Origin of the sequence: Vibrio sp. 10N.261.51.C6 (assembly GCF_041471785.1) — a bacterium.
Lineage (GTDB): Bacteria > Pseudomonadota > Gammaproteobacteria > Enterobacterales > Vibrionaceae > Vibrio > Vibrio crassostreae_C.
In genome coordinates, this window is sequence record NZ_JBFRPB010000041.1 from 1 (window position 1) to 92792 (window position 92792).

Annotated in this window: 80 protein-coding genes and 7 pseudogenes; 49 read left to right on the forward strand and 38 right to left on the reverse strand. The window is 45.0% G+C overall.

Features of this window, described 5'->3' with window-relative positions:
• Positions 1-314 precede the first annotated feature (314 nt).
• Together AB4375_RS11350 and AB4375_RS11355 are read left to right on the forward strand one after the other, a co-directional pair.
• Complete coding sequence (locus tag AB4375_RS11350) at positions 315-572, forward strand: type II toxin-antitoxin system Phd/YefM family antitoxin (RefSeq protein ID WP_005398415.1); 258 nt, start codon at positions 315-317, stop codon at positions 570-572.
• Positions 560-862 carry a type II toxin-antitoxin system RelE/ParE family toxin gene (locus tag AB4375_RS11355; protein ID WP_025548916.1) on the forward strand — a complete coding sequence of 101 codons (303 nt, stop codon included), beginning with the start codon at positions 560-562 and terminating at the stop codon, positions 860-862. The genes AB4375_RS11350 and AB4375_RS11355 overlap by 13 nt, the downstream gene beginning before the upstream one ends.
• Before the next feature lie 43 nt (positions 863-905).
• Here AB4375_RS11355 and AB4375_RS11360 read toward each other — a convergent pair whose 3' ends face one another.
• The gene (locus tag AB4375_RS11360) at positions 906-1862 is read right to left on the reverse strand and encodes an IS110 family transposase (protein WP_017064050.1); all 957 of its coding nucleotides are present in this window, start codon (positions 1860-1862) and stop codon (positions 906-908) included.
• A 512-nt stretch (positions 1863-2374) separates the two neighbouring features.
• A complete protein-coding gene (locus tag AB4375_RS11365; RefSeq protein WP_136982452.1) occupies positions 2375-3397 on the reverse strand; it encodes an IS110 family transposase in 1023 nt (340 codons plus the stop codon).
• Positions 3398-3574: 177 nt separating this feature from the next.
• On the opposite strand from AB4375_RS11365, the gene AB4375_RS11370 reads away from it, so the two are divergent.
• On the forward strand, positions 3575-3856 hold the full coding sequence (locus AB4375_RS11370) for a type II toxin-antitoxin system Phd/YefM family antitoxin (protein ID WP_372051618.1): 282 nt from the start codon (positions 3575-3577) through the stop codon (positions 3854-3856).
• Positions 3853-4140: a type II toxin-antitoxin system RelE/ParE family toxin gene (locus AB4375_RS11375; protein WP_017064044.1), complete on the forward strand. Its 288-nt coding sequence runs from the start codon at positions 3853-3855 to the stop codon at positions 4138-4140. Before AB4375_RS11370 ends, AB4375_RS11375 begins: the two co-directional genes overlap by 4 nt.
• Positions 4141-4290: 150 nt before the next feature.
• On the opposite strand, the gene AB4375_RS11380 is transcribed toward AB4375_RS11375, so the two are convergent.
• Together AB4375_RS11380 and AB4375_RS11385 are read right to left on the reverse strand one after the other, a co-directional pair.
• Positions 4291-4569 (reverse strand): type II toxin-antitoxin system mRNA interferase toxin, RelE/StbE family, encoded by a 279-nt coding sequence (locus tag AB4375_RS11380; protein WP_017059447.1) that lies wholly within the window; start codon positions 4567-4569, stop codon positions 4291-4293.
• Complete coding sequence (locus tag AB4375_RS11385) at positions 4566-4850, reverse strand: hypothetical protein (protein ID WP_017059448.1); 285 nt, start codon at positions 4848-4850, stop codon at positions 4566-4568. Before AB4375_RS11385 ends, AB4375_RS11380 begins: the two co-directional genes overlap by 4 nt.
• A 185-nt stretch (positions 4851-5035) precedes the next feature.
• Here AB4375_RS11385 and AB4375_RS11390 point away from each other — a divergent pair, with 185 nt between their 5' ends.
• The 4 genes and pseudogenes from AB4375_RS11390 to AB4375_RS11405 all read left to right on the forward strand — a co-directional run bounded on the left by AB4375_RS11390 (position 5036) and on the right by AB4375_RS11405 (position 8424).
• Positions 5036-5737, forward strand: a complete 702-nt coding sequence (locus AB4375_RS11390; RefSeq protein ID WP_102393084.1) for a lipoyl protein ligase domain-containing protein — start codon at positions 5036-5038, stop codon at positions 5735-5737.
• 144 nt (positions 5738-5881) lie between these two features.
• A complete protein-coding gene (locus AB4375_RS11395) occupies positions 5882-6889 on the forward strand; it encodes a substrate-binding domain-containing protein (RefSeq protein ID WP_372051619.1) in 1008 nt (335 codons plus the stop codon).
• Between the two features lie 109 nt (positions 6890-6998).
• A pseudogene (locus AB4375_RS11400) lies at positions 6999-7775 on the forward strand (family 1 glycosylhydrolase); the annotation flags it as partial.
• 31 nt (positions 7776-7806) lie between these two features.
• Entirely contained in the window at positions 7807-8424 is a 618-nt protein-coding gene (locus AB4375_RS11405) for a bifunctional 4-hydroxy-2-oxoglutarate aldolase/2-dehydro-3-deoxy-phosphogluconate aldolase (RefSeq protein ID WP_050643456.1), read from the forward strand.
• A 90-nt stretch (positions 8425-8514) separates the two neighbouring features.
• On the opposite strand, the gene AB4375_RS11410 is transcribed toward AB4375_RS11405, so the two are convergent.
• The 3 genes and pseudogenes from AB4375_RS11410 to AB4375_RS11420 form a co-directional block, all read right to left on the reverse strand.
• A complete protein-coding gene (locus AB4375_RS11410; protein WP_017067570.1) occupies positions 8515-9390 on the reverse strand; it encodes a radical SAM protein in 876 nt (291 codons plus the stop codon).
• Between the two features lie 218 nt (positions 9391-9608).
• Positions 9609-10430, reverse strand: a complete 822-nt coding sequence (locus tag AB4375_RS11415) for an SDR family NAD(P)-dependent oxidoreductase (RefSeq protein ID WP_065583748.1) — start codon at positions 10428-10430, stop codon at positions 9609-9611.
• Positions 10431-10640: 210 nt separating this feature from the next.
• A pseudogene (locus tag AB4375_RS11420) lies at positions 10641-10799 on the reverse strand (enoyl-CoA hydratase/isomerase family protein); the annotation flags it as partial.
• A 446-nt stretch (positions 10800-11245) separates the two neighbouring features.
• Here AB4375_RS11420 and AB4375_RS11425 point away from each other — a divergent pair.
• Together AB4375_RS11425 and AB4375_RS11430 are read left to right on the forward strand one after the other, a co-directional pair.
• Positions 11246-12619, forward strand: coding sequence for an MATE family efflux transporter (locus AB4375_RS11425; RefSeq protein ID WP_017064035.1), 1374 nt, complete (start codon positions 11246-11248; stop codon positions 12617-12619).
• A 9-nt stretch (positions 12620-12628) separates the two neighbouring features.
• Positions 12629-13038: pseudogene (locus AB4375_RS11430) on the forward strand (LysR family transcriptional regulator).
• A gap of 195 nt (positions 13039-13233) precedes the next feature.
• Here AB4375_RS11430 and AB4375_RS11435 read toward each other — a convergent pair.
• A pseudogene (locus AB4375_RS11435) lies at positions 13234-14631 on the reverse strand (alkyl/aryl-sulfatase); the annotation flags it as partial.
• On the opposite strand from AB4375_RS11435, the pseudogene AB4375_RS11440 reads away from it, so the two are divergent.
• A pseudogene (locus AB4375_RS11440) lies at positions 14616-15062 on the forward strand (LysR substrate-binding domain-containing protein); the annotation flags it as partial. The pseudogenes AB4375_RS11435 and AB4375_RS11440 overlap by 16 nt on opposite strands.
• Here the strand turns inward: AB4375_RS11440 and AB4375_RS11445 are convergent.
• The gene (locus AB4375_RS11445; protein WP_017059463.1) at positions 15059-15958 is read right to left on the reverse strand and encodes a DMT family transporter; all 900 of its coding nucleotides are present in this window, start codon (positions 15956-15958) and stop codon (positions 15059-15061) included. The pseudogene AB4375_RS11440 and the gene AB4375_RS11445 overlap by 4 nt on opposite strands.
• Before the next feature lie 187 nt (positions 15959-16145).
• Here AB4375_RS11445 and AB4375_RS11450 point away from each other — a divergent pair, with 187 nt between their 5' ends.
• From AB4375_RS11450 to AB4375_RS11470, 5 genes are all read left to right on the forward strand, one after another.
• The gene (locus AB4375_RS11450) at positions 16146-16535 is read left to right on the forward strand and encodes a VOC family protein (RefSeq protein WP_372051622.1); all 390 of its coding nucleotides are present in this window, start codon (positions 16146-16148) and stop codon (positions 16533-16535) included.
• 51 nt (positions 16536-16586) lie between these two features.
• Positions 16587-17111 (forward strand): hypothetical protein, encoded by a 525-nt coding sequence (locus tag AB4375_RS11455; protein ID WP_136973666.1) that lies wholly within the window; start codon positions 16587-16589, stop codon positions 17109-17111.
• Positions 17112-17280: 169 nt separating this feature from the next.
• Entirely contained in the window at positions 17281-18720 is a 1440-nt protein-coding gene (locus AB4375_RS11460; protein ID WP_372051624.1) for a 6-phospho-beta-glucosidase, read from the forward strand.
• 99 nt (positions 18721-18819) lie between these two features.
• Positions 18820-19818, forward strand: a complete 999-nt coding sequence (locus tag AB4375_RS11465; protein ID WP_372051625.1) for a LacI family DNA-binding transcriptional regulator — start codon at positions 18820-18822, stop codon at positions 19816-19818.
• Between the two features lie 202 nt (positions 19819-20020).
• Positions 20021-20584, forward strand: a complete 564-nt coding sequence (locus tag AB4375_RS11470) for a sugar O-acetyltransferase (protein ID WP_371721258.1) — start codon at positions 20021-20023, stop codon at positions 20582-20584.
• Positions 20585-20655: 71 nt separating this feature from the next.
• Here AB4375_RS11470 and AB4375_RS11475 read toward each other — a convergent pair whose 3' ends face one another.
• Complete coding sequence (locus tag AB4375_RS11475; RefSeq protein WP_017062388.1) at positions 20656-21843, reverse strand: MFS transporter; 1188 nt, start codon at positions 21841-21843, stop codon at positions 20656-20658.
• Positions 21844-22123: 280 nt separating this feature from the next.
• Between AB4375_RS11475 and AB4375_RS11480 the strand changes: the two genes are divergently transcribed.
• Entirely contained in the window at positions 22124-23005 is an 882-nt protein-coding gene (locus AB4375_RS11480; RefSeq protein WP_017069703.1) for a LysR family transcriptional regulator, read from the forward strand.
• 442 nt (positions 23006-23447) lie between these two features.
• Positions 23448-24980 (forward strand): phospholipase D family protein, encoded by a 1533-nt coding sequence (locus AB4375_RS11485; RefSeq protein WP_372051627.1) that lies wholly within the window; start codon positions 23448-23450, stop codon positions 24978-24980.
• Between the two features lie 120 nt (positions 24981-25100).
• Here the strand turns inward: AB4375_RS11485 and nfsA are convergent, their stop codons facing one another.
• Positions 25101-25823, reverse strand: coding sequence for an oxygen-insensitive NADPH nitroreductase (nfsA, locus tag AB4375_RS11490; protein WP_017066969.1), 723 nt, complete (start codon positions 25821-25823; stop codon positions 25101-25103).
• Between the two features lie 279 nt (positions 25824-26102).
• Here nfsA and AB4375_RS11495 point away from each other — a divergent pair, with 279 nt between their 5' ends.
• The 6 genes from AB4375_RS11495 to AB4375_RS11520 all read left to right on the forward strand — a co-directional run bounded on the left by AB4375_RS11495 (position 26103) and on the right by AB4375_RS11520 (position 31396).
• On the forward strand, positions 26103-27347 hold the full coding sequence (locus AB4375_RS11495; protein ID WP_372051628.1) for an NADH:flavin oxidoreductase/NADH oxidase family protein: 1245 nt from the start codon (positions 26103-26105) through the stop codon (positions 27345-27347).
• Between the two features lie 236 nt (positions 27348-27583).
• On the forward strand, positions 27584-28567 hold the full coding sequence (locus tag AB4375_RS11500; protein WP_372051629.1) for an HAD family hydrolase: 984 nt from the start codon (positions 27584-27586) through the stop codon (positions 28565-28567).
• Positions 28568-28761: 194 nt separating this feature from the next.
• The gene (locus tag AB4375_RS11505) at positions 28762-29457 is read left to right on the forward strand and encodes an aspartate/glutamate racemase family protein (protein WP_017069707.1); all 696 of its coding nucleotides are present in this window, start codon (positions 28762-28764) and stop codon (positions 29455-29457) included.
• A gap of 223 nt (positions 29458-29680) precedes the next feature.
• Positions 29681-29803 (forward strand): hypothetical protein, encoded by a 123-nt coding sequence (locus tag AB4375_RS11510; protein ID WP_258182976.1) that lies wholly within the window; start codon positions 29681-29683, stop codon positions 29801-29803.
• Positions 29804-30069: 266 nt separating this feature from the next.
• Entirely contained in the window at positions 30070-30306 is a 237-nt protein-coding gene (locus tag AB4375_RS11515; RefSeq protein WP_017067743.1) for a YdcH family protein, read from the forward strand.
• A 193-nt stretch (positions 30307-30499) separates the two neighbouring features.
• A complete protein-coding gene (locus tag AB4375_RS11520) occupies positions 30500-31396 on the forward strand; it encodes a LysR family transcriptional regulator (protein ID WP_017069708.1) in 897 nt (298 codons plus the stop codon).
• A 253-nt stretch (positions 31397-31649) separates the two neighbouring features.
• On the opposite strand, the gene glpD is transcribed toward AB4375_RS11520, so the two are convergent.
• The 5 genes from glpD to AB4375_RS11545 all read right to left on the reverse strand — a co-directional run bounded on the left by glpD (position 31650) and on the right by AB4375_RS11545 (position 37891).
• Positions 31650-33209, reverse strand: coding sequence for a glycerol-3-phosphate dehydrogenase (glpD, locus tag AB4375_RS11525; protein WP_017069709.1), 1560 nt, complete (start codon positions 33207-33209; stop codon positions 31650-31652).
• Positions 33210-33497: 288 nt separating this feature from the next.
• Positions 33498-34283, reverse strand: coding sequence for a DeoR/GlpR family transcriptional regulator (locus AB4375_RS11530; protein WP_017066103.1), 786 nt, complete (start codon positions 34281-34283; stop codon positions 33498-33500).
• 292 nt (positions 34284-34575) lie between these two features.
• Complete coding sequence (glpK, locus tag AB4375_RS11535) at positions 34576-36096, reverse strand: glycerol kinase GlpK (RefSeq protein WP_017069710.1); 1521 nt, start codon at positions 36094-36096, stop codon at positions 34576-34578.
• Positions 36097-36154: 58 nt separating this feature from the next.
• On the reverse strand, positions 36155-37009 hold the full coding sequence (locus AB4375_RS11540) for an MIP/aquaporin family protein (protein WP_017069711.1): 855 nt from the start codon (positions 37007-37009) through the stop codon (positions 36155-36157).
• A 450-nt stretch (positions 37010-37459) separates the two neighbouring features.
• Complete coding sequence (locus AB4375_RS11545; RefSeq protein WP_372051631.1) at positions 37460-37891, reverse strand: PACE efflux transporter; 432 nt, start codon at positions 37889-37891, stop codon at positions 37460-37462.
• Positions 37892-38020: 129 nt separating this feature from the next.
• Here AB4375_RS11545 and AB4375_RS11550 point away from each other — a divergent pair, with 129 nt between their 5' ends.
• Positions 38021-38911, forward strand: a complete 891-nt coding sequence (locus AB4375_RS11550; protein WP_017069713.1) for a LysR family transcriptional regulator — start codon at positions 38021-38023, stop codon at positions 38909-38911.
• A gap of 89 nt (positions 38912-39000) precedes the next feature.
• Here AB4375_RS11550 and arsB read toward each other — a convergent pair whose 3' ends face one another.
• The 5 genes from arsB to AB4375_RS11575 form a co-directional block, all read right to left on the reverse strand.
• Positions 39001-40056, reverse strand: a complete 1056-nt coding sequence (gene arsB / locus AB4375_RS11555; protein ID WP_017069714.1) for an ACR3 family arsenite efflux transporter — start codon at positions 40054-40056, stop codon at positions 39001-39003.
• Positions 40057-40165: 109 nt separating this feature from the next.
• Complete coding sequence (locus AB4375_RS11560) at positions 40166-40507, reverse strand: helix-turn-helix transcriptional regulator (RefSeq protein WP_017064015.1); 342 nt, start codon at positions 40505-40507, stop codon at positions 40166-40168.
• A 192-nt stretch (positions 40508-40699) separates the two neighbouring features.
• A complete protein-coding gene (locus AB4375_RS11565; protein WP_029235181.1) occupies positions 40700-41107 on the reverse strand; it encodes a glycine zipper family protein in 408 nt (135 codons plus the stop codon).
• A 31-nt stretch (positions 41108-41138) separates the two neighbouring features.
• Complete coding sequence (locus tag AB4375_RS11570) at positions 41139-41801, reverse strand: START domain-containing protein (RefSeq protein WP_017069715.1); 663 nt, start codon at positions 41799-41801, stop codon at positions 41139-41141.
• Positions 41798-42961, reverse strand: coding sequence for a glycosyltransferase family 2 protein (locus AB4375_RS11575; RefSeq protein WP_017064013.1), 1164 nt, complete (start codon positions 42959-42961; stop codon positions 41798-41800). The genes AB4375_RS11570 and AB4375_RS11575 overlap by 4 nt, the downstream gene beginning before the upstream one ends.
• 262 nt (positions 42962-43223) lie before the next feature.
• Here AB4375_RS11575 and AB4375_RS11580 point away from each other — a divergent pair, with 262 nt between their 5' ends.
• The 3 genes from AB4375_RS11580 to AB4375_RS11590 all read left to right on the forward strand — a co-directional run bounded on the left by AB4375_RS11580 (position 43224) and on the right by AB4375_RS11590 (position 46092).
• Positions 43224-44021 (forward strand): Cof-type HAD-IIB family hydrolase, encoded by a 798-nt coding sequence (locus AB4375_RS11580; protein WP_017069716.1) that lies wholly within the window; start codon positions 43224-43226, stop codon positions 44019-44021.
• Between the two features lie 180 nt (positions 44022-44201).
• On the forward strand, positions 44202-44849 hold the full coding sequence (locus AB4375_RS11585) for a DsbA family oxidoreductase (protein ID WP_017060931.1): 648 nt from the start codon (positions 44202-44204) through the stop codon (positions 44847-44849).
• A gap of 34 nt (positions 44850-44883) precedes the next feature.
• Positions 44884-46092 carry a winged helix-turn-helix domain-containing protein gene (locus AB4375_RS11590; protein WP_017069717.1) on the forward strand — a complete coding sequence of 403 codons (1209 nt, stop codon included), beginning with the start codon at positions 44884-44886 and terminating at the stop codon, positions 46090-46092.
• Positions 46093-46120: 28 nt separating this feature from the next.
• On the opposite strand, the gene AB4375_RS11595 is transcribed toward AB4375_RS11590, so the two are convergent.
• The gene (locus AB4375_RS11595; RefSeq protein ID WP_017069718.1) at positions 46121-46978 is read right to left on the reverse strand and encodes a LysR substrate-binding domain-containing protein; all 858 of its coding nucleotides are present in this window, start codon (positions 46976-46978) and stop codon (positions 46121-46123) included.
• 106 nt (positions 46979-47084) lie between these two features.
• Between AB4375_RS11595 and AB4375_RS11600 the strand changes: the two genes are divergently transcribed.
• From AB4375_RS11600 to AB4375_RS11615, 4 genes are all read left to right on the forward strand, one after another.
• The gene (locus AB4375_RS11600) at positions 47085-47408 is read left to right on the forward strand and encodes a putative quinol monooxygenase (protein WP_017069719.1); all 324 of its coding nucleotides are present in this window, start codon (positions 47085-47087) and stop codon (positions 47406-47408) included.
• A 3-nt stretch (positions 47409-47411) separates the two neighbouring features.
• Positions 47412-48386: a Gfo/Idh/MocA family protein gene (locus AB4375_RS11605; protein WP_372051633.1), complete on the forward strand. Its 975-nt coding sequence runs from the start codon at positions 47412-47414 to the stop codon at positions 48384-48386.
• A gap of 199 nt (positions 48387-48585) precedes the next feature.
• On the forward strand, positions 48586-48924 hold the full coding sequence (locus AB4375_RS11610; protein ID WP_017060926.1) for a hypothetical protein: 339 nt from the start codon (positions 48586-48588) through the stop codon (positions 48922-48924).
• A 431-nt stretch (positions 48925-49355) separates the two neighbouring features.
• Complete coding sequence (locus tag AB4375_RS11615) at positions 49356-51587, forward strand: hypothetical protein (protein WP_017064008.1); 2232 nt, start codon at positions 49356-49358, stop codon at positions 51585-51587.
• Between the two features lie 43 nt (positions 51588-51630).
• Here AB4375_RS11615 and AB4375_RS11620 read toward each other — a convergent pair whose 3' ends face one another.
• Together AB4375_RS11620 and AB4375_RS11625 are read right to left on the reverse strand one after the other, a co-directional pair.
• The gene (locus AB4375_RS11620; protein WP_017069722.1) at positions 51631-52092 is read right to left on the reverse strand and encodes a hypothetical protein; all 462 of its coding nucleotides are present in this window, start codon (positions 52090-52092) and stop codon (positions 51631-51633) included.
• A 180-nt stretch (positions 52093-52272) separates the two neighbouring features.
• Complete coding sequence (locus tag AB4375_RS11625) at positions 52273-53031, reverse strand: DeoR/GlpR family DNA-binding transcription regulator (RefSeq protein ID WP_017072299.1); 759 nt, start codon at positions 53029-53031, stop codon at positions 52273-52275.
• A 280-nt stretch (positions 53032-53311) separates the two neighbouring features.
• On the opposite strand from AB4375_RS11625, the gene ltnD reads away from it, so the two are divergent.
• The 8 genes and pseudogenes from ltnD to AB4375_RS11665 all read left to right on the forward strand — a co-directional run bounded on the left by ltnD (position 53312) and on the right by AB4375_RS11665 (position 61520).
• Complete coding sequence (gene ltnD / locus AB4375_RS11630) at positions 53312-54226, forward strand: L-threonate dehydrogenase (protein WP_372051634.1); 915 nt, start codon at positions 53312-53314, stop codon at positions 54224-54226.
• A gap of 2 nt (positions 54227-54228) precedes the next feature.
• Positions 54229-55485, forward strand: coding sequence for a 3-oxo-tetronate kinase (gene otnK / locus AB4375_RS11635; RefSeq protein ID WP_016767372.1), 1257 nt, complete (start codon positions 54229-54231; stop codon positions 55483-55485).
• A gap of 11 nt (positions 55486-55496) precedes the next feature.
• Complete coding sequence (locus tag AB4375_RS11640; protein WP_170967991.1) at positions 55497-56144, forward strand: aldolase; 648 nt, start codon at positions 55497-55499, stop codon at positions 56142-56144.
• On the forward strand, positions 56144-56920 hold the full coding sequence (otnI, locus tag AB4375_RS11645) for a 2-oxo-tetronate isomerase (protein ID WP_372051636.1): 777 nt from the start codon (positions 56144-56146) through the stop codon (positions 56918-56920). The genes AB4375_RS11640 and otnI overlap by 1 nt, the downstream gene beginning before the upstream one ends.
• 178 nt (positions 56921-57098) lie before the next feature.
• Positions 57099-57773 (forward strand): hypothetical protein, encoded by a 675-nt coding sequence (locus tag AB4375_RS11650; RefSeq protein WP_372051637.1) that lies wholly within the window; start codon positions 57099-57101, stop codon positions 57771-57773.
• 113 nt (positions 57774-57886) lie between these two features.
• Positions 57887-58779: pseudogene (locus AB4375_RS11655) on the forward strand (glycerate kinase).
• Positions 58780-58978: 199 nt separating this feature from the next.
• Positions 58979-60430, forward strand: a complete 1452-nt coding sequence (locus AB4375_RS11660; RefSeq protein ID WP_372051638.1) for a catalase — start codon at positions 58979-58981, stop codon at positions 60428-60430.
• A gap of 217 nt (positions 60431-60647) precedes the next feature.
• Positions 60648-61520 (forward strand): patatin family protein, encoded by an 873-nt coding sequence (locus AB4375_RS11665; protein WP_372051639.1) that lies wholly within the window; start codon positions 60648-60650, stop codon positions 61518-61520.
• Positions 61521-61640: 120 nt separating this feature from the next.
• Here the strand turns inward: AB4375_RS11665 and AB4375_RS11670 are convergent, their stop codons facing one another.
• Both AB4375_RS11670 and AB4375_RS11675 read right to left on the reverse strand, forming a co-directional pair.
• The gene (locus tag AB4375_RS11670) at positions 61641-62633 is read right to left on the reverse strand and encodes a 2-hydroxyacid dehydrogenase (protein ID WP_372051641.1); all 993 of its coding nucleotides are present in this window, start codon (positions 62631-62633) and stop codon (positions 61641-61643) included.
• A 222-nt stretch (positions 62634-62855) separates the two neighbouring features.
• Positions 62856-62927 (reverse strand): annotated as a pseudogene (locus tag AB4375_RS11675) (cytoplasmic protein); the annotation flags it as partial.
• A gap of 200 nt (positions 62928-63127) precedes the next feature.
• Between AB4375_RS11675 and AB4375_RS11680 the strand changes: the two are divergent.
• Positions 63128-64072: an acyltransferase gene (locus AB4375_RS11680; protein ID WP_017069729.1), complete on the forward strand. Its 945-nt coding sequence runs from the start codon at positions 63128-63130 to the stop codon at positions 64070-64072.
• A gap of 105 nt (positions 64073-64177) precedes the next feature.
• On the opposite strand, the gene AB4375_RS11685 is transcribed toward AB4375_RS11680, so the two are convergent.
• From AB4375_RS11685 to glgX, 3 genes are all read right to left on the reverse strand, one after another.
• The gene (locus AB4375_RS11685) at positions 64178-64906 is read right to left on the reverse strand and encodes a tRNA (adenine(22)-N(1))-methyltransferase TrmK (RefSeq protein ID WP_017069730.1); all 729 of its coding nucleotides are present in this window, start codon (positions 64904-64906) and stop codon (positions 64178-64180) included.
• A gap of 151 nt (positions 64907-65057) precedes the next feature.
• A complete protein-coding gene (locus AB4375_RS11690) occupies positions 65058-66800 on the reverse strand; it encodes a diguanylate cyclase domain-containing protein (protein WP_372051642.1) in 1743 nt (580 codons plus the stop codon).
• A 240-nt stretch (positions 66801-67040) separates the two neighbouring features.
• Positions 67041-69026: a glycogen debranching protein GlgX gene (glgX, locus tag AB4375_RS11695; protein WP_017069732.1), complete on the reverse strand. Its 1986-nt coding sequence runs from the start codon at positions 69024-69026 to the stop codon at positions 67041-67043.
• Positions 69027-69459: 433 nt separating this feature from the next.
• On the opposite strand from glgX, the gene lamB reads away from it, so the two are divergent.
• Both lamB and AB4375_RS11705 read left to right on the forward strand, forming a co-directional pair.
• Positions 69460-70680 (forward strand): maltoporin LamB, encoded by a 1221-nt coding sequence (gene lamB / locus AB4375_RS11700; RefSeq protein ID WP_017058853.1) that lies wholly within the window; start codon positions 69460-69462, stop codon positions 70678-70680.
• Positions 70681-70845: 165 nt separating this feature from the next.
• Positions 70846-71673, forward strand: a complete 828-nt coding sequence (locus tag AB4375_RS11705; protein WP_372051643.1) for a MalM family protein — start codon at positions 70846-70848, stop codon at positions 71671-71673.
• 102 nt (positions 71674-71775) lie between these two features.
• Here the strand turns inward: AB4375_RS11705 and AB4375_RS11710 are convergent, their stop codons facing one another.
• The 3 genes from AB4375_RS11710 to AB4375_RS11720 all read right to left on the reverse strand — a co-directional run bounded on the left by AB4375_RS11710 (position 71776) and on the right by AB4375_RS11720 (position 78360).
• Complete coding sequence (locus AB4375_RS11710; RefSeq protein WP_017058851.1) at positions 71776-72105, reverse strand: hypothetical protein; 330 nt, start codon at positions 72103-72105, stop codon at positions 71776-71778.
• Positions 72106-72537: 432 nt separating this feature from the next.
• Positions 72538-76236 (reverse strand): pullulanase-type alpha-1,6-glucosidase, encoded by a 3699-nt coding sequence (gene pulA, locus AB4375_RS11715; protein WP_372051644.1) that lies wholly within the window; start codon positions 76234-76236, stop codon positions 72538-72540.
• A 351-nt stretch (positions 76237-76587) separates the two neighbouring features.
• Complete coding sequence (locus AB4375_RS11720; protein ID WP_372051645.1) at positions 76588-78360, reverse strand: alpha-amylase family protein; 1773 nt, start codon at positions 78358-78360, stop codon at positions 76588-76590.
• 156 nt (positions 78361-78516) lie between these two features.
• Between AB4375_RS11720 and AB4375_RS11725 the strand changes: the two genes are divergently transcribed.
• Positions 78517-78906 carry a DUF1294 domain-containing protein gene (locus AB4375_RS11725; protein WP_017064222.1) on the forward strand — a complete coding sequence of 130 codons (390 nt, stop codon included), beginning with the start codon at positions 78517-78519 and terminating at the stop codon, positions 78904-78906.
• Positions 78907-78961: 55 nt separating this feature from the next.
• On the opposite strand, the gene AB4375_RS11730 is transcribed toward AB4375_RS11725, so the two are convergent.
• On the reverse strand, positions 78962-79546 hold the full coding sequence (locus tag AB4375_RS11730; protein WP_017058847.1) for a LysE family translocator: 585 nt from the start codon (positions 79544-79546) through the stop codon (positions 78962-78964).
• Between the two features lie 140 nt (positions 79547-79686).
• On the opposite strand from AB4375_RS11730, the gene AB4375_RS11735 reads away from it, so the two are divergent.
• Both AB4375_RS11735 and AB4375_RS11740 read left to right on the forward strand, forming a co-directional pair.
• Positions 79687-80127, forward strand: a complete 441-nt coding sequence (locus tag AB4375_RS11735; RefSeq protein ID WP_137406201.1) for an Lrp/AsnC family transcriptional regulator — start codon at positions 79687-79689, stop codon at positions 80125-80127.
• 26 nt (positions 80128-80153) lie between these two features.
• Complete coding sequence (locus tag AB4375_RS11740; protein ID WP_372051646.1) at positions 80154-81083, forward strand: LysR family transcriptional regulator; 930 nt, start codon at positions 80154-80156, stop codon at positions 81081-81083.
• A 154-nt stretch (positions 81084-81237) separates the two neighbouring features.
• On the opposite strand, the gene AB4375_RS11745 is transcribed toward AB4375_RS11740, so the two are convergent.
• From AB4375_RS11745 to dsrO, 5 genes are all read right to left on the reverse strand, one after another.
• Positions 81238-82299, reverse strand: a complete 1062-nt coding sequence (locus AB4375_RS11745; protein ID WP_372051647.1) for a c-type cytochrome — start codon at positions 82297-82299, stop codon at positions 81238-81240.
• A gap of 9 nt (positions 82300-82308) precedes the next feature.
• Positions 82309-82950, reverse strand: coding sequence for a c-type cytochrome (locus AB4375_RS11750; protein WP_017069739.1), 642 nt, complete (start codon positions 82948-82950; stop codon positions 82309-82311).
• Between the two features lie 411 nt (positions 82951-83361).
• Positions 83362-86454, reverse strand: a complete 3093-nt coding sequence (locus AB4375_RS11755) for a tetrathionate reductase subunit A (RefSeq protein WP_372051648.1) — start codon at positions 86452-86454, stop codon at positions 83362-83364.
• A 14-nt stretch (positions 86455-86468) separates the two neighbouring features.
• The gene (gene nrfD / locus AB4375_RS11760; protein ID WP_372051649.1) at positions 86469-87590 is read right to left on the reverse strand and encodes an NrfD/PsrC family molybdoenzyme membrane anchor subunit; all 1122 of its coding nucleotides are present in this window, start codon (positions 87588-87590) and stop codon (positions 86469-86471) included.
• Positions 87587-88393, reverse strand: coding sequence for a sulfate reduction electron transfer complex DsrMKJOP subunit DsrO (gene dsrO, locus AB4375_RS11765; RefSeq protein ID WP_372051650.1), 807 nt, complete (start codon positions 88391-88393; stop codon positions 87587-87589). The genes nrfD and dsrO overlap by 4 nt, the downstream gene beginning before the upstream one ends.
• A 209-nt stretch (positions 88394-88602) precedes the next feature.
• Between dsrO and AB4375_RS11770 the strand changes: the two genes are divergently transcribed.
• The 3 genes from AB4375_RS11770 to AB4375_RS11780 all read left to right on the forward strand — a co-directional run bounded on the left by AB4375_RS11770 (position 88603) and on the right by AB4375_RS11780 (position 92626).
• Entirely contained in the window at positions 88603-90474 is a 1872-nt protein-coding gene (locus tag AB4375_RS11770; RefSeq protein ID WP_372051651.1) for a PhnD/SsuA/transferrin family substrate-binding protein, read from the forward strand.
• A gap of 11 nt (positions 90475-90485) precedes the next feature.
• On the forward strand, positions 90486-91088 hold the full coding sequence (locus AB4375_RS11775) for a response regulator transcription factor (protein ID WP_136975833.1): 603 nt from the start codon (positions 90486-90488) through the stop codon (positions 91086-91088).
• A gap of 326 nt (positions 91089-91414) precedes the next feature.
• Positions 91415-92626: a tetratricopeptide repeat protein gene (locus AB4375_RS11780; protein ID WP_372051652.1), complete on the forward strand. Its 1212-nt coding sequence runs from the start codon at positions 91415-91417 to the stop codon at positions 92624-92626.
• Positions 92627-92792 lie beyond the last annotated feature (166 nt).

Below are 92792 nucleotides of genomic sequence, written 5' to 3' on the forward strand. Positions count from 1 at the left end.
TGTTCATAAAGGGTGTTGTAGCGTTTTAAGTCATCGGGTTTCATGGGGTTACTCCTGTGAACGACCATCAGGGTGATGGTGTTACAAGAGTATGGTTCGCACTCGTTTTACTCTGCCGCGTAGCGGCTTCGTTCAACAAGCAATTTAAGAGGGATTCACAACGCTTGGCCACTTTCATACAAATCAGCTTCGGTGTTTAGGGCACAAATTTTAAGTCGGGTGGTATTGCGTTATCGCCCGTTAGCCGTCATGTAGCTTGCTATACTCAAAGTGATAGAATAGTATCACTTTAGTATTCCTTTGGAGCAGCTCTCATGAAAGTAGAACTAGTTACATCACTCAAACGCCAAGCAACTAAGATCCTCGCCGATCTCCACGACACCAAAGAACCAGTGTTAATTACTGAGCATGGAAAGCCATCTGCGTATCTAGTTGATGTTGATGACTACGAATTTATGCAAAATCGTTTAGCTATTCTTGAGGGTATTGCACGAGGTGAGCGTGCACTAGCTGATGGTAAAGTGGCAAGTCATGATGAAGCTAAGGACAAAATGTCAAAATGGCTGAAATAATCTGGACTGAGCCAGCGTTATCTGACCTCAACGATATCGCTGAATACATCGCACTTGAAAATATCGTAGCTGCAAAGCAGTTAGTGCAAACGATCTTCTCCAAAGTCGAACGCCTACAAACTTTCCCAGAGTCAGGTCGTATTCCACCCGAGCTAGAACATTTAAGTTATCGTGAAGTTGTCGTTAATCCATGTCGTGTTTTCTATAAACAAGACGGTGACAAAGTGTTTATTCTGTTTGTTATGCGTGCAGAGAGAGATTTGCGTAAGTTCCTGTTGAGTAAGCAGTAACCTTTGGGAATGAGCGGCTAACAAACGACTATGGCGTCAATGATTAATTTTTGGCAGTGTTTTCATCCCACATGGCGCCATCTCTCAGCATAGAGTTAAGAGTCACAACCATCTTTCGAACACACGCGATTATTGCGACTTTCTTAGGCTTTCCGGCAGCTACAAGTCGAGCATAAGTTGCTTTGAATACGGGGTTACATTGCATGGCTGACATCATTGCCATATATAACACTGTGCGTACTTGCGCTCGACCGCCTTGGATCACGCGCTTACCTTTGTAGCGCCCACTTTCGCGTGTTATTGGAGCGACACCAATTAGTGATGCCGCTTGTTTATTTGTGATGTAGCCAAGTTCTGGTACGTTGCTAATTATTGATGCAGCGGCAATGTTTCCTATTCCAGGGACGCTCTGCAATATTGTGTTTTTAGCCTGATATTCAGGGCTATCTTCAATGAGTTTAACGAGCTTTTCTTCTAACTTGGTGATTTGATTTTTTATCGTGGTTAGCATCGGTTTGATAGTCGGATGGAGAGAAGCGGGAAGTATCTGGATTCGGTTCTTTTCCATGGTTTGCATGGATAACAACTGGTTTCGGCGAATGACTAAGTCACTCATTAGGCGTATGTTTTTTGGCTTTATGACAGTAAGAGCTGGTTTGATTGCTTCTCCATAGTGAGCAATCAATTCTGCATCTAAACGATCATTTTTGGCTCTGCGGCCAATAGCACCAGCGAACCGTTTTATGTGGACAGGGTTTGCTCTGACAATAGGTAATTGAGCCTCTGCACATGCAAGAACAAAAGGCATTTCTAATCGGCCTGTTGCTTCAATAACGATTCGTTCAGGACTGTGACTCTTAATCGTTTTGAGTGCTTTTTTGATGCCTTTATCATTGTTCTCTACTGAGAAAAATAGGTCTAGTGGCCTGATGTGGATGTCTAATTGTGTTTTGCCGGTATCAACTCCAACGTTGATGCTTTGATTGATTTTGGTATTCATAATAAGCTAACTCATGCTTGCGTAATGCGGGTTCGAGACCCAGTCGACTATTCGAGGTTTATGCTTGAAGTCCTATGTAGCGTTCATGTTTGTTATCGGTCTCTCGATAGAGGAGCCAGCGTTTAAACGAACTACTACATAGAAAGCTTTAGTTGCAGCTAAAGCCTGGGTCTCACATTACCCGATTGGAGTGCTTATTATCCATACAAAGCATTTAAGAGTGATTCGCAACGCTTGGCGCTTTCGCTTCGCTCAAGTATAGACAAGCGTTGCTCACACATATGGTCTCCCCCCAGTTTTGCAAGTCAGCAGTATGATTAAAAGCGCAGGTTAACTTCCATATATACGGCCTGTTTAACGGCTATTACCTTGGCCAAGATGAGGAAGTTGAACACGAAGTCCTAATCACCTTATCGACTTTATAAGACAGTGTGAGTATAAGGTTTTCAACGTGTAGGATTTATCCTGTTATTCATCTTACTACGTACTTTGCAAAGGGTTGGTGATCATCATTAGCTTCGTGTTGGTTGATACTCTTCGTTTTTAGTTATAACGGCCCACGCTATGCGCATGAGTTTGTTTGCTAAAGCGACAGCGGCTCTGTTTGGTCCTCGTCGCTCTTGGAGTTCAAGCATCCACTTACTGAGATTATCGGATTTAAATTTGGCGCGCCTAAGCGCAGCTCTTGCTCCATGAACGAGTAGGGAGCGGATATACGTGTTGCCTCTTTTGGTTATTCCTAGAAGAATAACTTTGTCGCCGCTGGTATCTTGCTTTGGTACAAGCCCCATTGCGGCGGAGGCATCTCTACCGGTTTTGAACTGTTGTCCAGAGCCAAGCCATACTGCAACGGCTTGGCTAGTGAGTGGTCCAAAGCCTGGAATAGACATGAGTCGCTTTGCGCTTTCGAACTGCTTGATGGTTTGGTTAAGTTTATCGTCGAACCATTTTACTTGTTTGTCGATGTATAAATATCGTTCGTACTGATGTGATAGCAATTCTCTTAATATACAAGACAGTTTGTTTTCATCTTTCTCGAGTATTTCGGGTATGGCCTTTCTGAAGGCAGCGGCTCCTTTGGGCATAATGATGCCGTATTCAGAGATAAGGCCACGCACTTGATTAACGATACGAGTTCTTTCAGTGACGAGCAGACGTCTCATTCGAATAAGAGATTGGATGTCTTGTTGCTCGACGGATTTATGAGGCACAGGGTGAGGTCTTTTGTAGAGCGCGACTTCGGCAATGGCTTCGGCATCGTTATAATCGTTTTTCTGTTTACGCCTTTGAGTTTTCACATGCTGAGGTGCGTAGAGTATGACTTCGTGACCGAACTGAGAGAATTCACGAGCCCAGTAGTGTGCGCCGGAACAAGCTTCCATGGCGATAGTACAGGGTGCTTTATTGGCGATATAGCTAAGTAGTTTACTTCGTTGAAGTTTTTTACGGCAAAGGTTCTTCCCTTTATGATTGATTTCAAAAAGAAAGAAGATATTTTTTGCTAAATCGATGCCGATGATTTTATGCTGAGTCATGGTCTTCTCCTTTTACTTCGGACCTGAACACTCCAAGCATGGCTTACCGTCATGTGAAGTGGTAGGGGGAGACCATCTCATCACCTTAACAGGGCTATAACACAAAATCAGGCTATTGCTCAAAATTGCTATTTGAACTATTATTTGTACAGTAAATTGTACCATAGGGAGTTCAACATGAGCCGCATCCATTTTGATCAAGATATTCGGCCTTTGTCTGAATTTCGTGCTGGCGTGACGTCATTTATTAAACAGATTAACGAAACTCGCAGACCACTAGTTATCACACAACGTGGTAAGGGTGTTGCGGTTGTCCTTGATGTTGCAGAATATGAAGCAATGCAAGAGAAGATCGAGTTACTGGAAGAAATGCGTACTGCTGAAGCACAATTAGCTTCAGGTTTAGGTGTTTCCAATGAAGACGCTCGTGCTCAAGTATTGGGGCGCATTAAGAAATGAAAGTAGTCTGGTCACCACTAGCATTACAAAAGTTAGGTGATGCAGCCGAGTTTATTTCACTGGATAATCCAGTGGCGGCAGAAAACTGGGTTAATGAGGTTTTTGATAAAACTGATTTACTCTCAAGTATGCCTGACATGGGGCGAATGGTTCCTGAGCTGCCTCATACCAATTACCGTGAAATTTTGTTTGGTCACTATCGCATCATATATAGCCTTAGCCATGAAATTCGCGTCCTCACAGTACGAAATTGTCGTCAGATACTAACGGAAAGTGACGTGTAGCAATTGTGTTATAACAAGCAATTTATGAGGGATTCACAACGCTTGGCACTTTTGCTCCTACTTCAAGTTAAGTGTTTATGGCACAATGCGTTAGGTTTGGGTGGAGGCGTTGTTCACCCCTTAATTGGGCTAGTTGCCCAGAGGAAGTAATCAATCCATTGGGAACTTTTGTTTCTGGTGGAGTACGCGCATAATTCGGATAATGTCGCCTTCGATCCAATAGGAGACGATCATTGAAATCTCAGGAATTATAAGTAATCGCCCACGAATGCCGTCTCTCTGTACACCCATTAGAGGCTGCTCAAGCAAGTTTTCTACTTTTGTTTCAATGAGGTTGTCAGCGTTTTCTGCCGCATCAGGGTTGAAGTCATAGATAAACTCAAAGATCCTTTCACGATCATTGAGTGATTCTTCTTCCCATAAAATCATTGCTTACCTCGATTACGTATTCTGGCTTTGCGTTCTTCCATTCGAGATTTAGCAGTTTGGTGTTCAACGAAAACGGATTCTCCTGAGTCAAACTTCTCAAATGCTAGGTTTACTTGTTCAGTTAGCCATGCATCGTGAGATAATGTCTGTCTTTGTTGCTCAGCGAGTTGCTCAGTAAGCTCACGGCAAGCACCACTCAGTGTGCGACCTTGGCTCTCAGCCATCTGTTGAGCTAGGCGTTTTGTTTCTTCATCAACACGAAATTGAATTCTAGTGTCCATGATGTATTCCTTTATTGGTGTGTGTACAAATGTTAGCACTCACCTTTGAGATGGGCAACTGACAAGCTACTATGGCGCCAATAACTAACTTTTGGTGCTATGTTTCATCGCACATAGTCCCATATCTCATCAACCATTGCAGAACGTTAAATGGTAGGTCACCACTATCTGTAGAGGAAAGTGCATTGAAGTTAACCAATAAACTCGTACGTTACCCGCACATTGATGTTAATCGTGCGTTTGAAAAAGAAGCTGAATTATTGCAGCAAATTCAGGCGGGTGAGATTGGGCAAGCCTTAATGTTGTGGCAAGCAAAAGCGCCGACACTTGTTTTGCCCGCAGGTAAAAAGTGGCCTGTGACCGTAGAGTCTAGAAAACAACTCGCGGCACAAGGTTGGCAACTCACCTCACGTAAAACAGGCGGCGCTCCCGTTCCCCAACTGCCGGGGATCATTAACTTATCGCACATTTACCATTGGCCTCGTGATGAAGCCTACAACATCCAAAAAGCGTATCTACATCTGTGCAATATCTTAACCCTGTTTTTTAAAGAACTGGGTATCGATGTGGATGTACACGCGACTCCCGGTTCTTATTGCGATGGTGATTACAATCTCAATATCAACAAACAAAAAATAGTGGGCACGGCGCAGCGTGTTTTGCTTAAACAAGGGGGCGGCCAAATCGTACTTTCGCAAGCTTGTATCTTGTTGGATGTCGACCTAGAGAACATCGTTGCACCCGTAAATTTTTATAATCAAGTTTGTGGAAATCCAACCGTGGTGGACGCGCAAGTTCATACTCCGTTGTCCGCACATCTGACAACTCTACCCAACGTAGACTCACTCTTTCAGCAGTTAAGCCAAGCTTTCATTAAGCATGCGTGATACCAACCTTTCGTTAACGCCAAACTAATTTGCCGATGGTAGAACGATTTCAATACTATGTGTCGATGACAACGAATGGGTTGAACTTGAGGCGGTGAGAACTTTATAATGTTACTTGTAACATAATAAAGAGTTCAAATAGTTATGACAGAACAGCAGAAGAAAACTCGAACCACACTTCAAGATGTTGCAGACAAAGTGGGGGTCACAAAGATGACCGTCTCTCGTTACATGCGCAATCCCGATTCAGTCGCAGCCAAAACTCGCGTTAAAATTGCAGCGGTTATTGAAGAGATGGGATACATCGAAAACAAAGCGCCAGCTATGCTCTCTAAATCGTCGAGTAAAGCGATCGGTATCTTGCTCCCTTCGTTATCAAACCAAATCTTTGCCGCGTTTGTTCAAGGTATTGAAACGGTTACTAAAGAGAATGGCTACGAGACGTTGCTTGCTCACTTTAGCTATGATGCTGTGGAAGAAGAGGAAAAGATTGCTTCGCTGCTTTCGTATCAAGTTGATGGGTTGATATTGACGGAAAGCCACCACACCCCCCGCACGTTACAGATGATCAAGAATTCAGGTGTTTCTGTTGTTGAAACGATGGAACTCCCAACCAATCCGATCGATATGGTTGTTGGCTTGGACCATATTGATGCTTCTTACCATGTCGTGAAGCGAATGATTGAAGCTGGTAAACGCTCTATTGCTTACTTTGGCGCTCGATTGGATGCGCGAACCAAGTTGCGTTTGCAAGGCTATGACAAAGCGATGTATGAGGCTGGATTAGAGCCTAAACACGTGTTGACTGAACAGCACTCTAACTTCTCTTTGGCTGAAGATCTGCTTGATCGCGCTCTTGCGGATTACCCAGATCTAGATGGCGTGTTCTGCACCAATGATGACATCGCGATAGGTACCTTGCTCATTGCCCCGCAACGTGGAATCCAAGTGCCGCAACAGCTATCTGTAGTGGGCTATAACGCGTTAGATATCGGTCAAACCATACGCCCAAAACTGACTAGCGTGGATACGCCACGTTATGAAATAGGTAAGAAAAGTGCCGAGCTACTGCTTGCCCGATTGAAAGGTGAGCCAGTCACGGAAACGGTAGTGGATATGGGCTATCGCATCACGGATGGCGAAAGCGTTTAACCAAGTATGGTGGAAACGGAAAGGGGCATCGAAATGATGCCCCTTTTGCTTTTACATTTAAGTAATGACACAGCTAGACGATAAAACTCGCCCCTTGTTCTGCACTCGAAACGCTTTGGTAACCAAGATTGCCCATGAAGTTGATGAGCAAAACCAAGTGGGTTGTATGCTGGCGGGCGGTAACTTCTATCCATATTCATGTAAGCCAGAAGATGTGCTGATGGCTATGGAAAAAGACCGCGAGAACCTGTTCTTTATCGATGTTCAATCGCGTGGTTACTACCCATCTTATGCTCAAAAAGTGTTTGATAACAAAGGTGTGGTGCTTGAAACACAAGAAGAAGATTTCGAGATTCTGAAAAATACTGTCGATTTCATTTCTTTCAGTTATTACGCTTCACGCTGTGCTTCCGCTGATATGAATGCAGGAAATACGAGTGCAGCGAACGTCGTTAAGTCCATCAAAAACCCTCATCTTCCAGCAAGTGATTGGGGCTGGGTCATTGACCCTACAGGTCTTCGAATTACGATGAACACACTCTATGACCGTTACCAGAAACCACTTTTCTTGGTAGAAAATGGCTTAGGTGCTCGTGATACCTTGGATGACAATGGAGAAGTGAACGATGATTACCGCATTGATTACCTTCGTCAGCACATTGTTGCGATGCATGAAGCAATGGAAGACGGTGTACCATTGATGGGTTACACACCTTGGGGTTGTATCGATCTTGTTGCGGCGTCGACCGGAGAGATGAGCAAGCGCTATGGGTTTATCTACGTGGACAGAGACAACCTAGGCAATGGTACGTTAAATCGTATTCCTAAAAAGTCATTCCACTGGTACAAAAAAGTGATCGCAAGCAACGGCAGCGACTTGGCTTAATTTGTCTGTTTGATAATGAGAGAAATGAACAATGAAAACAATTGAACAGCGACTCAGAGATATTCGCATCGTTCCGGTGATCGCCATTAATGACGTTGCTCAGGCTGTGCCGCTTGCGAAAGTATTGGTTGAGAATGGTTTGCCTTGTGCTGAAGTGACATTTCGTACAGAAGCGGCAGCAGAGTCGATTCGTTTGATGCGTGAAGCTTACCCTGAGTTACTGATTGGCGCAGGTACTGTGCTGACTACAGAGCAGGTGGATACTGCCATTGATGCGGGTGTTGATTTCATTGTCAGCCCAGGTTTGAATCCAACCACAGTCAAATACTGTCAGCAAAGAGGGGTTACGATCGTTCCTGGAGTGAATAACCCAAGCTTGGTTGAACAAGCAATGGAAATGGGGCTTAAGACACTAAAGTTTTTCCCAGCAGAGCCATCTGGCGGTGTCGCAATGTTGAAAGCGTTGACGGCTGTTTATCCGGTTAACTTTATGCCGACCGGCGGTGTAAGCCCAGCGAACGTTGAGTCTTACTTAGCACTGAAATCAGTCGTTGCCTGCGGTGGAACTTGGATGGTACCGACCGACAAAATGGACAAGGGTGATTGGGATGGAATCGCAGAATTAGTTCGAGCGATCGGTTCCAGATAGTTCGATAGAGAGATACATAGCTAGAAAATGAAAGGGCCAGCTGACACTGGCCCTTTTTGTGGCTGCTTCAAACGATGTAGAGGTTACTCGTTACCAAGCAAAGGTTTTAATGACGTTTTGCTTAGTGATTGGGTTATGCGCGATGTCTTGATTTATCTTATCAAGAAACGGCTTACGAGCCTGAGGCAACATGCCACGCATTGGTGAGATGTTATTGCCGTGGTCACCCCAGTAGTAGCAATCGAAATCTTCTAGGTTTTCGAGCAAGTATTTTTCTTCTTCCAGAATCTGCAATGGCGTTGGTAAAACAAACTCGCCACGGTTTACTTCTTTTTCCAATACCGATCCCGGTTGAACGGCTAAAGCCATCGGTGCAATCGCATCTGGCTGCATGATGTTCAACAAGCTGGTGGTATTAATCGCATGCTCTATAGAACGCTCTTTGCCGCCAAGGCCAAAGATGAAAGAAGCCAGTACCTTGATGTCTGCTTCACGGGCTAGGTTCATTCCTTCAATCGCATGCTCACGCGTCATGCGCTTTTGAATGCGTTCAAGCAAAATTGGGTCACCGGACTCCAAGCCTGAATAGGCCATGCTTAAACCTGCCGACTTAATCTCTTTTAATTCAGACAAGCTCTTACGACGGAAGTCATTGAACCCTGAATACAGAGAGATGTTCTTGATCTCTGGGAAGGTGATCTTGATGTAATCCAGAATCGAAATCAGCATCTCGGTTCTAATCGCCATCACGTTACCATCGACCAAAAAGATAGATTCAACATGCGGGTAGATTTTTCTCGCCGCATCAATATCTTCAAAGATGTCTTTGATGTCTCTTACTTTGAAACGCTTATCATCAAACATCGTGCAGAAGGTACACTGGTTATTACTGCACCCCAATGTTGTCTGGATGAGTACGCTCTCTGCTTCCATCCAAGGACGATAAACTTTACCTTCAAAACGCATAAATGCTCCTCGGCCGTAGCCTGTGTTGTTTCGACGGGGGCAAGTTTAGCAATCTGCATCTTGGGTGATAATTGGGCAAAGCGGGGAATCAGTATTAAAGAAATCTTAATAATCGAAAGAGCGCGCAGTTCTTTGTCTGTATAGATAGAACTGCGGCTTGGATTGTGTGTGTGGTGGTGGGGGGGGAGTGTTAGTGGTCGTTTTTTACTAATGAATGATCAGTGCGTAACGCACAGTTTTTCTTCGAGTAATTGATTAAGCACTGTCACCAGCTTGTGGTTCTTAGTGTTGTCTAATGCGTCGGCGTGCGGGTCTTTGAACAACCCAGAATCATTATCAAAATATTGACCAGAAGCGTTGGCAAACTCATCACTGAGCGCAGCACGACAAAGAATATCGGCTCCAATCGCAAGGTCGTTGCCATCAACGCCATAAGCATCTTTCACTAATTTACTACCAAGGAAAGAAGCTGGGTTTACAGGGATAATTGCGGTGCCTTTGTCTAAAAGAGTATTGGCTAATTCGATGGACCACATCGTTAGCGCCAGCTTACTTTGCGCGTAAACCGGACCATCAAGTTCGCCCGCATTCGGACTGATTAATGCATCTAGATCTACGGGTGCTTGGGCTGCTGAAGATAGGTTGACGATACGACCTGTCGCATCAAAAAGAGGAAGCAGCTTTTGTGTCAGTAGATACGGCGCAATGGTGTTTACGACAAAACGCACATCAAGATTGTCTGGAGTGGTGATGTCCGACACTTTATACACACCTGCGTTGTTAATGAGTATATCGAGTCGTTTGTGATCGCTTTTGATTTGAGTTGCGAGCGCCTCAACTTCAGAGAGCGTCGATAGGTCTGCGATGTAGCTTTCGATGATTGCATTCTTAGACAGGCGAGACAGAGCGGTCACGACTTTATTGACCTTAACTGGGTTGCGGCCATGAATCAGAACATGGTGCCCTTGCTGCGTTAGTGCTTTTGCGGTCTCTAAACCAATGCCATCCGTGGCACCTGTGATCAGAATTATTTTTTGCATATTCCGTCCTTCAAAAAATAGTTTGAACAACGTTATAACAAAGATTAATGACACATAGTTGCATTTGGCTCACAAGCTGAAGACTCAAATGTGAGTCTATGGGGTAAATAATGACCATTTTAACACTTGGTGGTTAACCGTTGGCGTTTAACGATTAAGTAAGACAATGGGTCAGTTTGTGACTGACCCAAATTAAGAGAAGTGACCGAGTTATTTGATGTCTTGAACGTTCATAACCAGAGTTTCCCAGTTACGTTGGTTTTCCATATCGTGCTCTAGGCCTTGCTCATCGGCAATTTGGAAGCGCTTAACCGCAGGGGTTTTGCTCGTAGCTTGATACAACCAATAAGCTTCCGCTTTGAGTGCTTCGGCTTCGTCAGCATCAAAGTCTCTTGCCCTTGAACATTCACAGTACCGAAGTCAAAAGTGACGGTAAGAATTCCATCCTCGGCTTGATCTTTAAACGTTGTATAACCTTGATATACCATTTCCATATTCCTTCTGAGAGATTTCATTTCAGCCTATTCAGTGTGAATGCGACCTAAATTCAGGCTAGCGAGGAATGTTCGAACCAACAATTAACCATTAAACGAAACACTATTAACGAATTATTAAGAGTGTTGGCGCGTTTGATAATTTCAATTTATTCAGTGTCTTAGATGGATATTTTAACGTTGAAGGTATCTTGCTAATTCGATTGTCAACGAAATCTAAAAACTCATTCCTTGTCTGGCGCTCTTATCCTTTTCATTTAGCTTCGTATACTGCTCAACTAGGTAATTAGCCCCAAAGTACAGACAAGAGTGAACCGACTTATGCAGATGAGATCCGCGACTTTGAAAACCATTATTGAGAAAACGCTGCCACTGACGCTGGGTGTGTTTGCGATCATGATGGTTCAATTGGTCGATTCGATCTTTATTGGTCAGCTAGGGGTGAATGAATTGGCGGTTCACGGTATCACCTTGCCATTTCAAGCAGCGTTTACCGGGGTTCAAGTGGGCATCGGTGTGGCGGCAACGTCCATTATTTCTCAAGCGGTAGGGGCAAAAGAACAACGTAAATCTACTTCAATTGCGACGCTGTCGGTTGGATTTGGAGTGTTGGTGATTGCTTTGATCTGCATAGGGCTGATTGTTTTTAGCGATTCTGTTTTTGCGTCGTTTGTGAATGATGTCTCTGACGCTCAATACCAATCCATGCTGTCGATTTTTAATGTGTACTGGCCGTTGTGGCTATTCAGTGCATTGATGGTGGCGGTGCTTTATCTGGCCACCTGCGTTTATCGTGCCAATGGCGATACCAAAACAACCGGCAGCATGTTCTTGGCTGCCAGCGTGATTAACCTGATTCTCGACCCTATTCTGATCTTTGGATTGGATATGGGCATCGCAGGGGCGGCGATCGCATCGAGCATTGGCTACGCTTTCGGCGCAATCTACATGCTAATCAAGTCTCGCGGCAAAGGTTGGTTTGGCTTCAATGGCGCGTGCAGTAACCGAATCAAAGGCTACAGTTTTGAGTTATTCAAGACGGTAATGCCAACCACTGCGAATCAGATATTACCTGCGGTCAGCGCGTTCTTCTCAATGCTATTGATTGCGAGAATCGGAACCGATGAGATGGCTTTTTGGAGCTTACTCGCCCGTGTTGAAAGTTTTATGCTGGTGTTTTCTCTTGCTCTGACGATGTCTATCCCGCCTATGATTGGTCGTTACCTAGGGGCGCAGCAGCGATGCAAAATCCCTGAGCTATTGAATACAACAGCGAAGTTCTTATTGGTTTTCCACACCGTGATGGCAACATTGTTGGCGCTGTTTAGTGGCTGGATTATTCCTGTTATCTCGGAAGAACAAAGCATACGCAGCTGGTTTGAAGTGACCTTGTTATTTATACCGTTCAGCTATGGGCCGCTTGGGCTTTGCATGTTGGTTGCGTCGGTCTTTAATGCCTTGGGTGTGCCGCGTAAAGCTTTGAATGTCTCTTTCCTACGCTTGTTTGTTTTCTACATTCCCGCTTTATGGATCGGCTCGATAACCGGAGACATGGTCAATGCGGTTATTGCTGCGACAGTCGCCAATGTTTTAGCGGGCGCTTTTGCATGGTTTAAGCTTAATGCCTATATTAAAACTCACATTATTCCCCGTGCCGCTGCGGCCAATAAGCAGCGTGTACTCAGCGCAGGCTAGCCATTATTGATGAACATTGAACATCTAAAATTGTTTGTGCGACTCGCGTCTACGCACAATATAGGTCAAGCAGGACAAGAGCTTGGGTTGTCACCTCCGGTAGCCAGTATTCATATCGGAAAACTCGAAGAGAGCCTAGGTGCTATCGCGTCGATCACGGTGAAGCGGTAAGGGATGTATGTGTCGATGGCTTGGGCATTGCCATGTGCGCGAGTTGGATAGCATACAAGCAGCTCGCGGAAGGTGCGCTGGTTGAGGTGTTGCCGGATTACCCTTTAAAGGATGAGGCGGCTATCTGGGCGGTATACCCGAGTGCTCAGTTACTTGCACCAAAGGTGCGCGTATTTATCGATTACTTTGTTCAATATTATGGTTCGCCTTCTTATTGGGATTGCGACGTAAACGGGCAAACTCAGTAATCTATAAGCTTCAACAAATTATCAGTTTTATTAAGCTCTCAGTCTCAGTAATAGAGCAAACGCAGTAGCGTTCAAGAAACACTTATTGAGAACAAATAAGAAAGCCCCGACCAAAAGGTAGGGGCTTGTTTTATGTTCTTTATAGAACGTTTTTTCTAGCTAACTGCTGTTGTTTTTACTTAGTGTTTCCGGCGTTTAATGAGCGTGTACCGCTGAATCTTGGTATAGCTCTGCATCAACTTCTTCGCCTTTTTTTGGACGCGGTACAATCTCAAAAGAGGTGTCAGCTTCTGTCAATGAAGACAGCAGTTTGTTAAGTGATGTCTTATCACCTTTCACGCCTGCTTGTCCGTCTTCTAACAGTTTTCCAAGGCTTGTTTTCTTAAGCACGATGTCAGACACGTCAGACTTATTGATGATCAGTGTTGTATCGGCGTCTTGCAGCTCGTTCACTTGAATGTTGTTCAGGTTACCGTTAGACATTTCAACGTAGTAAAACTCTTTCACATCAGGCAGCTGAATATTCAACGTAAATGGTGTTTCTTGTGCCTTTAGCGAGTCCACTTTAACTGCTAAGTAATCTAACAAGTTCTCAATGGTCATGTTAGCCAACACATCCGGAGATGCAGTCTTTGGTGCGCCCGGTTGTGTGCCAATGCGAAGCTCTTGAGCGCCGGTTAGGTAGATGTTTCTCCAACCTGCACCTTCTGATTGATAACCCAACTGCTCGTATGTATCTGCCAATAAGCCACGTGCAACTTTGTTCTCTGGCTCAGCTTGAATCACCTTATTCAGTGCTGTTGCAACGAAGCGGTATTCACCTTCTTGGAAATCTTGCTGCGCTTTTTCAATCACAGCATCGCTGCCGCCCATGTACTCAACAAACTTCACCGATTCTGGCTCGATTGGTAATGGATTAAGGTTAGCTGGGTTCATGTCGAAGTAACCAAGATACATGTTGTACACAGCGCGAGCGTTGTGAGAGTAAGTACCGTGGTAACCGTTGGTGTGCCAAGACTGTTGGATGCTGTCTGGCATTACCTTGTAAATCTCGTCACCGATGTCTTGCAGAACCACGCCGTTATTGGCTAAGCGAAGCGTTTGGTTATGAGTAAAACCGTAAGCGTCACGCTGCATTTTTAGGTAATCAGAGATCTCTTGTTCGCCCCAGATTGGCGATGAGTGAGACGCAAACAACACCTCTGTTTCTTCACCCCAAGTGATTAACATCTCGTTGATCTTCTTAGACCATTTCAAGCCGTCACGAACTTTAGCGCCACGCAGCGTGTACAGGTTATGCATGCCTTGGTAAGTCAGCTCGCCAGTCCAAAGTGCTTTCATGCTTGGAATATACGTCACCATTTCAGAGGCCGCTTCGGTACCTGAAGCATCCATGAATTGCATTTCTAGGCCGTCAATAACCAGAGTTTCAATCTCTTCGTTATGGTTCAGTTCGTAGTCTGGCAGTACGTAAGTAATGCTACCGGTTGATAGGCCTTTCGACAGTGCCGCATCCACAATACCGTGTTCGTGTCGGTTCAGCGTTGCGCCATATTGATAAGCGGTACGACGAGACATTGCATTACCCGCAAGTTAACGGCTACATGAAGCAGCCGATGATTGAAGATGAGTTGGTGCTGATAGCTCGAAAGGGGCATCCGAGAATCAATGGCTCTGTGACGCAAGAGCAATATTACAACGAAAAGCATGTTACTTTTAGAATGCGTCGAACCCGTTTATACACGGCAGATTATTTTACCAAGTCGCCACTGAAACAGAGAAAAGTGAGTGCCGAGTGTGACTCGCTGATGACCATGTGTGTGCTGGTATCGGGCTCAGATTGTGTCGGCAGTACATCGCGTGATTTTGCCAATCAATTTTCCGAATCCTTCCAGCTTCAAGTCCTTGATCAGCCGTTTGAAATCTTACCTATGCAGCAATACATGATTTGGCATAAAAGAACCGATTTGAACCCTGCTCATCAGTGGCTGAGAAACAAGATTCAGCAATATATGGCTGATTAACGAGCCGCTCTTGCTGCTCGTTTCTGTTTGGCGCTCTCTATCATCTTAGAAGGCGTCATTCCTGTCACCAACATGGTGCCGGTGATAACCAGAATTGAACCAACAATCGTATTGATGCCAATTGCTTCATCTAAGAATAAGTTACCCCATAGAATACCAAATACCGGAATGATGAAGGTCACGGACAGGGCTGAAGGTGCGCCGAGTTCAGAGACGAGATTGAAGTAAAGTAGATACGCTAACCCAGTACATACCGCGCCTAATAAGACAACCGATGTAGTGATCGTAACGTCGGGTGTTTCTCTCATCGGAATAAAGAATACAAACGGCAAAACCAGCAATACCGCAGCCCACATGCTGCCATGAGCATTGTTGAATGCCTCAACTTTAGGGGCTTGTTTGGTATAGTTTGACGCTATTCCGTAGCTAAAGGCCGCCATCACTGCTGCAAAGATAGGAAGCATAGCCTCACGGCCAATGTTCATCGCATCCCAACCGACTAACACGCCAACTCCTGTTACCCCAATCCCAAGTCCCAATAGAACTTTCGCCTCGAGTGCTGTTTTGGTCCATATTGCACCAATGATTGCCGCCCATATTGGCGCGGTAGAGTTCAAGATGGCGAGTGTCGAGGCGTTAAGTGTCTGCGCGGCATAAGCGAAAAGCAAAAAAGGAAGTGTGGTGTTAAACAGGCCGAGAATGAAGAAGTGTTTTGCGTGATCATGAAAAGAGAGCTTCTTTTTTAAATAGAAAGAAACTAAAAGCAGAGTAAGTGCTGCAAACAGAACTCGCGCTTCAATTAAGACTGCGGGCCCTAATGGATTGGCGGCCATTCTCATGAAAAGAAACGAGCCTCCCCATATAGCCGCAAGTAGTATCAGTTTTAAAAAGCTCACAGTTTGAATCTCAGATTGTGTAAAACCTGACTATGGAGGAAAGATAACTATTACACAAACATAGATGCCAATACTGTGCAGTTATGGACATAAAATCGAGCCCGTTAATCAGGAACAATTTCGTTCTGTTTATTGTTCCTTATTTGATGAGTAATCTAGCGTTAGACATCAAACTTAGGCAAACAAAATGAAGATTGAACACATCGCAATTTGGACCAAACAATTCGAAGTACTGAAGCGATTTTATGAAGATTATTTCGGCGCGACATTGAACTCAAAATATCACAACCCAACCAAAGGGTTTTCTTCATACTTCCTCTCATTTGAGACTGGAAGCCGACTAGAGATCATGGAAATGGACTCGGTGCCTGAATCGAAAGATGACATCTATGATCAGTTTACAGGCTTCATTCACATGGTGATATCATTAGGTTCGGAACAGGCGGTCGATCAACTGACTCAACACTTGGTCGAAGACGGCTATGAGCGCTTAGATGGCCCAAGAAGAACAGGCGATGGCTATTATGAGAGCTATGTACTCGATCCGGATGGTAATCGTTTGGAACTTACCGTTTAATGTAGAGACTTAATTGAGTTACTCATCTACTAACGGAACTGAGGTATGACAATGATGAAGCTTGCTGTGACTTTCCTTTTTAGTCTTGGGCTTATGGGATGTGCTACCTCAGAACCGGTGTATGAGCAGGAGGCGGACTCAAAGCCTGAACCATCACAACCCATAGGTTACCTCGGTTTTAAAGCTCACCAAGAGTGGGCGATTCAATTCAATGATTGCACGGTCTACGATTTAATCGGTGCACAACCTTACCAGTGGTTTGATCGCACTTCAGCCTCTGTGAGCTGTTATACGTTTAAGCCAAACGATGCCATCGAGCCTTTATCTGTCTATGCCGACGCAAACTTCGACAGCAATAAGCTAGCCCCGATTAACCTATTTCAAGAGCTGCAGGTATCAGAGTCTGGCTGGGGCAAGTTTCCTGCCGTCTATGAGACCAACGGTACCAATTGGCTGAAAGTCAAAGAGGGTTGGATTCACCTCACTTTAGCCGATCAGACACTCGTCCAGTTCTACCCGGGAACTCAAGACCTATCCGGCAAATCTCAGCATGATCAGTATTTTGAGCAGCATTGATCGTAATGCTGACTGTTGATTAGTCTGTAGTTCGATCAAAAAAGATCTTTTAACTATTGCTGAAACCGGTTTCAACCTGTATCTTTTCTTTTATTGAAATCGGTTTCAGAGTTGCAATGAGCTCTCTAATCCTGATCTTTTTCACGAATAACTTGTAGCGAGTAATGGTATGAACAACGAATTTCCGAACGATTTTTTATGGGGCGGTGCAGTAGCAGCGCATCAACTAGAAGGTGGCTGGGATGCGAATGGTAAAGGTGTCAGTGTTGTTGATGTATTAACAGCGGGCGCTCATGGTGTACAACGTCGAATCACCGATGGCGTGATTGATGGCGAAAACTATCCCAACCAAGTCGCAGTGGATTTCTACCATCGCTACAAAGAAGACATTAAGTTATTCGCTGAGATGGGTTTTAAGTGTTTCCGTACCAGTATCGCGTGGACGCGTATCTTCCCAAATGGCGATGACGCTGAGCCGTGTGAAGCGGGTTTAGCGTTTTACGATGATCTGTTTGATGAGCTGTTGAAATACGATATTCAACCTGTGGTCACACTGAGCCACTTTGAAATGCCTTACCATCTAGCTAACGAATATGGTGGCTGGATGAACCGTAAAGTGATCGACTTCTTCGTTAAGTACTCAACTACGGTGATGGAGCGTTACCAGCACAAAGTGAAATACTGGATGACGTTTAACGAGATCAACAACCAGATGAACACCTCGGCAGACATCTTCGGTTGGTTGTGCTCTGGCGTGAAGTTCCCGCAATGTGAAAAGCCGCAAGAAGCTATGTATCAAGCGGTTCACCACCAGTTTGTTGCGAGTGCGTTGGTGGTTAAGAAAGGTCACGAGATCAATTCAAATCTTCAAATTGGCGCAATGTGTGCGATGGTGCCTTTCTATCCTCGTTCTTCTAAACCGGAAGACATTATGGTGGCACAACAAGCGATGCGTGACCGTTACTTCTTCTCAGATGTGATGGTTCGCGGTCATTACCCAAATTACGCTACGCGTGACTGGGCAATCAAAGGCTTCAACATTGAGATGCAGCCTGAAGATGAGCAGATCCTAAAAGAAGGTAAGGCTGATTACTTAGGCTTTAGCTACTACATGTCGAATACCTTGGATTCTTCTTCTCACCAATCTACAGAAGAAGCGATGGACGGCGGTCATGAAAATTCGGTCGATAATCCGTTCATCCAGTCTAGCGATTGGGGCTGGCCAATTGATCCGACGGGTTTGCGTTTCTGTTTAGCGTCTCTGTATGAACGTTATGAAGTGCCATTGTTCATCGTTGAGAACGGTTTTGGCGCGGTTGATACCATTGAAGAAGATGGCAGCATTAATGACGATTACCGCATTGCTTACCTTGGCGACCACATCAAAGAGATGAAAAAAGCCGTTTCGATTGATGGTGTTGATTTGATGGGCTATACCCCTTGGGGCTGTATCGATTTAGTTTCGTTCACCACGGGCGAGATGAAAAAACGCTACGGATTCATTTACGTAGATAAGCACAACGATCAATCTGGCTCACTAGAACGCAAGCGCAAGAAGTCTTTCGAGTGGTATAAAGGTGTGATTGCATCTAACGGTGCCACTATTTAGAATGCATTCCCCAGCGCAGTTATGTGAACTGTGAGCTGTCATTTTGCAATGAATTAGTCGGCCTATGTCGGCTAATTTTTTATAAAGGAAAAGAAGCGAATGGTAACCATGCTTGATGTCGCAAACCGCGCAGGCGTATCTAAATCGACCGTTTCTCGTGTCTTAAATGGCAAGAACATCGTGCGCCCAGATGTGGTGAAAAAGGTATTTGATGCGATTCAAGAAACAGGTTATCGACCGAACTTGTTGGCTCAGCAATTGGCGACCAAGAAGACCAACTTCATCGGCTTTGTTATCACCAATGAGTTGTTCAATGGCCCTTACTTCTCTTCCTTGATGTATCACGCGGCTTCTTATAGCGAAAAGTCGAATCACCAACTGGTGATCACCGATGGCAAACACAGCGCTGAAGACGAAAGAAAGGCGATCAATTTCCTGCTGGATATGAAGTGCGCGGGCATCATCATCTATCCGCAATGTTTAACCGAAAGCGAGATAGCTCAGATCATCGAAAGCACTGACACTCCGATTCTGGTACTCAACCGAGAAATGCCGTCGAAGCCCAATCATGCTATTACCACCGACCATTATCAGAGCGCTTGTTTGATGGTTGAACACATCATCGAGCAGGGTCATACCGATATTGCAGTGATTCGTGGTAAAGCCGGTTCTTCGACCGATGAGCTGCGTTACCAAGCCTATCAAGATGTGTTAACTAAACATGGTGTTGCATTGGATGAGTCCAACGTTGTTCAAGGTGATTGGACGATGGAGAGCGGTTATCACGCGGCTCAGGCTTTGGTAAAAAGCAGAACCACATTCACTGCTATCTTGTCTGAAAACGATGATATGGCGATTGGTGCGATTAAGGCGTTAACCGAACTTGGGTACTCATTGCCTCAAGATGTTTCGATCGTCGGCTTTGATAACAGCAAAGTGGGGGCGTTTTTAACGCCAAGCTTAACGTCTGTGAGTGTGCCATTAGAGCAAATGACGCAAAAGGCGATCCTGCAAATTGTCGGTGAAACAGAGCAAGCGACCACCATCAATACCACTGGTAGTTTGGTGTTACGTGATTCGATAGCGAAGCTAAATTAGCACTGTTCGAATTTCATATTTTACCTACAAAAAGTGACGAGCTGCGCATCTCTTAAACCAAGCTCAAACACTCCTTATTCACTGTTATTTAGATGTGCGATATTGCGTTTTTGGTCGATGAATTGACCACCATTAGTTAAGTAATGTGAAGCTAGATAAGTAATATGAAAATAGCTAATTGATGTGAGAACAGGTAAGTAACGTGAAAACAGAAAAACAAAAAATGCTAGCAGGTGAACCTTATCAGGCTTGGGATAAAGAGCTTTATGCAGCTCGTATCGAATGTCGCAAGGTGCTTCAAAAACTCAATAACAGTATTCCTGACACACCCGAATGGGAAGCAGCAACGCAAGAGCTGATTCCGGGCTGTGAAAATGCGCATTTAGAACCTCCATTTCGTTGTGACTACGGCTCGAACATCAAGCTAGGCAAGAACTTCTACGCTAACTTTAACTGCGTGATTTTGGATGTGGCTGAAGTGACTATTGGCGACAATGTGCTGCTTGGTCCGAACGTTCAAATCCTGACTGCAGGTCACCCACTCGATGTGAAAGGCCGTGTAGAAGAAGGCGTTGAGTTTGGCACACCGATTAATGTTGGCAACAATGTTTGGCTTGGCGGTGGTGTAATTATCTGCCCCGGTGTCACCATTGGCGAAAACAGCGTGATTGGCGCGGGCAGTGTCGTAACCAAAGACATCCCAGCCAATGTGGTTGCAGTCGGTAACCCATGTAAAGTGCTGAAATCGATCGATAACGGACAATAATCAGATTTAAATGACGAAGCCCGAACCTAGGTTCGGGCTTTGTTTTTTCTATTCTTGCTAAATGCTAAATGCTAAATGCTAGATGGAACAGCTTGTTGTGCTTGCTTCTTATCTAACGCACCACTGAATCGAGTCAGAACAAGAGCGATCAAAACGATCACAGCACCTACCCAAGGGGTGTTCATTAATCCAGATTTCGCGACAATCAAACCACCGCCCCATGAGCCTAATGCGATACCGACGTTGAAGGCTGCAATGTTCAACCCAGAAGCGACATCGACGGCGTCTGGTGTGTATTTCTCAGCCAGTTTCACAACATACACTTGTAGCCCCGGAACGTTACCGAATGCGAATGCACCCCAAACCAAAATGGTAGCAACAGCTGCGTAAGGGTTTACTGCGGTAAAGTTGAATACCACCAGTACTGCGGCTAAACCAGAGAAGATAACGGTCAACGCTTTAATCGGGCCCATCTTGTCGGCCATTTTTCCGCCCCAGATGTTACCTACCGCCACTGACACACCGTAAACCAACATGATGAGACTGATAGAGCTCGAATCAAACCCTGATACATTTTCCAGTATTGGAGCAAGGAACGTAAACGCTGTGAACGTACCGCCATAACCTAGTGCTGTGATAGCGTAAACCAACAGTAAGCGTGGTTGAGTTAGAACCTTTAGTTGTGCCGAAATCTTCGCCGCAGGTGGTTGCTTAAGGTTGCTTGGAACCAAGATAGCGCTGCCGATAAGAGCAATAAGGCCAAGCAGAGCAACGATCAAGAAGGTCGCTTGCCATCCAAAGGTTTGGCCGATATAAGTGCCCAGTGGTACTCCAGTTACCAATGCAACCGTTAAACCCGTAAACATGATCGCAATGGCACTGGCTGCTTTATCTTTTGAAACCAAACCTGTCGCGATGGTCGATCCGATCGAGAAGAACACACCATGGGCAAGGCCAGTCAAAATTCGTGCGGCGATCAGCGTGTTATAGCCTGGAGCTTGCCACGCCAATAAGTTACCAATGACAAACAATGCCATCACGGTTAGCAATACCGCTTTACGATTCCACTTTCCGGTTAATGCCGTTAAGACTGGTGCGCCAATAGCAACGCCAAGCGCGTATAAACTGACTAATAGGCCTGCCGATGGCAGAGATACATTCAAGTCGCTCGCCATGGTAGGAATCAAGCCTACGATGACAAATTCTGTGGTTCCGATGGCAAAGGCGCTGAGCGTCAATGCAAGTAATGCTAGTGGCATAATCATCTCTCTTACTGTTCTTTGTTAAGTACCGAGCGCGATAAAATGGGGCAGCTTGTGACTGCAATAGGAGCGCTTCGTTTGATGGCGAGGATTATCTAGCAAAATATATTTGTGAAAAATGCCATCATTAACAAATAACCTTTGTGATATTTGCAATAATTGGAGGGTTAGCCGATCATTGGATTAAGCTGATGAGATCGAAAAGACACCGTGATTTGAGCTGTGATGAGCACAAGCGAGATGACATTAAACAAAATGAAGATAGCGAAGGAGCCTCATGTTAACCCGTTCAGATGATTTAGAAATGGTACTCACCGTTGTCGATGCTGGTGGTTTTTCTGCGGCGGCAGAGGCGCTGGATGTGCAGGTCGCCAAGGTGTCTCGCTCGGTGAGTAAGGTTGAGTTACAACTCGGCGTCTCAATATTCAACCGAACAACGAGACGCGTGGAATTGACGGAGGAAGGACGGCAGTTTGTCGATTCAGTCAGGGTGGGATTACAGATGATTCAGAGCGCGGAAGAAGAAATCGTGTCGCGCGGTGAGTTGCCAAAAGGTCGTTTAAGAGTCGATGCCGCCAGTCCATTCGTATTTCACCAACTAGTGCCGTTGGTGCAGTCATTCAAAGAGGCTTACCCAGACATTGAATTGGAACTCACTTCCAACGAAGGCTTCGTAGATCTTCTCGAAAAGAGAACTGATGTTGCGATTCGAATCGGTAAGTTGTCCGATTCAACACTGCACGCTCGCCCGTTAGGAAAAAGTTTACTCCATATTGTTGCGTCACCTGATTATCTCGCTAAGCGTGGGGTGCCCACCAAACCTGAAGATTTGAGTTCGCATCAAATTGTGGGGTTTGCGGGTAACAAAGTGCTTAACCATTGGCCTTTACCAAACCAAAGTGATGTCGCGCCTACTGTGACAGCCAGTAATGGTGAAACCGTGCGTCAACTAGTCTTAGCTGGAAATGGGATTGCTTGTTTATCGGGGTTTATGGTGCAGGAAGATATGGCTGCGGGTCGCCTAATCCCTATTCTGGAACAAGACAAACTTGCCAACACAGACCGAGAGCGAGTGAATGCGGTTTACTACAAGTCGTCATCGGTCTCTAAACGTATCTCGGCGTTTATCGACTTTATTCAGCCCCGTTTGAGCTTGTAGGGAAGGCTTGTGTAGGGACGATAAACGTTATGTAGCGTGAACAATGTTTTCGGTGTTGATCCTTACATGCCCCTTAGATGAACAACAGCTTTAGCGCTTACGTAAGTAATGCGTTTGCACAATCTCATATAAGTAAGTCGACACGCCTGTTAGTGTGAAATCAAGCGGTGAAACTAGATCTCCAAACAATGGTGAAGCATCACCCAGACCGAACAGACTCAACATCGAAATGGTAGAAAAGCCGCTGAGTTTATACTGTTTGGCACTCACCCAACTTAAGTGATCTGTAGGCCAATTTACCGACCTTTAAATTTATACTGGATAATTACCTATAAATTTCAGGCTTTAGCAGTAATAATCAATGAATAGATCGGAATAGCTTGTTCATTGAAAAGCTGTACGGAAAGTTTCTAAGACGCATTGTGAAAAGGAAGTCAGATACATGCCTGTGCTCCAACGCATCAGTTTAACGTTAATCTTAATCGCCGTTTTAGGTGGGTGTTCTTCACTTCCTGAAGGCATCGATCATCCAACAGAACCGCCAACCTCTCCTGCACCTAGTTCTTTATCGGTTCTAACCAATGAATTTCAGCCTGAAGCTTTAGAGCAAGGCACCACCGCGGTTCGTCTGCAAGAGTCTGGTTGGGATGCTTTGGCACAGCGATTAGCACTGGTCGAAAGTGCCGAGCACACCATCGACATTCAATACTACATCTGGAACTCTGACGAATCGGGCAGCTATCTCGCTAGCCGTTTGTTAGCCGCGGCTGAGCGTGGTGTGAAGGTGCGCGTAATGTTGGATGATATCAACCTCAACGAACGTGAAGGTTTGCTGTCGGCACTGGATGCGCACCCTAACGTCGAGATTCGTATCTTCAATCCAACGCCAACACGCCGTGGCTTCAGTAAATGGCTGAGCTTTGTCGGTGACTTTTCTCGCTTAAATCGCCGTATGCACAATAAGTCGTTTACCGTAGATGGTACTTTGTCTGTGGTGGGTGGCCGTAATATCGGTGATGAATACTTTGACCTTTCTGATGAAATCAATTTCCGAGACCGCGATGTATTAGTCATGGGCTCGGTAGTTAACACCATCCAAACCAGTTTTGTTGAATACTGGAACAGCCGTTGGTCTTACCCTGTCGATATGCTGGATGATGACGAACAACCTGATCTCTCGAAGATAGATAATATTGTCGTTCCGCATTATCAAAATTACCCGGAATTGCCACTAGATCGTAAGGCTGCTGATAGTTTGCTGAAAGAGGTGATTGGTGAGATGGCATGGGTGAATGCGCGTTTTGTTTACGATCAGCCTGTTCCTGATGATTCAGACAATACCGATGAACCGAAAGAGACCGCGATTCTTCTAGGTAAGTTAGCGAGTGAATCGAAACAAGAGATCTTATTGGAATCGGCTTACCTTGTATTCGATGATGGTCAGCTTGAAGAGTGGCAAGTGTTGAACAATAAGGGCGTTGAGATAAAAGCGCTAACTAACTCTATGGCCTCTAATGATCTGGTGACTAATCATTCTGCTTATGCGGGCAGACGTTACGATATGTTGGAGCATGGCATCGATCTGTTTGAGCTAAAACCAGAATCTAAGTTGTGTGAAGCATCGACTCAAGACGTGTCTAAATGTGCGCCTGAGACAGCCTATGGCTTGCACGCTAAATCAGTCGTATTCGACCGCAGCATCGCGAGCATCGGCTCATTTAACTTCAACTTGCGCTCTACCTACCTCAATACGGAATCGGTTTTGATCATCGAAAATAAAGAGATTGCTGAAACGTTAGCAGACACTATTGAGCAAGCAATGAGTGAAGATAATAGCTGGCGCTTGGAATTGGAAGACGGTGATGTGTATTGGTATTCAGGCGATCAACGTTGGGACAGCGAACCTGACACTGGTCAATGGGAACGAATGCAGTCAGGCTTCCTACAGTTGTTACCGATTGAGAAATATCTGTAAGCTAGCCGCCTCCGGATAAATAAAAATGTCAGCGTATATTACGCTGACATTTTTGTTTGTACTGCTGTTTGCTGCTAGCTCTAATCGCTTAACGGCTTAACGGCTTAACGGCTTAACGGCTTAACGCTTGGTCAGCTGCTTGCTGTTTAAGTAAGGCAGGATATGTGGGCGAGATTCACCAGAGAGTTTCTGTGTGATCTGCTGTGACCAACTGCTCTGTTTTTGGTTGCTTGAACGGCTTGCGTAGTAGCTTTGCATCGAATCATCGTAGCTGGCAATGTCATCTAGGCTCAGCGGTTGGTATTGGTTTTCGTGCATCACCACGTGAGCTGGAAGGCGAGGCTTGACCTCTGGTTGCTGTGCCGGATGACCTAAGCACATCCCAAACAACACGGCGGTATGTTGTGGTAGTTCTAACAGTTCATCGACTTGTTGTGCGCTGTTACGCAGCCCGCCAATGTACACGCCACCTAAACCTAGAGACTCAGCAGCCAACATGCAGTTTTGCGCCATGATGCCAGAATCGACAGCGCCAATCAGGGTCAGTTCAGTAAAGTCGGTTTTCACTTCAGGGTTGATTTGAGCGTGGCGTTGATAGTCGATACAGAACACCAAAAACTCAGCCGCGTTCTCCACGTAAGCTTGATTGCCTGCGTATTCGGCTAGCAGTTTACGCTTCTCTTTGTTTGTCACTCTCACGATAGAAACAGCCTGCAGTAAGCTCGATGACGAAGCCGCGAGACCAGCCTGAATAATCACATCAAGTTGTGCTTTTTCAATCGGTTGATTTGTATATTGACGAATGGAGCGGTGCCCCAGAATAGTTTCAATCGTGCTGTTCATAACTCTCAGACAGTCCTTGTGATGATGGCGTAGAGAATCACAATAACGACAATTACCATGAGCGTAAAGGGCATTAGAGCCTTTCTGGTTGACATATTTCAGCAGCGTCAGCCCAGTTTTTGAGATTCTATTTATAATCGATTAATGCCAGCTGCTATGCCGCTGGCATTTTATTATTGAGTGAAACTTGCTTCGAAATAGGCACCAAATGCTCAGAACTGTCGGATAAAATAGGGCATACTGGACTCAATATATAAACCCAAGAAAGTAACCACGCGCATGAATCCAATCTGCCTCAACGACCCTTTTTTTCTTCCTAATGGCCAAGTGATCAAAAATCGCCTGTTCAAATCGGCAATGAGTGAACAGCTAGGTGATAAACATCATAACCCTAAGCAAGGTTTAGTCACGCTTTACCAGCGTTGGGCTCAAGGAGGAATTGGCCTATCCATGACGGGCAACGTGATGGTAGATAGAGGTGCGCTTGGTGAACCTAAAAACGTGGTGTTAGATGAGCAAAGTGACTTAAGCGTATTTCGTGAGTGGGCGAAGGCTGGAACACAAAATGGTTCGCAGATATGGATGCAATTGAACCACCCAGGAAAGCAAATCCCTAAATTCTTATGTGATAGCCCGGTTGCGCCTTCGGCTATCTCTTTAGAGCGTGGATTAGAAAAAGGTTTCAATACGCCACGAGCTCTGACTGAGACGGAAATAATCGCAATCATTGATAAATTTTCGCTGAGTGCAAAGCTTGCAAAACAAGCAGGCTTTACTGGCGTGCAGATTCACGGTGCTCATGGTTATCTCGTGAGTCAGTTTTTGTCTTCGAGACACAATCAACGCCAAGACAAATGGGGTGGCTCACTCGAAAACAGACTTCGTTTCGTGCTTGAGGTTTATCGCGCGATTCGAAAAGAGGTCGGTGAAGATTTCCCTGTCGGAATTAAGCTCAACAGCGCTGACTTTATGAAAGGTGGCTTCACTGAAGAAGAGTCGATGCAGGTTGTTCAAACACTGAGTGATAACGGTATCGACCTGATTGAGATCTCTGGCGGCACCTATGAAAGTCCATCAATGATGGGTTCAAAGAGCAAAGCTGAACCAATCAAGGCCAGCACGGTAAAACGTGAAGCGTATTTTATGGATTACATGGTGAAGGCGAGAAAACTCGTGAGTACACCGCTGGTGGTCACGGGTGGTTTTCGAACCGCGCAAGCAATGAATGAAGCATTAAACACCTCGGCGACCGATTTTATTGGTATTGCACGCACAATGGCGGTTGATCCTGATTTCCCTAACAAGTTAATTGAAGACCCTAGCCACGGCATGCCACTAACGGTGCCAACCACAGGAAAGCCCGCATTAGACAAGATGGCGATGGTCGGGCTGGTTTGGTATGAACATCAAATGTGGCGCATTGCCTCTGGCAAGAATGCTGACCCTAAACTTAGCGCATTAAGCGTGGTGGTAAAAACAATTTTCAGCGCTGGCTGGCACGCTTTCAAAAAGCGCAGAGTGTAAGCAGTCATGGATTGATAAAGCAGAACTTTGAGGAATTGAAGTTCTGCTTTTTTGTTTGTCTCCTTTTAAGTTCTCGATAAATACATCGCAGAGCACCCTCAGCCAGCTTAGCTGTGGTACTAATCTAATACCAACATGAGCATTGGTTATAGTGTTCATAAGTGGCAAATCAGAGTAGACCAACTAGGATGAATTGAATTAAACCCTACAATTAATTCAACAACATGGTAGTTGCTATGAAGAAAATAACCCTCTTATCTGTCGCGATCTTATCCAGTCTCTCTTTCTCATCTTTTGCTAAAGATTGTGATCCCAACTTGCTGCCTTCTTGGAAGGACAGCGAGAGCAAATCCGCTATCGTCGACTTTGTTGGGCAAGCCACCCAAGCTGAATCTGATACCTTCGTTGCGATCCAAGATCGTATTGCTGTATTTGATAACGACGGCACGCTTTGGTCTGAAAAGCCATACTATTTCCAATTGGCTTTCGCGTTAGATCGAATCAAAGAGATGGCGCTTGAACACCCTGAATGGAAAACGGAAGCACCGTTTAAGTTCGTGCTTGAAGGTGACATCAAGAGTGTTCTAGGGAGCGGCGAAGAAGGTTTATTGAAAATTATCATGGCGACACACTCTGGTATGACAGTCGAACAATACCAAAAAGATGTTAAGCAATGGCTAGCTGCAGCGAAAGACGAACGCTTCAACAAAGCCTACACAGACCTTACTTACCAGCCAATGAAAGAGATGCTGACTTACCTTCAAGAGCATGACTTCAAGACTTACATCGTGTCGGGTGGCGGTGTTGACTTCATGAGAGTGTGGGCTCCTGATGCTTACAATATCCCGTCAGAACAGATCATCGGTAGCGCACTTAAATACAACTACAGCTACAACGACGGTAATCCGACCGTTACCAAAGATTCGTCCATTTTGACCATTGACGACAAAGCCGGAAAGGTCACTAACATTCAGCATATTATCGGTAAGAAGCCGATTCTAGCAGTAGGTAACTCAGACGGCGATCAAGCGATGATGCAGTGGGCAACCAGTCAACCAAACTCAATGGCGATGATTGTTCATCACACCGATGCCGAGCGCGAGTGGAAGTATGATCGTGAGTCCCATGTGGGTAAGCTTGATAAAGCACTCGACGAAGCGAACTCCAGAGATGATTGGACGTTAATCGACATGAAATCCGATTGGTGTGAGGTGTACTAACGCCAAGTATACCCTTGGTCAAAACTTCAAAGGCTCGGATTTTAAATTCGAGCCTTTTTTGTGAGCGGAGGTTTTTGGAATGAATGGTTTGAAAGGAATAAGGTGTTATGGGTTCGCTTTAAGCAAGAACGTACTATAAATTTTCAATGCATGACGGTTTAATCGAGTTAGTCGGAAATTAAAGGAATAGCAAAATGAAAACGATCGGTTTGCTCGGCGGTATGAGTTGGGAGTCGACAGTGAGCTACTACAAATCCATCAACGAGGGCGTTAAAGCCACACTCGGCGGGCTCAATTCTGCAAAGGTTTGTATGTACAGCGTGAACTTCGATGAGATAGAAAAGCTTCAACATCAAGGTCGCTGGGCTGAGACGGCGGATATCTTATCGGACGCGGCTTTATCGGTAGAGAAAGCCGGAGCGGACTTCATCCTGATCTGTACCAATACCATGCATAAGGTCGTTCCTGAGATCGAACAGAAGATCACTATTCCTATCTTGCACATCGCTGATACCACAGCGCAGAAACTGCTGGAACAAGGAGTGAAGAAAGTCGGATTACTCGGCACGGCTTTCACGATGGAACAAGATTTCTATAAAGGCCGCCTGACTAACAAATTCGGTATCGATGTGGTGATTCCTGATGAGAGTGACCGAGAGAAAGTCCACAACATCATTTATCAAGAGCTGTGTCGAGGCCAAGTAAAAGAAGAATCTCGAGATGTATACCGTCAAATCATTGAGAAGCTAGGCCAACAAGGTGCAGAAGCCGTTATTCTGGGCTGTACTGAAATCGCCCTCCTGATTCAGCAGCAACACACTGATGTTCCCTTGTTTGATACCACAGCCATTCATGCAGAAGCGGCTGTACGTTTGGCGACGAGTGACTAACTTCTAGTTCTTATTCTTAGTTCCATAGCTGTCCTATTTTCGCTCTTGTACGATTTTCATTCGTTGAAGTGAAAGTTTTTTGTACAAAAGCAGGTCGTTAGTTAAAGAAGCGATGCTTTGTTCATTAACCAAGGCCTTATCGGTAGGTAAGGTTTTAGTTAATGATTGAGGTATCCGCGCTTTTAAACACTATGCTTTAGTCATGACCGAAAGAGGATTTATTATGAAATGGCTTATCTTATCTGTAACGCTGTTATTCGTGGCAGGATGCCAATCGACGGGGTCTCAAGAAGCACAAGTCGGTGACGACATGAATCGAGTTCATACCCAAGGGTGCAGCAGCTAATCTCTTTGTAGAAACATTTTTCAGCTGCTTCGATAACGATTGTTAACTCTACTTGTATATAGATCTACCTTATAAAGCCTTGTGTTCTTACAAGGCTTTCTTCTATGTAAAGCATCTTATTTTTTTAGGTGGATGTTGTAAATTTGTGAATCTGAACTGTCTATATTCTAGGCTGTGTACTGGATCTCATTTGTTATTTGAGTCCCTTGCTAAGGTAAATAATGAATGTGTACTACCAATCACTTTACTCAACTTAAGAGGTTTCTATGCTAGGTGAAAATCATTCTCTTGTTCACGAATTTCCTGAAATGAAAGATAAAATTGCTGAGCTTGTTAAAACTGACGATGGCTTTGCAGCAGACATGAAGACGTACGACAACCTTGATAAAGAGATTCGTAAGCTTGAGCTGAAAGATTCACCCATTGATGACGGCTCGATGCACCAACTGAAACATGATCGTTCTGTACTGAAAGATGCACTGCATGCACGTTTAACTGGCTAGTGAGCTAGTAATTTTGCTGATTAGCTAAATGGCGAATTGCAGACTTAGACAAAAAAACTCCTTCGGGAGTTTTTTTCGTTTTGGCACAATAACATCTTCACAATTCAACTGAGTTAATACGTTGTATTGTTATGTGAATGACGCATAATGAGGGTTACTGGTACACGATTTTTAAGATTTTATTGGTAATCTCATGAATATTGAACACCTCAAATTGTTTGTTCGTTTAGCTTCCACACATAACATCAGCATGGCTGGGCAAGAGCTTGGTTTGTCTCCTGCTGTTGCAAGCTCGCACATCAGTAAACTGGAAGACAATTTAGGCGTTCGCTTGGTCCACCGAACCACTCGTAAGGTCTCTTTAACCGAAGAGGGGGAAGCATTCTTACCTCATGCTGAAGAAGTGTTATCGAGCGTGGATGCTGCCAAATCGGCGGTCGGTGTGGGTTGTGATTCTCCAACCGGAACGTTGCGAGTTACCGCATCTGCGTCTTTTGGACGTTTGCATCTTGTTCCTGCCTTACCTGGATTCTTAGAGCGCTACTCTGGGTTAAAAGTCGATCTCAGGCTATCAGATTCGATGGTGGATGTTGTTGAGGGTGGCTTTGATATCGCGATTCGTATCTCGGAGCTGAAAGACTCGACACTGATTGCCCGAAAACTTGCGACAGACAAGCGTATTGTGTGTGCATCGCCTGATTACTTAATCAAATATGGTAAGCCAGCCAAACCTCGAGATCTTAACGATCATCAATGTATTAGCTTAATTGGTTTAGAAAACTGGACCTTCAATACTGAAAGCGGGCCTAAGACGATTAAGGCATCTGGGTCGTTCAGGGCAGATAACGGGGAAGCACTGCGTGACGCAGCCTCAGGTGGTATGGGGATCACGGTGACATCGAATTGGTGTGCCTATGAACAACTGAAAAGCGGTCAGCTGGTTCAAATATTAGAAGATTACCCATTAACATCAGAGCCTGCAATTTGGGCTGTGTACCCAAGCACAAGGTTACTTGCACCAAAGGTGAGAGCCTTCATTGACTACTTCTCTGAATATTATGGTAATCCGCCGTATTGGGAGAAAACATAGAGACAAACGTTATTAAAGCGCTGACATGGTGAGCGTTTTTAAATGTGTTGTTTCGTTGAGATAAAGAATAGCAACCTTTTGTGAAGTTGATAATCAACCGGATTAATAAAACACTATTTAGTTTTTGTTGAAAATAGAGGTGTGAATAAAGTCTCAGGCTGAGCGGAATAGTAGACAATAAAAAAGCTTAGCGTGGGGAGCGCTAAGCTTTGTCATTATTTATATTCAGGAGCGGATGGTTTTGCTAGAAGAACTAACCGACTTGAGAAAAGTTCACCACAGTGCTTTCAAGATTCTCTTTTAAGTAGCTAGAAACTGCATGCTGCTCTGTTTCACTTAAGTACAGGCCAAGTTTGGTTCTGCGCCACAAGATGTCTTCGTCAGTCATCGCCATCTCTTCATTAATCAAGTAATCGATCTCAGCTTGGTAAACACCGTGTGCTTCGCTTGAGAACTGGATGCCAAGGTCCGCCTCACATGTAGCGCCTTCAAGCAGGTCCCATGTGTAAGTACCAAATTGGGTCACGTAACGAAGTAGCAGAGCTTCAGATGCCCAAGGGTATTTCGTGTGCATCATTGCTGCAAGCTGTTCGCGGCTACAGCTAAAGTTGCCACCCGGTAGCGTGTCGTTAGCTGTCCAAGGTGCACCCATGTGTTTCAGGTAAGGTTCTAGCTTGTTCAGTGCCGCTTCACCGAGTTTACGATAAGTCGTTAACTTGCCACCAAAGATAGATAGCAGTGGTGCTTGATCCATTTCTGCATCCAGCTCCAGTGTGTAGTCACGAGTGATCGCTTGTGGCGAGTCAGATTCATCATCACAAAGCGGTCTTACGCCACTGTATGTCCACACAACATCGTCACGCTCTAGTTGCTTAACAAAATGCTGGTTAACGATATCAATCAAGTAATCAACTTCTACATCGTCGATAGCCACTTCGCGAGGATCGCCTTTGTATTCAAGGTCGGTGGTGCCGATGATCGAGAACTTATCTAGGTAAGGGATCATGAACACGATGCGGTTATCTTTGTTTTGTAGAATGTACGCTTGTGGTTCGTCATGAACACGCGGTACCACAATGTGTGAGCCTTTGATTAGGCGAATATTACGAGGCGAAGCCTGCTCTAATCCATCATCAAAGAACTGCTTAACCCAAGGGCCAGCCGCGTTAACCAGCGCTTTCGCTTTACGTTCAAAACGTTGGTTTGTCATCACATCAAGAATCGTTACATGCCAAATGTCGCCTTCGCGGTGTGCTTTTTCAACTCGGCAGTAGTTGCGTACTTCTGCGTTGTTTTCTTTCGCCGCCAACACGTTCAGCAATACCATACGCGCATCATCTACCCAGCAGTCTGAGTATTCGAAACCTGTTTTCATTTCTGGTTTAAGCAAACCTGATTGAGCCAAGTTCACCGTTTTACTTCCAGGAAGAGTCGTACGTTTACCTAAGTTATCGTAAAGGAATAGGCCACAGCGGATCATCCAAGCCGGGCGTAAAAATGGTCGGTGCGGTAAACGGAAACGCATTGGTTGTGCAACGTGAGGTGCTTTTCTCAGCAACACTTCACGCTCTGCAAGTGCTTCTGAAACTAAACGAAATTCATAATGTTCAAGGTAACGTAAACCACCGTGGATTAGCTTTGAACTTGCAGAAGACGTCGCAGAGGCGAAATCATTTGCTTCGTATAAACCAACGTTTAGACCACGACCAGCAGCGTCTGCCGTGATACCCGCACCATTGATGCCGCCGCCAATAACGATTAAGTCTAGAGTTGAAGATGTACTATTGTTTGAATTAGTTTGTTGAGCACTCATGGTTTTGACCTCTTTCTGAGCGAACGAGCATTTTAGAACATAATTGAATCCTATATGAACTTTCGTTTGCGGTCATTTATTATTTTCGTTTATGCGCGTTTTATGTGATTTGGGCATAAAAAAACCTCTGCTTATGAAAGCAGAGGTTCAAATAAGTCTAATTCGAGCATAGAAGCGACAGTGACAGTGACAGTGACAATGACAGCGAGCAAGTTTTACTTTATTAACTTTTCTATAAAGAATGGTGATTCATTTAAGAAAGTGGCGTCACTGAGCTCTTATGTTTAGTTATTCGCTCATAGGACGAGCGGTATCGATCACTTCTAATGGTATTGCCGAATCTTTAAGGATGTTGAGAATCTCTTCCGGTGGCTGCTTATTAGTAAACACCATGTGGGCCTGAGAGATATTGCCGAGCTTAACCATCGCGTTACGACCAAACTTACTGTGGTCGACGGCTAAGAAGATGCTGCGACTGTTTTCGATGATGGCTTGTTTTACACGAACTTCGTGGTAATCAAAATCGAGCAGTGAGCCATCAAAGTCGATGCCGCTGATGCCTAAGATGCCGAAATCGAGGCGGAACTGCTTTACAAAGTCGAGTGTCGCTTCGCCAACAATACCGCCATCGCGGTTACGTACTTCACCGCCCGCCAAGATAACCTTGATCTCTGGGTTCGGAAGAAGGATGCTGGCAACGTTAATGTTGTTGGTGACGACTCTTAGCTGTTTGTGATTTTTATTGAGTGCACGTGCCACTGATTCTGGCGTGGTGCCGATATCAACGAACAGGGTTGCACCATCTGGGATGTGCTTAACCAGTTCGTCGGCGATCACGTCTTTTTCGTTGAAGTTAAGCGCTTTACGCGTGTTATAAGAGGTGTTTTCCGAGCTTAAAGGAATGGTTGCACCACCATGATAGCGACGAATTTTGTTTCTATCGGCAAGTTCATTGAGGTCTCGTCTGATGGTTTGTGGGCTGACATCGAACTTTTCAACGAGCTCTTCGGTGCTCACATATCCTTGTGTTTTTACCAGATCTACAATCTGCTGGTGTCTTGGTATCTGCTTCACTTAACTTACCACTCCCTGCGCGCAAAGGGCTCTAGCGCGTCAAAATCGAAAATATAAACTCACGCTATTGTGCTCGAATTGATGAAAAGAGAGAAGTAATGATGGTAAGGAATCATGTCTAAACCGCAAAAACGCTGGTCAAAAAGTGGAATTTGAGCCTGAAACGCAAAAAAGAGCACAAAATAGTGCTCTTTTTAGTTTCGTTTGCTGAGGTTCGAGCAATCTAATCGATGAGGCTGCTCGAGTTCCTAGGTCAACGATTAATGATTAACGATGAGCTGAATACTCTGTATTACTCTTCGTCGTCATCGTGCAGTTCAGACCAAACCTGTGCACACTTGATTGCACGCTTCCAGCCTTTGTAACGGCGGTTACGTTTCTCTTCGTCGTGGTGCGGCATGAAGGTGCGGTTAAGAACGGCTTTGTCTTGAAGCTCGTCAATGCTGTCCCAGAAACCAACCGCTAGGCCAGCAAGGTAAGCGGCACCAAGAGCCGTTACTTCCGTTACTTCAGGGCGGTGAACCTCAGTATCAAGCACGTCTGATTGGAATTGCATTAGGAAGTTGTTCGCTACTGCGCCGCCATCAACACGTAGGTTTGCTAGCTTGATGCCAGAGTCCGCTTGCATCGCGTCTAGTACGTCACGCGTTTGGTAAGCAATACCTTCCAAGGTTGCACGGATGATGTGGTTAGAGTTAACACCACGAGTCAGGCCAACAATCGTACCGCGAGCGTAAGCATCCCAGTATGGTGCGCCTAAACCAGTAAACGCAGGGACTACGTAAACGCCGTTTGAAGAATCTACTTTGGTTGCGAAGTACTCAGAGTCTTCTGCGCCAGCCAGTAGTTTCATTTCATCACGTAGCCATTGGATTGATGCGCCGCCCATGAATACTGCACCTTCCAGTGCGTATGCAGGTTCGCCTTTAGGGCCACATGCCAGTGTGGTTAGAAGGCCGTTTTTCGATGTGACTTTCTCTTGGCCTGTGTTCATTAGAAGGAAACAACCAGTACCATAAGTGTTCTTAGCTTGGCCTGCTTCTACACACATTTGACCGTAAAGTGCAGCTTGTTGGTCACCCGCAATACCCGCGATTGGAATACGAGTACCGCCTTTACCACCAAGGTTCGTTTGGCCGTAAACTTCAGAAGAGCGTTTCACTTCAGGCATCATTGATGCTGGAATACCCATCTCGTCTAGTAGCTTGCTGTCCCAGCATAGGTCGTTGATGTTAAACAACATAGTACGTGATGCGTTAGTGTAATCCGTAACGTGTACACGGCCTTGAGTCATCTTCCAAACCAACCAAGTATCAACCGTACCGAACAGTAGCTTACCTGCTTCAGCGTCTTCGCGAGCGCCTTCAACGTTGTCTAGAATCCATTTTACTTTGGTACCTGAGAAATACGGGTCAAGGACTAAACCTGTATTGTCACGCACGTAGTCTTCTAGGCCACGTTCTTTAAGTTCTTCACAAATTTCTGCAGTACGACGACATTGCCATACGATAGCATTGTATACCGGCTTGCCTGTCTCTTTGTTCCAAACGATGGTGGTTTCACGTTGGTTAGTGATACCGATACCCGCTAGCTCGTCGCTGCGAATGCCTGCTTTAGCTAGAGCTTCAACCAATGTAGAGCTTTGAGTCGCCCAGATTTCCATTGGATCATGCTCAACCCAGCCAGCCTTTGGATAAATTTGAGTAAATTCTCGTTGAGAAGAGCTTACGATGTTTGCATCGTGATCGAGGATTACAGCGCGAGAGCTTGTAGTGCCTTGGTCTAGGGCAACAATGTATTTTTGCTCGGTCATGGTAAGAATCCTTTTTGTTCCGTTATTTATATTTTAGTAAATGTAAGGTCGCTTGGGGTTAAGCTTGAGCTTGTTCAGCTTCTTCTTCTGTTTCACATTGGTTTGGAATTGTGCAGCCATGGCCTTCCACTGGTAGGTGAGCACCAATAACACGTGGGTACAACCAGCCACCAAAACACGCACCAGCGATAGGAGCAAGAATTGGAACGATGAAGTAAGGAATATCACGAGCACCAGTCAATGCAAAATCCCAACCTGCAAAGTAAGCGAAAAGTTTTGGTCCGAAGTCACGTGCAGGGTTCATAGCAAAGCCAGTTAGTGGACCTAATGAGCCACCAATTACCGCGATAAGAATACCGATCAGTAGAGGGTTCATTGCGCCACGTGATGCGCCATTGTTCTCGTCGCCCAGTGCCAGAATGGCAAACATCAATACTGCAGTAATCACGAATTCCACAGCAAAAGCGCCGAAGAAAGAGAGTGAAGCATGTGGGTAAGTCGAGAAGATACCAGCAGTTGATAGTGCGTCTTGGCTGCTACGAACGAAGTTATGTGCGATTTCGTAGTCAGTAAATAGGTTGCTGTACAGGCTGTAAACCAATGCTGCAGAGCAGAAAGCGCCAAGCAGTTGCGAAATGATGTAAGGCACCACTTTCGCTTTATCGAAGCCATGGAACATGGCCAGTGCAATCGTTACGGCTGGGTTGATGTGTGCGCCTGAAACGCCGGCAGTACAGTAAATTGCAATCGCAACACCGAAGCCCCAGATGATGCTGATTTCCCATTGTCCGAATGTCGCACCAGTTAATACCAGAGCGGCCACACAGCCAACGCCAAAGAATATGAGTAATCCTGTGCCGATAAATTCAGCCAAGCATTGCCCAAATAAAGAAGGGTGTTTGTTTGTTGTCATGTTCGAGTCCTTTTTAGTTTTGCTTATCTAGCACGTGTATTGTGCATATATTTGCGAACTCGAAAATAAACGAACATCAAAAGTGAGCGTTTGAGCATAAAATTGTTAATTAAAGTCACTTGAAATGTTAATCCGAACACTTTTGCTCGAAAAAGATGCTCGCATGAACGTCATTGCTCGAATTGATAGGTTGCGAAGCCGCTCAAACTACCTATATGTAAATGAATGCGCAACTGGTACGAGGAGTTTATGTTTGGATTTGTGATGCTGATTCTCGAGTGGTGGTTTATTAAACTTGGATCTTGTGGACTTATCCGGGGTCTCAAATGTTGGAAAAGCGTTAACAAACAAGGATGCACTTAAGCTATGACAAAAAATGCCAGATCCATACTGAATCTGGCAATTCGTTTTGTTTATCGCTCGGTGATGATATTTGAGCGAATCGGTGAATTAATTTAAAGCGTTAACTTTGCCTTGTGTAACAAAGTAGTCTCTTACTGAATCGTACGCCCAGTTAAATCCGATAGCGTAGAGTACAAAGAAAATAACTAGGCCGATGTCCATGATCAGTACGGTTAGGAAGTCGAGTTGTAGAACCCACATCAAGACAGGTAGAGTCACTGTCATTAAGCCAAACTCAAAACCTAATCCGTGCAGGATACGTGTTTTCGTGGTTCTTTTGCTTCGGTCTGTTCCGTAAATTTTGTCGTAGCCATAGTTGTAAACGTAGTTCCAAGCCATCGCTATCAATGATATTGCAAGCGCTAAGCCTGCCATTTCACCTGCGCCATTTCCTGTAACATAGGTTGCAAGCCCTGCCATTAGAACCAAAGCAACCAATTCAAATAGCACCATGTGCAACATGCGTTCTTTATGTGACATTTTTCTAACTCTCTTTACGATTAAATAGCCGCCGATGGGCTAATGACTTGGCTAGATAATATCTACTTAAGTGATAATATAAAGATAGTTAGTATCACATATAGTGATAGTAAGTTTGGGAGAAACCGAATGTACAACATTGAACAACTGAAAATGTTTGTGTATGCCGTTGAATTAGGGTCATTTTCTGCCAGTGCTCGTCATTTGGGTAAGGTACAGTCGGCGGTGAGCCAAGGCATCAGTAATCTTGAAATCGATTTTAATGTTGAGCTTTTTGATCGTTCGACTCGAAAGCCTTCACTAACCAAAGCGGGTGAGCAGTTATTTAAACAGGTGAAAGCAATCGTGCTTCAGGTTGAAGATCTGAATGTGACGGTTAACGCGATGGGTAGCGGTGAAGAGGGGCTCATCACAATTGCATTAGATGATTCATTGCTGGTTCCGAACCTATCTAAGATCCTTAGTCAGTTCAGTCAACAATTCCCTGCGACTGAAGTTGAATTGGTTGCGTGTACCACGACAGAGGTCAATCCGTTGATTATCGAAGAGAGGGCCGACATTGGATTGATGTTTACCAACTTGGCTTTTGATGTCGGCTCTGAGCCTTGCTTTATCGGTCACTTACCGTTTATTGCTGTGTGTCATCCAAGTCATGCGCTCGCAAAAACAGGTGTGGCGAAACTCACTGACTTACTCCCGCATCGTCAGTTAATGTTGAGGGGAGACAAAGGCAAGGTGATGGATCAGTTTCCGCTGATTGCCGGAAAGGTATGGTGGTCAAACAGCTTTATCGTCATTAAAGAGATGATTCTTGGTAGCGATATCGGTTGGGCATACTTACCGAAACACCTTGTTGAAGAAGAGCTTATTAAACAGCGCTTGGTAGAGGTGAATGTGTCATTTGACCATAAAACTTGGTCGCCTCCGGTTGATCTTGTTCTGTCTAAAACACGCTCAAAAGGCCCTGCATTACTTTGGCTTGAACAAGCATTGAAAGGCCTATTAGACGAAACTGAATAAAGAAAAGGCTCACCGTTTAACGTGTGAGCCTTTCTGTTCAAAGTGATGCTGCTTTTTGTTAGTTCTAGTTCTAGGTGTAGACGTAGATGCTATACGCTAGGTTTAACCGTCTGACCGTTGTAGTACTTGTCTTTCATCTTAAGCGACACGTTCACAAGGTAAATCAGCACAGGGACTTCAATCAGTGGACCGATAACGCCTGCAAACGCTTGGTCTGAGTTGATACCGAATACTGAGATAGCCACGGCAATCGCTAGCTCGAAGTTGTTACCTGTTGCTGTAAATGCAATTGATGCGTTCTTGTCGTACTCGATGCCCATCTTTTTACCGATGAAGAAACTGATGAAGAACATCGCAGTGAAGTAGATAGTCAGTGGAACCGCAATTAATAGAACGTCCATTGGCAGTTCAACAATCATTTCACCTTTCAGGCTGAACATCAGAACGATGGTTGCCAGTAGTGCAATCAGTGTGATTGGAGAGATGCGTGGAATAAATACGTCGTTGTACCACTGCTCGCCTTTCATCGACACAAGGATCTTACGGCTTAGGAAGCCCGCTAGGAATGGGATACCTAGGTAGATAATTACACTGTGTGCAATGTCGATCATCGAGATATCAACCAACATGCCTTCGTAACCAAATACTGGTGGAAGAACGCTGATGAACAACCACGCCATAAAGCTGTAGCTCACCACTTGGAATGCACTGTTTAGAGCAACCAATGCCGCGCCGTACTCTTTGTTACCGCCGCCGATGTCGTTCCAAACCAGAACCATCGCCACACAACGAGCAAGACCAATCAGAATCACCCCAACCATGTAACCTGGGTGGTCTCCCAAGAAAGTTAGTGCCAATACAAACATCAGAATTGGACCAACGATCCAGTTCATGATCAAAGAGAGCTTAATGGCTTTCTTATCTTTTACCACAGTGCCTAGCAGGTTGTAGTTAACCTTAGCCAGAGGTGGGTACATCATTAAGATAAGGCCAATCGCAAGCGGAATGTTAGTGGTGCCAACAGACATTGAATCGTTCCACTGTTCGATCTGTGGGAATAGGGTGCCGAGTAGTACACCAAGGCCCATGGCAATAAAAATCCACAGTGTTAAGTAGCGATCTAGAAAACCTAACTTTGGTTTCATGATAATCTCTCTTAGTTGATATCGTAAATCGTCGAAAAACGATTGGTTGTGGCAAAAAAACACGCTTAAAAGTAAAGGCTATCAAAGCCGATCATTCAAGCGTGAACTTCTATTTTAAAATGCTGTTAAATATCGATTCGAAGCGTTGAATATTGTCGCGGTCGATGCGGTAACACATCTTCGGCGGAATCGACTCAGCCGTAATAAAACCTGAGGCTTTCAATATTCTTAAGTGCTCTGATACCGTTGATTGAGCTAAACCCAATTCACTCACCAGATCACTGTTCAAGCAGCCGCCCGATTTTTCTAACGTGGAAAGGATACTCAATATACGTATTCTTGCTGGGTGAGCGAGTGCTTTCGCCAGTGCGGCCATTTGCTTTTCTGCTTTAGCATCACCGTGTTCGATGGGCAGAGAACAGCCACCAGATGTCGAGCAAGTTGAGTTCATATTGACGTCTCACTTTCATTAATCGTTAAAAGACGATTAATGATAAGCCTATTTTAAATAGGGGTCAATGCTCACTGTCTATTTGAACGAACTTTAAGGTGGCGATTCAGGGACTATGGTTGAACTCTGCTTTGACTCAGCTACGCAAAATGGCGTGAACATCGATTAAACGCCATTTTGCTCGGTTATCCGCTAGTTAAGAACGGTATAGCCTCGGTTGATCATACAGTTACGATTCACTTGAAACTTCTGCTGCTCAGATAGCTCGGCGGATTGTCTTTTTTGAGCACCGTGCTTTAAAGCGCCGCTGATAATACCGATGCCAGCACCAATTTTTGCACCATCATGACCACTCCCGCCAGAGACGGCTCCACCAACCGCACCCAGCGCTGCACCCTTAGCGGTTGAACCGACAATATCGCTGCCAAGAGAATCGACCTCTTCAGGCTTCACTTGTTGAGCGTATTGCTCACATTCATACAGATCGGCGTGATACTGTGTTTCATCAACACCTTTAGTATCGACAATAATTTGATTAGCAAATACTGAACTTGATGCTACAAGCAATATCGCTGCGATTGGAGAGAATGGAAATTTCACAATATAGACCTCTAGAGTATTCATTGCATTGTTAAAGTGACGTGTAGTTCTCGATGAAATCAAGGCGACGATCGGTGTACTCACCAGAATCCAACATCTTAGATAACCCGCGAAGCGTGTTGTAAGGCTGAGAAACGGCCACCATGTTAATGAGCCAATACGGAATATCGCCACCTGGATCACTCAATACTCGATAAGAGATATGGGTGGTGTTTTCGTCGATTGGTGTCAGGATCCAACTCGCCTCTAATTCAGCCACTCTGATGATTTTTTTATTATTGTTTGGCAGGTAATCAGGCCTACCATGCTGACCAATGGTGACAACCATCGTCTCTGGATCTTGAGTGATGACGTTCTCTACGATAGCTTCACGATCGGCAACTGGCCAAGGTGCCTTGGTATAGGTTTTGGTGATCGTGTGCGCCGCACTAAAATGCTCTATTTCTTCCATGTCATCGATGTTTTCTACCCATTGCGTGCCAACAGAGGTATCGATAAAGAGTGCGATAATAGAAGTGAGGGACGCGTTGATGTCGCCTTCTGCTCGAAATTCTTTAAAGTGACTGCCTTCAATTTTACGGTTATAAACCTCGATGCCTTTTTTATCGCGTGCCAGTGACCAGCCATCGGTGTCTGATGCAAACACCGAAACTGAACAAGCAAGAAGAAGCAAAGTAATAATCTTATTCATCATGTTAATGAGCGCCCTTTCCAGCTGATTTTATTGGTTTTAGATAAGCGGTAACTGTTCAGCACGAGTAGGCTTTGAACACAAATACCGAAGGGTACGGTTAACGCAAATTTTGCGGGAACAAACAGTTCCTTAACCAAAATGAAGTAGGTGACGATCGACACCAAGAGCATCACAGAGCTGACAATGAGCGAATAAGCATGAATGGCAGACATGTCACTGATGAAGGCGTTCGCCGATACCAGCATCAAAAGCGGTCCCGCCCATGCGATGATGTTGGCTTTGATGAAGACTTTTAAAGCTTGTGCTTGCGATTGACAATTCACAATAAGATTCATGTTTTTGGAAAAGCCAGCCCAGATTGAGTTGAAGTCTGAATACATGTGCGTACTCATTAGTTTGTCTGCAAATGCCCAGAAAATCTTAAATCCATTGACCTTCATGACTTTTGCAAAGGCGATGTCTTCCGATATCGCGTTTGCTACTGCGGCGTGTCCACCGACTGCGTCGTAGGATTTTCGGGTAAACAACATCGCCTGACCGTTAGCAATCGCTTCTTCCTTAGTCATGTCGTTCGAGTTTTTAAAGTTCATATAAGATGCGATCGATAGAAAGATGCCCGGCAAGGTCGCTTTTTCTGCCACAGACGCAAAAGTTTGTTTTGGATTAAACGATAAGAGATCAGTTTTTTGTTGGATAGCAAAGTCGATAACGCTCTGTAGCATCGCGGGTGCTGAATCGGTATCTGCATCAATGAAATACACATATTCACCGCTCGCGTTGAGTGCGCCAGCCATACATGCATTGCTCTTACCAAGCCATCCGGTCGGTAACGTTCTACCTGAAATACAGCGCGCGTTAACGTCGAACTTACTGATCAATGCTTCTACTTTTGCACGGGTTGAGTCAGTAGAAAAGTCATCAACAACAATGACTTCAAACTTGTCTTTTGGGTAGCTCTGCTTCAATAGAGAGCCAAGGCTGATTTCAATATTGTCTTCTTCATTTCGCGCAGGAATAATGACGGAAACAGTCGGCCACTCAGTTCTTTTGAACGATATTTTAGGTTCAATGTGAATACGATGGCGCTCTAAGTTCGCAAGTGTGATTAGAAACTTGACGGTAACGATGCAAAGCAAGGTCGTAATAATAGCTAAAATCATAATGACTGTGGTCGGAATAAAGTGATGGAGAGACAGGAAAGAATATAGTGGAGTGTGACCTAACGCACATCTTGTATGTAGGACTTAACCCTTCAAACTGGAATGCGCTTCTGTTAGCGTTTGCCTTGGAAAGATGTGAAACAGTGACTGACAGGCGGTAAAATAAGCATTGTATTCACCAGCGACTCTAGCGATATAATCGAACCCAGAACCGTTACTCAAGATAACGAATGATCATAATCCAATAATAGGTACGCCCGACATGCCCCAACAAAACATCAAATTTATCGCGACTGATATGGATGGCACCTTACTCGATGAGCATGGAAAGCTCGACCCTGAGTTTTTCAATCTTTATGAGCGCTTAGAAGCGCAAGATATTATTTTTGCTGCCGCGTCTGGCCGCCAGTATTACAGCTTGCTAGAAACATTTTCCCCGCTTAAAGATCGCATGATGTTTATTGCTGAAAACGGCACATTAGTGATGCACAAAGGCCAAGAACTTTACAGCTGCTTGCTTGATACCGATGCCATTAAAGAGATCATTAAAGAAGCTCGAGCTATTGAAGGCGCGCATGTGGTGCTATGCGGTAAGAAATCGGCATACATCGAAACCAAAGATGAGCGTGCTCTGGCGGAGATCTCTAAGTACTACCATCGCCGTGAGCAAGTAGAAGACTTACTGGCGGTAGAAGACGATTTCATCAAGGTGGCTATCTGTCACTTCGACGGTTCACAAGAGAAAGTGAACCCAACTATTGATGCCAAATTCGGTGAGAACTACCAAGTGGTTGTAAGCGCAAAAATTTGGTTAGATGTGATGAACGCTGAAGCGTCAAAAGGCGCGGCGATTAAACATCTACAGAACACATTAGGTTTCACTTACGAGCAGACCATGAGCTTTGGTGATTACCTAAATGACTTGGAAATGCTTAAAGAGAGCTACCACTCTTACGCGATGGAAAACGCGCATCCAAAGTTAAAAGAGATCGCGCGTTTTGGCGCGCCAAGTAACGTTGACGCGGGTGTGTTCCAAGTACTTGAGAAGTTGCTAGCGTAACGCTCTTAAGCTAGATTCGATTTTTATCAAAGCCAACTCGTGAAAATGAGTTGGCTTTTTTGTTGAATGCTGTTGTATTGAGTTAAATTTGAACGAGTGTTCAGCTTGTTGTAGTCTAACCAGAAAGATGGGTATTCACTTTGAATTGGATACGCCTTAGTAACGATATTTGGAATGATTATGAGCAAGAAACTTCAACTTGATATTATTTCTGACGTAATGTGCCCGTGGTGCGTAGTCGGTTACAAAAACTTAGAGCTAGCCGTTGCGGAACTTGGTTTAGAAGACCAGATTGAACTTGAATGGCAGCCGTTTGAGCTTAACCCTGACATGCCGCAAGAGGGCGAAAACCTGCGTGCCCATATCATGAGAAAATACGGTTCTAGCGCAGAAGAGAGCCAACGTTCACGAGAACAGCTTTCGGCTCGCGGCCAAGCGGTTGGTTTCGATTTCAATTTCTATGACAGTATGAGAATGGTCAATTCACGTCATCTACATGTACTTCTCGATTTTGCACTAGCGCACGGCAAACAGACTGAGTTAAAGCTACGCTTCTTTGCTGCTCACTTCACAGAGCAAAAAGACCTGTCCGATCTTGAAGTCATTGCACAAGAGCTTGAAGCGGTTGGCTTAGACTCAACGAAGGCACTGAAGCGCCTAAAGAACACCGACAACTTGAAGCAAATTGAAGCGCAAGAGTTTGAATGGCAACGCATGGGGATCTCTGCGGTTCCTACTGTGGTGTTCAACCGTAAGAGTGCAGTAACGGGCGCGCAGACGGTAGAAACCTACAAGCAGATTCTTCAAGAGCTTATTGCTGAATCATAAACGGATCATTGCTATCAATTAGAGTCTGAATTTCATGGAATCACTGTCACTCGCTCAAGCGCAAAAACTGGTATTGCTTTCGCAAAAGCTGCCGCCTAAGAAGTTGCCACCTAAAAAGCAACGCAATGGGGGCGCTTTGGCGAACACGTTGTCTGCGATTGAAAACCTTGGCTATGTGCAAATTGATACCATCTCTGTGATTCAGCGAGCTCACCACCACACGCTTTGGAATCGCAATCAAGATTACCAACTGAACCATCTTGATAAGCTGTTAGAGCGTCGAGAAGTATTTGAGTATTGGTCGCATGCCGCCGCGTATTTACCCATGCGTGACTTCCGATTCAGCCTACACCGCAAGAATGGCTTTGCGAGCGGTAAGCTCAAGCATTGGTATAAAAAGAATGACGCACTGATGGCTCATGTTCTCAAACGTATTGAGAATGAAGGGCCGTTGATGGCGAAAGATTTTGAAGGGGATAGGCCAAACCCCGGCGGTTGGGGCGGTAAACCGGCCAAGCAAGCATTAGAAACATTGTTCATGCAAGGCGACTTAATGGTGCCAAGCCGAGTTAACTTTCATAAGGTGTATGACCTAACCGAGCGAGTTTTACCGAGCGGAATTGATACCTCTGAGCCGACAGAACAAGAGTACATCGAGCATCTGATAACACGTTATTTAGAGGCTAACGGAGTTGGAATAGCGTCGGAAATGAGCTACCTACTCAAGAACACAAAGCCTTTGATTCAGAGAGCACTCCAACAGATGCTTGAAGATAAGCAGGTTCTGAAAGTAGATATTCAAGGCTCTGATTACTATGTCCTGCCAGGTGCTTTTGAACTGCTGAATCAACCTCTTCCCAGAACCAAGCTTAAGATACTGTCTCCGTTTGATAACCTGCTGATTCAACGAAAGCGAATGCAATCATTGTTCAACTTTGATTACCTCCTAGAATGCTATGTTCCAGAGGCCAAGCGTCAGTTTGGTTATTTTAGCTTACCGATTCTGTGGCAAGGTGAGCTGGTGGCACGAATGGATTGCAAGGTCGACAGGAAGAGTGGTTTGCTCAATATCCGTAACTTGGTTGTGGAAGAGCGAATTAAAAACCATGAGTTGTTGGTTCATGCTTTATGCGATGAACTAAAACACTTCATGGTGTTCAACCAATGTGATGAGATGATCGTCCATAACACCACGCCCTCTGATCTTGGCAAGCGCTTGATGAGCCAATGGCAACCAGTCTAGCGGTCTTTGTTGTTTAGAAAGCGCTTAGTTACTCAGCAAACGCAGCTAACAAGAACTCGACAAAGGTTCTGTTCTTCAACGACAGTTGCTTGGTTTTGTAGAGCAAGTGAATCGGCTTTGGTAACGGCGCCATGCCGGGTAGGATTTCCAACAGCGCTCCACGATCAATCTCTTCTGCGACTAAGATAGTCGGTTGCAACAACACGCCCACACCCTGCAGGGCGGCATACCGCAACACATCACCATTATTCGACATCAAGCGCACACGTTCTTTATTCGGTGTGGCGTGAGGAGCTTGGCTGCTGTAACTGAATCCAAGCGATGGGTGCTGCGCCAAGTCTTCCAATACTCTGATTTCAGCATGTTGGTTTAGGTAAGCGGGCGCCGCGCAGTAACACATCTCATAATCCCCTAAATACCTTGCGACCAAGCTTGAATCGGATAGGTCACCAATTCGCACAATCAGGTCAATGTCAGATGAATAAGGATCAACAAGGTCATTATTCAACATCAGCTCAACGTTAATGGTTGGGTGATGCGCGAGAAACTTAGCTACGATAGGGGCGAGTACCTTGTTTCCATAGGTGACAGGGCAGTTTATTTTTACCGTGCCTTGTGGTTGATTTTCCAAGGTTTGAATCAGGTTCTCTGCATTGCTGATGTCTTCGAGAATTCGCTTACACTCACGATAGTAAAGTTGTCCTGAATCGGTTAACGATTGCTTACGCGTGGTGCGGTGGATCAGCTGAGACTTCAAACTGGCTTCTAAGGAATGGACATGTTTGCTTATCATAGTCGCCGACAGGTTGAAGTGGTTTGCGGCGCTGCGAAAGCTACCTTGTTCCACCACATAGACGAAGACTTTCATGCTGGTTAACTTATCCATTGAACACTTTTGGTTGATAAACAATAAACAAAACGTGAGTTTATCAATTCTTAGGGGTTAATTATATTAATGGCAAACCGATAATTAACTAAAATAAGAGCGTGCAATGCCTCAAACGAATGAAACTATCTTTGTTACTGCCGAACTTAAGATCAAAACCAACATAGAACGAGCAGCTGCGCTCGAAGCTATCGAACAGTTTTGTTTAGACATGCAAAGCGAACCGGGCTGCCTCCAAGCAATTGCAACCTATGATCAAAGCCAAAGCGATCGTGTGATCTTGCTTGAGCAATACGCAAACCGTGAAGCGATCAATCAGCACTTTGGTATGCCTCATACCCAAGCGTTTATTGAGCGTGATATAACGGAATTAGTGCAAGCATTTGAAACACAACGTGGACCTATCAAAACACAAGAGCAGGAGAGCTAAGACATGAAATGGGGAATTCTAGGAACCAGTTTTATCTCAGGTGTAATGGCGGATGCAATTAAAGGCGATGCTCAAAGCGAGCTGTATGCCGTTGCTGGTCGCACTGAAAAAACACTTAACGAGTTTGCTGCCCAATACCAACCAACACAAACCTTCAACAGCTATGAAGCCTTGATTGAAGATGAGTCGGTCGACATTATCTATATTGCTCTGCCAAACCATGTTCATCATGAGTATGTGATTAAAGCGGCTCAAAAAGGCAAAGCGATCTTGTGTGAAAAATCGTTATCGGTTGATATGGAAAAAACCGAGCAAGCTTTACTAGCCGTGAAAGAAGCGGGCGTATTCTTTGCTGAAGGTTTGATGTATTTAAACCATCCACTTATCACCAAGCTTCATCAAGAACTGGCAACTGGTGAGATTGGCGAAGTGCGTTCAATTCAAGGTTCCTACGTTGCGGCGATTGATCAGTTCGTGAATCCTGCGAGCAAAGGCGCGCTATACAACCTTGGCTGTTACCCAATGTCGCTGATTCACTCTGTTGCGCAGCAGCAATTTGGTGAGAGCGTGTTCGATGACGTGCAGATCTCAGCAATCGGTCGACGAGGCGAAGATGGCAATATCTGTGAATCGTCGGCGATGATGCATTTCAACGACCGTTTTACCGCACAAATCCACACTGCTGAAGACCACGGTTTAAAGCATGGTTTTACGATCCTAGGCAGCAAAGGCTGTATCACGCTAGATACTAATCCATGGCTACCGACGGCAGAAAACACGTTTACGGTAGAGATCTATGAAACGTCGACACGTGAAGTGAAAGTCGAAGCGCAAGGTGATGGTTTCCATTATCAAGTGCGCAATATCCGCCAAGCGGTTGAGCAAGGTGATACACAACTTGCTGCGCCAATGGCAACCCACCAAGACTCTCGCGTAATCATGAAGTTATTAACTGATTGGGAACAAGCGGCGAGCTAATGTTTTAGTAAATTCTATACTCGTCTCATGTTTGATCGCCTCGTAAGCTATCAAACATGAGGCGTTTCCTCTATATCTTCCAGTCGACTCTCCCCAATAAATACTTTGCATTTGAAACCGCCACAGTGTCCAATATCAGGTAGTACGAAACTGACCGAAAAACCTTATTTTTTAAGGTGTTAAATAGGACCTTTGCCGCATGCGTAAATCAGATAAGAAAATCGAGAATCAAATCAGAGACGTGTTAACTGACGTTTGTGAAGACACGCTGAAAGGCTTCGATGGTTTTTTATGGGTGACTCACTCGGTCAACTTCTCATCTTTTCCGCAAAGTTTGAAAATTGTCTGTGTATTCGATACCAATCAGGATAGAACGAACTTCTTAAGTGGCGAAGGTCAACAGAGTGTCTCAGGGGCTATTCAACAAGCGTTCAATCAAGTTGGAATTCAACTGAAGAATATCGATAAGCATGTTAGCTACGATACGCAAGAAAATTGCGATCGCGACCATCAAGGGAAGTGGAACAAGAGGCTTTAAGGAGCGTTGTCATCGTTCTTGTTTAGACAGCCTATCCAAATTGAGTTTCAATAGTGTGGCGCCCAAACTGAGATTCGATACAGCAAATCCAAGTCCTATTCTGAGTTCTAGGCTCTGATAACTTCTCATCTTCCAAACCGTATTATTCTCATTTTGAGAAAATCTGAGCTGATTTCTCGTTAGCCGGAGATACTTGGTTTCCAAATAAAATTAAAATCACAAAAACTTATATTTTCCTTAATGCATTGATTTTGAATCGGCATTTGCTCGTTTTACTTGCCACCGATGAAACAAGACAGACGAGCACTTGAACAATAGAGCCATGTAGTCGATACTTTTTTCGTATTTTGATTCCTAAATTGACACGTAAGTTGGCTGACTTTTCGTTTTGTGATTTAAGGCATGACAGTATCGATTAGGAAATTTGAATCATGAAAACCTACATTTCTGGGCTGCTCGCACTCATACCGTCATGTTTAATCGCTGGTTACGCTTTTGCTGTTGGTACAGCGGTTGTGCTGCCAGGGCAACATGAAGTTGGTGTTGATCTTTTGGGCTCCCCACTATCTACGAATGCCGTCATTGATTGGGAAATTTCCAACAGTGATATTGTGTTCGGAGCTTATGCCGACAAAGCCGACAATGAGCGGGCCACGACAATTGGTTATATGTACAACCAAGTCATGGCGATGAACTCGGGTTGGTTGGAGAACGATCTCCGTAACCAAGCTGAGTTAGAAGGCCTCAATTTCGAAGACTATTTCCTGCACTTTTCTGAAGATACTGTCATTGCCGAAGTTGATAAAACTCATGGCGAAAAGACCCTTTTAAACCGAAAACCTATGATCTTGGGTTATACAGCCAGTGAAGACCATGCTGGTTTTTGGTTGTATCAAGAGCCTCCGTGGGATGCCGATGTGTTTGAGAATTTCGAACAGGGTGGGGCTTTGTATGTCTATCATGCTGAACAGTTCGAACGGCTGACCTTTAAGTTCTCACAGTTTGCTGGCAGCGGTGAATTTTGGATTGAATACCCAACTGCTATTGATTCTCAGGGTAGGGTTTCACAATGGGAAAGGCTTGATGTAAAGAAAGACAAAACGCTCAATATGACCAAAAACCAATCGGTGATCTGGAACCTTCCGGATAACTGGTTAAGAGCCACAACTCATGATGGGAGCGGTGCGAGTTATGGCGGCGGCCAGTATTTTGGTTCAACCTTTTTGAGAGATGGTGGGCGCTTATACGTTGTGAGAGTTCGTTGGCAAAGTGAGAATGCCGACGACAGGCCGCGTTTAAAAGAAGTAAAACTCAAAAACAGTTTTCCAACCGTCAAGTTAACCGATGCTCCGACTTCAACCCCGGACGGCAATGCTATCAGCCAATGGCGAAAAATCCGTGGTTTTGATGTGTCTGCAGATCTAGATGGTGATAACTACTTGTCGCCAAGCGAGTATCGAAATCGAACCAATAAGAACGCGACAGCACGTTTTCGTTGGGAATCAAGAGTGGTGCCATTTGGTCGAATGTGGAGCGCTAACTCATCTTGGTCGCTAACGAACGTCGCAAACGCGGATTATCTATCTGCTATTCATCGCTACTACAAGCAAAGCTGGGCAAGACAAGGTTTGAATGGTGCGTACAACGACGACACAAATAAACTCATTGGCTCGAACCAGTTCTATGTTCACTCTGGCGGGCATGTTCAAGAATTAGGAGCTGTTGCGGGTTCGAATCAAGCGGATGATCTCTACAAGCAACAATTTTCAGCGTTTCTCAAAAATCTTTCTGCTTTAGAAAGTGATGCGTCGATTGGGTTGAATATCGGAACCGCGAACTTACTGGGTCGAAATGGACAGTCTCATCTTAGCGAGGCGGGCTCTCTGTATTTACGCGAGCACTACATTTTTCCGTCTACTGGGTTTAGTGGTTACTCGGGGATCTCAAAATTCTGGGATAATTCTGCGCTCGCCTACAATGGGCAAAGTGTTATTTTTCAGGCGACAACGCGTTATGGGCGAGTTCAGTATCTTGGAAATAGTGAAGATAATTGGAAGCAAGACCAATACTCGACCCTAGCGATCTACCACCTCAATCGACACGCTCAACATAGCTACTTTAATCAGTGGAACAATGGTTACGTCTATGGAAGTGGCAATACGACGGCTGACACTTTCTGGCAAAGTGGTGTCCCTAAAAACATCGCCTACCAACCCAGTTCGTTATTGGCCGTTGACTTGGGAGAGCCGAGTCATCAAATCCCACATGGCTTTGCGCCGATTCCTTTGATGCTTTCGACAACGACACCTCAGCCTGCTGACTACACCATCGTTGGCGATTCCTCGATGAACGAAATGGTGCATGCTGATCTGCCCAATGGTATCACTCACGTTCTACCGACGTTCACGTACTTTATGTATCAATCTGAAAATCAGGTGGTTGCTGGTGGCCCTGAGGACATGGTGTTAGCGAGAGAGTTCAGCAATGGTCGTGTGTTGTATCGCACGGATTTCCACGGTAAGAATCCGAGCTTTTATGACGCGGCAAAACTCACCATCGCGCTGGATGTTCCAATGAAACCTGTTGATGCCAACGGTAACGTTGGTGACTATGTGAGTGAAATCGAAATTGGCGGTTATGAAGGGCTGTTCTTACTTTATTAGAACCAATGTGAGTGAGTACTCTCGAACCAGAGCAGACTTGAGCTTAGGTTCGGGATATGAGTTTATTCTTTTTACACTGCTTAAATTCTTTGGCGATCCACGATTGCTCGTTTAAACCATTGTCGATTAGAGCAAAAAGGTAGCCATCGACTTTGCCTGAAGCCGCAGGATATTCTTGAAAAGCGTGCTTAGGGTAGCCGGGGTAATCCATCTCGTATTGAGCGTCTAACTGCTTACCGAGTTGACGCCATTTTACGAATAACTCAGAAGAAGATGTCTCAACCTTATATTGGCCCAAAATGCGTTGGTGATGGGTTAACGCCACTTTAGCGCAGTGGTTGGTCTGTACGACTTTTTGTATCAATTCAACTTGTTCTTCACTCATGGTTTTCGCCAGTACATTCTCTTGTTCGATGCGCGCCATTCGTTCACCAAACGTTTCAGCATGGGTGGAAAACACAAAAGTAAGCGGTAAAGCCAATACCAAAAGACGCTTGTAGAACATAACCTAACTCTTTGAATGGATTCATGACTATTATGCCGTTGAGTGCCAATATTATTAACGAATAAACACGCTTAATTGTAAGAATTATTTTTATCGAGTGGATAAATAGATGATTTTGGAGTTGTGGTATTCAGGCTCTGAATGTTTGGTTGGTGAGCCTGAAATTTGATGAGGGATCCGTTACGAATTAATGACCTTGATGCCTTTGTCTTGAAGCTCATCAATCACACTACTCGAAAGATCAATGTCGGTGATCACGCCATCAAGCGCACTTAAATCTAAGGCGTGGAAAGTAGCGATACGTCCGTATTTGGTTGAGTCTGAAATCAGATAGTTTGAATGAGCTGCTTGAACAATGGCTTGTTTGACTAATACCTTATTTTCACAAGGTGTCGAGAGCCCTTTTAGATTCCAAGATGAAGAAGAGATAAACGCAATATCAATATTCATCCCTGCCAAGAACTCAGCTACTTTTCCCCCAATACTCGATTGATTTTCACGGTCAATCTTGCCACCAGTATGGTAAATCTCAGATTGTGTGCTGTTCATTAGGTATGCGGCAATCGCGAAGTCATTGGTGATGATAAGCAGATCATCTCGCCCTGCAAGTTGGTGAGCGATCTCCAAAGAGGTTGTTCCAGCGTCTAAGTAGATAGTCGAATACTCAGGAACCAATTGAGCAGCTAGTTGACCTATTTGAGCTTTTTCGCTTGCTTGCTGTTCTACCTTGATGTCGTGTGACAATTCGCTGTGAAGTGCTTTAGTCAGCTGAACGCCACCCGAAACTGAAATCACTTTCCCTGATGTCTCTAGCTTTACGATATCTCGACGAATAGTCATATGAGACACCTCTAAGTGCTCTACAAGCTCAGAAATACTGATCACTTCTTGGTGTGATAATAGTGACAAAATGGTTCTCTGACGTTCCGCTGGAATCATGATTCTTCTTCTATGTTCTTATTTTTCATCATCCTATCAATCTTTCTCTGTTTTGTGAATATCTGTGAATATCTGTTGTTAAATAGTAATTAGAACTGTGATAGTCGCCGAAATTACCATTATCAAATGCCTCGAAAGGGTTAAATTACTCATGAGTGTTAACTTTTGTTAAAAGTGTGACTTATCACTAAGTCGCATTCGATTGCTTCACATATAATCACAAACATAAACAAGAATTAACAAATTTAGAGTTTAACAATTACGTGAAAGGCATCTTGCTATGAATGAAGTTCAATCTGTTGGTGTTATCGGTTTAGGTTCTATGGGCATGGGCGCAGCGAAGTCATGCGTGCGTGCAGGCCTTGATGTATATGGTTTCGATTTGAATCCGCAAGCGCTTGAAAACTTGGGTGAATATGGCGCAAAAGCGGTCTCTACAAGCGCGGTTGAGTTTGCCGACAAACTTGATTCAGTTTTGGTATTGGTTGTGAATGCAGCTCAAGTTAACACGGTACTGTTTAAGACTGGTCTTGCGGCGGCACTGAGACCTAACACGCCAGTTATGGTCTCGGCAACGATCTCAGCAGAAGACGCGAAACAAATCGAAGCTCAGCTTGCTGAACATGATCTTGTGATGCTGGATGCGCCAGTGTCCGGCGGTGCAGTAAAAGCAGAAGCGGGTGAAATGACGATTATGGCTTCAGGTGCGGTGACCACATTTGAAGCACTGGCTCCGGTACTTGATGCAACTGCAGCTAAAGTCTACAACATCGGCGAGACCATTGGCCTTGGTGCGACCGTTAAGATTATCCACCAGTTACTAGCAGGTGTTCATATTGCTGCGGGCGCTGAAGCGATGGCACTAGCCGCACGCGCAAACATCCCTCTAGATCTTATGTACGACGTAGTGACCAATGCTGCGGGCAACTCTTGGATGTTCGAGAACCGTATGAAGCACGTAGTGGATGGCGACTACTCTCCAAAATCTATGGTCGATATCTTTGTGAAGGATTTGAACTTGGTATCAGATACCGCTCAAAACCTGAAATTCCCACTTCCGCTATCCAGTGCAGCACTGAATATGTTTGTGAGCGCAAGCAATGCTGGCTTTGGACAAGAAGATGACAGCGCCGTTATTAAGGTATTCCAAGGTATTGATCTACCGGGTGTGAATACACCAAAAGTGGAGAAGTAATCATGTTATTAGGCGTTATTGCAGACGACTTTACTGGTGCGACAGATATCGCGGGTTTCCTTGTTGAAAACGGTATGCGCACTATCCAATTAAATGGCATTCCTACTGGTGATTTTGAGGTTGCAGCGGATGCGGTCGTGATCAGCCTTAAATCACGTTCTTGCCCCGTTGATGAAGCTATTACCGACTCCGTTGCCGGGCTTAAATGGCTACAAGCACAAGGTTGCCAACAGTTTTACTTCAAATATTGCTCCACTTTCGACAGTACGGCTGAGGGCAATATTGGGCCTGTCACTGATGCGCTTTTAGCGGAACTTGGGGAATCATTTACGATGGTTTGCCCTGCATTGCCAGTAAATGGTCGTACGGTTTACAACGGTCACTTGTTTGTTTTTGGTGAGTTGCTCTGTGATTCAGGTATGCGTTATCACCCTGTTACACCAATGACGGATTCAAGTGTGGTTCGAATGATGGACGCACAGTCAGCAGGTGTTTCCGGTTTAGTTAACTTTCAAACGATTGAACAGGGCTCTGATGCTGTTACCGCTCGTCTTAACGAACTCAAAGCTCAAGGTAGTCGCTACGCCGTGGTAGACGCATTTAATGCAGAGCACTTGGTGACGTTAGGTCAAGCGGCTAAATCTCTGAAACTAATCACAGGTGGCTCAGGCCTAGCTGCTGGTATTGCTAAAAATTGGACGAAACATCTTGCTGACCAAAGTGATGCAAAACATGCAGGTAGCCCAGTCAAAGCACCAACGGTTGTATTCTCTGGTTCTTGTTCAGTGATGACTAACCAACAAGTTGCGCTATACAAACAGCTTGCTCCTCACTTTGCTATCGATGTGAAGGCTTGCTTAACCAATGATCAATACGCCAATGAAGTATTCGATTGGGTGATGACTCATATTCAAAGTGAATTTGCACCGTTGGTATACGCGACGGCTGAAGCAACGGCACTAAAAGCTATTCAAGAAGAGTATGGCGCGCATGCCTCTAGTTATGCGGTTGAACAGTTCTTTAGCCAGCTAGCGATTAAGTTGCAGCAGAACGGAGTGAAGAACTTCATTGTCGCTGGTGGTGAAACCTCTGGTGTAGTGACCCAAAGCTTGGCTGTGAAAGGTTTTCATATTGGCCCTCAAATCGCACCAGGTGTGCCTTGGGTGAGGTCGGTTGAAGGTGATCTTTCATTGGCACTTAAATCTGGCAACTTTGGTGATGAAAACTTCTTCGCTAAAGCTCAATCATTTTTTTCATAAGCGAGATTCAAATGAGTAAAGTTTTGATGAACGAGCAGCAGTTAAGAGAGCAAATGGTCACGCTCGCTCGTTCAATGTTTGAACGAGGTTACGCCACTGGTGGTGCAGGTAACCTGTCTATCAAATTACCTAATGGGTATTTTCTAGCAACACCAACAGGCTCTTCATTTGGTCGCCTTGTCGCTGAGGAATTGTCGGTTGTTGATATCGATGGCAACCACATCTCAGGTAAGAAGCCTTCTAAAGAAGCGGCATTCCACTTAGCGATTTATAGAAATAATGCAGAATGCAATGCGATTGTTCATTTGCATTCTACTTACCTTACCGCGTTGTCTTGCCTTGAAGGGTTGGATCGTAATAACGCGATTAAGGCTTTCACACCGTATTTCGTGATGCGAATTGGTGAGTTACCAGTGATTCCTTACCTACGTCCGGGTGACCCACAAATCGCTGAAGAGTTGGCAAAACGAGCAGGTGATTATCGAGCATTTTTGTTAGCAAACCACGGCCCAGTAGTAACAGGCACTGACTTTGTTGATGCCGTTGATAACGCTGAAGAGCTAGAAGAGACCGCCAAATTAGCATTCTTATTGAAAGGGAATGATATCCGTTACCTAACGGACGAAGAAGTGATGGATTTAAAAGGGAGAGGCAAATAATGGCTAAGTTCGCAGCAAACTTAACGATGTTATTCACAGAAGTACCATTTCTAGAGCGTTTTGAAAAAGCACACCAAGCCGGTTTCAAAGCTGTTGAATACCTATTCCCTTATGCATTTGAGGCCGAAGAGCTTGCAGCAAAAATGCAGAGATTTGGTTTTGAACAGGTGCTGTTCAACCTGCCTCCAGGTGATTGGGACGCAGGCGAACGTGGCTTTGCAGCGATTCCTGGCCGTGAAGATGAGTTTAAAGCCAGTGTTGATACCGCACTTATGTACGCCAAAGCGCTGAACTGCAAGAAAGTTCACGCGATGTCGGGTCTGCATGATGCGAAGTTCACGAGACAGCAACACGTTGAAACCTTTATCTCAAATATTCGTTTTGCCGCAGATAAGTTTGCTGAGCATAACATCGAATTGATGATTGAACCGCTAAATAGCCGTGATGTTCCGAACTATTTTGTGGCGCATCAACGTGAAGCTGTCGAACTGATTAAGTTGGTCGATAGACCAAATGTGAAACTTCAACTCGACCTTTATCACGCGCAAATCATGGATGGTGATTTAAGTACTTTGATTCGTGAAGTTGCTGCTTATACCGGTCATATCCAAATTGCTTCTGTACCAGAGAGGCATGAACCATCGGAAGGCGAACTGAACTACCCACATTTATTTAGTGTTTTGGATGATTCAGGTTACCAAGGTTGGATTGGCTGTGAATATAACCCAAGAAGCACGACAGAAGAGGGGCTTAGCTGGGTAAAAAGTTATTTATAGCGCGGTGTGAATGGCGTTTATATGTAACGAATCATAAAAGTAAAAACTGATTTAGATAACACGGCTTACAGGTAAGCCAACACATAACGATAAAGTGCAATGGGTGACCCGGTATCACCCATATGCACCACCCTACAAATTTTCTAAAAATGAAGAAAGAGACAAAAGGAATATAAAAATGGATGGAGCACTGATAGGCATCGTAATTGGCATTTTAGCCATGATGGGCATGATCATTAAAACAAGAATCCCAGTGGCGCTTGCGATGATTATTGCAAGTATCATCATGGGTCTTTTTGCGGGTATGGTGCCAACAGAGTTGATTGATGCAATTAAAGCTGGTTTTGGTGGCGCAATGGGTGCAGTACTTAAAGCATCAGGTGCTGGCCCTCAAGTAGCCGAAGCTATCGCGAGCAGCGGTATTCCACCTCTACTTGTACCACTAGCAATTGCTTCAATGCTTCGTCTAATCCAAGGTTCAGCAACGGCATCAATGATGGTTGCAGCAACGATGACGCTGCCATTGGTTGAAACGTTAGGTCTAGACCCAGTATTCGTAGCACTTGCATGTGCGGTAGGTCCGGTTGGCTTCTCTCATTTGAACGATTCATACTTCCACATCATTAACCGTACGTTAGGTATTACTGAACTTGCTGACCAAATTAAGATCTGGTCTGTGTCTTCAACTATCGCATGGGCGATTGGTGCAAGCATCATCATGATTCTAAACTTAGTGTTTGGTAAAGGCGGTACGTTGATCGACCCACTGATTCCAATTGCGGTTCTAGGTGCTGTATTCGTGTGGCTAAAAAGCAAAGAGAAATCACAAGTAAAGACAGCCGTTACTAACTAATACTACTTACCTTCATATACTGCCCCTATTAAGTGATTAGCTTGCTGATCTTCAATAGGGGCATTTTTGGATCGGGCACTCATCAAAATTACTAATCTTTTGGATCTCTCAGTATGAAAATTGTTATTGCACCAGACTCGTTTAAAGAATCTCTATCGGCTGTATCTGTGGCGGCGTGTATTGAAAAGGGCTTTCGTTAAATCTTCCCAGACGCTGAATACGTAACATTGCCTTTGGCTGATGGTGGTGAAGGGACTGTGGATGTATTGCTCCAAGGGCTTGTTGGTGAAAAGCGACATAGGCAAGTCGAAGGGCCGTTAGGGCAACAAGTTAATGCTGAATGGGCGATGCTTGAGTCATCCAATAGCAACCCGAACAAAACGGCACTGGTTGAAATTGCTGCTGCATCGGGTTTGGACTTGTTGAAACCAGAGCAGCGTGATCCATTGATTGCTTCTTCATTCGGAACGGGGCAATTGATTTTGGAGGCGCAAGCCCAGAACAAGTTGTGATGCTTGATAAGGCGCTTGAGAATTTTGCTCAAGTAGTTGAATCGCAAGGTTGTGTTCGTGGGGATGATCCCGTTCACAAGCGTACTGGTTATGGCGCGGCTGGTGGTGCTCCAATGGGGCTTGGTTTGTTGTTTAACATGCAGATTAAACCGGGTATTGAGATGGTGCTTGATGTTTTGCAAGCCGATGAAGTATTGAAAGGCGCAGATCTTGTGATTACCGGTGAAGGGCAAATGGACAATCAAACTCTGCAAGGAAAGACGCCTTATGGCATTGCCAAACGTGCGAGCTTACAAGGCATTCCGACCATAGGGATTGCAGGTTCTTTAGGTACAGAAGTCGAAGCCTTATATGGTGAAATGAACAGCTTGTTTGGTACAGTGCGCTCTCCTCAGTCACTCGAGCAAGTACTGCGAGAAGCTGAATTGAACCTAACCAGAACGGCGAGGAACATTGCCTCAACTCTGAGGTTAGGCCATGCCATTTTTAAATAAACCGAAGTTATACATAGGCTTATTCGCAGTGAGGTTCAATAGGTTTCATAGATAACAACGATAAATATAAACGATTATATTTCCTGCCAACTCAGGTCTATTCTTTATCCATATTATTTTAGTGGTTTTTAAAGTATTGAATCCACTTAAATCTAAGATGTGGCAACGATGCGATATCTTTAACCTTAAGGAATAGACCATGAGTAAAAAACTGACCACAGCTGCGGGTTGTCCTGTCGCTCATAACCAGAATGTTCAAACGGCGGGCAAACGTGGTCCACAACTTCTTCAAGACGTTTGGTTTTTGGAGAAATTGGCCCATTTTGATCGTGAAGTGATTCCAGAGCGTCGTATGCACGCGAAAGGCTCAGGTGCTTACGGCACATTTACCGTTACACACGACATCACAAAATACACCAAGGCAAAATTGTTCTCTGAAATAGGTAAAAAAACCGACTTGTTTGCACGTTTCACAACAGTTGCGGGTGAGCGCGGTGCTGCCGATGCTGAACGTGATATTCGTGGCTTTGCATTGAAGTTTTATACTGAAGAAGGCAACTGGGATATGGTGGGCAACAACACGCCAGTATTCTTCCTTCGTGATCCTCTTAAGTTCCCTGACTTAAACCACGCGGTGAAACGTGACCCACGCACCAACATGCGTAGCGCGAAAAACAACTGGGATTTGTGGACTTCTTTGCCGGAAGCTCTGCACCAAATTACTATCGTAATGAGTGACCGTGGTATCCCTGCGACTTACCGTCACATGCACGGCTTTGGTAGCCACACGTTCAGCTTCATCAACGCTGATAACGAACGTTTCTGGGTGAAATTCCACTTCAAATCTCAGCAAGGTATTAAGAACCTTTCTGATGCAGAAGCGGCACAAGTGATCGGTGATGATCGCGAAAGCCACCAACGTGATTTGCTAGGCAGCATCGATAACCAAGATTTCCCGAAATGGACGTTGAAAGTACAAGTGATGCCAGAAGCGGATGCAGCGAAGGTTCCATACAACCCGTTCGATTTGACTAAGATCTGGCCTCATGCAGATTACCCGTTGATCGAAGTGGGTGAGCTAGAGCTTAACCGTAACCCTGAGAACTTCTTCGCTGAAGTTGAGCAGTCTGCATTCAACCCAGCGAACGTGGTTCCGGGTATCAGTTTCTCTCCAGACAGAATGCTGCAAGGTCGTCTGTTTGCTTACGGTGATGCACAACGTTACCGTTTGGGTGTAAACCATCAGCACATTCCAGTGAATGCGCCTCGTTGCCCAGTACACAGCTACCACCGTGATGGCGCGATGCGTGTCGATGGTAACTTCGATGGCACATTAGGTTATGAGCCAAACAACGAAGGTCAATGGGCTGAGCAACCAGATTTCGCTGAACCAGCACTGAACCTAGATGGCGCAGCAGCACACTGGGATCACCGCGAAGATGAAGATTACTTCTCGCAACCGGGTGACTTGTTCCGCCTAATGACACCAGAGAAGCAAGCGATTCTTTTTGATAACACTGCTCGCAACCTAGGCGGCGTGCCAAAAGAGATTCAATTGCGTCACCTAAGACACTGTTACAAAGCTGACCCTGCATACGGTGAAGGCATTGGTAAACTGCTTGAAATCGATGTGAGCGAATTTAAGTCGTAATCAATCATCTTGATTCGTTAATTGAAAGGCCGTTGAGTGAACTACTCGATGGCCTTTTTTGATCTCGCTGAATATCAAGCAACCCTAAATCATTGAAAAATCTAATAATCCACATTGATAGTTTTTACCTATCGAATTGATAAATCTATCCCATTATCTTTGTAAGAGTGATGGGATTATTCTACGACTATCAGTTTATAAAGTAGAAGAGTTTGAGATGAATAAGAGCGCATTAATCGTTGAAGGTGGAGCAATGAGAGGTATTTTTGCTGCTGGAGTTTTAGACGCCTTCATGCAAGACGATTTCCGTCCTTATGATTTTGCCATCGGCGTATCTGCAGGTGTGTCGAATCTGGTTGGCTACTTATCTCATGCACCAAAACGCAGTTATGATGTGATCACCACGATGGCGACGGATAAGACCTTCTTCAACCCTGCTCGCTTTGCCAAGGGCGGTAACTTAGTGGACGTTAAGTGGTTATGGAACGAATCCAATCAACGTTATCCGCTGGACTGTGGCGAGCTATTTTCAAGTATCCCACTCATTGCTGCTGTCACAAATGTCGATACGGGCAGTGCAGACTACTACCATATTAAGCCAGAAAACCTTTCTAATGTTGTTGAAGCAACAACGGCTTTACCTATCGCTTACCGTGAAACTCCGTGTTTCTCTGGTGGCTGTTATACCGATGGCGGTGTAGCCGATTCGATTCCGGTTCGTGAAGCATATCGCCGTGGCGCACGCGATATTACCGTGATTCTGTCTCACCCATTGAGCTACCGAATGAAGCCTCAAAAGCACCAATGGATGCTGAAGAAACTATTAAAGAAATTCCCGAATATTGCTGAGTCGATGGCGGTACGTGCTGAAAACTACAACCAGTCTCTGGAGTTCATTCGTAACCCACCCAAAGATGCGACTATTAAAGTGATAGCGCTACCTGAAGCCTTCGCGGTTAAGCGTTTAACTATGGATCAAAGTACTCTTAATACAGGTTACGAGATGGGCGTCAAAGCCGGTGAAGAGCACCTTGCTATTAGAAAAGGCGTTTATGGTTTAGACACTGAAGATTGTCATTTCTGCGTCTAGGAACGTTTTTAGGATACTGGATAAACGACAAAGCCACGCTGTTCACTTCAGAATAGCGTGGCTTTGTATTTGTAGACCTAGTTTGTTTTTAACTCAGTCTGCTATTAACTCAATTAGCGATTAAACGAGTTCGTTACCGCTGGTGTTGCCAGCAAAGAAGGCATCAACACTGGTGAGCGTTGTATTGGCGATGTTGAACAGAGCATCTTTGGTCAAGAAAGCTTGGTGACCTGTGAACAGCACGTTGTGACAAGCAGATAGACGGCGGAACACATCATCGACAATCACGTCATTTGATTTGTCTTGGAAGAACAGCTCTTTCTCGTTGTCATACACATCAAGACCAAGTGCGCCAATCTTACTCTGTTTAAGCGCTTCGATAGCAGCTGTGGAATCCAGTAGTTCACCACGGCTGGTGTTGACAATCATCACGCCGTCTTTCATCTTCTCAAACGCAGTCGCATCTAATAGGTGGTAGTTCTCTTTACTCATTGGGCAGTGTAGAGAAATCACATCAGACTCTTGGTAAAGTTCGTCGAGTTCAACGTATTTAGCGCCTAACTCAACAGCTAACGGGTTTGGATATGGGTCATAGCAGAGGATGTTCATGCCTAAACCTTTCAGAATGCGCATCGTCGCCAGGCCAATCTTACCCGAACCAATCACACCGACTGTTTTACCGTGAAAGTTAAAGCCTACCAAACCCTCAAGAGAGAAGTTCGCATCACGAGTACGTTGGTATGCCTTGTGTAGTTTTCGGTTCAAACACATCATCATGCCAACCGTGTGCTCTGCTACAGATTCTGGAGAGTAAGCCGGAACGCGAACCACTTGTAGACCAAACTCTTTGGCTGCGTCTAGGTCGACTTTATCAAAGCCCGCACAGCGCATCGCGATCAGCTTTGTGCCGCCTTGAGCAAGAATCTCTAACACGCCTCGCGATAGGTCATCGTTTACAAACGCACAAACCACTTCGTTGTCGTGCGCCATTTTTGCTGTTGCTGTAGTGAGTCGAAAATCGTGAAAATGAAACTCGGCGTTGAGTTTGCCTTTTGCAAGTTCAAATGATTTTTCGTCGTATGATTTTGAGCTAAAAAAAGCAATGTTGAGCATGGCTTCCTCTCTTACCTAAAATATAAATAACCCACTGATTCATTATCTGAAACGGGATTAAAACTAATAACTCTGTTCAGTGTGCTAGAGTTTTTTTTCTTGTCTATCACCATTAGTCATTGTAATTATTATGGTTATTTGGTCTTTCGTCTTCACTTCTTGAACATTAAAAATCACAGTACGAGGCAGCTTGCTTATAAGTTCATCAATATTGAATGGATCTTACTTTCGGGTGTTGAACATCTTCTTGGTCTCTTTCCCTGACCAAAAGTTAATGTTGAATTGTGTCAAATCGACTTATTTAAACTTGAGTCTAAATGACTCATTTGTTTTTTTAAATCCTGATTTTGTTGATTCAGAACGATGAATTGCTCTTTCGACACAGACAAAATGAGTACAGTGGTTTGACCCCTAGTGTATTCAACCAATTACTAAAGAGAATATTTTGCAGATGAGTATAATGGCGGCCTTCGATCTCAATATAGCCGTGTTTTATGCTTGATAATCTTCGTATGGCCTTGAACGTATTGTTCGTGACCATCAATACCGCAGTAGCAGCGTTAACCTTGAGTCTGTTTGCTTTCATTAAACTTATTGTTCCCATCTCTGTGGTGCAAACGTCATGTACTCATTTAGCTAACTTCACATTTTGGTGCTGGGCTTCGCTTAATCTTTGGATGCTGAATATCAACAACGATATTGATTGGCAGGTCGAAGGTGGGGAAGACATTTCGACCAAGCAGTGGTACTTAATGATATCGAATCACCTGAGCTGGGCAGATATTGTAGTCCTCTCTTCGATCATGAAAGACAAGATGCCGATGGCTAAGTTCTTCGTTAAGCATGAGCTGCTGTACGTCCCTTTTGTTGGTTTAGCTTGCTGGGTATTGGATATGCCCTTCATGAGACGCCACTCGCGTGATTTTTTGCTGCGTAACCCAGAGCGTCGTAATGATGACTTTAATGCCATCCACAAAGCATGTAATAAGTTCAAGCTGGTACCGACAACCTTGGTCAATTTTGTTGAAGGCACTCGCGCTAACCACAGCAAACTGGCGACAGCAAACACGCCATATCGACACCTATTGAAGCCGAAAACGGGCGGTGTCGCATTTGCTTTATCTGCCATGGGCCCGATCTTAGATGGCATCGTTGATGTAACTCTGGCTTACCCAGAGAACCAGACCTCTCCGTTTGAAGATATGCTGAAAGGAAAAATGACGAAAATCGTGGTGCGTATTAAATTACACCTGATGGATGAGAACGTGAACGGTAATTACTTTGAAGATAAGGCTTTTAAACGTCGCTTCCACAATTGGTTGAACAGCACGTGGAAAGAGAAAGACGTCTACCTTGATACGGTTTATGGGGTTGATAAGCCTTCTGAGGTAGAGACAGTTGACGAGCCTGATGTGGCTTATAAGAAACAAGAACAGTAAGCTAAAACTGAATCGATAGCATTAATAAAGCCGATAGCTCATTGAACTATCGGCTTTTTTATTAATTTGACTTTCTTAATATTCAAACCATTAAGTTAGTACTTACTATGGCTTAACCGCCTGGTAAGCATCAATAATATGCTTTACTTGGCTAGGTTTGCCTTGCTTCTCTTGTCCTTGATGGATACGTAAGTAGTGCTGCAATGTTTTGGCTTTGTATTGCTGTGATACCTTCACTTGTTCATCACAACTTGGTGTCCAGATCTTGTCACCGACGTTTGATATCTCGCTAACGGTTTGGCTCTTTTCTGAATCACCGCGACTATTACTCACCAATAAAATCTCGTAGTAACGACGGTTCTCTTCAATCAACACTTCATCAATAAGACCAAAATGGATCGCCTTTAAATGGCTTCTCAACTCGAATTGCTGATGCACCGGACAAAGCAAGAAATCGATCGCTTTGTCTGGGTGTTGACGATGAATATCATCGACGAGCTTTTGAGTAAGATCGCCACCGACGCCCGCAATAATCACCAGGTGTTTGCCAGTATGTTTCTCAAGCGGGATAGCGGCGACATCCATACAGTAGACTTGCCATTGGCTAGTCACTTTCTGTTCTGCTATTGCACCTTGCGGAAAGTAACGCGTAAGTTTGCTTTCCAAATCGCTCATAAGAGACGGGACAATATCGACAAAGTGAAGCTGAGGTGCTTTGTTATCCGACAACAGTTGAACACCCAAGAAGCCGTGATCACAACAACAGTCCCAAATATGTTGGTAGTCATTGCTGACAAGGGAATGGAGAGTTTGCAGTCGGTTACTTAGCTTCATAAGGCTCGTGTCGTTAGAAAAGGGGTATTGTCGTGTTGAACGCGCATTGTAATGACTTTCCATAAAAACAAAAGCACCTAGGGTATGAATCCTAGGTGCTTTGTTTTCATCGGTATCCAAGTAAAGGATAAAGTGAGCTTGTTAGGACAACCTATGAAGCCTTTGCAACAGCCCTGATGTGGCCTTCAACTCGATTTTTTCCAAGCTGTTGAGCAATCAACTTTGCTTGCTCCGCCAGTGCTAGAGCTGTATCTGGCTCTCCCTCTATTTGTGAAAAACCGACACTCACGCCTAAAGAGAGGCTGATGTCTGGCGTCACAATAGTTTTCTCTGCTACGCCAATTCGGCACTGGTCTAGTTGGAGCTTGGCGTCGTTGCCGTCGTTTGCTTTAAATAATACTGCGAACTCTTTGCCTCCAATACGAGCAAGGCATAGTCCTTTAGGCCTCGGAAAGTACGAGCGTAGTGCTTCTGCTGTCAACTTGATCATCTTGTCACCCACCGCTTCACCGTAGGCTCGGTTTACGTGGTCGAAGTTATCGATATCAAGCAGAGCGACATAGGTATCGGGCTCGCTCACGTAGTTTTCGATGGCGATGCTGAAACTGCTCTTATTGTCTAACTGCGTCATCAGATCTTTGCTGCTCAATTGATGTTGAAGCAGTAAGTTAGACAAAGAGACTTCAGTGTAATCACGGATCATTCGTAGAATACTCTGGCTGATCGGTAAGTTTACGTTTACGTACAACACTGCGATCAACTGCTGACGAGAGTGCAAAGGAATACAGTAATGACGTTGGTGTATTTTGAGTTTACACGCCAGTGGATCGGCGTACTTACCACTTCGGTAAGCCATAGTGTCCGGTGTAAATCGCTCTGCAAGGGCTTTGTCACAATGTACCGTGGATTTGTTTCCGTGATAGTCGATGGTACTGAATGCGTGGTTCTCAAGCTGATAGAGACAGAATTGAATGCCTTTTTGGTAGGTGAAACTATCCAGTATGGATTTTAACTCTCGCTTAAAGCTTACAAGGTCATCGACTTTATTCAGTTGCGACAAGGACACGTTCAAACGATAAGCCAGATAGTTGGCACCAATCCACAATAGCAGGAGTGAGCCCAGTACTAAGCCCGTCAACGTAAATTGATGTGAGCTGGTTAAGATGTCATGGCGGTCAGTGCCCGCAATGAACACCCAATTTAAGCTGTTGTCTGCGTCAAATACCGATATTTTGAAGTTATCTTGATAGTAATATTCGTGCTTACCAACGGTTTCACCTTGTGAGAGTTGGTGGCTGATCCCTGCATGGAAGCTGATGGATTTAGAACCGATACGCTGTGGATCCGGGTGGAATACCAGTCGCTCTGTTGCTCTGTCTACAACAAATACATAGCCATTATTAAGCGTTTTTAAATCTCTTAAACCTTGCGTGGTATGCATTAAATCAAACTCAATCCATATTTCTTCGTTGAGCTTTTCTGCAGTGTGTTTAACGGCGAAAACCCATCGTCCATCGGCTTTTTGGTAAACGGAAGAGATGTAAAAATCTTCTACAACACCGTCTATTGAATGCCATTGTATTGTGGCGATTTGTTCATTGGAAAGAGGAAGGCCACGAGTGGAGACATAATGTTGGGAGTTAGGTTGGTATCGAACGATATCGGAGAAATTTGGTGTTCTTCTTAGAATATTATCACTCAATTCTCTGAATTTTTTATCACCGATTGGAGCCGTTTTAGGCAAGCCTAGACTGGTTTCTAAAAAATAGAGTTTGCCGAATGTGGCTTCGATGTTGGAACGAATGGTAGAGCTTGCGATACGAATGTTTGATGATGATTGTTCTGTTGCTGCTGTTTCTACTTTTTCAAGCTGAGTCATAGCAAGATAGAGCATACCTCCAGTTAATAAAATAATGTATGGTTTAAAAAGCCGAATTAATGTTTTAGGTAAAGCCATGATATCCAAAGACGTTATAGATTCATTTTTATAGTACGGCAATACTAAACAGTTTCATTAACCACATCAATGCAAATGATTCCATATGGATGAATGATTTTTGTGATATTCAGCTAACAAAAAAGCCAGCTGTAAATATAACTGGCTTCTATGGTTTTTGGTGTTTTATTAAGCTGACTAAGCTTTTGCTTTAATCAAATCAGCCTGATCTGGCGAATAGTGCAAAATTGCCATCGAAGTTGGCGACAACAACATTTCACCTTCTGCATGACCGGGTTTAACGTTTCGCAAGTTGGTATCACAGATGGTTACCCAGTTTTGTTCACGGTCATTCGGTAACGAGAAACGTGCTGGCGCATTGGTTTGGTTGATAAGATAAATTAACTCGTCGCCATCTTTACCAATACCTAAATGCAAAGCGACTGAGCTTAAGCGGTTCCAGTCGTCATGCTCCATAAGTGTGCCATCGACGCGGCTCCAGAAGATGCGGTTAGAGTTACGCTTTTCGCCACTGAATGCTTTAATAAACGGCACCATGTATTGCTGACGAGCGGAGATCATTTCAGATAACCAAGTCTTGAAGTAAGTCTTGCGCTCTGAATCTTCCCAGTTAAGCCAGCTGGTCACGCCATCTTGGCAGTAAGCGTTGTTGTTACCTTTTTGAGTATGAGATAACACATCGGCCGTCAAAATATGAGGAATACCAAAAGCAAACAGCAGGCTCGCCATGAAGTTGCGTTTCTGCTTTTCACGTGTTGCGATAACTAACAGGTTTTCGGTTTCACCTTCAACACCGTAGTTTTCAGAACGGTTATCACCATGCCCATCGCGGTTATTCTCACCATTTTCTTCATTGTGCTTGTGCTTGTACGAGACAAGGTCCTGCATGGTGAAGCCATCATGGTAAGTGATGTAGTTGACGGTGAGTTTGTAAGGCCAGTGCGCTGCACTGTAGATATCACGAGAGCCCATTAGGCGTGTAGCAAACTCTTTTAGGTAACCCTGATCACCGCGCCAGAAGCTACGTGTGATGTCTCTCAGCTTGTCATTGCATTCATTCCAACCAAGCGGGAAATTACCCACTTGATAACCATTAGGACCAATATCCCACGGCTCTGCGATTAACTTAGTTTCTTTAAGTACAGGGTCTTGAGCTACGGCTTTAAAGAAAGCAGCCTCAGGGTTGTAGTTGTCACCTTCGCGCCCCAGTGTCGCTGCCAAGTCAAAACGGAAGCCGTCGACTTGGAATTCACTCACCCAGTACCGAAGTGTATCCATCACTAAGTTGAGTGCAGGTTGGTGGGTAAGGTCGACGGTGTTTCCACAGCCAGTGAAGTTCGCGTAATGGCAGCCATGTTTAATGTAGTAGCGGCTATCGAGTGCTTTTAGGTTGAAGGTGGTTCCGCCTTCCCCACCTTCTGCTGTGTGGTTGTACACCACGTCTAGAATGACTTCGATGCCATTGCGGTGCAGTTCGCGAATCGCAGTCTTTAACTCGTTTACGGCATCTTTCTCTGCGTAGCGAGGGTCAGGCACCATAAACAAGTATGGGTTGTAACCCCAATAGTTCACTTTACCCATGTCTAATAGGTGTGGTTCATGCATGCATGCGGCAATGGGCAAAAGCTGTAGAGAGTTGATATTTTGCTGTTTGTAGAACGCAAGCATTTCAGGGCTCACTAACCCTAAGTAGCGTCCTTTAGTATTGGCAGCCACTTCTGGGTGCAGTTGAGATAGACCTTTTACATGCGTTTCAAAAAGAACGGTATCTTCGCGGCTAATGCGTGGCTTTTCTACATCTTGCCAATCGAAGGTGTCATCAACAACGACACATTTCGCCATAGCAAAGCTTTTTTCATTGGTATATGGCGTGACGTAATCGAGCGGTTCGCTTATTGCTTTGGCATACGGGTCTGAAAGCAGGATAGGGCCATTGTCCGTTTCGGCAATGAAGCCGTATTTTTGCCCCGCTTTAATACCATCAATAAAGACATATCTGATATCAGCGTATTCATTTTCCAATTTATAAGTGGTGAATTCGTCGTTCTCGTCAAAAAGAGCGAGTGAAAGAGATTTACAGTCAGGAGAATAAATAGAGAAGTTGCAGCCAGTGTTACCTAGCGTTGCGCCTAGCGGATAAGGGCGAGCGAGCGTTCTAGTCATTGCTTGATTTCTTGTTCGTTTATCAACATCAGTGAACTATTAGTAAAAGGCTTTGTCACAGTAAGGTCAAGCAACTTCACAGATTAATTACGGTAAAAAAATAATTCATCGATGAAGTTCAAATTATATATTTGAGCTAGATCTCACTTATGTTGAATAATTAGATCTGTGTGCTGTCTACTCCTCCTATATTAAGTGATCTACCTCTTTAAAACACCATTCTGTATATTTTCTACTCCCCTCTAGTCCCCCTTAATTAACTTAGGGGCGGAGGAAGTCAAACTTGTCATCCCCTCTTAATATTGACCCCGTTGAAACGAATCAGGGGAAACCCTAAACCTCTCTATCTTACGACTACCATTACTGCCTTTGGTTGCCGCAAGAGAGCAAAAATATAAAAACCTAAAATAAATCGTCCTTAATGGAGTTAAGAATGAAAAAAGTAAGTTTGATTGCTGTTGCAGTGGCAACTACATTAGCTGCTGGCTCTGCGTTCGCTGTAGATTTTAATGGCTACATGCGTGCTGGTACTGGTATTAGCGGTAACGGTAACGGCGACGTATCAGTAAATAAAAACGGTATTGGTCGTCTAGGTAACGAAAATGACAACTACTACGAGTTTGGTCTAGCTGAAGAACTAAAAACTGGCGAGCAAACGTGGCGCGTAGAATCTATGATTGCTCAAGGCAACAACGGTTCCAATGGTTGGGAAGACGGTGATTTCAACGTTGCACAATTTGCTGTTAAAGCTAAAGGCGTGATCGCTTCAGACAAAGAAGCAACGCTTTGGGCTGGTAAAACATACTACCAACGTAAAGATATCCACATCACTGACTTTTACTTCCTAAACACGTCAGGTACCGGTGGTGGTATTGAAAACTTATCTATTGGTGACCAGAAGCTTTCTGTTGCGCTGATTCAAGACGGTGACCACGACGAGTCTACAGGTTACATTTTTGATGCTCGTCTAGCGAACATTGGCCTATGGCAAGATGCATCTCTAGAGCTAGCATTAGCGTACAACTTTGCAACTGACTCTGATGATAAGAGTGAAGAAGCGGATGATGGCCTACTAGCTTCTGCGATCATTCACCAAGGTATGGATAACGGTTTCCACCAAACTATCCTTCAATACGGTACTAACGGTTACGGTGTTCAGGCGGCTAACTTCTGGGGTTCAGGTACATACTACGCTCGTGGTACTGAAGCATTCAACGATGCATCTGGTTTCCGTTTGATCAACTGGGGTGTAATGAACCTAGGCGAATCTTGGGAAATGGGTCACCAACTAGCATACCTATCTGGTAGCGACATCGGTGGTCAAGCTGCAGGCGTTTACACAAACAAAAACTTTGATATCGACCAGTACTCTGTAGTTGCTCGTCCAATGTTCAAGTGGAACGACACTATGCGTACTATCTTCGAAGCAGGTTACAATGCTGGTGAGAAAATTTCAGACAGCGGTTTAGCTAAAGAAGATTTCGGTAACGCTAAGTTCACAGTAGCTCAAGCTTGGGCTATGGGTGACAGCTTCTGGGCTCGTCCTGAAATTCGTGTTTACGGTTCTTACATCCTAGATACTGAAAACAAAGATGCATTCAACGGCGACGATACTGAGTACGTGTTCGGTATCCAAGCTGAAGCTTGGTGGTAAACACTTAGCTTAACAAATCCTAAACTGTCCTAATTCATAGCCGGCTCGCGTCGGCTATTTTTTTAAGGAATGTACGATTAAGTTGATCGTTCCCTAGGTGAATAGTTCTCTTTGTGGTAATTAAAGTTAGTAAATTTCTTAAAAAAATAACAAGAAGGAAGGGTTATGTATTTTAAAGCTCTAATGTTGAGTGGTTGTGTTGCGTTGGCCGGTTGTCAATCTGCACAAGTAGTCGAGCAAGTGCAAGTGGCACAGGCTGAACAAGTTAACTCTATTGCTGGTCTTCAATTTGCCCCGATGAAGCTTCCAAGCTCGGCAATTTTCGATGTAACACCAGACAGTCAAATTTTAAACTATCAGGGTATAAACAGCCCTGTAGTAGCGATCGAGCTACCAGCGGATCGCGGTGAATACTCTATTAAGATCACCAGCATGATCGGTGATACAGCATTTGTGCCGAATGCCGTGATTTACGATAAAAACGGTCGCGAGTTAGAGCGTTATGGCAAAGAGAGCTTCGAATACGCGAAGCCTAGGTTGCATTTGGGCAACCGTCTTGTTGCAGAAAATGATTTTTACCCACCGACAACTGCTGAATCTGTTTACTTAGTTATCTATACAGAGCAAGAAGATCTTGGTGGTTTTACTGATGTCATTCACCCTGCACGTTTAGATGCGGAAGGCCGCGGTAACTACCTGCCAGAAGTAGAAGACATCCCCGTTCCAAACGCGAATGTCGGTAAGATTGAAGTGACTATTGATAGAGTGAGCTTCTTCTCATTTGGCTCTAGCAGTGAATCTAACGCTAAACCAGCGGCAGCAGCTAAGGTTGAGACTATTCAACCAGAAACACAAACTTACTACCATAATGCCATTCAAGCAGCAGTAGACGCAGACAATATTCCCAAAGCACTTAGCTTATTAGATGAAGCAAAAGCCCTTGGTATTGAAGGTGCACAAGAAGCCTTTGTGCGAGCCGTCAACGCCAAGTAATATAGATAAAGGGTTCCTTTAAAAGTGCAATGCTTGTAAGTTAAGCATCGGTTAGCATCTTCTAAGGAACCCTATCGAATACCGCTTTAATGTATATGCTTTTTATTTGCAATGTTCAGCAACTTTCTCGCCTAAAGGGACTTCTGTATTTTCGCATTTTGATACGTGACCAGTAGTCGTTTCCCCTGCTTTATCCGTTTCCATATATTGATCAACATTACCGTTGCTTTCAAGTGTTTGCAGTGCCTGTTTGTGCGCGGCATTTTCAGCTTGTATTTGTTGCGTTGTTGCAGTGCTAGGAGTATGTGCCAGGGCGCGAGCAGCGTCGGTAGATTCTACAAGATCAGTGGTATTAGCCAAAGCCATCCCGCCCATCAATGCTGTAGTCACGATGCCCATTTGGATGGTTTTGATGATATGTTTACGGTTCATGGAAGTTTTCCTAATCAAAATTTAACGACACCGCAAACAACTGCGGTGTTTTGCTGTTGATAGAATATTACATCGAGAATTGAATGTATTTTAATCGTAATTGTAGGGCGTAACCCTTCAAAAAAGGCTGCCAGGATTAATTCTGTTCACTTAAGGGAGAGCGGCATTCCTACTATGATATATCGTTAAGATTTGGTTTTAACGGTTCTAAGGAATATCCTTTCCCTTTAGTTCTAAGTTTTCAGCCATGTAATCGAATGTAGGGGCTATAAAGTATGGTTGGAAATGCCCCGAATTTTAATGGGCGATGCAGTTGTTTATTATTTGCTTAAATCTGCTGGGTTCAATAGTTGTAAAAAAGGGAGACTGACGTCTCCCAAAGGCTAGCTTTCGCTTGTTTTATTATCTGTTACTTGAACCTAAGCTTGGAGCTTAATTCTTAGTGACAGATACCACAGCTTTGTCTACATTGTCGTCAAGCTCGTGAATGGCATTCAAGGTGAAGGTGTAGCTGCCCGCTTCCGTTACGCTCAATTGGCAATTGCCACCTGTACCAATATCGATTGACCCGCTTGCAAGCTCTACAGAATCGCAACCAAAGTTAGGTGTTTTCCAATCAGCATCTGCAAACTTGAAGCCATAGTTACCTGCTTCCAAATTGCCTGTTACAGAATAAACCCCATTAGCAACAAAGCTCATCGCCCAATCATCAACAGGGTTCCAACCATTCATATCACCACGCACGTACACGGTTGTTTGACCGTATGGCGGAATGCTCGATACATCCTTGCCAGAGTTATCAACTGGCAGGCCAGCACCTTGTGCATCACCTTGAGCTTGTACAAATACAGCGGTAGTTAGCGCAGGGACTGTGAAGGTTTCAGCGGCGAAGCTTGCACCTTTCACTGTGTCGTCAGCCGAGTTTTGTTGAACGTCATGAAGTGTAAAGCCGGTTGCTCCCGTGATTTTGAATGATTGAGATTTATTAGTTGAGTTTACAACTGCGACAATCGCATCATTGGCAGGGTCAAGGTCTTCGCCCGCAGACACACCATCATCGATCGACATGACAATCAGGCCTTCGACTTGATCTTCGCCAACGTTACGGAAGTCGACACGCTTCATAACTTCGTCAGCTGTATCTAAGCGGAACAGTTCGCTTGAGCTACGGATCTTTAATAGCTCTAGGAATTGCTGCTTAGTTAACTCAATGTCGTCTGCGTCTGGTTTAGCCGCGCTGTCAGCAATGATTGTTTTGATCAGATCCCAGTTTGCACCATCTTTATCTTCACGAGGTAAGCCAACATTCCAGTTGTTGTCCGTCCCATCAAACATGACGCGGTTGTACCAGTCACCAGAATCGTAAGAATCGCGCTGCATAGACTTAGATCGTAGCAGTTCAGAACCCATATGGATGAATGGTATGCCTTGGCCTAGCATCACGGTAGAAAGCGATACAGACTGCATACGCGCACGCTCTGCAGAGCTAGTACCAGTGGCGATCTTGTAAGCGTTGTTATCCCAAAGTGTTTGGTTATCGTGTTTGGAAACGTAAGAGATGTTCTCGGAAGGCATCTTGGTGTAACCAGCTGGCGCGCCGTTGTAATCAACGTTTTTACCCAGTTTGGTATCGCCTTTGTAATCAATCAGTACGTATTCTGCGAGGTTACCTGCCATACCTAAACGAACAAGGTCTTGGTTATGTAAACGACCATTGATCGAATCTTGATCAACTTTGGTTTCTTCGTTGGCAATCGCTGCGTTACCAAAGCCTTGGTTAAAGCGAAGTGGGTGGTTCCCTTCTGAGTCGACACCACCATCGAATGGGCTACCACCACGAACGGCGTCACGCAAACGGTCTGAGAAGGTACCGATTTCTGTACCTGCCATATTGATTTGGTTTGCTTGATCGAAGCGGGCGTTGTTGGCGACTTCACCAAAGTCCCAGCCTTCCCCGTAGAACAGAGTATTCGGGTCGATTTTGCGCACTTCTTCCAATGCTTCGACCATTACATCTTTTGGCTGGTGGCCCATCAAGTCAAAACGGAAACCATCCACTTTGTAGTCGTCAGCCCACACCTTAAGTGAGTCGACCATCAATTTACCCATCATCAGGTTTTCGGTCGCAGTGTTGTCACAACAAGTCGAGTTTTCTACGCCACCAGTGTTGACGTTAAGACGGTGGTAGTACCCAGGGACAATCTTATCCAGTACCGACTTATCGTTCACACCAGACGCATTGGTGTGGTTGTATACCACGTCCATGATCAGCTTAAGATCCATGTCGTGCGTAGCTTTGACCATCTGACGGAATTCGAGAATACGCTGAGAACCATTAGGATCGGTCGCGTAACTTCCCTCAGGCACTGTGTAATGGAATGGGTCGTAGCCCCAGTTGAAGCTATCAAGCATACGAAGGTCATTCATTAATGCTTGTGCGTCACCCGTTGAAGGGTCATAACCATCGAGTACGTCTTCGATGACTTTGTTTTCGTCTTCGCTTCCACATAAGGTAGCTGTCGGTTTTACATCACACAGTTTTCCTACGGTGTCGGTGATATCAACACGGCTCGCGGCATCTTCATCGACGGTAGCGATATCAAATGCTGGTAAGATATGCAGCGTAGTTAAACCTGCTTCTTGGAGAGCTTGTAGGTGTTTGACCGACTCACGATCGGCTTCTGTAAGAGCGAGGTACTTGCCATTTAGGCTAGCTGTGCCGAGCTTATCGCTGAAGCTAAAGTCACGTAGGTGTGATTCGTAAAGTACGTGGTCTTCGTCTTTTTCTACGGTTGGTCGTTGGTAGTTGTCCCAGTTCGCTGGTTTCAAGGTTGAATCATTCAGGTCAATCACTTGAGAGTATGCCGAATTCTTCGATAAGCTGAGAGAATATGGGTCTGTCACTAGGCGAGTCTCAATGTTGCCTGTGGTTGGGTGGTAAACCTTCACTTGGTAGCGATAGTAACTGTTGACAGCGTTAGGTACCGCGTCAGTCGCCCAAATACCCGTCTCAGTGCTTTCTGTCATTGGAAAAACTTGTGAGCTTTTCAGGTCTTCGCTGTAAAGAACTAGCTCTACATCTTGCGCGGTTGGTGCCCAAAGCTTGAAGGTCGCCGCACTGCCTTCAACAATTGCGCCTAGTTCTTCAGCCATTGCATTACCAGCATCTTCGCTAGCAAATACCGCATCAAGCACACCAGGTTTTTGAACCTCAGTTGAAGAGATAACATCGCCATTGGCATTGTAGGCAACAAAAATTATCTGAGATTTTAAAATAGTGCGAAGTGTGCTGTCGTCAACATCGATAGCTAGGGCAGGTAAGCTTGCAAGGTGTCGGAAACGCTCTTTCAATTCAGAAGATAGTTCTCCGTCTTTGCTTAGTTCAATTGCAGTTCCACCGACAATCTCTTTGTCATCGTTCATTGTGATGCTGTTGTCTAGTGCATAGAAAAGCTTCACAGAGTCTGCATTGCTAGCCGCTTCCCAACCAATTGTGGTTGCATCTAGCCAGTGTGCTTTTTGACCATCAATATTGACTGGTCGCTCTGAAACAGGGTCGTAGTACAACTCGCTGCTGCCATGGAAACCAAATACGCCTTGTGAATCGCCAAGCTTAGTTAACTCGACTTTAGAATTGGCACTGCCAAATGCTTTCTCATCACCATTGTGCAAGATGAAGTTCATGCATTTGTGTGGGTCAGAGGCATCTGGGTCAACTTTCAACACATAATAGGCACCGTAAGTATCGCTGATACCATCATATTCGTAAGGGCTGTTCCAGTCGGTTCCGCTTTCACTTAATCCCATGCCGACTAAATCTGTGCTGGTACAGCCTTCACCATTCCAAAGGTGCAGCCCCCAACCGTCGTAAGTTGAGCCAGATGAGCTGGCAGCGGCAACATCGCGTTTGTAGTAAATAACGACTTCGTTTTCAGCTGCAGGGTATAAACCACTGTTGCCAGGGGCTGTACCGTTGTCGCTATCATTATCACTACCACAACCCGCGATCAAAGTAGCGGTGAAGAGCGGTAACATTGCTTTGGCCAATGTAGAGCGTTTGAAGCTCTTCTTTTTGGTATTGTTGAAGGTATTTCGTAGAGAGATAATTTTATTAATATTTATGTTGTTCACGTTTTGATATCCATATTTCACTTTTTATGAAGATGAATATCCTAGCTTTAACCAAGGTCAACTATTTGTGATGGCAATGTATAAAGTTATTTTAAATTCGTAAATATAGGAAACCTAGTGTCAATATCACGCTTTGTATTTGGTTATTGTTAAATTAATTGGATCAATGACTCATTTGCATAATATCAATAATGTAAGGCGTAGAGGATGGGAGTAGATAATAAGGATGAGAGCTCATCCTTATTAATGTGAGGAAGGTATCGAATTGAGAGAGTGTTAATTTAATGTGGGAATTAAGTTATTTATCAATTAATTAAAACTCAGGCTTTTTGGGAATTAATAATAAATATCCTATTCAGATAAGGGAAATACCCAAACCAACGAAGCTAGTGGCTTTAGATCAAGACTAAAACGGCCAATACTTTCCTCAACTTTTAATACCTGTTGTTGAATGCCTTCAATATGTTCATCTAACAAGTAACTGTCATCAGCGATTGTGAGCGTTTGTATAACATCACTTGGAACGGTTAAGTGAATATTCTCGGTGACATGTTGGCTGAAATTCGCAGCAACTATTGTCAACTCTTGGTTGTCATAGCGCAGAAATGCGTAAACCGAATCACTCAAATTATTGCTCTGGTGTAAGTCTAGGTACTGCCCCGTCATTGAAGTATGCTCAAGCGAAAAGTTCATTACCTTTTGATAGAAGTGACGCAGCTGCTTTTCGTTTTCGTCTAATAGCCCGCCATCGAATGCGCCGTGGTTCATCCACTTTTGGTGTTGTGGGACTCCGATGTAGTCAAATATGGAAGTTCGTGAGGGCTGTCCAAAGCCTGCATTCTCCGCGCCCGGTTCGCCGACTTCTTGCCCAAAGTAGATCATGGTTGGAGAACTACTCAATAACGCGCTGACTAGCATTGCAGGCTTCGCTATATTTGGGTCACCTACAAATTCAGGAGACGCGATGCGTTGTTCATCATGGTTATCCAAGAAGTGCAGCATGTGATGTTCAATATCCATCATTTGATGTTGGATTTTGGGGATGATAGCCGTGGAAGTATTGCCTAGCATGATGGCTTTTAGACCGTCGTACAGATCTACTTTGTCATAGAGGTAGTCCATTTTGCCTAAGTGGATATAGTCGCGATATAAGTCCGGTTGGTACACCTCAGCCATTAAAAAGGCATCTTGGTTTTTCATCTTTATAGATGAATTAAGGTAGCTCCAAAATTCGACTGGAACCATCTCAGCCATATCGTAGCGAAACCCATCAACACCTTTATTCAACCAAAACAAGGCGATATCTCGGAATTTAGCCCAAGAGTTAGGCACATAAACAGATTCCCAGAAACGGAAATGATCCATGTAATTGCGTTGAGCATAGTCACTCGGTAGTTCAGGGAAGTCTTTTGAACCGTCTGGTCGCATGCCATAATTGATTTTCACCGTTTCATACCAATCATCGAAACTAGGCTTGGCTAAACGTGAGCCGTTACCTGTCCATTTGGCGGGCGTCTCTATAAACGGGGAGTTTAGGTTGGGATGCTGTTCACCACCTAGCGGCGTAAAGGCGGGCTCTATGTCTGGCAATTCAAAGGTGCTGTTGGGAATGTAGTAGAAGTTATTGTCTTTGTGGTATTCCAACGTTGTGTCATCTTGAGCGCCGAAGTCACTGACACCTTCTGGGTTGTTTAAGCCTTTATAATGACGCGCAACGTGATTCGGTACGATATCGATAATCACTTTTAAACCATTGTCGTGACTTCTTTTGATTAGTGCCTCGAACTCCTCTAGTCGGCATTCAGGGTTGTCTGCGAGATCTGGGTTTACGGAATAGTAGTCTTTGACGGCATATGGTGATCCCGCACGGCCTTTTACCACGCTAGGGTGATCGTCTGAAATACCAAGGTGCTTGTAGTCATTGATGAGCGCATGATGTGGCACTCCGGTATACCAAATATGAGTCATACCGAGTTTGCGGATTTCAGACAGCGCTTTGTCGGTAAAATCACTGAACTTACCGACGCCATTTTGCTCGATTGTGCCCCATGGAACATGTTGGGTGTTTTTATTGCCAAATAAACGCGTAAAAACTTGGTAGATGGCGTACTTTTGGTTGTACATATTTATAATTCCTTTAACTTCCATCATGTTATGTAGGGATGAAAGGGCTTGTTTATTCTTTGCAGGCTAACCGAATTACAATATGCCTTACTCATCCTTATCAAAATCTACAGGGCGTAATTGCTACAGTATGTGAGCTGTTGCTCAAAAGGAGTCATGTTGTCTTCATCTATTCAAATCGTTATCACTTATTTGGTTCTGGTGGCGGTGTCTGTGTTGTTTGCGGAAAGTTCTAAAGCGCTGTTGGTGTGGTATTTGGTTATCGGTTTCGTGACGTTTTTTGTGTACGCGAAGGACAAGCGAGCAGCGATCAATGGCAATTGGCGTGTGCCAGAGAAAACTCTGCATATTTTTTCTGTTGCTGGTGGCTGGCTAGGGGCGTTGATTGCTCAAGATAAGCTGCGTCATAAAACGCAGAAGCAGCCGTTCAGAGCCATATATTGGGTGACAGTGGCAGTGAATGTTGCGGCGTTTGTGTGGACGTTAACGCCGAGCGGGCAGACGATGTTTGGTCGTTGGCTTAGTGAACTTGTGGGTTATTTATAAAGAGAATAACGGTTAGCACAGGAGTACCAACCGTTAAAATACAGAAGTTATTCGACTAGAGCATCGGAATGGTCGATGCTAGAAGCAAGCCAGCCATACCGTAGTTGAAGCTTTTGATACGGACGGGTGTGGTTAACCAGTGTTGCAGTTGTTTACCTGCCGCTGTCCAGAATGTCACGGATGGTAAGTTGGCGAGCGTGAAGATACCTGCGATGATCGCAAGCTCCCACCATGAACTGCCGCTGCTATAGACTGAAATTGCCGTCAGCGCCATCGACCAACCTTTCGGGTTCACCCACTGAAAACTTGCCGCGCCGATGAAGGTCATTGGCTTATAAGCCTCGGTGCTTTTGGCTTTGCCGCTCAATGCTATCTTAATTGCAAGGTACACGAGGTAAGCAAGGCTTAGGTATTTCAAGATTTGGTGAGTAACCGGATAAGCGTTGAAAATGCCCATTAAACCGAAGCCAACCAACAGCAACATGGCTGCAAACCCTAGAGCAATGCCAAGCATGTGAGGAATAGTACGGGCAAAGCCAACATTTGCTCCTGATGTCATGAGCATGATGTTATTTGGACCTGGTGTGAAGGTCGAGACGAACGCAAACAAGGCAAGTGCGCTAAGTTGTTCTAAAGGCATTATGGTTCTCCAGCAAAAAATGAACGAAGTGACTGACCGGTCATGACTTTCACGTGTTGAGAAACATAGTAGGTGGAAAGTGAGGCAATTATGTGCTTTTATTTCCTCTATTATCACTAAATGCACAATAATAAGTACTTATGGATAGATTTGACGAAAGGATATTGCAAGAGCTTAAATTGGACGGCAGAATCTCCAACATTGAGCTCTCAGAGCGAATTGGCTTGTCGGCCTCAGCAACGTTAAGGCGTGTACAAGATCTTGAGCGCAAAGGCATCATTCAAGGTTATCGTGCGGTTCTAGATAACGGCTTAATGGGCGTGGGTTTTATCGCCTACGTTTCAATCGGTTTATCAAGCCACAAAAAATCTGCTCAATTGGAGTTTGAAGAGCACGTTGCTATGGAGAAAGAGGTGGTCGAGTGTCACAACATCACCGGAGCCAATGAGTACTTGTTGCGAGTCGAGACTAAAGACTTGCCGAGCTATAAGAAGTTTCATGCCGATGTGCTAGGGGAGTGCGCTCAGGTTCAATCCATCACAACCATGGTGGTGATGGACACCCCTAAAGATGAACGTTAATCGAGCTTAATATTAGGAGCGGCACAGTGCCCAATACCAATCAGTTGTTATTGTTCTTAGATGTGGTTCAACAAGGGTCGTTTACCAAAGCGGCAACCTTACACGACATGGACAATTCCTCCCTCTCTAAACAGATCAAAAAGCTTGAGCAAGACTTAGGTGTTCAGCTGCTCAACCGTTCTACTCGCTCGTTCTCGTTGACGTCGGCGGGTGAAGATATTCTTGCGCAAACCTATGTGCTGAAAGACACCATCAATCAGATACAGGGCATTGCTGATTCCTATCAGTCTGAGCCTAAAGGTGTGCTACGAATTACGTCACCGATCTATTTTGGTCAGCAATACCTGCAACCTATCATCACTCAGTTTATGAGAAAGTACCCGGATGTTCAGATCGTACTTTCACTAGACGACAAGATCGCCAACATCATTGCCGGGCAGTTTGATATTGCGTTCCGCTTTAGCAAGCTGGTGGAATCAAATCTAATTGCGAAGAAGATAGCCGACAGCAACTTCATGCTGGTCGCCTCAAATGACTTTGTTGAGCAGCATGGTAAGCCGAAAACGCCACAAGATTTGTTGTCTCTGCCTGCCGTGATTTATACCAATGGCGATATGACGGTGGATCATCTACGCATAAGTGAAGAGCCGCATGGCAATACTTTTCAGAGCCTGACGATTCGTGGCAATTATAAGGTGAGTGATGTTCGTACTATGGTGTCTTGTGTGAAAGATGGCTTAGGTTATGGCTTTCTTGATCAATCAAATCTGTACGCCTCCATGAAAGAGTTGGGCTTAGTGACACTGCTTCCTGATTACGCCATTTCAACAGCGGATACTGCTATATACGCCGTCTACCCGCACCGTAAGCAGACCAAGCTAGTGAAAGAGTTCATCACCTCAGTGCAAGATTATATTGGGTCGCCAACGATTTGGGAGAAGATGCAGCAAGATTAACGATTTCTCTGCTATGCCAAACCCAAAAAGAAGCCAGAACGTCACACGAACTGGCTTCTTTTTACTTTTCTAGCGTTCACTAATTTACAATGTAAAGTTCAGCTATAGCTAGCGTGAGCGGCTTTTTCTCACAAAGAGTACCCTTTGGTTGAAGTTAGTGATTGTGAATCACTTCTTTACCACTTGGATAGGCTTTTGTACCCAATACATGACCATCAACTTCTTTGCCATAGTAACCTTGGTGGTTGTGGTAACGCTTAGCATTGCCAGCAACATCACCCTTGTATCGAGGATCTTGTGGGCGTTCATGACTATTCACAAATGCAGCCACATCCCATGCATCTTGAATCGAAAGTTGCTGGCTCTTTCCAAGCGGCATGTTTTCATAGATAAAGTAGGCAGCTGTGTTCACGCGGTGCATACCCGCGCCCCAGTTATACGCCTTTTCGCCCCACAGTGGTGGGAAGTACGATCGGCCGTCTGCTCCTTTAATACCTTCACCATTTTGACCATGACAGGTTTGGCAGCTGGTTTGGTAAACCTTCTCACCACGCGCTATTGACGGTTCTTGTTCAGGGTTAGCAATCTTAGGATAGCCACGGCCTGCCAACTTGCTGCGATCATCGATCGGGTATTTGCTTAACAGCTCTTCCGGAAGAGGGAAGCTTTCCGCTTTACCACCGATTTGTAAATCTGCATCACTGATCTCAGGAACTGGCGTATCTTGCATACCGTTCTTATCTAAGATGCCGCCCATCGCCAACCAGTAGGAGTAAGCGCTGAGTGCGACCAGTTCTTTTGAGTCTAAGGCTGGTACGATTCCGTTCATTGAATAGGTGAAACAGCCTTGAACACGCTCAGCGTAGCTGTTGACCTTGTCGTTTTTCTTACGATAAGCCGGATAGGCCATGTACGCCCCCCAAAGTGGCGCTGCATTGGGCTTCATGCCTGCTTGCATGTGGCAGTTAACACAGTTTTGCTCGTTGCCAACGTATTCACCGCGCATCTGCTGTGAGTCAACAAACAGTGAGTAGCCCAGTTTTACTTTGTCGCCAAATTCTCCTGCAGGAATATCAACCAAGTCTCTTGGCACCAGATACTTGTTATCTTGAGGTTTCTCAACAGCGGGCAGTTCGGTTTGGCGATCGGGCAACTCACCTTCGGCGTAAGCGATTCCAGAGGCAAGGGTTGCGGTAATTAAAAGTAATGTTTTCATGCGAGCCCTTTAGTATCGAAAAGATGCGAAGTAGTAAGACAGGTTTTTGATTTCATCGTCGGTCAATTTGCCTGCGATGTTGCCCATCATGTTCAAATCATCACCCTTACGAGTGCCGTTTTTCCAAGCGTTGAGCTGAGTTTGAATGTAGTCGGCGTGTTGGCTCGCTAGGCGTGGGAACTTGTCTACGCCCATACCACTTGGGCCGTGGCAGGTAGCACATGCTGGAATATTTCGGTCCCAATCGCCTTGAAATACAAGCTTGCGATACGGGTTCTCGATATCCGCTTGTGAGCCGCGCTGCTCTAAATCTGTGAACTCGTATGAAGGTAGTGAGGCAAAGTATTCGGCAACTTCGCGACGAATAGCAGGATCAGAGACGCCATCGGCCATGCCTTTCATGATCGCGCTTTGACGCTCTCCACTAGAAAATAGAATCAATTGATGTTCTAGGTAGTCAGCATTCAGCCCAGCAAGCATAGGGGCTATGTTAGGCATCCCTTTCCCGTCAGCTTGATGGCACCCGCTACAGGTTTCTGCTGCTTCGGGCATAGGGTTAGGTGCTGCTTGTGCAAAACCGGATAAAGAGAGGCTTCCTAAAGCAGCGATGCAAAGCGTGAGAGTTTGAGTTTTTATATTCAGCTTAATCATGAGGCGTCGCTATTGGTTGTGATGCACGCATTTTCGACATAATTGGTTGTTCGCGCTATTGTGGATTTCCACATTAATTCACTTGGAACTTGAGGTAAGTCTCACATTAATAACCTCAATCACCATGGTGGTATTGATGTGGATTTCAATAGGCGAATCCAGCTGCCGTTAACGAAGTGCAAGGGAACTGCCATGTTCGCCTCGGTGTGACTGCTTGTTAAGGCTCTTTATGGCACCGATTGTATAAGCATAGACGGTTGATGGGGCTAGGTGAGAAACTTGCAGGGAAGTGATATGAAGAATTGATGGTTTGGTGTTGAATAGGTTAGAAAAAGAAGAGCAACCTCGAATGACGAAGTTGCTCTAATATGCTCAGTCTTGATTTGACTGAAATAGGGGAGGTTTTAACACCTAGACCTTGTAGATCTTCGCAGGAAGCGCCTGTCTTGCCGCTGCGCCCACAACCCAATCCAACATGACGCCTTTGCCTTCTCTCGTTGGGTCAATTAAGCCAATATCATTGATGTTAACGCCATCGTTGGACTTCATCTTCACTGGTTGCTGTGTTTTACCAATCCAGTGCGCACGTTCGCCGAGTTCTTTATGGCCAAAGCCATGTTCAAAGCCTAATGTGCCCGGCTTGATGCCATCAATCACCATCGCCAACGCTTTTGTGGTTGCGCTCGGCGTTTCGATCGCAAATACGTCACCGGTTTTTATGCCCGCTGAAGAGGCGTCTTGCGGGTGAATGTACACTGGGTTCACGCCTTTGATGGACTCCAAGCGTGGTGACAGGTTAGACACCGCACTGTGAATGTTGGACTTAAAGTTAGTCAGGGTAAATGGCCACTCTTTTGCTGGGAACTGCTCTGCCAGTGGTGTGCCGTCTGCCAGTTTTTGTGGATACCATGTTGGGCAACCCATGTACCGCTCGCCACTAATGGTGTTGCGAGAGGTGCCAAGCTTTTCATTCCAAATAGCCAGGGGCTTGGTCCATTTGTACTTCATGGTTTCGTTGGTGTAGGCATTGGTAGCGTCTTCAAAACGACCACCGCGCGCGAAGATGTACGCCACTTTTAACATCTCTTCAGGCTTAAGTGTTTTGTTCATCACAGGAACAAGGCGCTCAAGACCAGACCAAACAATGTCTTCTGCATCCACATTCGGCACGCCGCCTTTGGCAAATGCTAAGTTCGCCGCAGAGCGAAGGTAGAAGTCTTCTGCACTGTGGATACCGTGCCAATTGCCTTGGCTGTCTTTGATTGCATCATCACCAAAGCCGCCCAGCTCGAGTGTTTTCGCCAGATCAATAAAGAAGTTCTCTAGATTGATGGTACGACCGTCCTGAGTGCGAGAGGTTTTAGGTTCAACAATCGGCCAACGAGCAGTGATCGCTTTAGTTGCAACGGCATGCCAAGGTGTTGCCATGCCCCAGCTTTCGTAGGTTACCGTGTCAGGCACGAGATAATCTGATAGTGCTGTGGTTTCATTAATGAAGGCATCGATAGAGACGATCAAACCCAATTGCTTTGGATCTTTAAGTTTCTCGCCTAATAGGTTGTCTAACCCCGGAACGCCATAAAGTGGGTTCGCCATGTGGTTGATCCACGCTTTTGCACGATATGGGTAGCCATCAATCGCCGCTGACAAATGCTCGGTTAGCAGCGGCGCGGAGATTGGGTACCAAGGAGCGCGAGTTGGGTAGGGTGACTCACCGGCTGCAACGCGACGTTTGTATTCGCTGGTTTTTTGGTACGGGAACTTGCTGCGAGACAAGAACACACCTTGAGGCTTAGTCTTACCCTTGAACTTGGTAAAGTCGTAACGAGGGCCTGCAACAGAAGTTGGGTAGCCGCCTGCTTTCGCCATCGCGCCGCCTTTCGCGTTGATGTTACCGATCAGAGCGTTCAACATCAGAATAGAGAACGAGTTGTAGAAGCCGTTGGTGTGCATGTTGCCACCGTGAGTATCCACGACTGCTTTTGTACCGTAGCTGGTAAAGCGTTTCGCTAGCGCAATAATCTGGTCTTGTGGGATTTCACACTGCTCGCTGTAGTAAGCAAGGTCATATTTGAAGGCTTCTTCCTTCAATCTTTGTAGAGAAGACTTAACACGAACAGTCTGACCATCAACTTCTACGTCTTGATCGACGAACAGCGCCGCTTCATTCACCTGAATATGTGACGCCAATAGTGACGTTGTCACATCTAGGGCGATAAATCCGTCATCGTCAGACATCGGTTCGCCTGTTTCTAGCAAGCCAATATCCGATGCGCGAAGCATGCGTCCGTTTTGTGGGTGCGTTTCGTCGCTGATCACTAGGTGAGATGCGTTACACCAGTGTGTGGTGCCGGCTTTTTGCATTGCTTGCGCGCTTGGGCGAGACAAGAAGTCGTGATTGTAGCGTTGGTTTTCGATGATCCATTGGATCATGCCTAATACTAATGCTGAATCGGTGCCCGGTTTGATTGGAAGCCAGTTGTTGCGATCGCCTGCCGCAAGGCTTGAAGAACCTGCAGGAAGGCTTGGCGTCACTATGGTGTAGCTCAGTTTTCCATTAGTACGAGCCTCAGCAAGTTGTCGTGCTTGACGCTTAAACGGGTTACCTGCTTGAGCCGGAGACATGCCGATGAAAAGAATGAATTCCGCATTGTTGAAGTCGGGTTTTAAGTGCGAGAACTTGTCTAAGTCATTCATGAGCGCGCCAGAACCTGCACGGAATGCGTAGCCACAGTAAGAGCCGTGGTGACCGAAGTTTCGTGTACCGTAGCTGTTGAATGCAAAGCGCTTCAAGATATCATCACGGCCTTCATTACCGGCATTAGTCACCAACAATTGGTTGGCTTTGGGACCGTATTCAGGGTTGTTTGGATCAAGTGGTGTTTCGATATCGCGAATCGATCGTAAGCCTTCCACTTCGCCTTCACCGAACAAGTCACCACCTTCGGTGATCTCAGTGATTAGTTGCTCGTAGCTGATCGGTTCCCACTTGCCTTCACCACGTTTACCGACACGTTTGAGCGGTTGAGTGATTCGGTATGGGCTGTTTTGAATCTCTAACATGCCGTTACCACGGGCACAGGCTGTCGAACGGTTATTGATACCGGATTCTCCAGACAAGCCAATGTAAGCGTCTTTTACCGGTGTTTTGAACGGGATTTGCTGATCACTTGATAGCGGATGGTAGGGATTGCCCGAGATACGCAAAATTTCGTCATTGCGATTATCGATACGTACACGCAAGCCACACAGTGTCCAGCAACCGAAACACATTGATGGTGCTACGCGCTGATTTGGATTCGGCGAGATCTTACCTTGTTCATCGACACTGTATTCCGTCTCTAACGAATTACCGTGGTGGATGTGGTTGGTTTTCTTACCCGCGGTGCCATCAATAGCACCGTGAACCATGTGTTTTGTGGTTGTCGCATAACCTGCAGCAAAAGCTCCAACACCACCGGCAGCAAGGCCTGCTTTTAAAAATTGACGACGTTTGTTATCCATGATGATTCCCCAGACTACAAGCTATGTGAGCGGTTAAGTGGTGACGATGTTTTTTGAGCTGATTTAGCTGATATTGTTTTTGTCGATACGATTTCAGAGGCGAACAACGCAAGTGCTAACCAAAGACCACACATACCAACAATGCCAAGTAGACCTGAGCTACCCATTGGCAATTCATAAGGGAATGCACCCACATCGAAACGTGGAATGGTTTGAACTTCCATCATGGTGACCCAACGTACCGCCCATGCAGAAACTATGGTCGCAAGTGCTACACAGATAATTCCAAGCTTGCTTTGAGATAAGCGCTGCAATGGAAGAACTAAGATCATGCACAGCAAAATGCTGGTGGTCATGATGCCTAAATTAATACCCCAAGCGTCGTCCTCATACAGGTTGAAGTGACCATGGTTAGAGGCCCAAATCGACGTAAGAATGATGGCAAGGCCGCCCGTTAAGGTAATGGTTCTTTGTACGAGAGCGAGGTCTGTTGGTTTTAAGCTAGGCTTGGTTGAAGGAAGCAGAGCCCAAATCAACAACGTTAAACCTGTTGCAGCAAAGAATGCGGTCGTAAACCAAAGCAGCGGAGAGGCCGGTTGATGCCAAAGCGGGCGACTTGCCAAAATTGCAATCTCGGCACCTGTGTAAAGCGCGATACTTAAGCCAGAAATAGCCGCCGCAGCAGCGAGTACAATCATCAGTTTTGTTGAAACCTGCCATTGACCTAGGGTTAGCCAAGACAAACGTTTTAGAAGTGGGTTTTCACTCTCTTTAAGTTGTGCGATGTCATCACGTAAGTAAACCCAAGCCGTCGCGACAGCCAGACCAGAGAACAGAGGGAGAAACAGAGAACCTAGAGACATCCACGACCAAGGCGTGATGTGAGCGTAGAAGTGCCACGCCCTTCCAGGTTGGTGTAAGTCACCAGTAAGGGCTAATGGTCCAACAATCGCGCCAATCGCCATCACAAGCACAAGGGCAGAACGGAATTGATGGCTGGTAGAGTTTTTGAAGATCAGTGCAATCAAAAACAGAATAGCCGCTGCGTAAGCTGAACCAATATAGAAGAAATATTGAACCGCCCACGGTAGCCAAGCAATCTCTTGAGCGGGAACTAACACCTCGGTGATATTCATGCTGTCTCTCCTTGTTTGCTAGAAGATGAGTTATCAATGGCGGCAGGATCATAAATCGCAGGTTGGCCTTCAATGTGACTAACGAACCGCTCGTTCATGCCGATATAGAAAACATGTGGGTTGGTATTCTGTTCTGGTTTAAGCACCTTGATGTCGTCTTGGTTTTCATTGAGCAGACGGTTGATCTCGCTGTTTGGATCTTTAAGGTCACCGATTACGCGCGCGCCGCCGACACAGGTTTCTACACAAGCGGGTAGCAAGCCATCTTCAAGGCGGTGTGCACAGAAAGTACATTTGTCGGCGGTCAGTGTGTCATGGTTAATGAAGCGAGCATCGTAAGGGCAGGCTTGAACACAATAAGCACAAGCTACGCAGCGTTCGTTGTCGACCATGACAATGCCGTCTTCACGTTGGAAAGTGGCTTGAACAGGACAAACCTTGATGCAAGGTGCGTTGTCACAGTGATTACACAGGCGAGGCAGCATGAATGACTTCACCTCTTGTCGAGCTGTCGAACCATCATCAAGGGAGACTTCATACTGTTTTACTGTGGTTCTGAACTGACCAATTGGCGCTTGGTTTTCGACGCTACAACCCACTGTACATGCCTGACAGCCCACGCATTTACGCAAATCAATAGCCATGGCGTAGCGTTTGCCTACTTCACCTTTACGGTCTGGTTGGTTGTTATTACGAATGGCTGTGCTGGCAACTGCGGTGTTGATTCCGGTAATGGGAATGAGCGCAGCACCAGCGGAAACTTTGCCGAACTGGCTGAGAAACCGTCTTTTCAATGAGTCCATATTGGTACCTATAAATGGGTATTCGTTCTGTTGAGCTCATTGTCAGATTTTGACCCTACACGGGGTATTGTGGATTTCCACATTCCCAGATCAAAGTTGATCTAGAACAAATGTGGTTTTCGCTATCTAGCTGTTATGCTTTATTTAAAAGTGCTTCAACGCGTTGAGAAATCATTGAATAGGTAATCCGATTGAATAAAGAGATGTCCGTGACTGTTCGCAACTTCATCACATTCATCAGTACGTGCTGGCTGAACTTGAGTGCAGGTATTTGTTTCGCTGCTCAAACGGAACCTGTTTCAGTAGCGACAAGTACGATTGAATCAGATCAGACGATTGAAGTGGGTGTTTTAGCCATCAGGGGTAAACTTGCAGCGCAACAACGCTGGCAACCAACGATGGACTGGTTGTCTGAGCGTATCCCGAGAAAACACTTTGTTCTCAAGCCTTTTAATTTGGAAGAGATGGCGGAAGCGGTAAAGAAGGTCGAGGTCGATTTTGTTATCACTAATCCCGGCCAGGCGGTTCGCTTAGGCCGTCAGTATGACCTCTCTTGGATGGCGACCATGACCAGCCACAACTACAACGATCAAGGTGTGAGCAGCACGCGCAGTATCGGCTCGGCACTGGTGGTCAGAAGAATGTCACCGTATATCTCGTTTGAACAGCTCGTCGGAAAACCAATTGCTGCGGTTTCTGAAAATGCGTTTGGTGGCTACCTGACTATGCGTTACCAAGTAATGCAACAAGGGCTCAACCCCAATCACTTTTTCTCTAATACTCAGTTCTTAGGTTTCCCTATTGATGCCAGCTTGTATCAACTGCGTGAAGGGAACATTGAAGCTGCGGTGGTGCCTGCGTGTTTGGTCGAGAGCATGATCAGCGAAGGTTTGCTGGTGGCTAGTCAATATCGTGTTATCGACAATCAAGCACCAGAAGGGTTCCGATGTCAGGTGTCTACGCCGTTGTACCCTAACTGGTCGTTTGCCAAAACAGAGCGAGCGTCTTCGGCACTGGCGAAACAAATGAGTCAGGTGTTATTTGCGGTGCCAAAAAGCAGTGCGCCAGCCATTGCAGCGAATGCATCGGGTTGGACTTCACCGACAAGCCTGCTGTCGATCGATAAGCTATACCAACAACTCGACATGCATCCACTGCAACAACCTTGGTGGAAAGAAGCGTTAATCTGGCTCAAGTACAATCAACAGTGGGCATGGGCGTTCTTTATTCTTGTCGTATCGCTGAATGCTTACCACTTCTGGTTGGAATACAAATTCAGTCGCAGCAAAAAACAACTAGAAGCGACGCTGTACAAGCTGAAAAGTAAGAGTGAACAGCTAGAGCACTCACAACGTATCGCGGTAGTTGGTGAACTAGGTAGTAGCTTGGCACACGAGATCAATCAGCCTCTGGCAGCAATTCGGAATTATAGCGAAGGCGGTTTACTGCGGATTTCGAAGAACAAACCGCTGACTGACATAGAGCCTGTATTTGAGAAGATCCAGTCTCAAGTGGACCGTGCTGATGCGATCATCCAGCGCTTAAGAAACATGATAAAGAAACGTTCATCAGAGAAGTCTCAGACAGATATTGAGCAGTTACTAACAGACACCATTGAGTTACTGCAATTCCGATTACAGAAGCACAAGATCAGCATTGAACGTTATGCGGTGGGCAAACCTATCAAGCTAAATGTTGACCCAGTGGGCTTGCAACAGGTAGTTGTAAACCTGATCAACAATGCGACTGATGCGTGTAATGCTCAGATGCATCGCGAACAAAGCGCTACGTCTGATATTGGCAACAAAAATAACGAACCATCGACAATTAAAGTGATTACCGAGTATCAACCGGATAAAATGATGTTGTCGGTTATCGATAATGGCACAGGATTAGATTTTACCGAGCATCAAGTGACTCAAGCTTTTGTGAGCAGCAAAGAAAACGGCTTGGGGCTGGGGCTTGCGATATGCCAAGACGTGATTGAAGACCACTGCGGTCAAATGAGCATAACGTCTCTCACGCCACATGGCTGTCACGTCGCGGTGACGTTACCTTTCTCTCTTTCAAATGATTCATGAGGAATCTTGTTATGTCTGAATTTCATCAAACGTTGCCGGTCTATGTGGTTGATGACGATGAGTCAATGCGCGATTCATTGGTGTTCTTACTGGAAGAGCATGATTTTAAGGTGTCAGCCTATCAAGATGGCCCGAGTTTTCTTGATGCCGTTGATTTAAGTGCGGCTGGGTGTGTGGTGCTCGATAGCAGAATGCCTGAGATGAGAGGGCAGCAAGTACATGAACTGATGTTGAAAGCACAGAGCCCGCTTTCGGTTATTTATCTCACTGGTCATGGTGATGTACCTATGGCGGTTGAAGCGCTACAGGCTGGTGCGGTGAATTTCTTCCAGAAGCCGGTCAAAGGCAGTGAGTTAGCTGAGGCGATCAAGCAAGGCTTAGTTGCATCAGAAAAACATTTGCAAATGAACGTCTACCGTCAAGCTTATGCCTCGTTAACCGAGCGTGAGATAGACATCCTTAAACAGATTATTGATGGTAAACGCAATCAGAAAATTGCCGATGAGCTGTGCATCGCAGTAAGAACAGTTGAAGTTCACCGAGCGAGTTTGATGAAGAAGTTTTCTGCAAAAACGGTCGCTGAGTTAGCTTACATTTATGGTCAACTGACCTAGTCATCGCAGCCTTTAGGCACAGGCTTCTAATCATCAGTTTCTGATGAATGGTTGAGTCTCACTTGATGAAAGGCAAGCTCGAGAAACCCTCCTTATTGAAGCAAGATCACACGATTTATGGAGTGCGTACGGATTAGTCTTTGCAGACTTCTTATCGTTATGTATTCCTGAGATACTGAACCGAGTTTAAGGCGGAGCGTATAGAGACTGCGTCTCTTGTCACCATCAGGGCTAATAGCCCCAGAAATTAACTACTCAATATAGGCTGCTTGTGGCCGATATAGGGTAGAACGAAACCGAATTAGGTTAAACATTTTATGAGTACAATGGGAATCGCAATTGGTGCGACCGCTCTTTCGTTAATACTTGTTGCTGTGTGGCTGATTTCTTTATCACTAAGAAAGCAGCGCTTGGAACAAGAACGTAAAGCGCGAGCTGTCGCTTACCGAAAGGCGATTGAAAAAGCACGTATCCAAGAGCAAAAAGAGCGCCACTTTAAAGCAGAAACAGGGCATGTCCCGTCGATTCTATATTTAGCGAAAGAGGCTGAACGTAACAATATCAAGGAAGCGTTGTATTGGTACGATAAAGCGGCGCATTTGGATAACGTCAACGGCATGTACGGCATTGTTCGCTTAAGTATGAAGCGCAAAGAAGATCTGATCTTGAGAGAACAAGCCAACTTTTGGCAGCTTGCGATCTCTGCCTTAGATAACGATATGTCGGCGAAATTTGAGATGGGTAAAGCGCTGGTCCATGGACGCGGGACCGTGAAGAACATCCCCAAAGGCTACACCTATATTGAAGAGTCTGCCGCTGGTGGTAATACCGAAGCGATGCTATTCATGGGTGACTGGTGCCTAGACAAAGAAAACCCAGACTACTCTGCAGAAAGCTCTGTTGGTTGGTATCGCAAAGCGGCAGAGAAAAACAACCTAGATGGCAAGATCAAACTGGGTATGAGTTACTTAAATGGTGTTGGCGTAGAGCCTAACCATGGTGAGGCTGTGTACTGGTTTGAGACAGCAGCAGAAAAGAACAGTGCAGAGGCGATGTTTAGAGCGGGTGAAGCGTGGATCGACCATGGTGAACACGGTAATGCAATTGCTTATATCTGGCTATTCCTATCTGCTCATTTTGGCTACTCAGAAGCTAAGCAGCAGAGAGATAAAGTGGGCGGTGAGCTAGGTGTCGATGCGGTTGTGGGCTTACAAGCATTGACTAAACCGATCATGACCAAGCTGACCCAACAAGCAATCACCAAGCACTCAATTATTAAGGCGCTCAACAAGCTTTACAAACGCAATATACCGATCCCTAAGAAAGTGAAAGAAGCGTCTGATGAAGAAGGTGAGGCATTAAAAGTAGATGCGAGCCATCTAGATACTCAAACGGCGAGTGCTCAAGATACGAATGTTGATTACAGCCAACAACCTAATTCCGAGCAAGCATCAACAGAGAGACAAGCGACCCCAAATAGTGACCCTCTAGACTTCAGTCAGGCAGCCGTGGATCCAAGCTGGAAAAGCAACCACTAAAACGTGTTGGTTAGCTTTGATGAGTTAGACAAAAATGACTGAAGCTATAAATCTATAAATCTATAAATCTATAAATCTATATAGCTTCTAACCGTAATCTAGAAAACCAAGACAACAAAAAAGGGAAGCGAATGCTTCCCTTTTTATTTGGTGCGCCGAGCATGGC

Excerpts from the sequence above, each read along its gene's own strand:
- AB4375_RS11745 (WP_372051647.1), bottom strand. The coding sequence starts at position 82,299 with ATGAAAACATTACTTTTAATTACCGCAACCCTTGCCTCTGGAATCGCT.
- AB4375_RS11610 (WP_017060926.1), top strand. The coding sequence starts at position 48,586 with ATGCGTAAATCAGATAAGAAAATCGAGAATCAAATCAGAGACGTGTTA.
- AB4375_RS11710 (WP_017058851.1), bottom strand. The coding sequence starts at position 72,105 with ATGAACCGTAAACATATCATCAAAACCATCCAAATGGGCATCGTGACT.
- ltnD (WP_372051634.1), top strand. The coding sequence starts at position 53,312 with ATGAATGAAGTTCAATCTGTTGGTGTTATCGGTTTAGGTTCTATGGGC.
- AB4375_RS11455 (WP_136973666.1), top strand. The coding sequence starts at position 16,587 with ATGATGAAGCTTGCTGTGACTTTCCTTTTTAGTCTTGGGCTTATGGGA.
- AB4375_RS11605 (WP_372051633.1), top strand. The coding sequence starts at position 47,412 with ATGAAATGGGGAATTCTAGGAACCAGTTTTATCTCAGGTGTAATGGCG.
- AB4375_RS11620 (WP_017069722.1), bottom strand. The coding sequence starts at position 52,092 with ATGTTCTACAAGCGTCTTTTGGTATTGGCTTTACCGCTTACTTTTGTG.
- AB4375_RS11425 (WP_017064035.1), top strand. The coding sequence starts at position 11,246 with ATGCAGATGAGATCCGCGACTTTGAAAACCATTATTGAGAAAACGCTG.
- AB4375_RS11580 (WP_017069716.1), top strand. The coding sequence starts at position 43,224 with ATGCCCCAACAAAACATCAAATTTATCGCGACTGATATGGATGGCACC.
- AB4375_RS11505 (WP_017069707.1), top strand. The coding sequence starts at position 28,762 with ATGAAAACGATCGGTTTGCTCGGCGGTATGAGTTGGGAGTCGACAGTG.
- AB4375_RS11480 (WP_017069703.1), top strand. The coding sequence starts at position 22,124 with ATGTTAACCCGTTCAGATGATTTAGAAATGGTACTCACCGTTGTCGAT.
- AB4375_RS11705 (WP_372051643.1), top strand. The coding sequence starts at position 70,846 with ATGTATTTTAAAGCTCTAATGTTGAGTGGTTGTGTTGCGTTGGCCGGT.
- AB4375_RS11585 (WP_017060931.1), top strand. The coding sequence starts at position 44,202 with ATGAGCAAGAAACTTCAACTTGATATTATTTCTGACGTAATGTGCCCG.
- AB4375_RS11465 (WP_372051625.1), top strand. The coding sequence starts at position 18,820 with ATGGTAACCATGCTTGATGTCGCAAACCGCGCAGGCGTATCTAAATCG.
- AB4375_RS11640 (WP_170967991.1), top strand. The coding sequence starts at position 55,497 with ATGAGTAAAGTTTTGATGAACGAGCAGCAGTTAAGAGAGCAAATGGTC.
- AB4375_RS11460 (WP_372051624.1), top strand. The coding sequence starts at position 17,281 with ATGAACAACGAATTTCCGAACGATTTTTTATGGGGCGGTGCAGTAGCA.
- AB4375_RS11385 (WP_017059448.1), bottom strand. The coding sequence starts at position 4,850 with ATGGACACTAGAATTCAATTTCGTGTTGATGAAGAAACAAAACGCCTA.
- AB4375_RS11775 (WP_136975833.1), top strand. The coding sequence starts at position 90,486 with ATGTCTGAATTTCATCAAACGTTGCCGGTCTATGTGGTTGATGACGAT.
- AB4375_RS11650 (WP_372051637.1), top strand. The coding sequence starts at position 57,099 with ATGGATGGAGCACTGATAGGCATCGTAATTGGCATTTTAGCCATGATG.
- AB4375_RS11550 (WP_017069713.1), top strand. The coding sequence starts at position 38,021 with ATGTACAACATTGAACAACTGAAAATGTTTGTGTATGCCGTTGAATTA.
- AB4375_RS11500 (WP_372051629.1), top strand. The coding sequence starts at position 27,584 with ATGAAGAAAATAACCCTCTTATCTGTCGCGATCTTATCCAGTCTCTCT.
- AB4375_RS11625 (WP_017072299.1), bottom strand. The coding sequence starts at position 53,031 with ATGATTCCAGCGGAACGTCAGAGAACCATTTTGTCACTATTATCACAC.
- AB4375_RS11665 (WP_372051639.1), top strand. The coding sequence starts at position 60,648 with ATGAATAAGAGCGCATTAATCGTTGAAGGTGGAGCAATGAGAGGTATT.
- AB4375_RS11615 (WP_017064008.1), top strand. The coding sequence starts at position 49,356 with ATGAAAACCTACATTTCTGGGCTGCTCGCACTCATACCGTCATGTTTA.
- AB4375_RS11720 (WP_372051645.1), bottom strand. The coding sequence starts at position 78,360 with ATGTACAACCAAAAGTACGCCATCTACCAAGTTTTTACGCGTTTATTT.
- AB4375_RS11570 (WP_017069715.1), bottom strand. The coding sequence starts at position 41,801 with ATGATGAATAAGATTATTACTTTGCTTCTTCTTGCTTGTTCAGTTTCG.
- glpD (WP_017069709.1), bottom strand. The coding sequence starts at position 33,209 with ATGAGTGCTCAACAAACTAATTCAAACAATAGTACATCTTCAACTCTA.
- lamB (WP_017058853.1), top strand. The coding sequence starts at position 69,460 with ATGAAAAAAGTAAGTTTGATTGCTGTTGCAGTGGCAACTACATTAGCT.
- AB4375_RS11750 (WP_017069739.1), bottom strand. The coding sequence starts at position 82,950 with ATGATTAAGCTGAATATAAAAACTCAAACTCTCACGCTTTGCATCGCT.
- AB4375_RS11350 (WP_005398415.1), top strand. The coding sequence starts at position 315 with ATGAAAGTAGAACTAGTTACATCACTCAAACGCCAAGCAACTAAGATC.
- AB4375_RS11405 (WP_050643456.1), top strand. The coding sequence starts at position 7,807 with ATGAAAACAATTGAACAGCGACTCAGAGATATTCGCATCGTTCCGGTG.
- AB4375_RS11410 (WP_017067570.1), bottom strand. The coding sequence starts at position 9,390 with ATGCGTTTTGAAGGTAAAGTTTATCGTCCTTGGATGGAAGCAGAGAGC.
- AB4375_RS11590 (WP_017069717.1), top strand. The coding sequence starts at position 44,884 with ATGGAATCACTGTCACTCGCTCAAGCGCAAAAACTGGTATTGCTTTCG.
- otnK (WP_016767372.1), top strand. The coding sequence starts at position 54,229 with ATGTTATTAGGCGTTATTGCAGACGACTTTACTGGTGCGACAGATATC.
- AB4375_RS11475 (WP_017062388.1), bottom strand. The coding sequence starts at position 21,843 with ATGCCACTAGCATTACTTGCATTGACGCTCAGCGCCTTTGCCATCGGA.
- AB4375_RS11780 (WP_372051652.1), top strand. The coding sequence starts at position 91,415 with ATGGGAATCGCAATTGGTGCGACCGCTCTTTCGTTAATACTTGTTGCT.
- AB4375_RS11510 (WP_258182976.1), top strand. The coding sequence starts at position 29,681 with ATGAAATGGCTTATCTTATCTGTAACGCTGTTATTCGTGGCAGGATGC.
- AB4375_RS11360 (WP_017064050.1), bottom strand. The coding sequence starts at position 1,862 with ATGAATACCAAAATCAATCAAAGCATCAACGTTGGAGTTGATACCGGC.
- AB4375_RS11725 (WP_017064222.1), top strand. The coding sequence starts at position 78,517 with ATGTTGTCTTCATCTATTCAAATCGTTATCACTTATTTGGTTCTGGTG.
- glgX (WP_017069732.1), bottom strand. The coding sequence starts at position 69,026 with ATGACTAGAACGCTCGCTCGCCCTTATCCGCTAGGCGCAACGCTAGGT.
- nfsA (WP_017066969.1), bottom strand. The coding sequence starts at position 25,823 with ATGAACAGCACGATTGAAACTATTCTGGGGCACCGCTCCATTCGTCAA.
- nrfD (WP_372051649.1), bottom strand. The coding sequence starts at position 87,590 with ATGAATATCACCGAGGTGTTAGTTCCCGCTCAAGAGATTGCTTGGCTA.
- AB4375_RS11370 (WP_372051618.1), top strand. The coding sequence starts at position 3,575 with ATGAGCCGCATCCATTTTGATCAAGATATTCGGCCTTTGTCTGAATTT.
- otnI (WP_372051636.1), top strand. The coding sequence starts at position 56,144 with ATGGCTAAGTTCGCAGCAAACTTAACGATGTTATTCACAGAAGTACCA.
- AB4375_RS11670 (WP_372051641.1), bottom strand. The coding sequence starts at position 62,633 with ATGCTCAACATTGCTTTTTTTAGCTCAAAATCATACGACGAAAAATCA.
- AB4375_RS11660 (WP_372051638.1), top strand. The coding sequence starts at position 58,979 with ATGAGTAAAAAACTGACCACAGCTGCGGGTTGTCCTGTCGCTCATAAC.
- AB4375_RS11415 (WP_065583748.1), bottom strand. The coding sequence starts at position 10,430 with ATGCAAAAAATAATTCTGATCACAGGTGCCACGGATGGCATTGGTTTA.
- AB4375_RS11755 (WP_372051648.1), bottom strand. The coding sequence starts at position 86,454 with ATGGATAACAAACGTCGTCAATTTTTAAAAGCAGGCCTTGCTGCCGGT.
- glpK (WP_017069710.1), bottom strand. The coding sequence starts at position 36,096 with ATGACCGAGCAAAAATACATTGTTGCCCTAGACCAAGGCACTACAAGC.
- dsrO (WP_372051650.1), bottom strand. The coding sequence starts at position 88,393 with ATGGACTCATTGAAAAGACGGTTTCTCAGCCAGTTCGGCAAAGTTTCC.
- AB4375_RS11680 (WP_017069729.1), top strand. The coding sequence starts at position 63,128 with ATGCTTGATAATCTTCGTATGGCCTTGAACGTATTGTTCGTGACCATC.
- AB4375_RS11395 (WP_372051619.1), top strand. The coding sequence starts at position 5,882 with ATGACAGAACAGCAGAAGAAAACTCGAACCACACTTCAAGATGTTGCA.
- AB4375_RS11730 (WP_017058847.1), bottom strand. The coding sequence starts at position 79,546 with ATGCCTTTAGAACAACTTAGCGCACTTGCCTTGTTTGCGTTCGTCTCG.
- AB4375_RS11545 (WP_372051631.1), bottom strand. The coding sequence starts at position 37,891 with ATGTCACATAAAGAACGCATGTTGCACATGGTGCTATTTGAATTGGTT.
- AB4375_RS11450 (WP_372051622.1), top strand. The coding sequence starts at position 16,146 with ATGAAGATTGAACACATCGCAATTTGGACCAAACAATTCGAAGTACTG.
- AB4375_RS11560 (WP_017064015.1), bottom strand. The coding sequence starts at position 40,507 with ATGAACTCAACTTGCTCGACATCTGGTGGCTGTTCTCTGCCCATCGAA.
- AB4375_RS11485 (WP_372051627.1), top strand. The coding sequence starts at position 23,448 with ATGCCTGTGCTCCAACGCATCAGTTTAACGTTAATCTTAATCGCCGTT.
- AB4375_RS11495 (WP_372051628.1), top strand. The coding sequence starts at position 26,103 with ATGAATCCAATCTGCCTCAACGACCCTTTTTTTCTTCCTAATGGCCAA.
- AB4375_RS11365 (WP_136982452.1), bottom strand. The coding sequence starts at position 3,397 with ATGACTCAGCATAAAATCATCGGCATCGATTTAGCAAAAAATATCTTC.
- AB4375_RS11575 (WP_017064013.1), bottom strand. The coding sequence starts at position 42,961 with ATGATTTTAGCTATTATTACGACCTTGCTTTGCATCGTTACCGTCAAG.
- AB4375_RS11735 (WP_137406201.1), top strand. The coding sequence starts at position 79,687 with ATGGATAGATTTGACGAAAGGATATTGCAAGAGCTTAAATTGGACGGC.
- arsB (WP_017069714.1), bottom strand. The coding sequence starts at position 40,056 with ATGAAACCAAAGTTAGGTTTTCTAGATCGCTACTTAACACTGTGGATT.
- AB4375_RS11520 (WP_017069708.1), top strand. The coding sequence starts at position 30,500 with ATGAATATTGAACACCTCAAATTGTTTGTTCGTTTAGCTTCCACACAT.
- AB4375_RS11690 (WP_372051642.1), bottom strand. The coding sequence starts at position 66,800 with ATGCTCTATCTTGCTATGACTCAGCTTGAAAAAGTAGAAACAGCAGCA.
- AB4375_RS11380 (WP_017059447.1), bottom strand. The coding sequence starts at position 4,569 with ATGATTTTATGGGAAGAAGAATCACTCAATGATCGTGAAAGGATCTTT.
- AB4375_RS11600 (WP_017069719.1), top strand. The coding sequence starts at position 47,085 with ATGCCTCAAACGAATGAAACTATCTTTGTTACTGCCGAACTTAAGATC.
- AB4375_RS11515 (WP_017067743.1), top strand. The coding sequence starts at position 30,070 with ATGCTAGGTGAAAATCATTCTCTTGTTCACGAATTTCCTGAAATGAAA.
- AB4375_RS11595 (WP_017069718.1), bottom strand. The coding sequence starts at position 46,978 with ATGGATAAGTTAACCAGCATGAAAGTCTTCGTCTATGTGGTGGAACAA.
- AB4375_RS11540 (WP_017069711.1), bottom strand. The coding sequence starts at position 37,009 with ATGACAACAAACAAACACCCTTCTTTATTTGGGCAATGCTTGGCTGAA.
- AB4375_RS11375 (WP_017064044.1), top strand. The coding sequence starts at position 3,853 with ATGAAAGTAGTCTGGTCACCACTAGCATTACAAAAGTTAGGTGATGCA.
- AB4375_RS11685 (WP_017069730.1), bottom strand. The coding sequence starts at position 64,906 with ATGAAGCTAAGTAACCGACTGCAAACTCTCCATTCCCTTGTCAGCAAT.
- AB4375_RS11355 (WP_025548916.1), top strand. The coding sequence starts at position 560 with ATGGCTGAAATAATCTGGACTGAGCCAGCGTTATCTGACCTCAACGAT.